A 90,965-nucleotide genomic window follows, 5' to 3' on the forward strand; every position below is an offset into this window, starting at 1 on the left:
GTGCGAGAGCATGCCGGCGGCCAGTCCACCCAGCTCCTCGGGAGTCGGTCCCTTGATCTTCATCGCGACACCGAACGCGGCGATCTGCGCCGAAGTCGCGTGATCGGACATGATCTCGTTCATGGCCCACGCCGTCTCGTCCGCGGCCAGGTCGCCACCATCGGCGAGGGTTCCGAGCACCTGGGGCCAGCTGCGCACGCTCATTCCATTTCTCCCGTCACTTCTGTAGCAAGCAGCCTAATGGCGCAGCCGGACCGAGTCCGTCGATAGCAAGGGGACGCTGACGAGCGCGCGGCCGGACCGAGGTTGCCGACTACTCGGCACCGCCGCAGCGTAAGCGGGGGCGCGCCCGGCCGGAAAGGCGTTTTCAGCGCGGAGCGGCCGCCCCACCCGGTTGCAGCACGTCCCACCCGTCGGCGAAACCGTCGTGGCGCTGCGCCAGCCCGGCCATCCTCGACCGCTCCTGCGAACAATGCAGCGCGTCGACGAGCTGCACGCGCTGCAGGATCAACATCTCCAGTGCATCGCCCGTCGCATCGGGTCGCGGGGCGGGCGCGTACCCCTCCTGCGCCGCGATCTCGCACACCCGCTCGACCTGCTCCGCCGGAATCCGCAGGTGATGCCGCAGCACCGCGGGCGCGTCCTCGGTCAGCCCTTCGGCCCTGGCCAGCGCGGCCGAGCAGGCCTCGGCGTCGTCGAAACTGGCCGCGACCACCACCAGGTCCGCACGGTCCGGGTCCAGCGGCGCCGGTGCGCCGCGCCCGAACAACCGCCGCCAGATACGCGGTGCCACATCCGCCTCCTCGTCTCAGCTTCTACTTACTCTCGCCTGTCATCATGACCGCGTCCGCGCAGGTCGGCGCGTTCGGTGCGGCGGCTTCCCGTGGATCGGACTCGGACATGCCAGTCCCGGTCCGTCCGTGCGTTTTCCGACACGGACGGCCAAGTTTCGTACCCGCCTACTGCTGTCGTACTACGACGAGTCATACTTACCCCCGTGACGACCGCAGTAGGGACCCCAGGATCGGCCATTACCCAGCGTGTGCACTCGCTGAACCGGCCCAACATGGTCAGCGTCGGTACCATCATCTGGCTGTCGAGCGAGCTGATGTTCTTCGCCGGCCTCTTCGCCATGTACTTCGTCGCGCGCGCCCAGGCCCACGGCAACTGGCCGCCGGAACCGACCGAGCTGAACCTGAAGCTCGCCGTGCCGGTCACGGCCGTGCTGGTCGCGTCGTCGTTCACCTGCCAGATGGGTGTGTTCGCCGCGGAGAAGGGCGACGTGTTCGGCCTGCGCCGCTGGTACGTCCTCACCTTCCTGATGGGCGCGTTCTTCGTCGGCGGCCAGGCCTACGAGTACTACCACCTGGTCCACGAGGGCACCTCGATCTCGAGCAGCGCCTACGGCTCGGTGTTCTACATCACCACCGGCTTCCACGGTCTGCACGTCATCGGTGGTCTGATCGCCTTCGTGTTCCTGCTGATCCGCACCAAGCTCAGCAAGTTCACGCCCGCGCAGGCCACCGCCGCGATCGTCGTCTCGTACTACTGGCACTTCGTCGACATCGTGTGGATCGGGCTGTTCGCCACGATCTACTTCGTCCGCTGAGCCAGCCCCGAATCTTTTGCACAAGTCGGTTCCGTCTACTCCAAAGGGACACAGATGAGTTCATCTCCCCCGTCAGCGCCTGAGCCCGCCAGCCCCGGGAACGGCGAGGCCAGCAAGACCCGCAAGCAGCGTCGCCTTCGCAGGCGCATCGCGGGCGGTCTCGCGCTCCTGGTGGGTCTGGTCGGAGCCGGCTTCCTCGCGACGGCTCTCACGCCCGAGCCCCAGGTGGCGACGGCCCACCAGGACCAGTCCGCGCTGATCCGCGAGGGCAAGCAGCTCTACGACACGTCCTGCATCACCTGCCACGGCGCGAACCTGCAGGGTGTGCAGGACCGCGGCCCCAGCCTGATCGGCGTCGGCGAGGCCGCCGTCTACTTCCAGGTGTCCTCCGGGCGCATGCCGCTGGCCGCCAACCAGGCGCAGGCCACGCGCAAGCCCGCGAAGTTCGACGCCCAGCAGATCGACGCGCTCGGCGCCTACATCGCCGCGAACGGCGGCGGCCCGTCCGTGGTGCGCGACGCCAACGGCGAGATCGCCCAGGAATCGCTGCGCGGCGACGACATCGCCCGCGGTTCCGAGCTGTTCCGCATGAACTGCGCGTCCTGCCACAACTTCACCGGCAAGGGCGGCGCGCTGTCCTCCGGCAAGTACGCGCCGCCGCTGGAGCCCGCCAGCGAGCAGCAGATCTACGCGGCGATGCTGACCGGCCCGGAGAACATGCCGAAGTTCTCCGACCGCCAGCTCACGCCCGAAGAGAAGCGCGACATCATCGCGTACATCAAGAACGCCGCCGAAGAGAAGACCCCCGGTGGCTACGGCCTCGGCGGCTTCGGCCCCGCGACCGAGGGTCTGGCGATCTGGGTGGTCGGCATCGTGCTCACCGTCGGTGCGGCTATGTGGATCGGGTCCCGGTCATGAGTGAACAGGAGCGAGACGACGTGAGTCGCCCGGATGAGGGGACCGAGCTGTCGAAGAAGGGGCCGGTGAACACCCCCGCCGACCCGACCGAAGACGAACTGGACGCGATGTCGCGTGACGAGCTGGTCAAGCTCGGCACCGAGCGCGACGGCGTCGACGTCGCCTACCGGCGCGAGCGCTTCCCGATCCCGGGCACCCGGGCCGAGAAGCGGGCCGAGCGCGAAGTCACCTTCTGGTTCGCCATCTCCGGTCTCGCGGCGGCCGCGCTTGTCGGTGTCTTCCTGTTCTGGCCCTGGGAGTTCAAGGGCACGAACGAGGAAGGCCACAACGCCTACTCGCTGTTCACGCCGCTGGTCGGTCTGACCTTCGGCATCTCGGTGCTGGTCATCGGCATCGCCGTGGTGCTGATCCGCAAGAAGTTCATCCCGGCCGAGATCTCCATCCAGGACCGTCACGACGGTCGGTCGCCGGAGGTCGAGCGGCGCACCCTGGTGGCCGAGCTGTCGGACGCGCTCGACACCTCCACGCTGGGTCGTCGCAAGATGATCACCCGCACCGCGGGCGCGGGCGTCGGTATCCTCGGCCTCGGCTCGCTGTTCCTCTTCGTCGGCGGCATGATCAAGAACCCGTGGGCCAAGGGCGACAAGTCGCCGCTGTGGGTCTCGGGCTGGACGCCGGACTTCCCTGGCGAGACCATCTACCTGCGCCGCGACACCGGCCGTCCGGAGGACATCGTGCTGGTGCGTCCGGAGGACCTGGACGCGGGCAGCATGGAGACGGTGTTCCCGTGGAAGGAGAAGTGGCGCGGCGACTCCCACGAGATGCTGCAGTCGCTGCGCGGCATCCGCAACGCGGTCATGCTGATCCGTCTGCGCACCGAGGACGCCGAGTCGGCGATCAAGCGCAAGGGCCAGGAGAGCTTCAACTTCGGCGACTACTTCGCCTACTCGAAGATCTGCACCCACCTCGGCTGCCCGACCTCGCTGTTCGAGCAGCAGACCAACCGGATCCTCTGCCCCTGCCACCAGTCGCAGTTCTCGGCGACCGAATGGGGTAAGCCGATCTTCGGTCCCGCCGCTCGCGCACTGCCGCAGCTGCCGATCACCGTCAACTCCGAGGGCTTCCTCGTCGCCAACGGCGACTTCATCGAGCCGCTCGGACCGGCCTACTGGGAGCGTCGTTCATGAGCCCTTCAGTCGCAGCCCAAGCCAACGAGATGGACGAGCGGTATCGCGCCGCGGCGTTCGTGAAGCGGTCGATCAACAAGGTCTTCCCGACCCACTGGTCGTTCCTGCTGGGTGAGATCGCGCTCTACAGCTTCATCATCCTGCTGCTGTCGGGCGTCTATCTCACGCTGTACTTCGACCCGTCGATGGCGCACGTCACCTACGACGGCGCCTACCAGCCGCTGCGCGGCGTCGGGATGTCACGGGCCTACGAGACCGCGCTGAACATCTCCTTCGAGGTGCGCGGCGGTCTGTTCGTGCGCCAGGTCCACCACTGGGCGGCGCTGCTGTTCGCGGCCTCGATCATCGTGCACCTGTTCCGCATCTTCTTCACCGGCGCGTTCCGCAAGCCGCGTGAGGCGAACTGGGTGATCGGCTCGCTGCTGCTGATCCTGGCGATGTTCGAGGGCTTCTTCGGCTACTCGCTGCCCGACGACCTGCTCTCCGGCACCGGCCTGCGCGCCGCGTTCTCCGGCATCACCATCTCCATTCCGGTCATCGGCACCTGGATGCACTGGCTGATGTTCGGCGGCGACTTCCCCGGCGACATCATCATCCCGCGCCTCTACATCGCCCACGTGCTGCTCTTCCCGGGCATCATCCTGGCGCTGATCGCGGCGCACGTCGCGCTGGTCTGGTATCAGAAGCACACCCAGTTCCCCGGCCCCGGCCGCACCGAGAACAACGTGGTCGGCGCGCGCATCGTGCCGGTGTTCGCCGCGGACCAGGGCGCGTTCTTCGCCTTCACCCTCGGCATCGTCGGCATCATGGGCGGCGTCCTGCAGATCAACCCGATCTGGAACCTCGGCCCGTACAATCCGGCTCAGGTCTCCGCGGGTTCGCAGCCGGACTTCTACATGATGTGGACCGACGGCATGGCGCGTCTGATGCCGCCGTGGGAGCTCTACATCGGCAACTACACGGTTCCCGCCGTGTTCTGGGTCGCGCTGATCATGGGTCTGGTGTTCACGCTGCTGATCGCCTACCCGTGGATCGAGAAGCGCCTCACCGGCGACGACGCGCACCACAACCTGCTGCAGCGTCCGCGCGACGTGCCGGTCCGTACCGCGATCGGCGCCATGGCGATCGCCTTCTACGTGGTGCTGACGCTGTCCTGCGTCAACGACATCATCGCGCTGAAGTTCGACATCTCGCTGAACGCGACGACCTGGATCGGTCGTATCGGTCTGCTCGTGGCCCCGCCGGTGGCGTACTTCCTCACCTACCGGTTCTGCATCGGCCTCCAGCGCAGCGACCGGGCGGTGCTCGAGCACGGCATCGAGACCGGCGTGATCAAGCGCCTGCCGCACGGTGAGTACATCGAGGTGCACCAGCCGCTCGGCCCGGTCGACGAGCACGGCCACCCGATCCCGCTGGCATACCAGGGCGCCCCGGTGCCCAAGAAGATGAACCAGCTGGGTTCGGCGGGCAAGCCGGGCACCGGTAGCTTCCTGCGCCCCGACCCGCACGAGGAGTCGGAGCGGAACTTCGAGCTCGACCACGCCGAGGAACACCGGCAGCTGGCGGTGCTCCAGAAGGCCCAGGAGAAGGCCAACGGCAAGCACGGCCACTGAGCCACGGTAGGCGGGAAGGCCCCGAGTCGACTACGACTCGGGGCCTTCCCCTTTTTCGAACACAAGGCCCCGAGTCCGGAACCGGGGCCTGTCACCTGGGGGCCTCAGCGCCTGCGCGCGGCTTCGATGGCCTCGAATTTGGCGTAGTTGTGGCGGGCGTCGGCGAGCGCGTCGTGCGCGTCCGGCGGGACCGGCGGCAGTGCGGGGCGGCCGTGTGCCTCCCAGTGCTGGCGCAGTTCGTTGGTGTAGCGGGGGAGGGCGGTGGGTAGGTCGACCATCGAACCCCAGAGCTGGCACAGCGCCACGTGGTCGTAGGCGCCGACCCAGGCCCACAGCTCCGGCTGCACGGAGGGCCGCGGAATCAGGAACTTGTAGAGGTCGTCGCGGATCTGTTCGCGGCTGCGCCAGCGCGGCGAGGCGGGCGGAGGTAGCTGCGGAAGCACGAACTTGCGCACCCACGGCCCCGCGCGCTCGGGGTCGAATTCGGTGGACACCGCGTAGTATTCGCGGCCGTCCTCGCAGACGACGCCGATGGACACCAGGTCGATGACGACCCCGTCCTCGATGAACTCGCAATCATAGAAATACCTCAGCGAGATCGACCTCTCCTCGATCGGGCGGGCGGTGGCATGTGCCGGTCGTTGTCACCCTATGCGGCGATGTGGGCGGCGTACGCGAGGGGCTACCGCGGGTGGGGATCGCCCACACCTCCGGGGATCGATATCCACCCCTACCTCTGCTGTCTGCACGACCGCGCGGTCCGTATTCTGAACTCGTGAACTGGACCGTCGACGTACCCATCGATCGCCTGCCGGAACTGCCACCGCTGCCCGCCGAGCTGCGCCGGAGATTGGACGAGGCGCTGGCCCGGCCCGCGCTACAGCAGCCGTCGTGGGATCCCGAACAGGCGGCGATGATGCGCACCGTGCTGGAGAGCGTGCCGCCGATCTGCGTCCCTGCCGAGGTGGAGGAGCTGCGCGGCCAGCTCGCCGAGGTCGCGCGGGGCGAGGCGTTCCTGATGCAGGGCGGTGACTGCGCGGAGACGTTCGCCGACAACACCGAACCGCACATCCGCGGCAATATCCGCACGCTGTTGCAGATGGCCGTGGTGCTGACCTACGGCGCCAGCCTTCCCGTGGTGAAGGTGGCGCGCATCGCGGGCCAGTACGCGAAGCCGCGCTCCTCCGACACCGATGCGCTCGGTCTGAAGTCCTACCGGGGCGACATGGTGAACGCGCTGGTGGCCGACGAGAAGATGCGCGAGCACGACCCGTCCCGCCTGGTGCGCGCCTACGCCAACGCCAGCGCGGCGATGAACCTGGTCCGCGCGCTGACCAGCGCGGGCATGGCCGACCTGCACAAGGTGCACGACTGGAACCGCGACTTCGTCGCGCAGTCCCCGGCGGGCGCGCGGTACGAGGCGCTGGCCGAGGAGATCGACCGCGGTCTCGCGTTCATGACCGCCTGCCGCGTGAACGACCCCAGCTTGCAGTCGGCCCGCATCTACGCCAGCCACGAGGCGCTCGTTCTCGATTACGAGCGCGCCATGCTGCGTCTGAGCGAGCACCCGGTCTCGGGCGAGCCGGTGCTCTACGACCTGTCGGCGCACTTCCTGTGGATCGGTGAGCGCACCCGTCAGCTCGACGGCGCGCACATCGCGCTGGCGGAACTGCTCGCCAACCCGATCGGCCTCAAGATCGGCCCGACCACCACACCGGACCAGGCCGTGGAGTACGTCGAGCGGCTGGATCCGAACAACGAGCCGGGCCGCCTCACCATCGTCTCGCGCATGGGCAACGCCAAGGTCCGCGACGTGCTGCCGCCCATCATCGAGAAGGTGCAGGCGACCGGCCACCAGGTGATCTGGCAGTGCGACCCGATGCACGGCAACACCCACGAGGCCTCCACCGGCTTCAAGACCCGCCACTTCGACCGCATCGTCGACGAGGTGCAGGGCTTCTTCGAGGTGCACCGCGCGCTCGGCACCCACCCCGGCGGCCTGCACATCGAGTTGACCGGCGAGGACGTCACCGAGTGCCTCGGCGGCGCCCAGGACATCTCCGATCTGGACCTGTCCGGCCGCTACGAGACCGCCTGCGACCCGCGCCTGAACACCCAGCAGTCGCTGGAGCTGTCGTTCCTGGTCGCCGAAATGCTGCGCTGAGGTCGAAACACCGCGCGGGTAGGTCTAATTCGATACATCGAGATCCGCACTGTCGTCCTGGCAGTGCGGATCTCTTTGCGCAGTCAGCTGTTTCGACGCTTTCGAACCAAATCGCCGCGAGCGCGGTAGCTCTCAGCCCCGCGTCGCGTCGAAGCGCGCGCGCAACTGCTCCGAATCGTTCAACTCGCCGAGGACCGCATAGAGCAGGTCGCGCCGTTCCTCGGGCAGGTCGGCGAACATCTCCTCGTGCACCTCGCGCAGGGCGGTCTGGATGCCCGCGAGCGTTTCGCCGCCCTTGTCGGTGAGGATGACCAGGTAGCGCCTGCGGTCGCCGGGATCGCGTTGCCGCTCGGCGTAGCCGTGGCGTTCCAGGTCGTCGAGGGTGGAGACCATGGTGGCCGCGTCGATGCGCAGGTAGCCGCCGAGTTCGGCCTGCGCCATGCCGCCGCGGTCGGCCAGCGCCTGGAGCACGCTGTAGTGCCGTACCCGCAGGCCGAGGCCGAGCAGACGTTCCTCGGCCAGCCGGAAGGCGACCTGTCCCATCTTCTGTAGCAGGCACACCGTGTGCGCCGCGATGGTCCCAGGAACCAGCGCCGAGTCTTCGGACATCGTTCACCTCCCGTCACATCATGCCCAGCGGCCGGTGCCCTTGACAAACCGTTGCGTCTATAAAAGGGTAGTAGAGCAAACGATTTGTTGAGCCAATTATATGCTTCGCTCAACACCGTGGCGCCGGGCGCACCGAATGCGCAGCCGCCGCCGACACCGAAAGGCACCTCATGACTCCACAGACTCTGTCCGGCCGCACCCTGGTGATGTCCGGCGGCAGCCGGGGCATCGGCCTGGCCATCGCACTCGCGGCCGCCCGGCGCGGCGCCAATATCGTGCTGCTCGCCAAAACCGATGTCCCGCACCCGAAGCTGGACGGCACCGTGCACACCGCGGCCGCGGAGATCGAGGCCGCGGGCGGATCGGCGCTCGCCGTGGTCGGCGACGTGCGCGACGAAGACTCGGTGCAGGCCGCCGTCGACCTGGCCGTCGACCGCTTCGGCGGCATCGACATCGTGGTCAACAACGCCAGCGCCATCGATCTGCAGGGCACCGAGACGTTGCCCGCGAAGAAGTTCGACCTGATGCAGCAGATCCAGCTGCGCGGCACCTTCCTGCTCACCCGCGCCGCGCTGCCACACCTGCGCAAGTCGGCGAACCCGCACGTGCTGTCGCTTTCGCCGCCGCTGAACCTGGACCCGAAGTGGCTCGGCGCGCACCCGCCCTACATGCTGGCCAAGTACGGCATGACCCTGCTGACGCTCGGTGTGGCCAACGAACACCGCGAGTCGGGCATCGCCGCGAACTGCCTGTGGCCGGAGACGCTCATCGCCACCGCCGCGGTGCGCAACCTGCTCGGTGGGGAGGAGGTGGCCGCGACCGCGCGCACCCCGGAGATCGTCGCCGACGCCGCGGCGCTGATCCTGGAGAGCCCGGCCGCGACGACCACCGGCAACACCTACCTGGACGTGGAAGTCCTCGCCGCCCACGGCATCACGGATCTGTCCGGCTACGGCCCGAGCGGCGAGCTCGGCTACGACATCTTCGTCGACCCGCCCGCCTGAACCGAAACACATCGCACCACTGGAGTATTCATGCCTCACCTACGCCGCGAAGACGCCGTCTTCGTGCTCGATCTCGGCGAACCGGATCAGCTCGACACCGAGAACCGCTTCACCCCCGGATGGATGGACGCCGTCCACGCCTGCCTCGACGAAGTGCAGGCAGCCGACGGGCCGAAGGCGCTGGTCACCACCGGATCGGGCAAGTTCTTCTCCAACGGTTTCGAGCCCGAGCGGTTCCTGCGGCCGGACGTCGCCGACTACCTGATGGCCGGACAGCGGGTGTTCGAGCGCCTGCTGACCTTCCCCGCGCCGACCGTCGCGGCGGTCCAGGGGCATGCGTTCGGTGCGGGCGCGATCCTCGCCATGGCCCACGACGGGCGGGTCATGCGCGGTGATCGCGGCTTCTTCTGCCTGCCCGAGATCACCTTGCCACTGGCCGCATCCGACGACGGCCTCGTCATCCCCGGCGGCATGGCCGACTTGCTGACCGCTCGGCTGGGGCCCGCCGCGCACGAGGCGATGCTGACCGGCCGCCGCTACGGCGGGCCCGACGCGCTGGCCGCGGGCATCGTGGACGCGGTCGAGGAGCACGATCGGGTGCTGTCGGTCGCGCTGGCCAGGGCGGGCGCGCTGGCAGGTACCGCGGGTCCCGCGCTCGCGGCGATGAAGCGGTGGATGTACCGCGATGTCGTCGCCGCGCTCGGCAAGGTCACGCTGACCCTCTAGGGCCTAGCGGCGCGGCCGACACCGCCGACCGATGGCCGCCGACGCAGTCGCCGGTGGCTCAGGGCAGTGCGGTGAGGGTGACCGTGCTCCCCGGCTGGACCTTGGCCGACGCGCCGGGGCTCTGGCCGATGACCACGGAGTTGTCCGACGGGGTCAGCTGCTGGACCTGGACGCGCAGGCCGAGGCCCTCCAGCTTCTGGCGGGCCTCGCCGACGCTGTCGCCGACCAGCAGCGGCAGTTTGACCGCGTTGGAGACGATCAGCGCGACGCCCTCGCCCGAGTTCACCGTGCTGCCCGCAGCCGGGTCGGTGCCGATGACCTCGTCGGCCGCGATAGCCTTGTCGTATTCGGAGCGAGTCTCACGAACCTTGATGCCCGCCGCGCTGAGCGCCGCAACGGCTTCTTCGGTGGTCTTGCCGCGTACGTCCGGCACCTTCACCGGCTGCGCGCCGTTGCTGCGGTAGACCTTGACCTGTCCGCCCGTCGGCAGCACCGTGCCCGGCGCGGGCTCGACCTTGGCCAGCGAGCCCTTGGGCGCCTGACTGCCGACCTCGCCCGCGTCGACGGGCTGGAGTCCGGCGTCCTTGATGAGCTGGTTCACCTTGCGCACGTCGTCACCGGGATTGATGTCGGGCACCCGAGGCTTGCCGCTGGAGACCAGCACCGACACCGTGGAGCCCTTGGTGAGCTTGGATCCGGCCGACGGGTCGCTGCCGACCACGCCCCCCACCGGGATGGTGTCCGAGGCCTTCTGCCTGATCTCGGTTTCGAAGCCCGCCTCCTGGAGCTTCGCGGTGGCCTGCTCGCTGCTCAGCCCCGCGATCGGCGGCACCGGCTCGTAGCGGCCCGCGCCGAACCACCAGCCGCCGATACCGACGACCAGCGTGAGGATCGCGACGATCGCCACCCACAGCAGCGTGGTCCGGCGCGACTTGCGCCGGTCGTCGTCGTACGGCTGATACGGCGGTTGGCGCAGGCCGCTGGTCTGCGGGTCGTAGTCGGAAGGCGGCCCGTACTCCCCGGACGGTCCGTAGTCGGGAACCCGCGGTCGCGCCGCGGTGACCACCTTGGTGTGCTGCGTCGCCTGCGGTGTGTGCGGGTCCGGCGCGGGGGCGGGACGCGACGGTGCGGGTCGGCCGCCGTGATCGGGCAACGCGCGGAAGCTCGCGCTCAGATGCTCGGCCGACTCTCGGGGCGCGGGCACCCGGTAGGGCGGCAGATTCAGCTCCGCGGCGATCGAGCGCAGCTGCGCGGCCATCTCGTTGGCGTCGGCGAAGCGGTGCGCGGGCTCCCGGTTGGTCGCGCGGGCCACCAGCTCGTCGAACTCCGGCGGAACGCCCGAGATGAACTGGCTCGGGCTCGGCACGTCGTTCTCGATCCGCTGATACGCCACCGATATCGAGGTGTCGCCGGTGAACGGGACCCGGCCGGTGAGCAACTCGAAGATCAGTACGCCGAACGAGTACACGTCGCTGCGCGAGTCGGCGGTGCCGCTGGTCACCTGCTCGGGGGAGAGGTAGGCGGCGGTGCCGAGGATGACGCTCGCCGAGGTGGTCGTCGCGGCGGCCACCGCGCGCACCAGGCCGAAGTCGGCGATCTTCACCTCGCCGGAATCGGAGATGAGCACGTTCTCCGGCTTGACGTCGCGGTGCACGAGGCCGGCGGAGTGCGCGACGCCGATCGCGGCGAGCACCGGTTCGGCGACGGCGCGCACGGCGTGCGGCGGCATCGGTCCACGTTCGCGCAGCAGCTCGCGCAGGGTGCCGCCCTCGACGAGCTCCATGATCAGGAACGGATGGTCGCCGTCCACGCCTTGGTCGTACACCGCCACCAGCGACGGATGCTTGAGCTTGGCGACGGCGCGGGCCTCGAACTCGAACCGGGAAAGGAACTGCGGATCAGCGGCAAACTTGGGGTCCATCACCTTGATCGCGACCGGACGGTCCAAGCGGGTGTCCTCGCCGCGGAAGACCATCGACATCCCGCCCCGAGCAATCGGCGCGTCAATCCGGTAGCGCCCTTCCAGCATCTGCCCGATCAAGTGATGTCCTCCGGCTTTCACAAAAGTGCTCACCCCTCGCTTGTGACGCGAACAGCGACAGGCCGCCCCGTGCGGCCCCCACGATCGTAACCGTGCCGAGCGGCCGAACCGGTCTGTCGCCCGGGTGTCACACGACGCGCGCCGCCACACCGTCTACCGTTGTGCGGGTGAGTGCATTTCCCTGCAGCGAGGATGTCCTTCCGGATTCCGTGGCCGTGCTGCCGCTGCCCGAGGTGGCCGACCGCCTCGGGATCGTGGTGACGCGGGTGCACCAGATGCTGCGTGACCATCAGCTCCTCGCCCTGCGCCGCAATGGAGTGGCGAGTGTTCCGGAGGTCTTCTTCGACGACACCGGCGCGGTCGTCAAGCCCCTACCCGGGCTGATCACCGTCATGAAGGACGCCAAGTACACCGACGAGGAGATCCTCGAGTGGATCTTCACCGACGACGCCAGCCTTCCCGGCAAGCCCATCGACGCGCTGCACGGCCCGCTCGCCCGTGAGGTGCTGCGCCGCGCCGCCGCCGACCCCTTCTGAACTCCAGGTTTCGCACGCCGCGCAGGGCCGGTGGCGCTGTGCGGCGTGCGAACGACACCGCACGGGAAGTCACCGTCGACGGCGGTGGAACGCGCCCGCCACGAATTCGGTACCCGCGACGAGCAGCCGCCGCCCGGTCGGCACCACCGCTCGCCCCTGGAACACCGCGTACCCGGATTCCTCGATCCGGTCGAGAATTCCCGCGTAGAGCGCGCTCGCCGCGCGAATGGCGGGGCGGACCCGCGGGTTCAGCAGGTCGATCCCCGGATCGGCGGTGCGGTAGACGCCGCGGTTGATCGCTATCAGATGCGCCAGCGCGCGGCGTACCCGCGGATCGGTGCGGCCGGTGTGGCGGCAATGGGCGAGCAGGTCGTCGTCCACGCCGAAGGCAGCCAGGTGGTCGCCGGGCAGGTAGACGCGGCCGCGATCGAGATCCTCGCCGATATCGCGCAGGAAGTTGGTGAGCTGGAACGCCTCGCCGAGCGCGGCGGCCGCGGGTTCGGCCTCGGCGGGCGGCGCGACGGTGCCGAGCACCGGAAGCAGCTGCAAGCCGATGGCGGCCGCCGAGCCGCGCATGTACTCGCGCAGCTCGGCCAGCGTGGCGTAGCGAGTGCGGAAGTGCGGCGTGCCGGGGACGTCCATGCGCATGGAGTCCAAGAAGGTCCAGAAGTGCGCGGGATCGATGGCGTAGCGGTCGACGGTGTCGGCGAGCGCGGCCAGCACCAGGGCGCGTAGCGGCGGGACCGGTTCCGTGGGTGTGCGGTGATCGAGGGCGACGCGCAGTTGTTTCTCGATCAGGTCGAGTTCGGCCGCGGGGCTCGATTGCCGTGTCTTCGCCGGACTCTGGCGCGATGTCTCCGCTGGATTCGGCTGCCGTCCATGGCTCGCGTCCGCGTGGTCGACGATGTCGTCCACCATCCGCGCGAAGGCGTAGAGCGCGTGCACGGCGGGTCTTCGCGGAGCCGACAACAGCCTGGTCGCGAGGAAGTACGTGCGGCCGTGCTCGGCGGCGATCGCCCGGCACGCGCGGTAGGCGTCCGCTAGGCGAATCTCCGCCTCGGCTCGAGCTGTTCCCGCGAGATCGGACGAGATGCCAGGCCGAGCTTCGGTCGTGTCGAGCGGGCCGCGGCCGACACCGGCTAGGTCTGAGTCCTTCCCGGGTCTCGCGGTGCTCATGGTCGCGAAGCGGTGGCCGCGACTTCACTCCGCGGGGTCTCCGCCTGCGGCGTGGAACGCAGCCGCAGTGGATCCACCGTGCGCAGCGAGAGCGCGGCGACGACCGCGGCGAACGTCGCCGCGGCCACGTGCCAGAAGTTGTACAGACCGATCGATCCGTCCGGCTGGAAAACCAGCATCAGCCAGGTACACAGGCCGACGAGCACCATGAGCGTCGTGGTGGACAGCGCGAACGCGGCGGCCAGCGCCAGCGGCCACGAGTAGTACCAGGGCAGCGCGGCGGGGGAGAGGATGACGATGCCGACGAACGCGATGAGGATGCCGAACACCGCCTCGCGCTCGCTGTGCCGGAACCGCCACCAGGTCCACACCAGCACCGCGACCAGTGCGAGCGCGCACAGCGCGCGGGTCACGGTGAGCACCGATTCCATGCGCAGCGGGGTGATCCAGGTGGTGGTGTGCGCCATGATCGTCGGCAGCGACAGCCAGTTGATGATCTTCTTCGAGCCCGACAGCGCGGTCAGCCAGCCGATGCCGACGCCCGCGATGGCCGACGCCGCGACGAACACCGCCGCGAACACGCTCAGTCCCAGGCCCGCGATCTTGGCGAACGTCATGGCCGGATGCGGCATGTCCGGTCCCGCCTTCGCGGCGTCCGGGGCGCCGTTGGCCGGGGTGGAGTTCGGATCGGCCGGTGCGTTCGGGTCCGCGGCCGCGCGTTCGGCGGCGCGGCGTTCCCGCTCGTGCAACATCCAGATCCAGACGAGGAACGGCAGCGCGATGCCCGCGGTGGCCTTGATCGCCACGCCGATCGCGACGACGACGATGCCCGCCACGTGGTGGCGCTCCAGCACCAGCGCGATGCCCGCGCACATCAGGCCGACCATCAGCATCTCGTTGTGCACACCGCCGATGAGGTGGATGAGCACCAGCGGGTTGAGCACCGCGAGCCACAGCGCCACCGTCGGCTTGCCGCCGAGATGTTTGGTCAGATACGGGACCGCCCACATCATCAGCGCGAGACCGGGCAACATCACGAAGCGCAGCGCGATGGTGCCCGCGACGACGTTGTCGCCGGTGATGGCGGTGATGGCGCGGCCGAGCAGCAGGAACACCGGGCCGTACGGCGCGGTGGTGGTGGTCCAGACGGGGCTCACATTGTCCAGCAGCACACCGGGATTCGCGACGGGACCCACCTGGTAGGGATCGAAACCGTCGCGCAGCAGCGCGCCCTGGGCCAAGTAGGAGTAGGCGTCGCGGCTGAACATCGGCACCGCGAAGAGCAGCGGGAAGATCCAGATGCCGACGATCGCGCGCAGTTCGTTCAGCGTCACCGCCGCGCCCGCCCGGTTGCCGAGCCCGAGTGTGGTGCGGCCCAACCGAACCCACGCGGTGATCATCAGCAGCACGCCGACCCAGATGAGCATGCTCGACAGCGCGTAGCCGTGCCCGAACCGCAGCCAGGACAGGTTCATCGCCTCGAGCAGCGGATCGCGCTGGCGTACGCTGCCCGCGCCGAGACCGCCGAAGGTGATCATCACCGCACCGAAGAAGCCGAGCAGCGCGGCGTGGCCCTCGGGACTGCGCGCGAAATCGGCGTAGGTCTGCATCCGGTCCCGGATGTCGTTCCGGTCGGCGCCGTCGCCGGAGTATCGCGCTGTGCTGGATCCGGTGGCGCTCGAGGTGCCGCGACTCGACGCGCGACGCGCGGTGTCGGTCGGCGTGGCGGCTGCGGCGCTCGTCTCGGGGGGATGCATGTCGTGTCGGTCCCCCCGGCAAGGTCGGCGGTCGCAACCGCGAGTGAATAGGTCGGCGATCAGTTTAATGGTTCGCGCGGAACACTATCCCGCTGGTACGCGCGGTTCATCCCGGAGATCGGCCGCGGCGCCGGTAATGCGGTTTGCCGCCAGTTTCCCGGAGAGCAGCGCCGTCGGCACGCCGACGCCCGGCGTGGTGCCGCAACCGGCGATAACCACATTGTCGCTGAAACGCGGGAAATTCCGCGGTCGGAACGGACCGGTCTGCCGGAAAAGGTGGGCGACGGAGAACGGCGTGCCCGCGATCATCCCCTGCGCCAGCCAGGTCGCCGGGGTGTCCAGGTGATCGACGGTGAAGTGTTGGGCGATCCCGCGGTAGCCGCGCGTCTCCAGTACCTCGAGCAGTTCGCGTAGGTAAGGGCCCGCCAACCGGTCCCAGTCGAGCGGGGCGCTCGCCAGGTTGGGGCAGGGCGCGAGCAGCGAGAACGGCTCGTGCCTGCCGTCGGGCCGGTCGATGTAGAGCGTGGGATCGGTCAGCGCGGGGCGGGTCAGCAGCAGCGACGGGTCGCGCATCAGCCGTCCGCGCGCGGTGAGCCTGCCGCCGCGGCGCGGCGCGACGGCGATCTCGTCGAAGGTGGTTTCCCACGCCGCGCCGAAATCGATGGTGTGGTGCGCCTGCACCGGCCAGCTCGCGGCGACGTCGGCCGGAATCGTGCCGTGCGCGACCACGGCGGACGGCGCGGCCCGCAGTCCCCGTCGGCGGCGCACGCCGAAGCGTTCGATCGAGCCGAGATCCGCGGTGAGGACCACCGCGTCGCAGTCGACCGTGCGTCCGTCGGTGGTGCGCACCCGGCGGGCGCGTCGGCCTTCGTACTCGATCCCGGCCACCTCGGTGTTCAGGTGCAGCGTCCCGCCCGCGGCGGTGAACGCCTCGGCCATGGTGGCGGCGATGGCGCGCATCCCGCCTTCGGGGAAGTAGACGCCGAGCGAGGTGTCCATGTGCGGGATCGCGCCGTAGACGGCGAGCGCGTCGGCGGGCGCCATGCCCGCGTAGAGCGCCTGGAAGGTGAACAGCCGAGCCAGTCGGCGGTCGGTGAGTATCCGGCCGACGCGCGGTCCGAGTCTGCCGAACCCGCCGAGCCGCACCAGTTCGAGCAGCGCGGCGCGTTTGCGCGGAGAGCGCACCATGTCGAGCGGCGAGTCGAAGTTGGTGTCCATGAATTCGGTGAACTCGGCGCGGTAGACACGTGCCAGCCAGTCCCGCAGCTGTCGGTAGCGGCGCGCCTCGTCGCGGCCGCAGGTGCGGGCGACCTCCTCGGCCATCGCGTCCGGGTCCGCGAACACCCGGATGGTGGAATCGTCGGCGAAGCGGGCGTGATAGCTCGGCGCGAGCCGGTGGATGCGCAGCGGTGTCGGGCCCGACTCGAGGGTCCGGCCCACCGCGGCCAAGGCGTCGGTGATCAGTTCCGGAAGCGTCAGCACCGTCGCGCCGTTGTCGATCTCGTAATCGGGCCCCCGGTACCTGCCGACCCGGCCGCCGGGATGATCGGCCCGTTCCAGCAGCGTGACCGACCGCCCCGCGCCGGTGAGATACAGCGCGGCGGCAAGCCCGGACAGGCCCGCGCCCACGACGACCACCCGATCGGTCGGTCCCGCAACGGTTTTCATCTGACTTCTCCTCGACCGCCGGGCACGGCGGTACTGCACACGACACTCTGCCTCGGCCCGCGCCGCGTCCGTTCCAGTGGAACGCGGCCGTTCGCACGCCGCGGCGGGCCGGTGCGGCGTGCGTTTCGCGCACCACGATGATTCCCGTGCCTGCCGGTCGGTAGGTGGATCGCTACGCGGTGCGCGCCGCCGGTCGCCTCGCGACGTCCGGCGTTGAAAGACGGAGATTCAGTCCTCGGCCGACTCGGTGTCCCGCGGCGCCGAGCACGCGCGGGGGACACGGACGCCGCGCCGGGTCGGCAGAGCGGCGCCGAGAATCAGTCGACGTTCGGTCAGCGCGGCGGTGGACTTCCCGCGGCGCTTGGCGGTGCTGCGCGGGGCCGGTCCTGCGCCGACGGCGATCACGCGATCGGCTGGTCCCACAACGGCTTTCATGCGGTCCTCCTGGTTGCGGCCAGTGCCATGCCGCGTAGTTGCTCTTTGGCGGCGGGGGTGGCCGAGCTGGAATCGATGGCGGCTAGGCCGCGGTCGGTGAGGTCGGCGATGCGGTGTTCCACGTCGTCGACGGCGCCGAGCTCGGTGAGCACGGCGCGCAGGCGCGTAACGTCCTCGGCGCCGAGATCGGTGCCGATGCTGGTGCGCAGCAGGTGCGCGGCGGACGGATCGGTGGCGTCGGCGCGGCGCAGCGCCTCGGCGAGCAGCACGGTGCGCTTGCCCTCGCGCAGGTCGTCGCCGGAGGGTTTGCCGGTGACCTCCGGATCGCCGAACACGCCGAGCAGGTCGTCACGCAGCTGGAAGGCGATCCCGATGTCGGTGCCGAAGGTGCGGTAGGCCGCGATCAGGTCCGGGTCGGCGTCGGCGATGGCGGCGCCCAGGTGCAGCGGGCGCTCCACGGTGTAGGCGGCGGTCTTGTAGCGGTTGATGCGCAACGCGGCATCCACCGACTCGTCGCCGACCGCTTCGCCGTTGATGTCGAGCAGCTGCCCACCGAGCACCTCGGTGCGCATCATCGCCCAGACCGGCGCGAACCGCGCGAGCGCCGCCGGGTCGAGACCGGAGGCGTGCACCAGGTCGTCGGCCCAGGCCAGGGCGAGATCGCCGATCAGGATCGCGACGCTGACGCCGAAGTGCGCGGCGTCGCCCGCCGAGCCGCGCTCGCGGTGGCGCTGCTCGAAATCGACGTGCACCGTGGGGAAACGGCGGCGGGTGCGCGAGGAATCGATGATGTCGTCGTGGATCAGCGCGCACGCCTGCACCAGTTCGAGCGCCGAGCAAGCGGCGAGCACCGCACCAGCTTCCGCGCTGTCCGGGTCGCCGCCCGCGCCGAGCCAGCCGGTCCAGGCGAACGCGGGCCTGGTGCGCTTGCCGCCGCGGAGCACGAACATCTCCAGCGCGTCGGCGGCGTCGACGAAGACCGGGCCGAGCGGCTCGACGATCGGCCGCCGGGTGGCGAAGAACGCGGTGAGCCGGTCCTGCACGGCGGCGACGAAGTCGGGCGTGCCGGGACTCGGCGTCCGTGGCGCGTCGGCGACGGACGTTGCCGGGGTTCTTGTCGGAGTACCGGGTCCGGCGGACAGAGGAACCTCCAGGGTCACGGGTGTGGTCGCGCCGGTCGAGCGCGACTGGTTCGTTGTGTGGGCGAGCGCGCGTCACCGCCGCCCGGTTCGGCGCGATCGCGGCGCACGTCCGGTCCGGCCGCAGCGATAGTGGTGCCGTATCAGAGAATACGCGGCCTTTCGATCCCGTCGTCGACCAACCTCCACGCCGGGAAATCCCGTGCCGACACGGCCGTACGGCCGTCCCACTACACTGAACCGGTGACTTTCGATTCCGTGCGGGGACGTTCGACCCCAGGGCGACCGTCCCCGACGCCACCGATCGTCTCGGGAACACCTTCGGTCGTGCAGAGCTTGCAGGTGCATTCCGGCCGGATGGTGCCGTTCTCCGTCGAGTTCAACCCGCCGCGCGACGCCGCGGGCGAGGCTCGGCTCTGGCGCGCGGTACGCGAGTTCGAGCGCATGCATCCGGCGTTCGTGTCGATGACGTACGGCGCGGGCGGTTCCACCAAGGATCGCACCGTGCGGGTGACCGGTGAGCTCGCGCAGGAGACCACCCTGCTGCCGGTGGCGCACCTGACCGCCGTCGGGCACAGCGTGGCCGAGCTGCGCTCACTGGTCGGCGCGTACGCCGACTCCGGCATCCGCAACATCCTGGTGCTGCGCGGCGACCCGCCCGGCGACCCGCTCGGCGAGTGGCACAAGCACCCGCAGGGCGTGGAGTACGCCGAGGAACTGGTCCGCATCGTGCGCGATCTCGGCGATTTCCACGTCGGCGTCGCCTCGTTCCCGCAGGGGCACCACCGCTCGCCGGACCTGGACTCCGACACCGCCTACCTGGCCGCGAAACTGCGTGCGGGCGCGGAGTATTCGATCACCCAGATGTTCTTCGAGGTCGACCACTACCTGCGTCTGCGGGATCGGGTCGTCGCGATGGATCCGGTCGAGGGCGCCAAGCCGATCATCCCGGAGCTGATGCCGATCACCTCGCTGCGCACCGTGGCGAGGGCCGAGGAGTTGTGCGGTCGCGAGCTGCCCGCCTCGGTGCTGGAGCGGCTGCGCAAGGCGGCGGGCGACGGTCCGGAGGAGGACCGGGCGGCGGTCCGCGAGGTCGGCATCGAGATCGCCACCGAGATGGCGCAGCGGCTGATCGACGAGGGCGCGCCGTGCCTGCACTTCATCACGCTGAATTTCGCCAAGGCGACGAGCGAGGTGCTGACGAACCTCGGCTACGGTGTCACCGCCGCGCCCATGAGCGCCTGAAGAATGCCCCGCCGACCCGGCGGGGCATTCGCGTATCAAGCCGCCCGCGCCGCCCGTGACCCCCACGCCTCGGCCAGCAGCCGATGGGATTCCAGCCGGTCCGCGTGATCGTGCGTGACGCTGGTCACCAGCAGTTCGTTCGCGCCGGTCACCCGTTGCAGCGCGGCGAGCCGTTCCACCACCGTGCCCGGCGACCCGACGAACTGGGTCGCCAGCCGATCGTCCACCAGCCGCAGCTGGTCCGGGGTGAGCGGACCCGCGGTCTCCGGTGCGAGGAACTCGGTCGCGCCCGTTCCGGCGCGAATGCCGTACACCCAGTGCCCGTAGCCCGCGGCCAGTCGCTCGGCCTTCGCGTCGTCGGCGGCGACGACCACGTCGGCCGAGACCACCACGTACGGCTCGGCCAGGTACTCGGACGGACGGAACGCCGCGCGGTAGGCGGCGACGGCGTCCAGCGCGGTCCCCGGCGCCACGTGATAGGCCGCGGCGAACGGCAGACCGAGACGGCCGGCGAGTTCGGCGCTCTCGCCGCCCGAGCTGCCGAACAGCCACAGCTGCACCTGTGCGTTCTCACCCGGCGTCGCGTGCAACGGGATGCCGTCCGCGCTGGTGTAGGTGCCCGCGAGCAGGGCGCGCACCTCGTCGAGCTGGTCGGCGAAGTCCGGCGCCTGTGCGCCCGGCTGTTGCAACGCGCGCAGCGATGCCAGGTAGCGGGACCGGTCGACGATGCGACCCGGATCGAACGGCGGCGGGATCACCACGCCGTCCCGGATCTCGGTGCGCCCGGTGGCGGTGTCGACCACCGGGCGCCCGCCCTTGGGATGTTCCGGCTCCGAACCGAATTGAGCCCGCCGATGCCCCGAACGCCCGAGCCCGAGGTCCAGACGTCCGGGATACAGGGCGTCGATGGTTCCGAACGCCTCGACGATCGACGCCGAGGTGTGGTGGCCGATCTGCACCGCCGCCGAACCCACCCGAATCCGGGAGGTGTTGGCCGCGACCAGCCCGATCAGGGTGATCGAGCTGGAACTGGCCACCGCGACGAAGTGGTGTTCGGCGAGCCAATACCGGTGGTAGCCCCACTGTTCGGCGCGCTGGGCCAGTTCGACGGTGTTGCGCAGCGCCTGCTGCGCGGTCGAACCGGCGCTGATCGGAGCCAGGTCGAGGATGGAGAGGGGGACCGTCACGCCTGCCCCTTTCCGAGCCGCGGATCCTGCTCGCCCGCCTCGATGGCCACCCGCAGCCGGTTCTGCACGGGCGCCACCGGGCAGGTGGCGAAATCGGTGAAGGCGCAGGGCAGATTGGCCGCCCGGTTGAAGTCGAGCAGCACCGCGCCGTCGGCGTCGGGCACTGCGATGCTCAGTGACCTGGCCGCGGTGTAGGTGGTGACGCCGCTGGTGGCGTCGGTGAACAGGACGCGCAGTTCGGCACCGGCCTGGAACGCGACTACGCGCTCGGTGACCGCGCCGAGGGTGAATTCGATGGTGCCCGTGGCGGTGTGGTGATGTTCGAGGCCGTCGACCACGGCCGCGGTGACGACGTCCTGCGGCTCGGCGAACGCCTCGAAACGGCCGGGCACGATCCAGCGCTGATCCGGCTGGTACGCGGGAATGCCCGTGAACGCGGCCAGCGACGGGGCGGCAGGGTCGTGGACCCGCACCGCGTAGCGCCCGGTGCGCCGGATGACCTCGAGCACGCGCTGTTCGTGGCGCACCTCGAGTCCCGGCGCGCCTTCGGCGGGGGTGAGGATCTGCACGCCGGCGATGCCGGTGCCGTCGAAGACGAGCCGGTCGGCCGGTTGGGCGGTGATGAACACCTTGTTGTCGGTGACCCACCAGGTGCCGGGCAGGCCGGGCAGCCGTTCGGGTTGGTCGGTGAGCCAGTGCAGCGCGGTCAGGCTCAGGAAGCCGAGCCGGTCGCGCAGCCGGTCCTCCCTGGCGTCGTGCCAGGCGGCCCACTCGGAGTCGAAAGTGGTTGCGGTGGTTGCGGTCATAACGCTCTGGCTCCTTCGTGGACGGATGTGCGGTGACGTGGATGACGCAGGCCGAGATGGTCGCGCAGGGTGTCGCCGGTGTACTCGGTGCGGAAGCTGCCGCGCTCTTGTAGCTCCGGGACGACGCGGTCGACGAACTCGTCGAGCCCGCCGGGGGTGAGATGGGGGACGAGGATGAAACCGTCGGCGGCGTCGGTCTGCACGTATTCGTCGATGCGCTCGGCGACCTCGGCGGGGGTGCCGACGAACTGCTGGCGCGCGGTGACCTCGATGATCAGCTCGCGGATGCTGAGCTTCTCGGCCTCGGCCTTGGCGCGCCACGCCTCGGCGACCGCGCGCGGATCCTTCGCGTGACGCACCCGTCCCCTGGTGATGTTCACGTCGCCGGAGGGATCGACGTCGGGCAGCGGTCCGTCCGGGTCATAGCCGGAAAGATCACGGCCCCAGACCTGTTCGAGGAACGCGATGGCGGTTTGCGGACCCACCTGCTGGTAGCGGATGTGCCTGGCCCGGTCCTCGGCCTCGGTGGCGGTGTCGCCGAGCACGAAGGTGGCGGCGGGCAGGATCTTCAGTTCGTCGGGTCCGCGGCCGTATTTGGCCAGGCGGCCCTTCATGTCGGCGTAGAAGGTGCGTCCGGCCTCGAGGGTGCCGTGGCCGGTGAAGATGGCGTCGGCGGTGGCGGCGCCGAATTCGCGGCCGTCGTCGGAATCGCCCGCCTGCAACAGCACCGGATGGCCCTGCGGGCTCGGTGGCAGGACGAAGCGCGCGGCGATGTCGAATTGCGCGCCGCGGTGGCGGGTTTCGGGAATGTTCCTGGCGAACACGCCCGCGTCGCGATCGATGACCAGCGCGTCGGCGGGCCAGCTGTCCCACAGCGCGCGCGCCACCTCGATGGTCTCGGCCGCGCGGCGGTAGCGGTCGGCGTGCTCCAGATATCCACCGCGGCGGAAGTTCTCGCCGGTGAACGCGTCGGAGGAGGTGACGACGTTCCACGCCGCGCGTCCGCCGGACAGGTGATCCAGCGACGCGAACTGCTTGGCCAGCTCGAACGGTTCGTTGTAGGTGGAGTTGATGGTGCCCGCCAGTCCGAGCTTCTCGGTGACACCGGCCAGCGCGTTGAGCACCGCGAAGGTGTCCGGTCTGCCGACCACGTCCAGATCGTGGATGCGCCCGAGGTGTTCGCGCAGCCGCAGACCTTCGGCGAGGAAGAAGAAGTCGAACAGGCCGCGCTCGGCGGTGCGGGCCAAGTGGACGAAGGACTCGAAGTCGATCTGGCTCTTGGACGCCGGATCGCTCCAGACCGTGGTGTTGTTCACCCCGGGGAAGTGCGCGGCCAGATGGACGGTCTTGCGCGGCTCGGCGGAACTCACGACGGTGTTCCTTCCTGAATCGTGGCGTAGCGGCTCGGCGGGCGCGGCAGATCGAGCCGCTCGCGCAGGGTGGTGGCCGGTGCGGGCGGGGCGGTCGGTAGGTGGCGCAGGGTGGCCTGGACCGCGAGCGGACGCAGCACCACTCCGTCGGCGGCATTTGAATCGGCGACGGCCGCAAGCAGTTCGCTGAGCGAGTCACCGGTGCCGATGTGACGAAGCGCCGAGCCGGTCGCCCTGGTGCCGACATGCGGCGCTGTGTGTTCGGCACCGCCTTGCGGCGCTGTGCGCTCGGCACCGCCTTGCGGCGCTGTGTGTTTGGCACCACCTTGCGGCGCGATGGGCTCGGCGCCGCCTCGCGACGAGGCGGGCGCGCCGGACAGCGGCGCGGTGGCCGACGCCGACCAGCGGTCCAGCTCGGCCAGTTCCGCGTACGCGCGCTCGGCGGTATCGGCCAGGTGGATATCGATGTCGATCAGCACCCGCACCGCGTCCGGGTCGCGATCCGCGCCGAGCAAGGCGCTGCGCAGCGCGGCCCGCCTGGCGTGCGCGGCGTCGAGATCCGGTGGGGCGACGCGGATCAGGTCGGCGCGGCGCACCGCGACCTGGATGCTCGGCCCTTCGTCGGCGCGGACCGCGACAATCGGTTGACCCTGCGGCGAGCGCGGCGTGATCGACGGCCCCTTCACCGAGAAGTTGTCGCCCGCGTAATCGATGTAGTGCAGCTTGTCTCTATCGATGAAGCGCCCGGTCGGCAAGTCGCGGATCTCCGCGTCGTCCTCCCAGGAATCCCACAGCCGGGTGACCACCTCGACGGCTTCGTCCGCCTCGTGCCACAGTGCCGCGGGGTCGCGAGCGCCCTTGCGGCCGAACGCCTTCGCCTGCTCGGCGCCCTCGGACACGGTGACCTCCCAGCCCGCACGGCCGAAGGTGGCGAAATCGAGACTGGCGATCGCCTTGGACAGGTGGAACGGCTCGGTGTGGGTGACCGGCGCCTGCGGCAGCAGACCGATGCGGTGCGTTGCGGCGGCGACCCGTGCCGCGATGGCGACCGCGTCGAGTCTGCCCTGTGCGGTCGCGGCGCCGCCTGGCTGCAACCCGAAAGAATCGGGCAGGAAAACCGCGTCCGCCCCGGCTTTTTCGACGGCGGTGATCGCGTCGACCCAGTACGCGGCGGTGAACAGGTCCTCGGCGCGCGAATCCCGGCGTCGCCACGACGCGGGATGCGCGCCGGTCCCGGTGAGTTCCACCGCGAGGAAGAAATCCGAATCCGGCATCATGCCGTCCTTTCCGTTGCGAAATCCACGCTCCCCGTGCGGACGGCGGGGATCGCGGCGAGCAGTTCCCTGGTGTAGTCGTGGCGCGGATCCGCGAAGAGGCGTGCGGTGCGGCCGTATTCGACGATGCGGCCGCGGCGCAGCACCGCCACGTGATCGCTGATCCGCCGCACCACGGCCAGGTCGTGCGAGATGAACAGGTAACTCAGGTCGAGCTCGGACTGCAGGCGGTCGAGGAGGTCGAGGATCTGCGCCTGCACCGAGGCGTCCAGCGCGGAGACCGGTTCGTCGAGCACCAGCAGGTCGGGGTGCAGTGCGAGCGCACGGGCGATGGCCACCCGCTGGCGCTGTCCGCCGGACAGTTCGGCGGGGCGACGCTCGGCGAAACGCTCCGGCAGCGCGACCTGCCCGAGCAATTCCCGCACCCGGTCGCGGCGGGCGGCACGATCGCCGATCCCATACGCGCGCAGCGGTTCCTCGATGATCGCGCCGACGCGCCAGCGCGGATCCAGTGAGGAGTACGGGTTCTGGTACACCACCTGGAACCGGCGCCGCAGCGCCCGTAGCCTGCCGCGGCGGGCCGCGAGCAGATTCTCGCCGTCGAAGACGACGCTGCCATGGTCGGCGTCGGTGAGCCGCAATGCGATCCGCGCGGTTGTCGACTTTCCGGAGCCGGATTCGCCCACCAGGGCCAGGGTTTCGCCGCGGCCGAGCTCGAATCCGATGCCGTCGACCGCCGTGACGGCGTCGCCGGAGCGGGTGTGGAAGCGCTTGCGCACCTCGCGCAGCACGAGCAGCGGTTCCCCCTCGCGCGGCCGTTCCGGTCGCGGCGGACCGGGAGCCAGGCTCGGCGACGAGCTCAGCAGCCGTTTGGTGTAGGGGCGGCGCGGCGCGGCGAGGATCTCCGCCGTCGGCCCGGACTCGACGACTTCGCCGCCCGCGAGCACCACCAGCCGATCGGCGCGTTCCGCGGCCATCGCCAGATCGTGGGTGATGAGCAGCACCGCCGTGCCGCGCGCGGCGGTGCGCTCGGCGAGCCGGTCGAGCACCCGGCGCGCCACCGTGGCATCCAGCGCGCTGGTCGGCTCGTCGGCGATGATCAGCTCCGGTCCGCAGGCCAGGGCGATGGCGATCAGTACCCGCTGGCGTTGCCCGCCGGACAGCTCGTGCGGATATTGATCCGCCCGCAGTTCCGGACGATCCAAGCCGACCTCGGTCAGCAGCTCCAGCACACGTTCCTGCGCACCCCGCCGGGCGACGAGCCGGTGCACGAGCAGCGCCTCCGCCACTTGATCGCCGACGCGCCGAACAGGATTCAGCGAGAGGCCGGGGTCCTGCGGTACGAACCCGATCCGCACCCCGCGCAGCCTGCGCAGCGTCCGTTCCGAGCTAGTGTCGACCCGTTCGCCGTCGAAAGTGATGGTGCCCGAGGTGATCTCGGCGGTCGCTCCGAGCAATCCGATCACCGAATGCGCCAGTGTCGACTTCCCGGAACCGGACTCGCCGACCAGCGCCACCACCTCGCCGCGGGCGATACGCAGCGAGGCGGCCGTCAGCGCCGTGACCGGCCCGCCCGAGGAGCGATAGTCGACCCGGAGCCGATCCACCCGCAACAGGGCGTCTTCGGCGCGACCCTCGTCCTGACGTCGATCGAGACGTGGGCTGCCTTCGTCCTGACGTCGATCGGGACGCGCTGTGTCGTTGTCGGTGCTCGACCGGGTCGAGGCGCCCGTCGGTGGCCCGGTCGTCTCGGGGCGGGCTGATCGCGTAACGCGACTCGTGTCCGCGGCCGCCCGGCTCTCGGCTTCGCGGTCACCGGGCGGTGACTCCACATTCGGCCATTCGATTTTGGCATCACCTAGCGGGACTGATCGAGCTTCCGAACGCGCTGCCTGATCGTCCGAAACGGGTTGTGCCGAGGGCGATTCGCGCTCTTCGGTCGGAGCTCGGCTGTCCAGTCGGACGTCGGTCAGCGCATCAGCGGCGCTCTGCGCACCGGTATCGGGTGGCGCGGCGACGCCGTGTTCGGCGGGTTGCCGGTCGGCGCGGGCGGTGGTCGGATCGCTCACGGCTGATCGGTCCTTCCTGCGGCACGGCCGAGGCGCTGGGCGGCCAGCACGACGGCGATGATCACCAGCCCGGGCAGAGTGGTGAGCCACCAGGCGGTGGCGAGGTAGTTGCGGCCCTCGGAGATGAGCGAGCCCCACTCCGGCGTGGGCGGTTCGGCGCCGTAGCCGAGGAAGCTGAGCGCCGAGACCGAGAGCACCGCCATGCCGAACTCGACCGCGGCGAGCGCCAGCACGGGCTGGTACGAGTTCGGCAGGATGTGCCGGGCGAGCACCGTGTACCAGCGCACCCCGGAGGCGTGCGCCGCCTCGACGTACACCGCGCGCCGCACCCGCAGCACTTCCGAGCGCATCACCCGCGCGAAGTTGGCGATCAACGAAACACCCACGGCGATAGCCACATTGCGCGTTCCGAAGCCGAGCGCGGTGACCAGCGCCAGGGAAAGCAGTAGCGACGGAATGGAGAGCAGTACGTCCACCACGCGCATGGCGACCGCGTCGACCACCCCGCCGGTCGCACCGGCCAGCAGACCGAGCAGCGAGCCGACCACCACGGCCAGCGCGACGGCGGACAGCGTGGCGGTGAGCGACAGCCCCGCGCCGTGCACCATCCGCGTGTACAGATCGCGCCCGAGGTTGTCGGTGCCGAACCAATGCTGCGCGCTGGGAGCCTGGAACTTCTCGGCGGGTACCCCGATGAGCGGGTCACCACTGGCGAACAGCGACGGCGCCAGCGCCCACCCGAGCACCAGCAGCGCCACCGCCGCCGAGAGAATCAGCGCGGCGTTGCGCCGGAGGTCGTCCGGGCTCGGCAGGCGGAGTCCGGGCAGTGCGATGCGGCGAGTCTTGTCCAAGCCGAGCACGTCAGGCACGGACGAGCACCTCCTCCGCGATGTCCTCCGCGTCCGTCGCGCCGTCGTCCGCCGACCGTGCGCCACGCGCCGCGATCCGCGGGTCCAGCAGCGGATACAGCAGATCCACCGCCAGATTCACCGCGACGAACACCAGCGAGGTCAGCAGCACGATGCCCTGCACCACCGGAATGTCCTGGGCCAGTACGGATATCTGGGTCAGCCTGCCGACGCCCGTGCGGGCGAACACCGTCTCCACCACGACCGAACCGGCGAGCAGATTGCCGACCAGTACACCGGCGATGGTGAACGCGGGCACGCTGGCGGGCCGGGCCACGTGCTTGCGCTGCACCCACCAGCGCGACGCGCCCTTGGCCAGCGCGACTTCCGTGAACGGCTGCCGCCAGGTCGACTCCAATCCGGCCGCGAGCACCTGCGCGATCACCGCGCCGATCGGTAGGGCCAGCGTCAGCGCGGGCAGCACCGTGCCGCGCAGCCCCTCCCCGCCGAACGCGGGCGCCAGCCGCCAGTGGAACGAGAACAGTTGCAGCAGGATGAGTCCCGTCCAGAACGTCGGCACCGCGACACCGAGCGGCGGTAGCGCGGCGAGCAGGTCGCGCAGCCACGGCTTGCGCGTGTAGGTGGCGGCGAAGGCCAGCGTCACACCGCCCACGGTCGCGAAAAGCAAGGCGAGCGCGGCCAATCCGAGTGTCGAGGGCACGGCTTCGCCGATCGCCTCGGTGACCGGACGGCCGGTCGAGATGGACAGCCCGAGATCGCCCTGGATCGCGTTCCCCAGCGCGGTCGAGTACTGGTCCCACAGTGGACGATCCAGACCGTAGCGGGCCTGCATCTCGGCTATCGCGGCCTTGTCCACCGTCGCGCCCCCGCCGCCGTCGGCCGCGATGGAGACCGGATCGGCGGGCAGCAGGTAGAGCACCACGAACGAGATGCTGAACGCGGCCCACAGCACCCACATCGCCTGCAGGACGCGCAGCGCCAGATAACGGACCATCTCAGTGCCCGCTCAGCCAGGTGTCGAAGAACTGCAGCCGCGCCGACGCCTCGAACTTCAGGTCCCTGGTGTTCGCGGCGGCGCCGATGGCCTGGGAGAGTTCGATGGTCGGGATCCACAGCCCGGCGTCGAGAACCTGCTGCTGGGCGGTGCGGACGAACGCGGTGCGGGCGGTGGAATCGGCCGCGCCGAGCTGCCCCTCGAGGGCGTCGTCCAACGCCGGAATACGGTCGCGGGCATTGAGATTGCGGCCGTCGACACCGAACACCGCGCGCAGGATGTCACCGTCGGCGCGGGTGGTGTTGTAGTAGGTGATGTCGAAGTCTTTGGCGTTCTGCCGCGCGGTGTAGTCCGGCGTGGACACCAGGTCCAGCTTCAACTCGACGCCCACCTGTCGCAGCTGCTGCTGCGTCAGCTCCAGAATGGCCTGGTTTCCGGCGAAGGCCTGGCTGAACAGCACCGAGAACGACAGGCGCTCACCGTTCTTCGCGCGGATACCGTCGGCGCCCGGCGCCCAGCCCGCCTGGTCGAGAACGCCCTTGGCCTTGGCCGGGTCGTAGGCCAGCCGGGCCGAGAAGTCCTGGTAGCCGGGTGTGGTGCTGGACAGCGGACCCGAAGCCGGATTGAACTGGGGCCCGAGCACGGTGTCCACCAGCTGCTTGCGGTCGATGGCGGGCAGCAGTGCCTGGCGCACCACCGGGTCGCGCAACGGACCGCGGGTCACGTTGGCCTGGAAGCCGAACGGCACACCGGGGTTGACCGTGGTGAGCAGTCGCGCGCCCGCGGCTTCCAGCTGCGGCAGGTCCTGCGGCAGTGCGTCGCTGATCGCGTCGAGCTGACCGGAGACGAGACTGCCGGTGCGCACACCGGATTCGGGCACCACCGTGAACTCGATCCCGTCCAGGTACGCCTCGCCCTGGTGCGCGAACACCGCCGAGCCCCAGCGGTATCCGGCGCGTTTGGCCAGCTTCGCCGACTGATCCTGTCGCCAGGCCGCGTAGGTGAACGGCCCGGTGCCGATGTTGTCACCGAGGCAGCGCTGCTCGGCGGGCTGGGCTGTCGTCGCGTCGGCGAGAATGCCCAGCTGCGTGGTCGAGGAGGCTTGCAGGAACTGGGCATTGGGCTTGCTGAATTCCACCCGCGCCGTCAGCCGATCCACGGCGGTAGTGCCCACGTAGTTGGTGAGATAGCTGGCGCCGAGCGGAGCCTTCGCCCCGCCGAGCCGCTGCACCGAATCGAAGGTGTTGCGCACCGACTCCGCGGTGAGCGGGGTGCCGTCACTGAAGGTGACGCCGTCGGCGAGGTGGAAGGTGAACACCTTGGCGTCCGGACTGATCTCCCAGCTGCGCGCGAGCCACGGCCTGATCTCGCCGGTCCGCGGATCCTGGTCGGTGAGCGAATCGACGATCTGGCGTGTCACGTAGAGGGTTTGGTTGGTTCCGGCCTGCGCCGGATCGGAGCAGGTCGGCGCCTGGGACAGGCCGTAGCGCAGCGTGCCGCCGGGGCGCGGCGGGCCCGCGTCGTCCCCCGGCGCGCTCGAATCGCTGCCGCAGGCGGCCAGGGCGCTCGTCGCGGCGAGCGCGCCGACCAGCGCGAGAATTCGATGGCGGGTTCGGATCACGATGTCGCTCCAATGAGTTCGGTGCTCGAGGCCAACGGCCTGCTGGGGATGCGGCGGCGCAGTTCCGGCGCCACCTCGGTTTGGAAGAGTTCGAGGCTTTCGCGGTGTTCGGCGACGCCGCGTCCGTCGCGCTCGGCGGACAGGTGGATGACCTCGTGGCCGAACCGCTCGTGCTGGCGGCCGACCTTGTCCACGATTTGTTCCGGGCTGCCGATCAACGCCGAACTGCGCGCGACGAAGTCGTCGAGTGTCTCGAAGACGATGGGCAGACCGAGCTTCCGGCTCAACGCCAGCCGCGCTTCGAAGATCGGCCGGTAGGCGGCCAGCGCCTGCTGCGAGGTCCGTGCCACGTGGAAGCCCGCTGTACCGGCCCCGACCAGCGCCTCGGCCGGATCGTGGCCGTAGTGCTCCCACCGTTCCCGGTAGTGGCGCACAAGCTCGGCGTAGGGCTCGATCGGGTTGGTGACGTTGGCCGAGAACAGCGGATCACCGTGGCGCGCGGCGAGTTCCACCGAATCGCGGCTGGTAGCGCTGCCGTGCCAGATCCGGATCCGGGGCTGGAACGGGCGCGGCAGTGCCCTGGCCCGCTCCAGCGGCGGACGGAACCGCCCCGACCAGGTGACGCTGTCGCTGGCGAATCCTCGTGCCGCTCACCGACGGCGAAGCCGTCGTAGCCGAGATCCTCGGCGAGCCTGGCCTGTTCGACTACCGAACGCAACCGTTGCCTGGTGTCGGGCAGCACCCCGGTCCGCGGCTCGGGCACTCGCGTCACCAGCGTGAACAACAGGAATTTCATGCCGTCGCCTCCCATTCGCCGAGGTCGAGGAACTTCTCGAAGGGGTGCGGGCCGACCGCTTCCGCGGGCAGCGCGGGGTCGTAGAGCGCGGTGTACCCGGCCGCCAGGTACAGCCCGACCGCCTCGGGCTGGCGCGGTCCGGTCGTCAGATAGACGCGCCGGTACCCGCGGACGGCGATCTCGGTCTCCAATCGCTCCAGAACGAATCGGCCGAGACCGCGCCTGCGGTGCTCGCGTGCGGTCCAGATCCGTTTCAGCTCGGCGGTTGTCGCGTCGAACTGCTGAAAAGCGCCGCCCGCCACCGGCTCTCCGTCCTGGATGACCACGAGCAGCCCGCCCCCGGGCGGGGCGAAGTGCGCGGCCGGATATCCGCGCAGGTCGGAGTGCACCTCGCCGGGAGTGCGGCCGTAGCGGCTGCTGTACTCGAGCGCCAGCTCGGCCAGCAGCGGCGCGGCCAGCGGGTCGTCCTGGGCGACCCAGTGCGCCCGGCGGATCGTCGACATTCCCCGTGTCATCGGATCACCGCTGCTTCGGTAGACCGGGCGGGTTGATCCGCGATTCGGTGACTGCCTCGGTCCGCAGTCCCCAGCGATCGATGACCCGCTGGTAGAGACCGGACTCGATGGCATGCCGCAGCGCCTTCTGGACGGCGCCGATCAGGCCGTTGTTCTTCTTCGTCAGCACGCCGATCTCGCCTTGCAGCGCCTCGCCCGCGCCGGAGAACGTAGCCACGATCTTGGTCTGGTTCGCCGTGCTCACGTGATAGATCGCGGTCGGATTCGGGCCGAGGTAGCCGTCGAGCCGCTGCGAGGCGAGCGCGAGATAGTAGTCGCTGGTCTTGTCGTAGTAGGCGATCTCGATGGCGGGCAGCCCCTCGGCGCGGTTCTGCTCGTTCCATTTCACCAGCAGCTGTTCCTGGTTGGTTCCGGTGCCGACGCCGATCCGCCTGCCCGCCAGGCTCTTCCGGTCCTGGTACTGGAGATCGCTCTTGGCGGGCACCTCCAGCGCGACGTTGTCGTGGCGGTAGGTGGCGAAGTCGTACTTCTCCTTGCGCTCCTCGGTGACGGTCACGTTCGAGATGAAGGCGTCCACCTCACCGGAGTCGACGCGCACGAAGTTCTGCGACCAATCCGCCACACTCGCGACCAATCTCAGTCCGAGGATGTCGGCGACCAGCGAAGCGAAGTCGACCTCGGAGCCGACCACCGTCTTGTCGTCGGTGGCGTAGAAGCGCAGTGGCGGCGCGGTGCCCGACGCGCCGGTCACCACCAGGGTCCCTCGGTCGCGGATGGCCTGCGGGACCTCGGCGGCGATGGCGTCGACCTTGTCCGCGCGCACGCGGCCGGACTGCTCGGGGGACAGATCGAAGGCGACCGTGCCGTCGGAGGAGACCTGGCGGTCTTCGTCGGGGTCGGTGCCGCACGCGGTGACCAGCAGCGCGGCCGCGGCGAACGCGGCGACCATGGCGGGGAACTTCATCGGAAACCTGTTCGTGGAGGGGAGGGCTGGGGCGCTGGATGGGACCGGCGTCGCGGCGCTCATCGGACTCGGGACAGAAAGGCGCGGGTGCGCGGATGGCTCGGGTTGTCCAAAACCTCGGCGGGCGTGCCCTGTTCGACGATCACGCCCGCGTCGAGGAAGACCACCGTGTCGGCGACCTCGCGGGCGAAATCGATTTCGTGCGTGACGATCACCAGCGCGGTGCCGTCCTCGGCCAGATCGCGGATCACGTCCAGCACCTCGCCGACTAGCTCGGGATCCAGCGCCGAGGTCGGCTCGTCGAAGAGGATCACCCGCGGCCGCACGGCCAGCGCCCTGGCGATCGCCACCCGCTGCTGCTGTCCGCCGGACAGCCTGCGCGGATAGGCGTCGGCGAGTTCGCCGATGCCGACACGCTCCAGCAGCGCCTTCGCCTCGCGCTCGACCTCGCCGCGGTCCCTGCGCTGGGCCGTGAGCGGCGCGAGGGTGACGTTGTCCAGCACCGTCAGATGCGGGAAGAGGTTGAACTGCTGGAAGACGAAACCGATGCGGGAGCGCTGTTTACGGACCTCGCGATCCGGCAGCGGATACAAGACGTCGCGCCGAAGCCGGTAGCCGATCAGCTCGCCATCGATGTGCACGGTGCCCGCGTCGACCGGCTCCAGGTGGTTGAGCACCCGCAGCAGTGTCGACTTGCCGGAGCCGGACGGGCCGATCACCGCGACCACCTCGCCCGCGCGCACCGTCAGATCGATGCCGTGCAGGATCTCGGTGCGACCGAAGGACTTCCGCACGCCGGTGAGCCGCACGGCGGGCGTCTCGAGCGCGGTCATCGGGTGGCTCCCCGCGGCGCGGCGGAACCCAGCTCGGCGATCTCGCGGACCCTGCGGCGCAGCCTCTGCAGCGGGGTCGGCGGCGGGGTGCGCTGGGCGCCCTTGGCGTAATGGCGCTCGATGTAGTACTGCGCCATCGTGAGAATCGTGGTCAGCACGATGTACCAGACCGTCGCCACCATGAGCAGCGGCACCACCCGGCCGTTGCGGCCGTAGATCACCTGCACCTGGTAGAAGAGCTCCGCGATCGCCATCACCGAGACGATCGAGGTGCCCTTGAACAGGCTGATCACCTCGTTGGTCGCGTTCGGCAGGATCGAGCGCATCGCCTGCGGCACGACGATCGTGCGGAACTGCCGCCAGCGCGGAATCCCCAGCGACGCCGCCGCTTCCAGCTGACCGGGATCGACCGAGATGAGCCCGGCGCGGATGATCTCGGCCGAATAAGCGGCTTGGTGCAGCGCTAGGCCGATCACGGCGGCGGTGAATCCGGTGATCACACCGTTGACTTCGAAGGTGAGGAACTCCGGTCCGAACGGAATACCCAGCGAGAGAGTCTGATACAGGTAAGCGATGTTGAACCAGAACAGCAGCTGCACGATCATCGGAATCGAGCGGAACGCCCAGATGTAGACCCACGCGATCACCCGCAGCACCGGATTGTTCGACAGCCGCGCCACGGCGAGCAGGGTTCCGATGAGGAAACCGAGCGCGGTGCCCCACAGCGTCAGCTCCAGAGTCACCCGCAGCGCTGTCAGTACCGACCGTGCGGTGAAGTACTTCGCGAACGTCGGCCAATCCCAGCCGGGATTGGTGGCCAGGCCGTGCACGAATTGGGCGAGCAGCACCAAAGCGGCGGCGCTGATCACCCAGCGCCACGGGTGGTACGTGCGCGCGATTCTGGGGGTGGGTCGAGTGCCGGTTGCCGTGATAGTTGCATTCGGCTGTCCGGCGGCATCCGGGTAACCCGCAACAGGACCGAGTTGGTTTGTGACAGACGGGGATTCGCTGACCGTCGCGCCAGGTCGGTCGGCGGTTTCGCCGAGCCGATCCGGGGCTGCGGCGGGTTGGTTCGCCGCTGTGCCAGGTTCGGCTACGCCCGAGCCGAGCTGGTCGGTGGCAGCACCGGGTCGGCTCGCGGCTGAGCCGAGTCGGTCGCCGGTGGCGGCGGGTCCGCTCACGTCTGAGCTGGGTTGGTTTGCTGTGACGGACCGGTTGGCGGAGCCGGGGGGATCGGCGTCTTCCGCCGCCGCCGCATCGGATGCGAGGGACGCACTCATTTCGAGCCCTTCGGGAGAATCGAACGCGACCGCGCCACGCGCTGGTCACCGCACCCGGCCAGCGACGGGTGCACGGTCTGGCGCTGGATCAGCGCGGACAGCTGGCTGAGGTTCGGCGGCAGGGCTCGGTGTGGCGTCGGGTCCGGCGGGCGGCGTTGCGTGGGCGAATCATTCGGTCCTCCATCGTTCCTGGCGGAAGCACCCGCACCCGGTTGTCCGGGGGGTTGCTGCGACGTCGGCGAGCCAGGTCTCTCGGTCGCTCTGGATGGTGTTGCGGACCCCGGTCCGCTCCGGGCGCAGCAGGGGTCGAGCCGAATCATCATGCGGAGCAGGGCATGCGCCGGACAAGGTTAGAAATCAGGGTGAGCGCAGCCCTGGTTCCGGACGGAACGACCGGTGATCATTGCGCGGGTCGGCCGGTCGGCTGCCCGAAAACGCTCTGAGATGCGGGTGCAAGCCGACGCGCCGAAAACTTGCCGATTGCCGAAACGGCTGCTGAGCGAGTTTGCCGGAGTACCGTGTCCTCACCGTGCCGACGATGAGGAGCACCGCTGTGACCCTGTTGCGCCGCTTCACCACTCTCACCGCCGCCGCGACCGGTTCGGTCGCGCTGGCGTTCGGCGTCTGCGCCCCCGCCGTGGCGGCGCCCGCCCCCGCACCCGCCGCACCCTCGGCCGCCACCGAACTGGTGGGCAAACAGCAGGCCGCCGCACCGGGCGACCTGCTCGGCGCCTACCAGTCCACCGTGGAGGCGCTGCGTGGATTCGGGATGGACCCGTTCCTGTACCCGACCGCCGCGGCGTTCTGCGGCAACGGCAGCACCTTCGGTCTGGTGCCCGCCGTCGCGGGCGCGATGCCGGGACCGTGGCCCAAGACCACGGTGTCCATTCCCGGTCTGGATCTGACGGCCGTGAAGTCCGGCCAGACCATGTTCACCTTCGTGCCCTACGGCGTGAACCAGGACAGCCGCAATACCGCGGGGATGCAAGTGGCCTGGCTGAACATCAGCAACGGCCGCAGCGGCATCACCAAAATGGGCCCGCTCGCCGACATCTTCCGCGCGATGATCCCCGCCGAGGTGCCCGCCGACCTGCGCCCGCACGCCGAACGCGCCGTCCAGGAGTTCTTCTTCGCGGCACTCCCCGTCGGCGGCATCCGCGCCGTCCCCGTCGACACCGGCAAGGGCACCGTGCTCGCCGCCGTCTTCGGCACCGTCGACAACGGCAACCAGTCCTGCTTCTTCCTCCCGACCGTCGGTATCACCTCGGTCCCGTAAGGCTCCGGCCTCCGACGACTCCGGCTCGGTCCTGTGACCGAGCCGGAGTCGTCTTCTGCGCCAGCAGGATGTTCCCCGCCACGTCTCGGGTGCAGGGGCGCTGGAAATCGGCGGTAGTGCTCAACGATCCTCGGGTTCGAGGGGTTGATGGGGCGCGCCTGCTCAGGTGATCTCGGGCAGCGCGCGGCCCTTCCAGCGCAGTGCCCCAAGGCTTTTCGCGCGGTGGGAGCGGAGGACCAGGCGCTGATAGGCGGCGACCGATACGGGATGGGCCAGGCCCGCGAGCACGTCGGCGCGGCGGAGGGCGCCGCCGGATTCGAGGGATCGGGCGAGGAGTCGACCGGTGACCGCGGCGGCGTAGCCGAGCGCGCCGGTGCGGCGGGTCGGTCCGCTGCCGAACAGGGCGGCGAGCGGGGGAAGCCAATAACCGAGTGCGAGGGCGGTTCCCACGGCGGCGGCCGCCGCGGGTGAGCCGCCGTAGGCGGACCAGAGCCAGCGCGTGTACCCGGCCTCGATCTCCGCCGCGCCGCGGTACATGCGGGTGCGGGCGAGGTGCCCGGCGGCGACGAGATGGGTGGTGTGGCCGGCGCGGCGGAGGGCGCGGGCGATGTCGAGGTCCTCGACGGGGCTGTGCGCCACCGAGGCGTGCCCGCCGATGGCGCGGTAGGCGGCGGTGTCGAAGGCGAGGAACTGGCCACAGGCGACCGCCGTCGAGGGACGGTGGCCGCGGTTGCCGAGCACGATGGGCAGCGTCGACGCCCAGGACCAGCAGAGCAGCGGCTGCACCAGCGCCTCGGCGATGGACTCGGCTCGCTGCGTCGGCCACGGCGAGACCAAAGCCGCGCCCCGATCGCGAACCGCGCGTGCCGCCGCGGCGATGGCTCGCGGGGCCAGCCGCACATCGGCGTCCAGGAAAACCAGGATCGGCGTGTCGACGAGTTCGGAAAGGCGGGCGCACGCGGCGGCTTTGCCGGTCCATCCTGCGGGCGGTTCGGCCTCCGAACGGATGACCTCGAAGCGGGGATCACCCGCGATCGCCTCCCGCGCGGCCGCCGCGGTGCCGTCGGTGGAACCGTCGTCGAGGATCAGCACCCGAAGGCCGGGCACGCCGGTCTGCGCGCGCAGATCGGCGATCAACGCGGGGAGCCGCTCCGCTTCGTCACGAGCCGGTACGCACGCGGTAACCGCCTCGGCCGCTTCGGCATTCGCGTCCAATCGCGGCGTCGAGAGCCGATTGATCAGCGCGGTACCGCAACCCGCGAGTGCGATGGCCGTGCCGATCCGCACCAGCGCGATCAGCGGAACTGCTTGACCGTCCGCCACCAACGCCGCCAGGAGAACTGGTGCTCGGGAACTTCCGGCGCGGCGGGGTTGCGATCCATGTACGCCATGGCCGCGACGATGGCGGCGACCGCGAGGGTGATGCCGCCGACGATGCCCGCCCAACCCGCGAACGAGCGGGTGTTCGGGTCGGCGTAGTGGACCTCGGCGAGCACCCTGGACACCTCGCCGGGCGGCAGCTTCCAGGAGACGGTGGAATCGCCCTCGCGGTTACCGTTGGTCTTGGCTACCCGGGCCGGGAACGCGATGGTGAACTGCACGTCGGAGCCGTGCGGCGGCACCGACTTCAGGTCGACCCGCCCCTCCAGGCTGACCAGATCGCCGGTGCGCTTGAAGTTCAGCTGGAACATGCCCTGCGTCTGATCGGACAGCATGCCGAGCTGCTGCACCTCACCGAAGGACAGGTCCTCGAAGAACACCTTGCTGCCCAGGTAACCGTCCTGGTTGTAGGGCTCGACCCGCACCTTCGCCGCCAGGGTTTCGGGCGCCTTCAGCTGCGGACCCTTGTCCTCGGGACTCGCGGGCACCACCGCGGCGATGATCCGCCCGGACACCCGGTCGTTGGACGACACACCCATCGACACCTGCACCCGCAGGCACCCCGCCAGCACCGGAGCCAACAGCACGGCGAGCAGCACGCCCGCGGCTACCCGCACCCTGGTACGGGGTGCGCGCGGCGACGGTCGGACCGGGACTTCGGGCATCGTGGCGGCGGGACTCGGTTGCACGGCTCACATCGTGCCAGGCCCGACGTCCGAATCGCCACGCGGCGGGCGCGACACGACGACACACCCCGTCCCGCCTCGCCTGTGCCGGGCCGAATGGATCAGGAGCGGCACGCCGAGCGGCGCCATGCCGAGGGCGCCGTACCAGGCCGAGTAGGGAAGATCGAGGAAGACGGCGTGGGCGAGAATGGAGCCGAGCCAGGTCCAGAGGAAGATTGCGACGGGCACGGTCAGCGAGGCGCCGGAGCGGGGTCGGGTGGGGGCGGGCGCGGCGCGGTCCCAGACTTCGAGCAGCAGCGCCATCAGCAGTCCGACGCAGAACCAGCCGAGGTAGTTGGTGAGCGGGATATGGGCCAGGCCCGGCAGCCCGGAATCGGTATCGCACCAGGTCCATTGACCGTCGGCCACCATCTGCGGATCGAGGAACAGGTCCCACCCCACCGCCCCGACCGTGGTGAGGACGACCCGGCCCACGGTCCCGCGGCTGACGATCCCGGCCACGATCCACACCGGATACATCCCGCCGGTCCAGGCCAGCGGCACCAGCAGCGGCACGCCCGCCAGCGACGGCCCGATCCGGTCCTGCGCGTACTCGTAACAGCCGAAGGGGATTCCGGTCGCCACGCCGAGCATCTCGGCGAGCAGGCCGAGCCCCGAGACGATCACCACAAACCCCAGCGCGTACCGAGTTCCGCGCGTCGAGGCGGCATGCGTGAGGGCCGTGCCCGCGGACAACAGCACGATCACCACGGTGATCCGATCCCGCGCCGCGCCCTCGGTGAGCGGATAGCCGATCTGCGCGAGCACGAGCGAGGCCGCGAGCAGCACCGGCACGGGGTGCCGCACCGACCGAATCATCGACCGAGCCTGTCGCACGCTCTCGTGTTCCGGCGTCCGCATCATCGGGTCCGTCATCGCTTGCGTGCGAAGGGGAACCGCCTGCGCCGAGCGTCGCGCAGGGCGAGCCGCGCCGCCGTCCGTCCGCTGGCGCCCGAGACGCCGCCGCCGGGATGGGTGGACGCCCCAGTCAGATACAGTCCGGGCGCATCGGGCACCCGCTGACCCGAGAGTTCCGGCAGCGGCCGCCACAGCATCATCTGGTCCAGCGACATCTCCACGTGCATCACATTGCCGCCGCGCAGCCCCATCTCCCGTTCCAGGTCGACCGGCGTCTGCACGAACCGCTCGCGCACGCTCGAGGCGAAACCCGGTGCGTACGAGTCGACCTCGGCGATGATCCGATCGCCCTCGCGATCGGCGTGCGCGGCCCAGTCGCTGCCGTCGGCCAGCCGATAGGGATGCCACTGCGCCCACAGCGAGAGCTGGTGTTCGCCCGGCGGCGCGATGCTCGGATCGAGCGCGCTGAAACTCATCGCCAGCACCACCGGCCGCGGCGGCAGATCGCCCGCCAGCGCCGCGCCGTGCGCGCGCCGCAGCTGCGCGCGGTCGGAGACGAGGAATTGCAGGCCGCGCGCGGATGCAGCCGGGGAGGCACCGGGATAACCCGGCAGCGCGTTCGTCGCGACCCGCACCACCATGCCGATGCCGGGCCCGACCCGGATGCGGCGCTGCCAGTCGTCCAGCGTCGCCTCGTCGAATCCGCCCGCGCGCAGCAGGTCCAGCGTGGTGAGGACGTGCGCGCCCGCGATCACCGCGTCGGCGCGCAGGTTCCGCCCGGACGCGGTGCGCACCACCCAGCCCTCGCCCGCGCGCCCGATCGAGGTGACGGCGTCACCCGCCGTCACCGTCGCACCGTCGGCGCGCAGCCGCGCGACCAGCGCCGCGCTCAACGCGCCACTGCCGCCGACCGCCCGCCCCGGCGGCAGCGTGTGCATCAGCGCCGCGAAGCCGACCATCGGCGCCGTGCCCGGTTCCGACATCGGCGGACCGGACTGCGCACCGAACCAGGCCAGCGACGCCTTGAGCCGTTCGTCGCGAAACAAGCTGTCCAGCAACGCGTCACCGGACTGCAGGAACTCCCTGGACAGCGCGCTGCCCCCGGCCTCGGCGTCCAGCCCCCAGAACGAGCGCAGCAGATGACCGGGCCCCGGCGCGCCGCCGAACGCGCGCATCACCCGCGCGCTGCGCGGACCCCACACCGCGACGAACCGCCGATACGCCTCGGCGTCGGCCGTCCCGCACGCCGCCGCGATGGACGCGCAGGTCGCGTCGACGTCGCGGTGGAAGACGAGCGGCGGCCGCCCCTCGGCATCGGCGGGCGTGAAACCCCACGGATCGCAATCGATATAGCGCAGTCCGAAGCGCTCCAGCTCGAGCTCCTCGACGATCCCGGTGTGCCGGATCATGATGTGCGCCGAGGAGCCGCGGTCCACCAGGTGTCCCGGGAAACGCTCGACCGTCGACACCGCGCCGCCGAGCACCTCGTCGCGCTCCAGCACCTCGACCCGATGACCCTCGCGCGCCAGATAACAGGCCGCCACCAGGGCGTTGTGGCCGGAACCGACGACCACCACGTTCACAGCGGCAGCCGCCTGCCGAGAATCGCGAAGGGCCGGTTGTCGCCCGCGAAGACGAAATGCCGGATGACGTCGGCGAATCCCTCCCTGCGGTAGAGCCGCCACGCGCGGTTCTCCTCGCCCGCCACCTCCGGCGTGGACAGCAGCACCGCGCTCTCGGTCCGGTCCTGGAGCAGCCTGCGCAGCAGAGTGGCGCCGATGCCGCGGCCCTGCGCGCTCGGGTGCACGTGCAACTCGGTCAGCTCGAAATAGTCCGAAAGCAATTCGCGCGCCGAGTGTTCCGGCCAGCCCGAGCGGCGCATCCCGCTGTGCACCTGCTGGTGCCACCACTGGTGCGGCGCGCCGCGGTAGCCGTAGGCGATGGCGACGATGGGCGAGGTGCGCAGGTCGACGCGGCCGTCCTCGTCGGGAAGCAGCGCGGCGACCGCCTGCCAGCCCGCGCGGGTGGTGTGCTCGGTCCACATCGGCGCGCGATGGTTCTCGGTGCCGCGCGGATAGTCCATCGCGGCGACATAGACCGCTAGCGCGTCGTGCAGCCGGTAGCGCAGATCCGCGACCGAGAGGTCGACGACGACGGGTGCGGGTGAGTGATGTGGCTTGACGGCTGTCATGGCTCTCGTCGGACCGCGCGGACGCGGAAAGTTGTCGGTGGGCGTCACTATATTCAAGCTCAATTCAAACGTTCGAATACCTGTTCGGTCCGCGCGGTGCACGGGGACCAGAGGTGTACGAGTGCGGAGGGACGAGCCGATGAGTCGGATCGAGCAGCCGGGCCAGCCCGGCAAGGCGGGGAAACTGCTGAAGAAGGCCGACGGACTGCTGTTGCAGGCGGCGGGGGAGACCGATCCGCGGGAGCGCTTCCGTACCGCGTACCTCGCCGCGCTGCGCGGCGCGGGCGCGGTGCTCGCGTTCACCGGCGCCGACGCCGCGCCGCGGGCCCGCTCGCGCAACGCCTGGGTGCTGTTGCAGCGCGCCGCGCCCGAGTTCGTCATGTGGGCCGATTACTTCAGCGCGCGCTCGGAACTGCGCGCCGCGCTGGAGGCCGGACTGGACCGCGAAGTGGACGAGCGGCAGGCCGACGAGTTCTCTTCGCGGGTGGGGGCATTCCTGCACGACGTGGAAGATCTGCTGAAGTCGGCCGCCCGGTTGCGGCCCGCGCCGGGATGGGGCGGAGGCATGACCGCTTAGTTATCACCGAGAAGGTGGTACGGCCCTGATCGAACTCGTATCATTGGTGTCAGATAGCCGCCAAGGTCGGCTATCTGTCGCCTACCCGGAGGCGACAAGCCACGTCCTAGTGCCGGGGGAGGTACCGTGCCACTCTCCGAGCACGAGCAGCGCATGCTCGAACAGATCGAGAGCGCGCTCTATGCTGAGGATCCGAAGTTCGCCTCGTCCGTCCGCGGCGGACGCCTTCGCTCGACCTCGAGTCGTCGCAGACTCCAGGCCGCGGCCTTGTTCGTCCTCGGTCTGTTTCTACTGGTCGCCGGTATCGCCGCTCCGGTGAAGCCCGGTGGCTTTCCGATCATCAGCCTGATCGGATTCATCGTCATGTTCGGCGCCGGCGTGCTGCTGCTGCTCGGCAATTCCAAGGGCGCCGCCCGTGGCGCGCGTTCCGGCGAGGCGCCCTCCAGCGGGCCGGGCGGTGGCGGATCGAGCGGACATGGGCGTCAGCGCAAGTCCGGTGGTTTCTCCGAACGCATGGAGGATCGCTTCCGGAGACGGTTCGAGCAGGAGTAGCTCGGCTGTAGCCCCGATATCTTCATACGGCAGGCGACGCCGCACCATGCGATGGTGCGGCGTCGCCTGCTCGCGTTCAGGCCCTGCCGCGCAGCGGTAGGGGACGCGTCTTCGTAGGTGATCTCCGCACTCGCACCGGCCGTGCGCGGTCTTCGTACGGACTCCCATACGGCTGTTCCTTTAAACCTTCCCCGAGACGGTTTCCACTTCTCCCCACGGCGTCCCCCACCTTCCCCCAGCACCACCCCCGATACGCTCGAGGGCCTTGGCTACCAGGGCGGTTTGCTGGATGTTTCCGGGCCGTCACGCGCCGGTGCCCGCGTGTCGGCACAACATGCAAAAAGTTCCCCACCCCGGTGATAGCTGGGATGACCTGCGAAATCGTCTCGGCGGGGAGCCAGATCACCTCCACTTTCGATTGAAAGTGGGGGAAAGTGGGGTAATGTGGAGCGCGCACTACAGGAGAGGCCATCCAGAGAGGTGATCCAGTAGGGAGGTATCGAGATGTTTCTCGGTACCTACACACCTCGACTGGATGACAAAGGGCGACTCACGTTGCCTGCGAAGTTTCGAGACGATCTGGCGGGAGGGTTGATGGTCACGAAGGGTCAGGACCACAGCCTTGCCGTGTACCCCAAGGAAGAGTTCACCGCGCTCGCTCGACGAGCCGCGGCGGCGTCTCGCAGCAATCCGCAGGCCCGCGCGTTCGTCAGGGCACTCGCGGCCGGAACCGACGAACAGCGTCCGGACGCACAGGGCCGCATCACGTTGTCAGCGGATCATCGGCGCTACGCGAACCTGGACCGGGATTGCGTGGTGATCGGCTCCGTCGACTTCCTCGAGATTTGGGACAAGCAGGCGTGGGAGTCCTACCTCGCCGAGCACGAGGAGGATTACGCGCAAGCGAGAGACGAGTCGCTGGGCGGAATCTTCTAGCCCGAGCGGACGAGTGCCACGCGGCCTCTGCCCGGACGCGGACCCTGGCGTACTTCCCCGACGCCAGGTGCCGTTGTTCGGTCAGAGACCACGGGGCATTCGTTCTCGACAGCAGCTTCTTTATCAAAAGCACTGTGGAACAAGGCGACCCGTGTGCGATGGTCGAACGTTCGGCCACCGGCGCTCGCCATCCGGTGCAAAGCGACGACGCGAGGCAGGATCCGGGAGGTCGAGGTGAACCGCGAACAGGACGGCCCCCGGCATGTCCCGGTTCTCCTGGGCCGAGCCGACGAACTGCTCGGTCCCGCGCTCACCGAGCCCGGTGCCGTCTACGTCGACGCCACCCTCGGCCTCGGCGGTCACGCCGAACACTTCCTGCGCACCTATCCCGAGCTGCGACTGGTCGGGCTGGACAGGGACACGAACGCGCTGCGCTTGGCCGAGGAGCGGCTGCGCCCGTTCGCGGACCGAATCACGTTGGTGCACACCACCTATGACGGCATCGCCGGCGCGCTGACCCAGGCCGGGCTCGATCAGCTCGGCTCGGTGAGCGGCATCCTGATGGACCTCGGCGTCTCCTCGATGCAGCTGGACGAGGCCGACCGCGGGTTCGCCTACTCCGTCGACGCCCCGCTGGACATGCGGATGGATCCGACGACCGGCATCACCGCCGCCGACGTGCTGAACACCTACAGCCACGGCGATCTCGCCAGGGTGCTGAAGACCTACGGCGAGGAGCGTTTCGCGGGAAAGATCGCCTCGGCGGTGGTGCGCCGCCGTCAGCAGCGGCCGTTCACCACGAGCGCCGAACTCGTCGAACTGCTCTACGCGACCATTCCGGCCGCGACAAGGCGGACCGGCGGTCATCCCGCCAAGCGCACTTTCCAGGCGCTGCGAGTGGAGGTGAACGGCGAACTCGACTCGCTACGCGCCGCGCTACCCGCCGCGCTGGACTCCCTACGGCTCGGCGGCCGGATCGTGATCATGTCCTACCAGTCGCTGGAGGACAAGGTCGTCAAGCAGGAGCTCGCGCCGCGGATCACCTCGCGCACGCCGGTGGACCTACCGGTCGAATTGCCGGGCATGGGACCGGAATTCCGAATGCTCACCCGCGGCGCCGAGAAGGCGACCGAGCGGGAAATAGACGAGAACCCGCGGGCCGCGCCCGTGCGCATGCGGGCGGCCGAACGGATTCAGGAAAGGGGATGAGGGTGACGACATCGAGCCAGACCTCGAGTGCCGTCGCGCTCATCGGACGTCGGTCCGCGACCGGAGGCGCACCGCGCGCGCCGATCGTCGCGGGCCGCACGACGTCGACGGGGCGGGGGTGTTCTTGCGGAACAGAGGAGGCGACGACACCATGAGTATCCGGACGCGCACGGTCCAGTCGCCGGGCCGGGTCGCCCGTCGCGTGCAGGCCGCCGAGCGGGTCAAATCCGGTGCGGCGCAACGCGCCTACGCCAAGCGCAAGACGCGTGCCGAGCAGCGCGCCGACGCGGGACCGCGGCTGCCGACCCGCCGGTCGGTGATGGCCGCGCGGATACCGTTCGTCGCGGCGATCATCGCGATGCTCGGCTGTGGCCTCGCGCTCACCCTGCTGCTCACCACCAGGGCGGCCGAGGACAGTTACCAGCTCGGTGACGCCAGGGAACTCAACAGGAAGCTCTCCGAGGAGCGCGCCGCGCTGCAGCGCGAGGTCGAGTCCGCCGACTCCGCGCCCGAACTCGCCGCGCGCGCCCGCGAACTGGGCATGATCCCGGCGAAGGATCCGGCACGGCTGGTGATCGGCCCGGACGGCACCGTGACGGTGATCGGCAAGGAGACCCCGGCGCAGGGCCCGCCCGTGCCGCCGTTGAACGTCACGCCGTCCGCGCGCCCGTCCCCCCAGCCCGGGCACGCCCAGGCGCAGGGTGAGCGCGTCGTGCCGGTGTCGACTACGCCGGGCAGGCCGAGCGCCGAGCAGGCCAATGGCAACACGCCGAGCCCCACACCCGCCGCACCGGCTCCCGGGGCGGTCGCGGTTCAGCCGTCGCCGCTACCTCCGCCGCCCGCCGAGGTGCCGCAACCGGCGGCCCAGAATCCGGCAGCGCCGCAACCCGCGGCCCAGAATCCGGCAGCGGACCCGGCAGCGCCGCAGCCCGCCGCCCAAGAGCCCGCCGTGGCACCGGATCCGGCGCCGCAGCCGGTGGCGCAAGTCCCAGCCGGTCAGCAGCCCGCACCGCCGGGCGCGCAGGTCGCACCGCAAGTTCAACCCGGAGGCATCCGATGACCCAGACCAGGCCCGCGCCGCGCAAGCGGCGCGGGCCGGTGGCATCGCGGCCGTCGAGATCGCGCGCCGCCGCCGATCGACCCGTTCGGCTGCGCCTCGGGGTCGGCCGGATCGTCATGCTGGTCGCGTTGGCCGTCGTCGTGCTCCAATTGCTGTGGATCCAAGGTATTTCCGCCCCCGGACTCTCGGCGCAGGCGGCCAGTCAGCGCACCGTGCGGCTGACCGACCAGGCCACCCGCGGCCCGATCACCGACCGCAACGGAAAGTCGCTCGCCTTCACCACCACCGCCGTGGAACTGCACTTCCAGCCCGTGCGGGTGCGCAAGGATCTGGAGGACGCGAAGGCCAAGAGCGACAAGGCTCCCGACCCGGACGAGCGGCTGCAAGCCATCGCCAAGACGATTCACGAGAAGCTGGGCGAGAACGCGCCGGCGGAATCGGCGTTGCTCGACAAACTGCGCAGTGACGAGACGTTCGTCTATCTGGCGCGCAATGTCGACCCGCGTGTCGCGACGGACATCACCGTGCAGTTCCCGGAGGTGGGCGCGGATTCGCAGCCGCGGCGCGAATACCCGGGCGGATCGCTGGCCGCCAACATCCTCGGCGCCACCGGGTGGGACGGGCACGGCCTGATCGGCCTGGAATCCTCACTGGACTCGGTGCTCGCGGGCACCGACGGCTCGCACACCTACGACCGCGGTTCGGACGGCGCCGTCATTCCCGGCAGCTGGCGCGACAAGCAGCCCGCCGTGAACGGCCACGGCGTCGAGCTCACCCTCGACTCCGATCTGCAGTACTACGTGCAGCAGCAGGTGCAGCAGGCCAGGCAGATGTCCGGCGCCCAGGGCGCCTCAGCGGTGGTCCTGGACGCCAAGACGGGCCAGGTGCTCGCCATGGCCAACGACAGCACGTTCAACCCGACGCTGGGCCCGCAGAACTGGAGCTCGGCCAAGACGAGCAACCCGTCGGTGAGCGACCCGTTCGAACCCGGCTCGGTGAACAAGATCGTCACCGCGGCCGCGGCCATCGAATACGGGCTGACGCACCCCGACGAGGTCCATCAGGTCCCCGGCTCGATCCGGATGGCGGGCGTCACCGTCGGCGACGCCTGGGGCCACGGCGTGGCGCCGTACACGACCACCGGCATCTTCGCGAAGTCGTCCAACGTCGGCACCCTGATGCTGGCCCAGCGCGTCGGCGAGGATCGCTACGCGGACATGCTGTACCGATTCGGCCTCGGCCAGCGCACCGGCGTCGGCCTGCCGGGCGAGACCGGAGGCCAGGTACCGTCGCGTGATCAGTGGTCCGGCGGCACCTTCGCCAATCTGCCCATCGGACAGGGCCTTTCGATGTCCACGCTACAGATGACGGGAATGTACCAGGCCATTGCGAACGACGGCCTGCGCATCCCGCCGCGCATCGTGAGGGCCGAGATCGCACCGGACGGCGCTCGCACCGAAGAGCCCCAGCCGGAGGGCGTGCGGGTGGTCAGCCCGCAGACCGCGCAGACGCTGCGGCACATGTTCCAAGCCGTCGTGCAGCGCGATCCGATGAACGCCGACCAGAACGGCACCGGTTGGCCCGCCGCGATCGAGGGCTACCGGATCGCGGGCAAAACCGGCACCGCGCAGAAGATCGATCCGGGTTGCAAGTGCTACTCGTCCTCCAGCTACTGGATCACCTTCGCGGGCATGGCCCCCGCCGACAACCCGCGGTACGTGATCGGCATGATGCTGGACAACCCGGTGCGCAGCTCCGACGGCAGCGGCGGCCAGTCCGCGGCGCCGCTGTTCCACAGCATCGCGTCGTGGGCGCTGCAGCGCGACCGGATCCCGCCGTCGACCGCGCCCGCGGAGAAGTTCGTCCTGCAGGCCGGTGTGTGATTCCGGCATCGTCGAACGTGGTATTTCGCCCGCCCCGGCGCGCCATCGGCGCGGCAACACCGAGGCGCGTTGTTCACCGATGAGTCAGCGTCGGTAACCTGACTCGTCACCAGCAATCCGTGCCGTCTACAGATGTCCTGTCAGAGAGGAGCGAGGTGCCCGCGCAGTCCAGCCAGCCCGTGCTGCGGCCGGTCGACCCGCCGTCGACACCGCTGACCACCGTGCTGGAGCTGACCGGCGCCCGCCCGTCGGCGACGGTTCCCGGCGATCTCGTGGTCACCGGAATCGAGCAGCGTTCGAACGCGGTGCGGCCCGGCGATCTGTTCGCCGCGCTGCCCGGCTCGCAGTCGCACGGCGCGCGCTTCGCCGCCGACGCCGTCGCGCGCGGCGCGGTGGCCGTGTTCACCAACGCCGAGGGGGCCGCGCTGGCCGGGGAACTCGGCGTTCCCGTGCTGGTGCGCGAACGGCCGCGCGAGGTGCTCGGCGAACTCTCCGCGGCCCTGTACGGCAACCCCTCCGAGCGCCTGCGCATCGTCGGCATCACCGGCACCTCCGGCAAGACCACCACCTCCTATCTGGTGGAGGCGGGCCTGGCGGCGGGCGGCCTGTCCACGGCGCTGATCGGCACCATCGAGACCAGGATCGGCGGCCGCCGGGTGCCGAGCGCGCTGACCACCCCCGAGGCGCCGCAGCTGCACGCGATGTTCGCACTGATGGTCGAGCAGGGCGTGGACGCGGTGGTGATGGAGGTGTCCAGCCACGCGCTGGCGCTCGGCCGGGTCGACGGCGTGCGCTTCGCGGTAGGCGCGTTCACCAATCTGTCCCAGGATCACCTGGACTTCCACGCCGATTTCGAGGACTACTTCGGCGCCAAGCGCAGGCTGTTCGAGCCGGGCTCGGCCGTCGCCGCGCGCACCGCGGTGATCTGCGTCGACGACGAGTGGGGCCGCAGGCTGGCCGCGAGCCTGCCCGCGCCGACCACGGTCGCGACCACCGGACCCGCGGACTGGCACGTGGCGGGCGCGGTCGCCGCGCACGGCCCGGAGCAGCGGTTCACCGCCGCCGGTCCGGACACGAATGTCGATGTGCGCCTTCGTCTTCCCGGCCGCTACAACGTCGCCAACGCGCTGCTCGCGGTGGCCGTGTGCGCTGCCGCCGGTGTCGATCCCGCCGCTGCCGCGGCCGCGCTGGCCGCCGTCGACGTGCCGGGCCGGATGCAGCGCGTCGAGCGCGGCCAGGACTTCCTCGCCGTGGTGGACTACGCGCACAAGCCCGCGGCGCTGGAGTCGGTGATCGCCACCCTGCGCGTGCACCTGGCCGCCGACAACCCGGCCGCGCCCGGGCGCCTGGCCGTGGTGGTCGGCGCGGGCGGCGATCGCGACGCGGGTAAGCGACCGCTGATGGGCGAGGTCGCGGCCAGGGGCGCCGACCTGCTCGTCATCACCGACGACAACCCGCGCTCGGAGGACCCCGCCACGATCCGGGCCGCGATCGGCGCCGGCGCGCTGGCCGTGCCGGCCGACGAGCGCGGCGAGGTCCGCGAGATCGGCGACCGGGCCGCGGCCATCGCCGCCGCGGTGGACTGGGCACGGCCCGGCGACGCCGTGCTGATCGCGGGCAAGGGCCACGAGACGGGCCAGGAGATCCAGGGTGTGAAACACCCTTTCGACGATCGCGATGTCGTGGCGGACGCCTTGTCGCGCAAGGTGGCCGCGGAGGCGCGGGCATGAACTTTCAGGCGGCACAGCATGTTCAGCGAGCACAGCGAAGTCCGCACGGGACGGACGCGGAGGACTTGACGGTTTCATGATCGAGATGACACTGCGGGAGATCGCGGAGGTCGTCGGCGGCACGCTGCACGACGTACCCGACCCGGAGGCGCGAGTCACCGGTTCGGTCGAATTCGATTCGCGCCGAATCGGTTCCGGTGGTCTCTTCCTGGCCCTGCCGGGTGAGCGAGCCGACGGACACGAGTACGCGACGGCCGCGGTGGCCGCGGGCGCCGTGGCGGTGCTCGCCGCGCGCCCGGTCGGCGTGCCCGCCATCGTGGTGACCCCGAGCCCGGGCACGGTGCCCGCGACTTCCGTTGCCCTGACCCATGATTCGGACGGCTCCGGCGCCGCGGTGCTGGCCGCGCTCGCGGCGTTGGCGCGCGCCAGCGTCGAACGGCTTGCCGCGGCGGGAGCGACGGGCCCGGAGGCGGTAGCGCAGCGTGACCACGCAGGGACCCGCGAGCGCCGCCAATCGGACACGGCCGAAGGCAGCCTGACGGTCGTCGGGGTCACCGGTTCCTCCGGCAAGACCTCGACCAAGGACCTGCTCGCCGCGGTGCTCGCGCCGCTCGGCCCGGTCGTCGCGCCGCCCGGTTCGTTCAACAACGAGCTCGGCCACCCCTGGACCGCGCTGCGCGCCGACGAGAAGACGCGATTCCTGGTGCTCGAGCTCTCCGCGCGCGGGCCGGGTCACATCGCCGCGCTCGCCCGGGTCGCGCCGCCGAGTATCGGCGTCGTGCTCAATGTCGGCACCGCGCACCTCGGCGAGTTCGGCAGCCGCGAGGCCATCGCGCAGACCAAGGGCGAACTCGTCGAGGCGCTGCCCGAGACCGGTCTGGCCGTGCTCAACGCCGACGACCAGCAGGTGGCCGCGATGGCGAGTCGGACGAAAGCCAAGGTGGTTCGAGTCGGGCAGGCCGCCAACGCCGACATCAGGGCCACCGACGTGCGCCTCGATGCCGAAGCCCGCGCCGGGTTCACGCTGCACACCCCGGCGGGCAGCACGCCGATCCAGCTGGCCGTGCACGGCGAGCATCAGGTCGGCAACGCGCTGTCCGCCGTCGCGGTCGCGCTGGCCTGCGGCGCCGACCTCGACACCATCGCGCAGGCGCTGTCCGGCGCCCAGCGGGTGTCGGAGCGCCGGATGGACGTGCGCACCACCGCCGACGGCGTCACCGTCGTCAACGACTCCTACAACGCCAACCCCGACTCGGTGCGCGCCGCGCTCAAGGCGCTGGTGACGATGTCGCGCGCGGGCGACGAGCCGCGGCGTAGCTGGGCCGTGCTCGGCGAGATGGCCGAACTCGGCGAGGAATCCGTGATCGAGCACGACGGCATCGGCAGGCTCGCGGTGCGTCTCGACGTGGACCGTCTCGTCGTCGTCGGCACCGGAAGGCCCTCCCGCGCGATGCACCAGGGAGCGGTGATGGAAGGCTCATGGGGCGAGGAGTCGGTCCTCGTGCCCGATATCAGCGCGGCCATCGCGCTGCTCGACGACGAGGTCGAAGCGGGCGATGTGGTGCTGGTCAAGGCGTCCAAGTCGGTCGGCCTCTGGGCGGTCGCCGAACACTTGACCGGCGCGGAACGTGCCACGGGGCGCGGGGGCAGTAGCGCGGAGGCAGGGCAGTGAGCGAGCGGAGCGAACGAACAATGGGCACAGCGGCCTTCGGTCGAACGACCGAGCCGAGTGTTAGCGAGGCGCGGTCGTGAGACAGATTCTCTTCGCGGCGGCGATCGCGCTCGCGGTGTCGATCCTGCTGACCCCGCTGCTGATCAAGTTCTTCGCCAAGCAGGGCTTCGGCCAGGAGATCCGGGTCGACGGCCCGGCCAGCCACCAGGCCAAGCGCGGCACGCCCACCATGGGCGGCGTCGCCATCCTGATCGGTATGTGGGCCGGTTACCTCGGCTCCCACCTGATCGGCATCGGCTACGACGCCGAGGGACCGACCGCGTCGGGCATGCTCGTCCTCGGACTGGCCACCGCGCTGGGCGCCGTCGGCTTCACCGACGACTTCATCAAGCTGCGCAAGCAGCGCAACCTCGGTCTCACCGCCGCGGGCAAGTACATCGGCCAGCTCACCTCGGCCGTCATCTTCGGTGTGCTCGCGCTCCAGTTCCGCGGCGAGAACGGTTTGACGCCTGCCAGCCGCCACCTGTCCTACGTGCGCGACATCAACACGGTGTCGGCCGGGGTGATCATCTTCCTGGCGTTCGTGTGCTTCGTGGTCGTCGCCTGGTCCAACGTCGTGAATCTCACCGACGGTCTGGACGGACTCGCCGCGGGCTCGATGAGCCTGGTGCTCGGCGGCTACGTGATCATCACGTTCTGGCAGTACTACCACGCGTGCGCGACCAAGCCCGAGACCGGTTGCTACAACGTGCGCGACCCGCTGGACCTCGCGCTGGTCTGCGCGGCGGGCGCCGCGGCGTGCATCGGCTTCCTGTGGTGGAACGCCGCGCCGGCCAAGATCTTCATGGGCGACACCGGGTCGCTGGCGCTCGGCGGTCTGCTGGCGGGCATCTCGATCACCACCCGCACCGAGCTGCTGATGATCGTGATGGGCGCGCTGTTCGTCGCCGAGGGCGTGTCGGTGGTGTTGCAGGTGGCGGTCTTCCGCACCACCCGCAACCGGCTGTTCAAGATGGCGCCGTTCCATCATCACTTCGAGCTCAGCAAATGGGCCGAGACGACTGTGATCATTCGGTTCTGGCTCTTGGCCGCCATGGCCTCCGCAGTCGGCCTCGGTCTGTTCTACAGCGAATACCTCTCCGCGGTCGGGTGAACTAGCGATGGTCGAACATTCTCCGCGGGCCCTGCGATCTCCGGGGCCCATGCTCGAATTCCTCCGTGGCCGTGACGTGCTCGTCGCGGGCTGGGGCGTCTCCGGCCGCTCGCTGGTGGAACCGCTGCGCGATATCGGCGCGCATCCGGTTGTCACCGACGCGGGCGCGAAGGCGCTCGCCGAGGCGTCCGAACTCGGCTTGGAGGTGGCCACCTGCGTCGACCTGGAGTCGGCCGATCTGAGCCGCTTCGCGCTGGTGATCACCAGCCCGGGCTGGCGGCCGGACTCGCCGGTCCTGGTCTCCGCGGTCACCGAGGGCATCCCGGTCTGGGGCGACGTCGAATTCGCCTGGTGGGTCGATCAAGCCAGGATCTACGGGCCGGTCCGCAAGTGGCTGGTCATCACCGGGACCAACGGCAAGACCACCACCACCCAGATGACTCACGCCATCCTGCGCGCCGCGGGCATCGCCAGCGTCGCCTGCGGCAACATCGGCACCCCGATCCTGGACGCGCTGCGCCGGAATCCCGGCCCGCAGGTGCTCGCGGTGGAACTGTCCTCGTTCCAGCTGCACTGGGCGCCGTCGGTGCGGCCGGAGGCCGGCGTCGTGCTGAATGTGGCCGAGGATCACCTGGATTGGCACGGCGGCCTGGACGCCTACGCGGCCGCCAAGGCGCGGGCGCTGGTCGGGCGGGTCGGCGTGGTCGGCCTGGACGATCCGGTGGCGGCCTCGCTGGCCCGTCGCTCCAAGGCCCGCCGCACCGTCGGCTTCCGCATCGGCGTGCCCGCCGACGGCGAACTCGGCGTGGTGGACGGCAAACTGCTCGATCGCGCGTTCACCAAGGCCGCGATTCTCGCCGAGGTCGGCGACATCAGCCCGCAAGGACCGGCGGGCGTCGCCGACGCGCTGGCCGCCGCCGCGCTGACCAGGGCCATCGACGTGGCGCCGCAGTTCGTCAAGGAGGGACTGCAGGAGCACAAGGTCGGCCCGCACCGGGCGGCCTTCGTGCGCGAGCTGGCCGGCGTCGATTTCATCGATGACTCCAAAGCCACGAATCCGCACGCCGCGCGATCGTCGATCCTGGCGCACCCGCACGTCATCTGGATCGCGGGCGGGCAGCTCAAGGGCGCCGGTGTGGAAGACCTGATCGAGGAGGTCGCCGACCGGCTCGTCGCCGCGGTGCTCATCGGGTCCGACGCGCCGGTGCTCGCGGCCGCGTTGGCGCGACACGCGCCCGAGGTCCCGGTCGTCGAGGTGCGCGCGGGGGACGATGCTGTGATGGCTGACGACCCGTCGAGATCCGACAAGGCCGACGCCGTCATGGCGCAAGCCGTCCGCGCCGCCGCCGAATTCGCCCGCTCGGGTGACACCGTGCTGCTGGCGCCCGCGGCGGCCTCCCTCGATATGTTCGCCGATTACACCCACCGCGGACGCAGTTTCGCCACCGCGGTGCACACGCTGGAAGACGGTGACATCGGGCGGCGGCTATGACGGAGACGACGCGAGTGCCCGCGGCCAGGTTCGTTGCTTGGCTGGCGCGCCCGCTCGCGTCGTTCCATCTGATCGTCACCATCGCCACCCTGCTCACCGTGCTCGGACTGGTGATGGTGCTGTCGGCCTCCAGCGTCGAGGCCTATGCCGAGCGCGGATCGGCGTACTCGCTGTTCGTCCAGCAGGCCATGTTCGCGGCCATCGGCTGCGTGCTGTTCTATGTCGCGCTGCGCATTCCGATGCGCAGGCTGCGGCAGTGGTCGTTCCCGGTGTTCGCGCTGTCGGTGCTCGCGTTGGTGCTGGTGCTGATTCCCGGCATCGGCAGCGAGGTGCAGGGCTCGCGGCGCTGGATCGACCTCGGCGCGGTGTCGGTGCAGCCCTCCGAGATCGTCAAGGTGACGCTGGTCGTGTGGGGCGCACACCTGCTCGCCTCGCGCCGGTCGGAGCAGGCGGCGCTGAAAGACATTCTGGTGCCGCTGGTTCCGGCGGGCATGCTGGTGTGTCTGCTCGTGGTGCTCGAGCCCAACCTGTCCACCACCATCGCGCTCGGCATCGTGCTCGCGGCGCTGCTGTGGTTCGGCGGGCTGCCGGTGCGGCTGTTCGTCACCATCGCGGTGTCCGGCGTCGTGGCCGCGGCGGTGCTCGCCCTCTCCGCGGGTTATCGCTCGGACCGCATGCGCGCCTTCTTCAATCCCGGCGAGGACCCGCAGGGCATCGGCTATCAGGCGCGGCAGGCGCAGTACTCGCTGGCCGACGGCGGCATCTGGGGCCGCGGGCTAGGGCAGAGCCGGGCCAAGTGGAGCTACCTGCCCAACTCGCACAACGACTTCATCTTCGCCATCATCGGCGAGGAACTCGGCTTTCTCGGCTGCGCGCTGGTGCTCGGGCTGTTCGCGCTGTTCGTCTACACCGGTCTGCGCATCGCCAGCCGGTCGGTGGACCCGTTCCTGCGGCTGCTCACCGCGACCGCGACCACCTGGATCACCGCGCAGGCGCTGATCAACGTCGGTTACGTGGTCGGCTTGCTTCCGGTGACCGGTCTGCAGCTGCCGCTGGTCTCGGCGGGCGGTTCCTCGCTGGCCATTACGTTGTTCATGTTCGGCATCATCGCCAACGCCGCACGGCACGAGCCGGAGGCGGTGTCGGCGCTGCAGGCCGGGCAGGACGGGCGGTTCAGCCGTCTGCTCCGACTACCCAAGCCCGAGGTGTACTCGCCCGCCAAGGCGGAGGCGGCCAGGGCGCGCAACGCCGCCAAGGCCGCCGCGCAGCGGGCCCGCACCGAGCGGTCCAAGTCGCGCCAAGCGCCGCCGCGGCGCGGACAATCCGGCGGGCAGCCGCGACGCCGCTCGCCGGAGAGCCGGGGCACCAGTTCGCTGCGTGCCACCAGGGCTTGGGAGCCGAACTATCCGATGCCACACGCTAGAGAACGGGGAAGATCCAGGTGAATGCGGGACCCGGGAGTACCGCCGACGCAACACAGCGGTCCGCGAAGGGATCCGGGCTTTCGGTGATCGTGGCGGGCGGTGGCACGGCCGGACATGTCGAACCGGCCCTCGCCGTGGCGGACGCGCTGCGGCGCCTCGACGATTCGATCCGGGTGACGGCACTGGGCACCGAACGCGGTCTGGAGACCCGGCTGGTGCCCGAGCGCGGCTATCCGCTCGAACTGATCCCGCCGGTGCCGTTGCCGCGCAAGCCGACCGCGGATCTGCTGCGGCTGCCCGGCCGGGTGCGCGCCGCGGTGGCCCAGACCAGGGCCGTCATCGATATGGTGCGGGCCGACGTCGTCATCGGCTTCGGCGGCTATGTCGCGCTGCCCGCCTACCTGGCCGCGGGCCGGGGAGTGCTGCGGCGCAGGCGCGCGGTGCCGGTCGTCGTGCACGAGGCCAACGCGAAGGCGGGCATCGCGAACAAGGTCGGCGCCCGGCGCGCCGCGCGGGTGCTCGCCGCGGTGCCGGATTCCGGCCTGCCGCGCGCCGAGGTGGTCGGCATCCCGGTCCGCGAGGCCATCACCTCGCTGGATCGCCCGGCGCTGCGCGCCGAGGCCCGCGCGCACTTCGGCCTGCCCGCCGAGGGGCCGGTGCTGCTGGTGTTCGGCGGATCGCAGGGCGCGCGCAGCCTGAACGAGGCGGTGTCGGGCGCCGCGCCGCAGCTGGCGGCGGCGGGTGTCTCGGTGCTGCACGCGCACGGCCCGAAGAACACGCTCGAGGTCGCCGCGGGCGACGATGCCGCGCGCTACGTGGCGGTGCCGTATCTGTCCAGGATGGATCTGGCCTACGCCGCCGCCGACGCGGTGGTGTGCCGGTCCGGCGCGATGACGGTCGCCGAGGTGTCCGCCGTCGGCCTGCCCGCGTTCTACGTGCCGCTGCCGCACGGCAACGGCGAACAGGAATTCAATGCCCGTCCCGTGGTCGCACAGGGCGGTGGCAGAATTGTCCCCGATGCCGAACTGTCCGCGAAGTACGTGATCGACGAGGTGATACCGCTGCTCATGGACCCCGCACGGTTGACCGAGATGGGCCGCGCCGCGGCAGGCGCCGGGCACCGCGACGCCGCCGACGAAGTGGCGCGGATCGTGGTGGAATTGGGGCGGGGCCGATGACCGACGAGCGTTCGGCACTGCCGCCCGAGCTGGAGCGGGTGCACATGGTGGGCATCGGCGGCGCCGGGATGTCCGGCATCGCCCGCATCCTGCTCTCCCGCGGCGGCTCGGTGTCGGGTTCGGACGCCAAGGAGAGCCGCGGCGTGCTCGCGCTGCGTGCTCGCGGCGCGCAGGTCAACATCGGTCACGACGCGGCCGCGCTCGATCTGCTGCCCGGCGGCCCGACCGCGGTGGTGACCACCTACGCGGCCATCCCGAAGACCAATCCCGAGCTGGTGGAAGCGAATCGGCGCGACATCCCGGTGCTGCTCCGCCCCGCGGTGCTGGCCTCGCTGATGCGCGGGCACCGCACCCTGCTGGTCTCGGGTACGCACGGCAAGACGTCGACGACCTCGATGCTGATCGTCTCGCTGCAGCACTGCGGCCTGGATCCGTCCTTCGCGGTCGGCGGCGAACTCAACGAGGCGGGCACCAACGCCCACCACGGCACCGGCGAGGTCTTCGTGGCCGAGGCCGACGAGAGCGACGGCTCACTGCTGCAGTACGACCCCGACGTCGCGGTGGTCACCAACATCGAGTCCGATCACCTCGACTTCTTCGGCACCGACGCCGCCTACGTGCAGGTCTTCGACGATTTCGCGGACCGGCTCGCCGCGGGCGGCCTGCTGGTGGTGTGCCTGGACGATCCGGGCTCACGGGCGCTGGCCGAGCGGGTCGGAACCCGTTTGGCGGACAAGGGCGTTCGGGTGCTCGGCTACGGCTCCGGCGAACTCGCCGACGCCCCGGTCCCGGTCGGCGTCCGGCTGCACAGCTGGGAGCCGCGTGACGTGGGCGGGCTCGCTCAATTCCAGCTGGCCGACGAACCCGCGCCGCGCACGCTGCGACTCTCGGTTCCTGGGCGGCACATGGCGCTCAACGCGCTGGCCGCGCTGCTCGCGGCGCGGGCGGCGGGCGCCGACGTGGACGAGATTCTCCAGGGCCTGGAGGGTTTCGGCGGCGTGCACCGGCGGTTCCAGTTCGTCGGCAGGGAGAACGGCGTGCGGGTCTTCGACGACTACGCGCACCATCCCACCGAGGTGCGCGCGGTGCTCGGCGCCGCGGCCGAACTGGTGCAGCAGGAGGCGCGCGACGGCGCGCGGTCGCGCCAGGGCCGGGTGATCGTGGTCTTCCAGCCGCACCTGTACAGCCGCACCGCCACCTTCGCCGAGGACTTCGGCCTCGCGCTGAGCCTGGCCGACGAGGTCGTCGTGCTGGACGTCTACGGCGCGCGGGAGAAGCCGCTGCCCGGCGTGAACGGTGCGCTCGTCGCCCAGTCGGTCACCAAACCCGTGCATTACCAACCGGATATGTCCCGGGTCGGACGCCAGGTGGCCGGGCTCGCGCTGCCGGGCGATGTCGTGATCACGATGGGCGCGGGCGATGTCACCATGCTCGGCAGCCAGATACTCGACGGGCTACGGGCGCGTCCCCAGTACGGGCGGTGAGCCGCGATGCGGCCGGGGGGTGAGCGGCGCGCGGCCGCGAGCTGGCTCGATCGGTTCGACCTGCTGCGCCGCCCCGGCGGTCCGGCCCGGCTGCGCCGGATGCGGCTGTGGGGATTGCTGGGCGTGTGCGTGCTTACCGTCGTCCTGTTGATCTCCTGGTTCACGCCGGTGCTCTCGGTGCGCACCGTCGAGATCGAAGGGCTCGTCGAGGTGCAGGAGGCGCAAGTGCGCGAGCGACTCGAAATTCCTTCGGGCCGCTCGATGTTGCGCATCGATACCGACGCCATGGCGCGGCGGGTGGCGAGTATTCCGAAAGTCAGTTCGGCGCGGGTGCAGCGGGTGTACCCGTCGACCGTCAAGGTGACCATTGTCGAGCGGTCGCCGGTGTTGTTCTTCGAGACCGAGGAAGGCGCGCATCTACTGGATGCCGAAAGCGTCGAATTCGCCATCGAGGCCGCGCCCATCGGGGTGCCGAAGTTGATCACCGATCGACCCGGCGGCGCCGATCCGTTGACCCGCGCGGCGGTCGCGGTGCTCGCGGTATTGCCGCCCGCCCTGAATATCCAGGTGGGCGAGGTTGTCGCACGGTCGATTTCGGATATCTCCTTGAATCTGCACGACGGACGCACGGTACTCTGGGGCAGTGCGAACGATGCCGAACGCAAGGCGGCCGTGGTGTTGCCGCTGTTGACGCGGGAGGGAACGGTGTTCGACGTGTCGAGCCCGAATCTGGTCACGGTAAAGTGATCGACACCCATTGTGCCCAGGGAATTTTTGGGGGCGCTCTGCCGCGAGGCGCAGGGCCGTCGCCGGGATGGGGCTCGGGGGGCAACCGTCCAACCATACGGTGTGTGAAGTGGCGACCGAGAGGGATCACACAAGATTCTGTCACTCGTGTCGGCGCGCCTGCGCCCGTATCGCGGCGGCTGCGAATAGCGTTCCGCACCAGTCGGATACTTGACATAACGCTAACCCTGTGGTTGAGGTTTAGGGTTTGCCCGGCCGCGGATCGTGGAGTGAACCGGTCCCGGGCAAAACAACCGAGGATGCCATAGCGAAATGTCCTGAGTCCGAAAATGACAGGCTTTAGATCGAAGGAAGGCGAGAGCCCATGACGCCCCCGCACAACTACCTTGCGGTGATCAAGGTCGTCGGTATCGGCGGCGGCGGCGTGAATGCCGTCAACCGGATGATCGAACAGGGACTCAAGGGAGTCGAGTTCATCGCGGTCAACACCGACGCGCAGGCGCTGCTGATGAGCGATGCCGACGTCAAGCTCGACGTCGGCCGTGAACTCACCCGCGGTCTCGGCGCGGGTGCCGACCCGGAGGTCGGCCGCAAGGCCGCCGAGGACCACAAGGACGAGATCGAAGAGGTGCTCAAGGGCGCCGACATGGTCTTCGTCACCGCGGGCGAGGGCGGCGGCACCGGTACCGGTGGCGCGCCGGTCGTCGCGAGCATCGCGCGCAAGCTCGGCGCGCTCACCATCGGCGTGGTCACCCGGCCGTTCTCCTTCGAGGGCAAGCGCCGCGGCAACCAGGCCGAGGTGGGCATCAACCTGCTGCGCGAGTCCTGCGACACCCTCATCGTCATCCCGAACGACCGGCTCCTGCAGCTCGGCGACGCCGCGGTCAGCCTGATGGACGCCTTCCGCTCCGCCGACGAGGTGCTGCTCAACGGTGTTCAGGGCATCACCGATCTGATCACCACCCCGGGTCTGATCAACGTCGACTTCGCCGACGTCAAGAGCGTCATGTCCGGCGCGGGCAGCGCGCTCATGGGCATCGGCTCGGCGCGCGGCGAGGGCCGGTCGGTGAAGGCGGCCGAGGCGGCGATCAACTCGCCGCTGCTCGAGGCATCGATGGACGGAGCGCACGGCGTGCTGCTCTCCATTGCGGGCGGGTCGGACCTCGGTCTGTTCGAGATCAACGAGGCGGCCTCGCTGGTACAGGAAGCCGCGCACATCGAGGCCAACATCATCTTCGGTACCGTCATCGACGATTCGCTCGGCGACGAAGTGCGGGTCACCGTGATCGCGGCCGGATTCGACGGCGGCGGCCCGGCCCGGCGCACCTTCGACCCGGCGACCGTCCGCGGTTCGATCGGTTCGGGACGGGCGGGCGAGATCGGCCAGAGCAGCAGGCCGAGCGAGATCGCCGCGTCCACGCGCAGCACCGACACCACTTCGGCGGGCACCTCGAGCAGCGTGACCCGCGGCGCCGTGCCGAGCTACCACAGCGAGCGCGTCCGGCCCGCCGAGCCGACGGTCTCGCACAACAGCCGCTCCCACATCCAGCCCCCGGACGACGGCGGTGACGACGATGACGATGTCGACGTGCCGATCTTCATGCGCCGCTGATCCGATCGTCCCGGGTGCACCGGGACGACGGTCGCGGGCCGCGGGCGGTTGTCGCGCGAGGTGAGGTTCGCCGCACGGCGTGCCGTCCCGCGCCGCGCCGCATACGCGAATCCGCCGACCGAGCACGAGGATTCGCCGAGCGCGCGGTTCGACGCCCGTTGCGCGAGCCGCCGCGGCACCCTCCGAAGCCACTAGGCTCGGAGGCATGACTGCTGCCCACACACTTACCGTCCGACGGGTCACGACGACCAGGGCGGGCGGCTTCTCCGCCCCGCCCTACGACTCGTTCAACCTCGGCGACCACGTGGGCGACGATCCGGCGGCCGTGCGCCGCAACCGCGAGCGCCTCGCCGCGGGCATCGGCCTCACCCCGGACCGGCTGGTCTGGATGGAGCAGATCCACGGGCGCGCCGTCGAAATCGTCGACGGCCCCCGCACCGAGCCGGTGCCCGCCACCGACGCTCTCGTCACCACCGTGCCGAACCTGGCGCTGGTCACACTCAGCGCCGACTGCGTTCCGATCCTGCTCTCCGACGACGAGGCTGGCGTCATCGCCGCCGTGCACGCCGGCCGTATCGGCGCGCGCATCGGCATCGTGCCGCGCGTGCTGGACGCGATGGTGTCGGTGGGCGCCAGGCTCGACCGGGTCGGCGCGTTCCTCGGCCCGGCCGCCTCGGGCAGGCAGTACGAGGTGCCCGCCGCCATGCGCGACGATGTGGAAAAGCACCTGCCGGGCAGCGCGACGACCACCGTGCGCGGTACGCCCGCGCTCGACCTGCGCGCGGGAATCCGCAGGCAACTGACCGAGGCGGGGATCGCCGCGGTCGCCGAGGACCCGCGCTGCACCATCGAGGACAAGACGCTCTTCAGCCACCGCCGTGGCGCGCCGACCGGACGCATCGCGGGCGTGATCTGGATCGAGGGGCCGCGATGACCTGGCCCGGTGAAACGACGGAAACCGTTGCGGCACAGTCCGACGCGCGCACCGCGGAGCTGGCGGGCAGGCTGGACGGTCTGCTCGAGCGGATCGATGCCGCGTGCCGGGCGTCGGGGCGCGAGCCGGGTTCGGTGCGTTTGCTGCCGGTGACGAAGTTCTTTCCGGCCGCCGACGTCGCGATTCTGTACGGCCTCGGCCGTAGGGAGTTCGGTGAATCGCGCGAACAAGAGGCCACCGCGAAGGTCTCGGAACTGGGCAACCGCCCGGATATCCGCTGGCACATGATCGGTCGCCTGCAGCGCAACAAGGCCAAAGTAGTCGCGCGCTGGGCACACACCGTGCATTCGGTGGACAGCGAACGGTTGGCAACGGCTCTTGACAGGGGTGCGGTCGCCGCGCTGGAGGCGAACGAGCGCACCGAGCCGCTGCGGGTGTTGCTCCAGGTGAGCCTGGACGAAGACCCGGAGCGAGGCGGCGTCACCGAAGATGATCTCGAGCGCCTCGCGGACCATGTCGCGGCGGCGGAAGGACTGCAGCTCGGAGGCCTGATGGCGATTCCGCCACTCGACGCCGAGCCTCATAGCGCCTTTGCGCGGCTTGCGACTTTGCACACGCGGCTACTCGCCCGTCACCCCGCCGCAACCGAGCTTTCCGCAGGTATGTCGGGTGATCTGGAATCAGCGATCGAACACGGCTCGACGGTTGTGCGTGTCGGTACCGCCCTGATGGGTACTCGACCGATAACCTCGGGCTAGCAAAGAAACCTCATCAGTCACATTCGACACATAAGATTGGGACAGACGAGGGCTGAGCAAGACTTCAACACCCGGCCGCCACCGGGGCCGAAGGAAGGTCGACCAGAATGAGCGAGCGCAGCGAGCATGGACTCGACGCAGCCACCATCGTGGTCATCACCGAGTCGAGCGACGGGGAGGGGTAAGTGTATGAGCACGCTGCATAAGTTCAAGGCGTACTTCGGCATGGTGCCGCTCGAGGATTACGAAGACGATTACGTCGACGATCGCGCCCCGCGCGCGACCGAGCGCGGTGGCGCGCGCCCGCGCAACTACTCCGATCGCGGCGGCTACGGCGCCGACCGGTACACCGAAGATCGTTACGGCGCAGACCGTTTCGGCCAGGACCGGTTCGACGAGGACGCCGACTACCCCGAGCCCGCCTACAAGTCGCCCTACCAGGCCGGCTACCCGGCGGCGCGCCGCGACGAGTACGCCGACGAGCCCTACGGCGACGAGCGCTACGAGTCGTCGCGGCGTCCCACCCGTATCGATGCGGCCGGGTCGTCCGGCCGGTTCCGCGCGGGCGGCGGCGCAGGCATGTTGCGGGGAGCCACCAGGGGTGCGCTCGCCGTCGATCCCGACGCCGAGGAGCGGCGGCTCGAGGAGCGCGTGCGCCCCGAGCCCGCACCCGCTCGCCGGCCGGGGATCTTCGAGGACGGAGGCCCCTTGTCCAAGATCACGACGCTGCGCCCGCGCGATTACAGTGAGGCCCGCATCATCGGCGAGCGTTTCCGCGAGGGAAATCCGGTGATCATGGACCTGGTCGACCTGAGCAACGCCGACGCCAAGCGGCTCGTCGACTTCGCGGCCGGCCTAGCCTTCGCCCTGCGTGGCTCGTTCGACAAGGTGGCGACCAAAGTGTTCCTGCTCTCACCGGCCGATGTCGACGTATCAGCCGAGGAGCGGCGCAGGATCGCCGAAACGGGCTTCTACAACCAGAAATAGCGGTCTGATCCGGGGGGTTCGTCGGTCTTGTCGCGCGCGGGGCGGTGTGGTCATTTTGCGCAACGCCGATTTTCGGGCAGAGTGAAGTCGTGGCCTTGTTCGCGGTGCTGTACTTCGTACTGTTCATCTTCTGGCTGTTGCTGATCAGCCGGGTGATCGTCGAGTTCGTTCGTAGCTTCGCCCGTGACTGGCGACCGACCGGTGTCGTTGTCGTCATCCTGGAGGTGATCTTCACGATCACGGACCCTCCGGTGAAACTACTGAGACGGCTGATACCACCGGTGTCCCTGGGGGGAATTCGCCTGGATCTGTCGATTATGGTCCTGCTATTCATCGTCTTCATCCTGATGTCGATCGTGAGCAGGCTCGGGCAACCGGTAGCTCCGGTGTGACAGAATGGGCCAAGATACCTTGCTAGATCTGCTCGATCTCCAAAAGACGCGTGAAGGGATCCTTCCATGCCGCTGACCCCAGCCGATGTGCACAACGTCGCGTTCAGCAAACCGCCGATCGGGAAGCGCGGCTACAACGAGGATGAAGTCGACGCCTTCTTGGATCTCGTGGAGCAGGAGCTCTCGCGTCTGATCGAGGAGAACGCCGACCTGCGCCAGCGGGTCGCCGAACTCGATGCGGAACTGGCCGACGCCAAGAAGAACCGGCAGGCGGCCCCGGCAACGGTCAAGGCCCCGGTACAGCAGGCTCCGCCTCCTGAACCGATCAAACCCCCGGTGCCCGCACCGCCGCCGGCTCCGATGCCCGCGGCCGCACCCGCGCCGAAGGACGCCCCCGGCGCCGACGCGAACCTGCAGGCGGCCAAGGTCCTCAGCCTCGCCCAGGAGATGGCGGACCGGCTGACCAGCGACGCGAAGACCGAGGCGGAGAACCTGCTCTCCAACGCGCGGGCGAACTCCGAGCGACTGGTCGGCGACGCCAGGACCCGTTCCGAGGCGATGATCGCGGACGCCCGGCAGAAGTCGGACGCGATGCTGTCGGACGCGCAGACCCGTTCGGACAGCCAGCTGCGCCAGGCCAAGGAGAAGGCCGACGCGCTGCAGGCCGACGCCGAGCGCAAGCACACCGAGATCATGGCGACCATCACCCAGCAGCGCAGCGTGCTGGAGAGCCGGATCGAGCAGCTCAAGACCTTCGAGCGCGAGTACCGCGTGCGGCTGAAGTCGTACCTGGAGTCGCAGCTCGAGGAGCTGGAGAACCGCGGCTCGGCGGTCCCGGTGGACGGCGGCGAGGCGTTCGCCGACACGAACACCGCGAGCAACCTCGCGCCCGCCTCGTTCGCCAAGGGCGGCAAGTAATACCACCCTCGGCGGTCCTGCGCCGTCGCGAAAGCAGTTGTTCGAGTCGTCATCAGAGGTAAAGTCGAATCGCCTGGCATGCCCGGCGGACCCAGCCGGACGACGCGTGTCACAGCCCGTGCATGGCCGTAGCGAAGGCGGAGGTACGCCGAGGGGGTCATCATGCTCGTTCTGACACTCGTCCTGGCGGCGATCGGCTTTGCCCTGCTCGTCACGGCGCTGACCACCGGGTCGGTGCTGTGGGCGTGGGGGTGCATCGTCGTCTGCGTCATCGGCGCGGTGCTGCTGCTGGCGAGCGCGCTGTCCATGCGCAGCCCGGAGAACGGCGCACCACCGCCGCCGGGGCGGCACGCCAAACGCTGAGGCCGGGCGCGGGGAATATCGCTTGCCCCGGCTGGTTAGAATCGAAACAGAACGGCGTCGATCCGGCCATCACCGGGGAGCCTTCGGAAGAACGGCGCCGAGGCGCTCAGTAGAACCGAACGGGTGAGCCCGTCACAGCTCACAACGAGTGGTCCGGCGGCCCCGGTGGGGCAGACCAGGACAAACGGGGTGGTACCGCGGTTTCGGCGCACCGAGCGCCGGGGTCGTCCCCGTGCCAACCACTGATACGCGCCTGCGGCGCGGTGGCACGAGGAGACGCATCCGCGATGGCGGACGACAGCAAGAGCGCATACCCCCGCGTGGATCTGGGCGCAGGCTCCGGGGCGAGCTTTCCCGAGCTGGAAGAACGCGTGCTCGACGCATGGGCGGCCGACGACACCTTCCGCGCCAGCATCGAGAACCGTTCGGGTGCTGCCGAGTTCGTCTTCTACGACGGCCCACCCTTTGCCAACGGTCTGCCGCATTATGGTCATTTGCTCACCGGCTATGTGAAGGATTTGATCCCACGTTTCCAGACGATGCGCGGCAAGCGCGTCGATCGGCGTTTCGGATGGGACTGTCACGGCCTTCCCGCGGAAATCGAAGCGGAAAAGCAGCTCGGTATCACGGACAAATCACAGATCGACGCCATGGGGTTGGCGGAATTCAATGCCGCGTGCAAATCCTCGGTGCTGCGCTACACCGGGGAATGGCGCGACTACGTCACCCGCCAGGCTCGCTGGGTCGACTTCGACAACGACTACAAGACCCTCGATCTCGACTTCATGGAGTCGGTCATGTGGGCCTTCAAGTCGCTCTACGACAAGGGCCTGATCTACCAGGGCTTCCGCGTGCTGCCCTACAGCTGGTATGAGCAGACGCCGCTGTCGAACCAGGAGACCCGCCTGGACGACGCCTACAAGATGCGCCAGGACCCGGCCGTCACCGTCGACATGGCGCTGCGTGTGCCCGACGACCATCCGCTGCGCGAACTCGACGGCGCCAACGCGCTGATCTGGACCACCACGCCGTGGACCCTGCCGTCCAACCTGGCCATCGCCGTACACCCCAACGTGCGCTACGTGCACCTGAGCGCCGCCGACGGCAAGCGCTACCTGCTGGCCGCCGAGCGCGTCTCGCACTACGCGCGGGAGTTCGGCGAGGAGCCGCAGGTGCTCGGCGAGTTCGACGGCGCGGCGCTGGCCGGACTGTCCTACGCCCCGCCCTTCGACTTCTTCGTCGGCCACCCGAACGCGCACCGCGTGCTCACCGCCGACTACGTGACCACCGACTCCGGCACCGGCATCGTGCATTTGGCTCCCGCCTTCGGTGAGGAGGACATGGAGGTCGCCACGGCCAACGGCATCGAGATCGTGCAGCCGCTGGATCCGGGCGGCAAGTTCACCTCGATGGTGCCGCCGTACGAGGGCTTGATGGTCTTCGACGCCAACCCGGTGATCATCAAGGACCTCAAGGCCGCCGGAAAGCTGTTGCGGCACGAGACGATCGAGCACTCCTACCCGCACAGCTGGCGCTCCGGGCAGCCGCTGATCTACATGGCGGTGCCGTCCTGGTTCGTCGCGGTCACCAAGTTCCGCGACCGGATGGTCGAGCTGAACAAGCAGATCACCTGGGTGCCCGAGCACATCCGCGACGGTCAGTTCGGCAAGTGGCTGGAGGGCGCGCGCGACTGGAACATCAGCCGCAACCGCTACTGGGGCAGCCCGATCCCGGTGTGGGTCTCCGACGATCCGGCCTACCCCCGGGTCGACGTGTACGGCTCGCTGGACGAGCTCGAGCGCGACTTCGGTGTGCGCCCGACCGACCTGCACCGGCCCATGATCGACGAGCTGACTCGGCCGAACCCCGACGACCCGACCGGCAAGTCGACCATGCGCCGCGTGCCGGAGGTACTGGACTGCTGGTTCGAGTCCGGCTCGATGCCCTACGCGCAGGTGCACTACCCGTTCGAGAACAAGGACTGGTTCGACGGGCACTTCCCGGGCGACTTCATCGTCGAGTACAACGGGCAGACCCGCGGCTGGTTCTACACCCTGCACGTCCTCTCGACCGCGCTCTTCGACAGCCCGTCCTTCAAAACCGTTGCGGCGCACGGCATCGTGCTCGGTGACGACGGGCTGAAGATGAGCAAGTCGAAGGGCAACTACCCGGACGTGAACGAGGTGTTCCACCGGGACGGCTCCGACGCGATGCGCTGGTTCCTGATGAGCTCGCCGATCCTGCGCGGCGGCAATCTCATCGTCACCGAGCGCGGCATCCGCGAGGGCGTCGGTCACGCGCTGCGTCCGCTGTGGAACGCGTGGAGCTTCCTGCAGCTGTACGCCTCGAAGCCCGGCGTGTGGCGCACCGATTCGCCGCATGTGCTGGACCGCTACATCCTGGCGAAGCTGGCGCAAACCCGCGATGTGATGACCGACGCACTGGAGGCCTACGACATCGCGGGCGCCTGCGAGGAGCTGCGCTCGTTCGCCGACGCGCTCACGAATTGGTATGTGCGCCGGTCGCGTTCGCGCTTCTGGTCGGAGGATCGCGACGCGGTCGACACCCTGCACACCGTGCTCGAGGTGGTCTCCAGGCTGGCCGCGCCGCTGCTGCCGCTGATCGCCGAGGTGATCTGGCGCGGGCTCACCGGCGATCGTTCGGTGCACTTGGCCGACTGGCCGAAGGAGGGCGAGCTGCCGGAGGATCCGGAGCTGGTCGCCGCCATGGACGAGGTGCGCACGGTCTGCTCGACGGTGCTCAGCCTGCGCAAGGCACAGAACCTGCGGGTGCGGCTGCCGCTGGCCGAGGTGACCATCGCGGCGGGCGACGCCGAGCGGCTGCGCCCGTACGCCGACATCATCGCCGACGAGGTCAACGTCAAGAAGGTCGACCTGACCACCGACGTCGCCGTGCACGGTCGCTTCGAGCTGGCGGTGAACGCCCGCGCCGCGGGTCCGCGCCTGGGCAAGGACGTGCAGACGGTGATCAAGGCGGTCAAGGCGGGCGAGTGGTCCGAGGATGCCGCCGGTGTCGTCAGCGCCGCCGGAATCACCTTGTTCCCGGAGGAATACACCCAGCGGCTGGTCGCCGCCGAGCCCGAGTCCACCGCGGCGCTGCCCGGCAACGCGGGTCTGGTGGTGCTGAACTCGGTGGTCACCGAGGAACTGGAGGCCGAGGGCTGGGCCCGCGACCTGATCCGCGACCTCCAGGAGACCCGCAAGTCGCTCGGCTTGGACGTCTCCGACCGGATCACCGTGGTCCTCGAGGTCCCGGCCGAGCGCCTGGCTTGGGCGCAGACCCACCGGGATCTGATCGCGGGCGAAATCCTCGCCACGGCACTCGATTTCGGCACCGTGGGCGCCGACGCCGCCGAACTCGCCGGTGGTGTGAAGGCCGCGGTCGCCAAGGCCTGAGCCGGTCGTCGGGGTGGGCGTCGTCGTCCACCCCGACGACGCGGCTCGACCGAGTGGCGGTCGAGACCATGCAGCGGTAGTGATCTAGATCACACGCTGGGAATTTGCTGGAAACCTCTCCTGTCTCCGAAAAGCCCGGCAGAATCGGGCGTGTTGCTGTTGGTGCGCAGATCGATCAGTGGTACCGCAGTGATCCTCGTGAGGCATGTTCTACCTGATGTGCGCTGTTCGGCGGGCTGTGAAGCCGGATAGGCGCGGAGGTCGGTGGCTCCACCCCGATGACGAGGGTGGCGCCGCGCGTCAGCGCGGCCGCTTGTCGCGGCCTGTTCGCCGGACCCACAGGAGAGGTGCGTTTCGTGATCAGAAAATCGTTGTGCCGGATATTCGCCGGCCTTGTCGTCACCGCGATCGTCACCCTGCTGCTCGCCGGACCCGCGTGGTCCGACACCGGCAGCGGCCCCGTTTCGGCGGCCGGTTCGGGCTCCGGAGGTTCGAGCGCCTCGGCGGGTCTGCCGCTGCCCAGTCCACGGGGCCTCGCCGCGCTGGCCATCGCCACGACCCAGACCGGTAAGCCCTATGTATGGGGCGGCACCGGCCCGCACGGCTGGGACTGCTCCGGGCTCGTCCAGTGGGCGTTCCGGCAGGTCGGCGTCGACATGCCGAGGACGACCTGGCAGCAGGCGACGGCGGGCACCGCCGTGCCGGTCCGCGCGATGGCGCCGGGCGACGTCGTCGTGCTGAACGACGACGGCTCGCACGTCGGCATCTACGCCGGCTTCGGGCAGATCTTCAACGCCTACGGTCGCGGCGTCCCGGTCGGCCTCGCGCCGCTCCGGAAGTTCACCATCTACGCCGTCCGCCGGTTCTGACGGCGCGAAAACCGTTGCGGTTCAGGCGAGGTGGTCGGTGGCCAGACCGCGAAGCAGCGGACCGTACTCCGGATGCGCCAGCGCCGAGGCGAACTGGGCGACCAGGTAGTCGCCGGGATTGCCGGTGTCGTACCAGCGGCCGCGAATCACCTGACCGAACACCGGATTCTCCGCGGCGTGCACGTTGATGGCGTCGGTCAGGTAGACCTCGCCGGTGCGGTGCTCGTACCAGGCCGCGGTCTGCCTGCGCAGCTCGTCGACGATGCCCGGGGTCACCACGTAGCCGCCGATGGCGGCGTAGGCCGAGGGCGCGTCTTCGGGCTTGGGCTTCTCCATGAGGCCGGTGATGCGCAGCAGGCCGTTGCCCTGATCGTCGGCGACGACCGGGACGCCGTAGCGCTTGGACTCGGCCGGGTTCATCGGCATCAGCGCGAGCACCGGCGCCGCGGTGGCCTCGTAGGCGTCGATGAGCTGCTGTGCGCGCGGCACCTCGGCCACGAACACGTCGTCGGGCCAGAGCACGAGCATCGGCTCGTCACCGGCGTTGCGCGCGGCGTTGAGCACCGGGGTGCCGTTGCCGTAGGGGCCGTGCTGGTCGAGATAGGTGATGTGGCCGAGGCGGGACAGTTCCCCGACCTCCTCGACGGCGTCGGCGTAGGCGGTCTTTCCGTCCGCGCGCAACTGCGCGACGAGGGCCGGATTGGGGCGGAAGTGGTCCTGGATCAACGACTTTCCGCCGCTGACCACGATGGTGATGTCGGTGATGCCGGAGGCGACCAGCTCGCGGACGGTGTGCTCGATGACCGGCTTGTCGCCGACCGGCAGCATCTCTTTCGGGATGGCCTTGGTCAGCGGGAGCAACCGGGAGCCGATACCGGCCGCCGGGATGACTGCCTTACGGATCTTCATGGGTCCGATCATCACATACGAACCGGCGGGCAAGGCGCGATCCCCGTCGTTCGTTGCCGTGTCGAAAAACCTGGCGCGCGAGGTATCGGCCCAGGTCAAGGCTGCTGGATCGCGGTGTCGGCGGCTGCCGGGACGCTCCGCAGATCCGCAGCAATCGATCAGGCAACACCCAGCCGCCGCGGCGGCGAACATGTCGGTGGGTTGGCGTAGATTCCGGTCGTGCGGACGGATCGGGCGACGGAGAAGGCGGCGGTCGGCCGCACCTCCAAGCGCTGGGTGCTGCACATAGATATGGACGCGTTCTTCGCCTCGGTCGAGCAGCTGACTCGCCCGACGCTTCGCGGCCGACCGGTGCTCGTCGGCGGCACCGGGGGACGCGGCGTCGTCGCGGGGGCCAGCTACGAGGCGCGGGTCTTCGGCGCGCGTTCCGCGATGCCGATGCACCAGGCCAAGCGCCTGGTCGGGGTCACGGCCGTGGTGGTGCCGCCCCGCGGGGCGGTCTACGGGGTGGTCAGCGGGCGGGTGTTCGAGGCGCTGCGCAGCCGCATCCCGGTGCTGGAGACGCTCTCGTTCGACGAGGCGTTCGGCGAACCGGAGGAGCTGGCGGGCGCCGACGCGGAGCGGGTCTACGACTTCTGCGCGGAGTTGCGCGCGCTGGTGCGCGAACGCACCGGTCTGGTCGCCTCGGTCGGCGCGGGCAGCGGCAAGCAGCTCGCCAAGATCGCCTCCGGCCTGGCCAAACCCGACGGCATCCGGGTGGTCGCGCCCGACGAGCAGCAGGCACTGCTCGCCGGGCTGCCGGTGCGCAAGCTGTGGGGGATCGGCCCGGTCGCCGAGGGCAGGCTGCGTTCGCTCGGCATCGAGACGGTCGGCGCCTTCGCCGCGCTGCCCGAATCGGAGGTGGTGTCCTTGCTCGGCGGCAGCGTCGGGGCGGCGCTGCACCGGCTGGCCCGCGGCATCGACGACCGGCCGGTCGCCGAGCGCGCCGAGGCCAAGCAGATCAGCGCCGAGAACACCTACGAGACCGACATCGTCACCTTGGCCCAGCTGCGACCCGCGATCGAGACCATGGCCGCGGCCGCGCACGCCAGGCTCGGCAAGGACGGCCGGGCCGCGCGCACCGTGGTGCTGAAACTACGGAAGTCGGATATGAGCGTGGTGACGCGCTCGTTCACCCTGCCCTACGCCACCACCGACCTGGCCACGCTGACCACCGCCGCCCAGCGGTCGGCGATCGATCCCGCCGAGCTCGGCCCGATCCGCCTGGTCGGCGTCGGCTTCGGCGGGCTGTCCACGGTGCGGCAGGAATCGCTCTTCCCGGAACTGGATCAGAGCCCGGTCGACGACACGCTCGATCCCGAATGGGAACCGAGCGAGCCAGCGCCGCCCGCCGCCGAGCCGAGTCCGTCCGCGCGCCTCTGGTACCCGGGAATGGATGTGGCGCACCCGGATTACGGACACGGGTGGGTGCAGGGAGCGGGGCACGGCGTGGTCACCGTGCGCTTCGAGACCAGTTCGACAGGGCCGGGCCCGGCGCGTACCTTCAGCGCCGACGACATCAGTCTGTCCCGGGCGGATCCGCTCGGCAGTCTCGACTGACCGGTAGCCTGATGCCTCGGGCGGTGCCGCCGGTTCTTGGTGGACGCTGCCGCGGTTACGACACGGACCCCTCCTCGAACGCAAAGGACGAGCAGTTGAAGCTTCGTACGACTGGACGCATCGCGATCGCTGGCCTCGCCATCGTTGCCACCCTGGGCCTGACCGCCTGCGGCGGCGACGATTCGAGCGACACCGCCAAGACGGCCAAGACGACGACCAGCGCCAAGGCGACCACCGCTCAAGCGAACCTGCCCGCGGTGCCCACCGCGGCGGAGCTGAACACGCAGCTGCAGAAGGCGCTCGACCCGGCGGTGCCGAACGAGGAGAAGCTGGCGATGATTCAGGGCGCCGAGGCCGATCCCGAGCTGCCCGCCCGGCTGTCCGAGGCCTACAAGGCGACCGGCGCCACCGTCGAGGTGACCGAGGTGACCGCGTTCGGCGACACCATCAACGCCAAGGCCAAGATCGTGCTGAACGGCCAGGAGAACATCGCCGACGTGCCGTTCGTCGCCGAGGACGGCAAGTGGAAGGTCCAGAAGGCGTGGGCCTGCCAGATGCTGACCGCGCTCGGCCAGCAGTCGGCCGCCTGCGCCTGATCCGCGGTGTCGCGGCCCGGCCCGAATCCGGGCCGCGACGATCCCGCTTCGCGGCGGCCGAGTCGGTCCGCCGAAGTGATGCGTGGGCGAGAATCCGCAGATCAGCCGCCTGATTCGCCCGTGGAACCGCGCTCGGAACAGGCTTCGGGTTTCGCTCTCAGTTTCGATCGTTACTATCTGGCCTCGTGGCTGACACTATGGTGTGGGCGGGGCAGCCGTCCGTCGAGGATCCCAGACCCGGGACGGCACAGCGGAATACGAGCGGGGGATGGGCGCGGCCCGTCGCTTTGATCGCGGCGTTGATCGGCGCGCTGTGCGCGGTGGCGGTGCCCTTGCTCCCGATCCGGGTGGACGAGGCGACGCTGTCCTGGCCGCAGGCTGGTTCGGCGCGCAGCGTGGAGGCGCCGCTGGTGGCCTACGCGCCGTCGACCTTCGACGCCACCCTGCCGTGCGCGGCCATCGGCCAGCTGGCCGTCAACGGCGGCACCCTCGCCGCCACCGCGCCAGACGGCGCGCCGGACCGCGAGCGCTACGGCTTTCTCGCACGGGTGACCACGCCCACCGCCGACGCACCGGCCCGGCTCGACGTCATCCTGCGTAACCAAGCGCTGCTCAGCACGCCGGTCGATCAGCTGCCCGCCGGGTGCGAACTCGCCGTGCACGCCGACACCACCCGGGCGACGGCGACCATGCCGGGATTCACCGCCCCCGGCTTCCCGGTGACGCTCGACGGCGATTTCCGCCCCCAGCTCGTCGGCATCTACAGCGACCTGGCCGCCGCCGACGGCGCGACCGTCACCGCGGCCCTGGACACCCGCTTCACCTCCAGCCCGACTCCCGTCAAACGGGCCGCCATCTGGCTCGCCGTGCTGGCCACGATCGTCGCGCTGGTCGCCCTCTATCGGATCGACCGCGAGGACGGCAGGCGAACCCGCCGCCTGCTGCCGCAGCGCTGGTGGACGTTCTCGGTGCTGGACGGCGTGGTGCTCGGCGTGCTGGTGCTCTGGCACTTCATCGGCGCCACCACCTCCGACGACGGCTACCAGTTCGGCATGGCCCGCACGTCCGGTGCGGCGGGCTACATGTCCAACTACTTCGCCTACTTCGGCGTCCCCGAGAACCCGATCGGCACACCGTATTACGACCTGATCCGGATCATGGCCGAGGTGACGACCGCCAGCCCGTGGGTGCGCCTGCCCGCGCTGGCCTGCGGTGTGCTGCTGTGGCTGTTGCTGAGCCGCGAGGTGGTGCCGCGCTTGGGCGTGGCGGTGCGGCACGACAAGATCGCGCTGTGGACCGGCGCGCTCGGCTTCCTCGCGGTCTGGCTGCCCTACGACAACGGCCTGCGTCCCGAACCGCCCGTCGCGCTGGGGCTGCTGCTCACCTGGTGTTCGGTCGAGCGCGCGATCGCCACCCGGCGGTTGCTGCCCGCCGCGCTCGCGGTTCTGGTCGCGGCGTTCACCGTCACCGCGGGTCCGTCCGGCCTCATCTGTATCGCCGCGCTGCTGTCCGGCCTGCGTCCGGTCGCCAGGATCGTGATGGACAAGGTCGGCTCGGGCACCGTGCGGCAGCGCGTACTCGGTTACCTGACACTGCTCGCACCGCTCGGCGCGGCCGGTGCGCTCGTGCTGGCGATCGCGTTCGCCGACCAGCCGCTGTCCGCCGCCTTGGAGATGCAGCGGGTGCACCACGACATCGGTCCCGACGTGCCGTGGTTCCAGGAATATCTGCGCTACCAGTACCTGTTCCAGGGCGAGGTCGACGGTTCGGTCGGTCGCCGGATCGGCATTCTGGCCATGCTGATCGGCATCGTGGTGTGTGTCGCCGTGCTGTTGCGCAAGGGCGGGCGGATTCCGCTGACCGCCGCGGGCCCGTCGCGGCGCATCCTCGGGACGACGGCGGGCGCCCTGTTGCTGATCATGGTCACGCCGACCAAATGGACCCACCACTTCGGCGTGTTCGCCGGTGTCGCGGGCTGTGTGGCGGTGCTGACCGCGATGGCGGTCGGCCCCAAGGTGCTGCGGTCGCCGCGCAACCGCGCGCTGTTCGCCGCGCTGATCGCGTTCCTGCTCGCGCTGGTGTTCTCCGGGCCCAACGGCTGGTGGTACGTCTCCGCGTACGGCATGCCGTGGTGGGACAAGCCGCCGTCGGTGGCCGGTCTGATGCTGAACGACCTGTTCCGGGTGGCCGCGGTCGCGCTGCTGGCGGTGGCCGCCTGGTGGCATGTGCACGCCCCGGAACCCGGTACCCCGCAGCGGGTTTCGCGGTTCGGGTGGCGGGTGTCGCTGCTTCCTCCGTTGACCATCGCGCTCGCGCTGCTGGTGGTGTGGGACATCGGGTCCTTCGCCAAAGCGGCGGTGGCGCAGGGCCAGTCGTTCTCGCTGGCGCGTTCGAACATCGAAGCGGTGACCGGCAAGCCGTACGGGCTCGCCGGTCACGTCCTGGTCGAGACCGATCCGAACGAGGGCATGCTCGCGCCGCTCACCGGCGACGCGCAGAGCACGCTCGCGGGCAACGCGACCGGGTTCACGCCGGGCGGAGTGGCCGAGGACCTGCGGCCGGACGACGAGGGCAGCAGTTCGACGGGCAGCATCGCCGACGCGCTCGCCACCAAGTCCTCGTCGGAGGACGAAGCCGGAACCGCTACCGCCGCATTGCCTTTCGGCCTGGACCCGGCCCGGGTCCCGGTGCTCGGCAGCTACCGTTCCGGTGACGCGGGCCCGGCCGAGCTGACCACCGGCTGGTACCGGCTGCCCGATCCGGGCGACCGCGCCGGGATCATCGCGCTGAGCGTCGCGGGCCGCATCTGGTCGGTGGACGCAGACGGTGTGGTGACGCCCGGCCAGTCGTTGCAGATCGAGTACGGCGCAACGGATTCCGCGTCCACCGCGCAGCCGATGGGCCGGGTCGTCCCGATCGACATCGGACCTGCGCCGTCCTGGCGCAACCTGCGGGTGCCGTTCGCCGACATTCCGGCGCAGGCCGACGTCATCCGTCTGGTCGCCGTCGACCGCGATCGCAATCCGAAGCAGTGGCTGGCCGTGACGCCGCCGCGGGTGCCGAAGACCAAGACGCTGAACGAAGTGGTCGGCACGACGCCCGCCCTGGTGGACTGGATGGTCGGGCTGCAATTCCCGAATCAGCGGCCGTTCGATCATCGAGGCGGCATCGCCGAGGTCCCCGGCTATCGCATCCTGCCCGACCGCTCCGGGGCCGCCGTCACCAACCTGTGGCAGAGCCACGACGGCGGCGGTCCGCTCGGCTGGACCGGAATGCTGTTGCGCGCACGGTCATTGGCCACATATCTGAACGAGGACTGGGACCGCGACTGGGGTGATCTCCAGCTGTTCACGCGGATCGATGACAGCGCCGTTCCGGCCGAACCCGCGATCACCCAGCGCGATCACTCCGGGCTGTGGAGTCCGGGGCCGATCAATACGAACTACTGAGCTCGACCGGCGCGTCCCACGAGAGTTAGGTCGGCGCGGACCGTGGTCCGCGCCTCGGGGTCGGCCCGCTCGGGGCGCGCCGCCCGGAACTGTCAAAGTCGCAGCCGTTGCCGATTCACCAGGGATTTGTTGGCAGCGACGGGTATCCGGCGTCTCAGGCGTTGCTGTTCGCCGTGACGATACGTGTGGCGAGGGCGACCAGGTCCTCGCCGGTCAGGCCGGGATAGCCGTGCAGCTTGGTGCGCCAGCGGACGGGGACGGCGGAGGCGCCCCAGCGGGCGCCGAGCAGCCCGCCCGCGATGGCGGCCGTGGTGTCGGTGTCGCCGCCCGCGCGGACGCAGAGTTCGAGCGCCAGCGGGAGATGTTCGGGGCCGGAGGCGTCGGCGGTGGTGATCGCCCACCAGGCGGTCTGTAGCGCGTGCACGACCCAGCCGTTGTTCGGAAAGTGCGCGGGCGCGCCGTTTTCGGCCTGGTCGAGCAGCCGGTTCCAGTAGTCGGCGCTGTCGGTGGCGGCGACGTACTCGCGGACGCCGTCGAGGGTCGCGGTCAGCACCGCGTGGCGGACTGCGTAGGTCCAGATCTTGCACGCCTCGACGGCCTGCTGATCGTGATGGGTGAGCAGGCCGACCGCGCCCGCCATCCGCACGCACCCCGCGGCGTCGTCCAGGTAGGACAGCGCGATCGGCGCGGTGCGCATCAGCGAACCGTTCCCGCCGGTCAGCCCGTCCAACGACATGGCCTGCTGATGCATGGCTCGCGCCGAGGCCGGTCGCGCGGCGAGCACCCGGTTGGTCTGGACGCCGATGTCTTTCGGGTCGGAGTCGTACCACCGCACGAAACCCGCTGCCACCGCGTCGAGTTCGAGTCCAGGCCCGTCCGCGGCGGCTTGGGCGATCGCCACGGCCATCGCGGTGTCGTCGGTCCATTCGCCGGGCTCCCAGCGGCAGGCCCCGCCGCCGATCATGTCGATCTCCTGCTCCGGTCCCGGCCGGGTGAACTCGTATCCGGCGCCGAGCGCGTCGCCCGCCGCGGTGCCGAGCAGCACACCCGCCGCCCTGTCGAGTCGCCCGTCGTCCAGCATCGTGAAAACCTTTCCGGTCCCGCGTCGATCGCGGCAAATGTATCGGGTTGCCGCGTGCGGGCCCGCTGTCGAATCGGACAAGCGTCGGCCGCGTTCTCTGTGCCGATACGACGAAAGTCCGGTCAGGGCGGCCGGTTCGGTGCACGGCGGTCGTGCTCTGCCTGCATGTGCCCGCCCGATGGCGGTCGAGACGCGCACTCGAATGCCTCCTCACGAAGGGCAGTGGCGGGGGCGGCGGGGTGGCGCCGCACTCAGGGGGCGGGCGTTTCGGCGGGTGACACCGGAGCCGGTGTGCGGCGACCGAGCCGGGCGCGCAGCAGCGCGTCGGCGGTGAAGATCGCCAGCGCCGCCCAGATGAGCGCGAATCCGGCCCAGCGGGACGCGGGCATCGGTTCGTGCACGACGGCGACGCCCCAGGCCATCTGGAGCGCCGGGGTGAGGTATTGCAGCAAACCCATGGTGGACAGTGGAACTCGTTGCGCGGCGATGGCGAACAGCAGCAGCGGCACCAGCGTGACCGGCCCGGTCGACATCAGCAGCGCGGCGTGTCCCGCGCCGGAGGTGAACTCGCTGCGGCCGGTGAACAGCAGTACGAGGACGAACGCGAGGGCGAACGGCGCGGCGACGATGCCCTCGGCCGCGATGCCGCGCAGCGCGTCGAGCGGTATGACCTTCTTCACCAGCCCGTACAGCGCGAACGAGCAGGCGAGGGCGAGGGCGATCACCGGCGGCCTGCCGTAGTCGACGGTGAGCACCGCGACCGCCGCCGCGCCGAGCCCGAGCGCGGCCCACTGCGCCCGCCGCAGCCGCTCGCGGAAGATGATCACGCCGAAGCCGACGGTCACCAGCGGGTTGACGAAGTATCCGAGCGCGCACTCCACCACGTGCCCGGAGGTGACGCCGTAGACGTAGACGCCCCAGTTGATCGAGATCGCCGCCGAGGCGAGCGCGGCCAACCGCCAGGTCCGCGCGTCGATGCTCGCCATCTCGCGCAGCCGTCCGGTGACGACCAGCACGGCGAGCACCACCACGAGCGTCCACAGGATCCGCTGCGCGAGCACCTCCACCGGGCTCGCGAACGCCAGCAGACCGAAGAACGCGGCGAACAAACCCCAGATCAGATAGGCACTGGTGCCGAAGGCAACACCGGGGATGGATCTGATTCGCCGCACCGTGCCAGGTTAGTGGGCGAGCGTTGTTCATGGGATGAATTAACGGTGCGGCGGGCTGTGGATGGTCTGGAGTTGTCCACAGCCCCGCGCACGGCCGAAGCCGATGCGGAAGTCCGCCTACTACGCTGACGACCATGTCGATAACCGTTCAGGCATCGGGCGCCACCGGACTCACCACGGCGGAGGTCGAGCAGCGTCGCCGCGACGGGCTCACCAACGACGTGCCGGACCGGGCCAGCCGCTCGGTACGCGACATCGTCCGCGCCAATGTCTTCACCAGGATCAACGCCATCCTCGGTGTGCTGTTCATCCTGGTGCTGTCGACCGGTTCGATCATCGACGGCATGTTCGGTCTGCTGATCGTGGCCAACAGCGCGGTCGGCATCATCCAGGAGATCCGGGCGAAGCGGACGCTGGACCAGCTGGCCATCGTCAGCCAGGCCAGGCCGACAGTGCGCCGCGACGGCGTCGCGCACGAGGTCGCGCCGAAGGACGTGGTGCTCGACGACCTGATCGAGCTGGGTCCCGGCGACCAGATCGTGGTGGACGGCGTGGTCGAGGAGTCCGCGCTGCTGGAGATCGACGAGTCGCTGCTCACCGGCGAGGCCGACCCGATCGACAAAGCCATCGGCGCGGAGGTGATGTCCGGCAGCTACGTGGTGTCCGGCTCCGGCGCCTACCGCGCCACCAAGGTCGGCCGCGACGCCTACGCCGCGAAGCTGGCCGAGGAGGCGAGCAAGTTCACCCTGGTGCACTCCGAGTTGCGCAGCGGCATCGACAAGATCCTGAAGTTCATCACCTACCTGTTGATCCCCGCCGGTCTGCTCAGCATCTACAACCAGCTGTTCTCCAGTGGCGAGAGCTGGCGTCCCGCGGTGACGGGCATGGTGGCCGCGCTGGTGCCGATGGTGCCCGAGGGCCTGGTGCTGATGACCTCCATCGCGTTCGCGGTGGGTGTGGTGCGGCTCGGCCGTCGCCAGTGCCTCGTCCAGGAGCTGCCCGCGATCGAGGGCCTGGCCCGCGTGGACGTGGTGTGCGCGGACAAGACCGGCACGCTGACCGAGAACGGCATGCGGCTGTCCGACATCAAGATCATCGACGGGTTCGACGATGGCGAGGTGCGCAAGGCGCTGGCCGCGATGGCGGGCGACGACCCGCGCCCCAACGCCAGCGTGCAGGCCATCGCCGAGGAGCTGACCGATCGGCCCGGCTGGCAGTACACCGCGGTCGCGCCGTTCTCCTCGGCCAAGAAGTGGAGCGGCTTCTCTTACGGCGAGCACGGCGACTGGCTGCTCGGCGCGCCCGACGTGCTGCTGGACCCGGGCTCGGAGGAGGCGCGCACGGCCGAGGAACTCGGCTCCTCGGGTCTGCGCATTCTGCTGCTCGCACAGAGCGACCGTCCCGTGGACTCGCCCGACGCGCCGGGTGCGGTGCGGCCCGCGGCGCTCGTCGTGCTCGAGCAGAAGATCCGGCCCGATGCGCGCGACACGCTCGATTACTTCGCCAGCCAAGACGTGTCGATCAAGGTGATCTCCGGCGACAACGCCGTCTCGGTGGGCGCGGTGGCCTCCTCGCTCGACCTGCCCGGCGGTGATCACGCCGTCGACGCGCGCCGGTTACCCGAGGACCGTGAGCAACTGGCCGACGTGCTCGAGCACGAGACCACCTTCGGCCGGGTCCGCCCGGATCAGAAGCGCGCCATGGTCGGTGCGCTCCAGTCGCGCGGTCACACCGTCGCGATGACCGGCGACGGCGTGAACGACGTACTGGCGCTGAAGGATTCCGACATCGGCGTCGCGATGGGCGCGGGCAGCCCGGCGACCCGCGCGGTGGCGCAGATCGTGTTGCTGGACAACAAGTTCGCGACGCTGCCCTACGTCGTCGGCGAGGGCCGCCGGGTGATCGGCAACATCGAGCGCGTCTCGAATCTGTTCCTCACCAAGACCGTGTACTCGGTGCTGCTCGCGTTCTTGATCGGTCTGGCCGGCGTCGGCTCGCAGATCTTCGGCTACGAGCCGATCGGCTATCCGTTCCTGCCGCGTCACGTCACCATCGCCGCCTGGTTCACCATCGGCATTCCGGCATTCATCCTCTCGCTCGCCCCGAACAACGAGCGCGCGCGCACCGGATTCGTCTCGCGCGTCATGCGTTTGGCGATTCCGTCCGGCGTGGTGATCGGCGTCGCGACGTTCGTGGCGTACCTCATCGCCTACGCGGGACCGGAAGCCAGCGAGACACAGAAGGAGCAGGCGGGCACCACCGCGCTCATCACGCTGATCATGATCGCGGTGTGGGTGCTGGCCATCGTCGCCCGGCCGTACGTGTGGTGGAAGGTGGTGCTGATCGCGGCGTCCATGGCGGCCTACGTCGTGCTGTTCACGGTGCCGTTCACCCGCGAGTTCTTCAAGCTCGACCCCTCCAACGTGGCGCTCACGACCTCGGCGTTCGTCTGCGGCGCCATCGGCATCGTGTTGGTGGAGGCGATCTGGTGGATCAGTGCCGCGCTGCACGGTGAGCAGCGCAGGCTCATCCCGGCCACGCCGGGCGGCAGCGCGTAAACCTCGCCCACCTGCCCGGTTTCGGCGCGAGAAGCCTTGTGCGAAGCGGTCATTCGGGGTTGGAGTACCTTCTCCGAATATGGAGGTACTGCTGCACCAGATCGACGCGTTCGCCGACGCACCGTTCTCGGGCAATCCGGCGGCCGTGATGCCGCTGACGTCGTGGTTGCCGGATGAGCTGCTGCAAAATCTGGCCGAGGAGAACAACCTCGCCGAAACCGCCTTCTATACCTCGCAGTTACCTCCGGAGGCGGTCGGCCCGCCCGTGGATCATCCGGTGTTCCACCTGCGCTGGTTCACGCCGGCGGCGGAGGTCGACATGTGCGGGCACGCCACCCTGGCCGCCGCGGCCCAGGTCTTGGAGGACATGCATCCCGGCGCCGACCGGGTGAGCTTCTTCACCAGGAGCGGCTGGCTGCACGTCGACCGCACCGACGACGACGAGTACATCCTCGATCTGCCGACGGTCGCGTCCGTCGAGGTGGAGCCCGACCCGGCGCTGGTCGCGGCGTTGGGGGTGACGCCGGTGCGCGCCTTCTCCGGCACCGACGAGGTCGTCGTCCTCGCCTCGGAATACGAAGTGCGCCGGGCACGTCCGCTGCTGAGCGCCTTTCCGCCGCTGCCGCGCGCGGCTGTTCTCACCGCCCGAGGCGCGGAAGTCGATTTCGTCTCACGGGTTTTCGCGCCCGGTCTCGGCGTGCCGGAGGATCCGGTCACCGGATCGGCGCACGCCCAACTGGTTCCGCTGTGGGCCGCCGAGTTCGGGCGCACCGAACTGACGGCCCGTCAGCTGTCCCGCCGCGGCGGCGCGCTGCGCTGCGCGCTGGTCGACGATCGGGTTCTGCTGCTCGGTCGCTGCCGCCGCTACCTCGACGGCGTGGTCACGCTGCCCGATTGACCACATCCGGCTGGCTCTCGTCGAAACGAGAGCCAGCCGCCTTCGTGTTCTACCGTGCCGCCACCGTCTCCGGTTCGACAGACGCGGACGAGACGAGGGGTCGCGACATCCGGGACGGCCACCACACCCGGTCTCCCGCGATCAGCGTGAGCGCGGGAACCAGGACCGATCGAACCAGCACGGTGTCCAGCAGGACGCCGAAGGCCACCGCGAACCCGAGCTGGGCCAGCGAGACCAGCGGCAGGGTCACCAGCACCGCGAAGGTGGCGGCCAGCACGATGCCCGCGGAGGTGATCACGCCGCCGGTGACCGAGAGGCTGCGCAGGATGCCCTGCCTGGTGCCGTGCCGCACCGACTCTTCCCTCGCCCTGCTCACGAGGAAGATGTTGTAGTCCACGCCGAGGGCGACCAGGAAGAGAAACGCCAGCAGGATGAGGCCGGAATCCAGGCCGTCGAAGCCGAAGAGGTGCTCGAAGGCGAAAACGCTTGCGCCGAGCGCGGATCCGAACGACAGCACCACGGTGAGCACCAGTCCGATGGGCGCAGCGAGCGACCGCAACAGCAGCCCGAGGACCGCGGTGACCACGAGCAGCACCAGCGGAATCACCACCCACCGGTCGCGCGCCGACGCCGTCGCGATGTCACGGTTCGCCGCGCTGGGGCCGCCGACCACCGTGCCGGGCGCGACCTCGCCGAGGGTGTCGCGCAACCGCTCGATGGTCGCGTATTCGGCGGTGGAATCGGCCGGGTCGCGCGGGATCGCGACGATCTCGCCCGCGGTCAGCCCGGACCGTCCCGCTTCGACCGCGCCGATGCCGGGATCCGCCGCGACCGCCGACATCGCCGCGTCGCGAACGCCGTTGGGCGCGAGGATCAGCAGCGGCGTGCCCGCGCGGTCCGGGAAGTGCGCGGCGATCAGCGACTGCCCCTGGACGGATTCCGGTGTATTCACGAACTGTTCGGCCCGGCCCAGCGAGTCGGTGTTGCCGAGCAGGCCGAGGCTCAGCAGTGCCAGCACCGCGACCGAGGCGAGCGCGGAGAGCACCGGCTTGCGGGCGATGGCCGCACCGATCCGGTCCCACATCGTTCGGGCCGTGGTCGTTTCGGTCCGCACTCGGGGCACCCGAGGCCAGAAGATCCACCGTCCGCACACCACCAGCAGGGCCGGGAACAGTGTCACCATCACCGCGAGCGTGCACACGATGCCCGCCGCGCCCACCGGACCCATGCCCGCGGCGTTGTTCATGTCGGCGGCCAGCAGGCACAGCAGCCCGAGGCTGACGGTGGCGGCGGAGGCCGCGATCGCGGGCACCGAGCGCCGCAGCGCCGCCACCATCGCCTCGCCCACCTCGATGCGGCGGTGCAGTTCCTCGCGGTAGCGCGCGACGATCAACAGCGCGTAATCGGTGCCGACGCCGAACACCAGAATGGTGAGCACCGCGGCGCTCTGATCGTTGACGGTGACGTCGAATGCCTTGGCCAGCCCGTAGACCGCCGCCATGGACAGCACGTTCGCCCCCGCGACGGCGGCCAGCGGCACCAGCCACAGCAGCGGGCTGCGGTAGGTCAGCAGCAGGATCACGGTGACCACGAGGGCGGTCACCAGGAGCAGTCGCTCATCGATGCCCTCGAACGCGCCCTCGAAATCCGCTTGCAGCGCACCGGGTCCGGCGACCTGGACGGTGAGTCCGCCGGGATGCTCGGCGACCGTCGCGCGGAACTCCTCGATGTATTCCGCCGACTCACCGTGTGATTCGCCGACCGCGACCGGAAACAGCAGCGCCGCACCGTCGTCGGAAGACAGTGGCCGCTCGGGTCCGCCCAGCACGCCGTACTTCGAGCGCAGTGCGGCGTAGTGCGCGGCGGCGGTGGCTCGGTCGGCCGCTGTGACGCCGTTCGCGCGGTGGTACACCACCAGGAACACATTCTCGGTGCCGCCGGGCAGGGTGGTCTCCAGTTCGGCCGCCATCGTCGACTGTGCCGAGGCGGGAAGATAGTCGATCTCCCGATCGGATTTCACATCGTCCAACCCGCTCGCCCACGGTGTCGACGCGGCGAGCACCGCGATCCACAGGCCGATGAGCAACCACGCCCTGCTCTTCATCCCCATCACTGTCTCCTCGTTTCGGACATGCCAAGCAGCGTCGCGGGAAGGCGGATCGAAAGCGTCCGCCCCCGGAAGGCTGTTGGAGATACGCCGCGCGGAGTACGCCGGGAGCGGTCGGCTGCCGGAGAATGGCGGGATGAACAGACGGTGGGTGGCCGACGGTGCGCTGGCCGGTGCGCTGGTGGTCGTCGAGCTGATCGCCGCGGGGCCGCTGGCGGGTCCGCGGCCACTGGACGCCTTCGGTGCGGTGCTGCTCACGTTGTCGACAGCGGTGCTGGTGGCGCGCCGAACCTGGCCGCTCGGGGTGTTGTTCGCGCATCTGGTGCTGGTGATTCCGTACCACGCCAACGAATTTCCGCACGAGGCCGTCGTGCCCGCGACCATCGTCGCGCTCTACACGGTGGCCAGGTACGGCAATCGGGCGCGCACGGCACTGGTGATCGCGGTGGTCCTCGTGTTCGGCCTCGGTGGAATCCTGCTGTCGCGCACCGAAAACGAGAACACGGCGCTGCAAGCGTTCGGCGCCGTCGGCTGGATCGTGCTGGCCTGCGTGGCGGGCGAGGCCGTGCGGCTCCACCGCGCCTACATCGCCGAGGCACTGGACCGGGCCGAACGCGCCGAACGCTCGCGCGATGCCGAGGCGCGCAGGCAGGTGGCGGAGGAACGGCTGCGCATCGCCAGGGATCTGCACGATCTGCTCGCCCACACCATCACCGTGATCCAGGTGCAGGCCGGGGTGGCCGCGCACCTGCTCACCGAAGGACGGGCCGAACGAGCCACCGTCGTCGCCGCCCTGGACACCATCGGGGACGCGTGTGCCGACGCGCGCGCCGAATTGGCCGCGACCGTCGGCGTGTTGCGTACCCCGGGCGGGGAGCCCCGCGGCCCGCTGCCCGCGCTGGCGCAACTGTCCGCGCTGGCCGAACCGGCCGAGGCGGCGGGTGTGATGGTGGAGTTCGAGACGCTGGGCGAGGTGCGTGCGCTCGCGCCGACCGTCGAGATGGTCGCCTACCGGATCGTGCAGGAGGCGCTCACCAACGTCGCCAAGCACTCGCGGGCCACCCGCGCGTCAGTGCTGCTCGACTACCAGGCCGATCGGCTGATCGTGCGCGTCACCGACGACGGTCACGGAACTTCCGACGGTGCACCGGGTTTCGGCATTCGCGGCATGGTCGAGCGAGCGGAGGCCGTCGGCGGTTCGCTCCGGACGCTCGGCACGGCCGCGGGGTTCGCCGTGATCGCCGCGCTGCCGATTCCGGGAGTGCCGGAAGAGGTTGGGGCGGTGGATGCTTCGTTGGCCTCGGCCGCCGACGCGCGACGGGACGGCGCGCGGGAATGGGCGAGCGGCATCGATCGGAGCGAGACCAGCGGAGTCGCTTCGTGATCCGGGTGCTGCTGGCTGATGACCAGGCGCTGGTGCGCGGGGCGTTCGCGCTGTTGGTCGCGTCCGCGCCCGATATGACGGTGGTGGGGGAGGCGGCGACCGGGCGCGAGGCGGTGGCGTTGGCTCGTGCCGAACGGGCCGACGTGGTCGTGATGGACATCCGCATGCCGGATCTGGACGGCATCGCCGCGACCACGTCCATCGCCGCGGACGAGAACCTCGCGGGCGTCCGGGTGCTGGTGCTCACCACCTACGACACCGACGACAACGTGCTCGCCGCCCTGCGAGCGGGTGCGAGCGGGTTCCTCATCAAGGACACCAAGCCCGCCGCGCTGCTGGACGCGATCCGCACGGTGGCGGCCGGGGAGGCGCTGCTGTCGCCGAGCGCGACCGCCGCCGTCATCGCGCGGGTCAGGTCCGCGCCGGATCCAGCGCCGCGCCCGACGCTCGGCACGCTCACCGACCGCGAGCTCGACGTGCTCGTCCTCGTCGCGCGCGGTCTGACCAACGCCGAGATCGCCGAGACCCTCGTGCTCAGCCCGCTGACGGTGAAGACCCACGTCAGTCGGATCCTGGCGAAACTGCTCGCCCGCGACCGCGTCCAGCTCGTCATCGCAGCCTACGAGGCGGGACTCGTCACGCCCGCCACCTGAGAACCTCTGCGGTGCACAAGCTCGACCAGATGCGCGCACTCGGTGTGCAGCCCGTCGCCACGAACAACCCGGCGCTGAATCTCGGTCATTTGTCGGGGACCGGGGCGTCGTCCGGTCCGGGGACGACGGTCTCGGTGTGCTCCGACAGCAACGGGTTCACCGCGAAGTGGCCCGCCACGGCGTCGGCGGGCAGGGCTTCGACCGCGCGGATGCCGTTGGCGGCGGCCAGGTTTCGCAGCTCCGGGAGGGTCCCGCGGACGACGAGGCCGACGGTGCAGGCGCATCCGGCCCGCAGGCGGGAGATGGCGACCGTCATGACCCGCGTGTAGCGCTCGTCGATCGGCCCGGTTTGCTCCAGTTGGGCGAGCAGCTGCCACGCGGCCGCGTCGGCGGAAGCCACGGCGACCGCGTCGCCCGCGGGCACCTGTACCGCGACCAGTGGCGTCTGCACGCGCGATATCGGAACACGATGCAGCACTTGGCCGATCCGCAGACCGCCGCTGTGCGCCGGAATCGCCTGCGGCGCGATCGGTTCGGTGAACGAGACCAGCGCCCAGTGCTGCTCGGTATCGGAACCGGAGAGCGAATCGCGCGCTCTGACAAGGTAGTCGGCGACCGGCTCGGCGCGGTCCGGGCCGAGCCGATCGGTGCCGACGCCGAGCTCGCGCGGCGGATTCAGCGCACCGAGCACGGCCATGAAACCGATGACGGCGACCGCGAGGATTCCAGCGAGCACGGCCCGCAGCACCCGAGCGCGTGGTCCGCGGAATCCTGCAGCGCGCGGGTGGTTCGTTGCCGGGCTCTCGGATCCGCCGGCAACGCCACCTTCGCGACGCTCCGCACCGGACTCCGAGCGCTCACGCATTGCGCAGGACGTCCAGCGCGTTCTTCAGATCGTCCGGGTACTCACTGGTGATCTCGATCCAGCGCCCGTCGGCGGGATGGGCGAAGCCGAGCGAGCGGGCGTGCAACCACTGCCGTTGCAGACCGAGGCGTTCGGCGAGGCGCGGGTCGGCGCCGTAGGTGAGATCACCGCAGCATGGGTGCCGGATCGCCGAGAAGTGCACGCGAATCTGGTGGGTGCGCCCGGTCTCCAGGTGGATGTCCAGCAGGCTGGCCGCCTGGAACGCCTCGACGGTGTCGTAGTGGGTGACGCTCGGCCGTCCGTCGGCGGTGACCGCGAACTTCCAGTCGTTGCCGCGGGCCCGGCCGATGGGCGCGTCGATGGTGCCGCTGCTCGGATCGGGATGTCCCTGCACCAGCGCGTGATAGCGCTTGTCGACGGTGCGCTGCTTGAACGCCCGCTTGAGGACGGTGTAGGCGTGCTCGGACTGGGCGACCACCATCACACCGGAGGTGCCGACGTCGAGCCGGTGCACGATGCCCTGGCGCTCGTGCGCGCCGGAGGTGGAGATCCGGTATCCGGCCGCCGCCAGCCCGCCGACCACGGTCGGGCCCGTCCAGCCGACGCCGGTGTGCGCCGCGACGCCGACCGGCTTGTCCACCGCGACGATGTCGTCGTCGGCGTAGAGGATCTTCATGCCCTCCACCGGCGCGGCCTCGATGGTGAGTTCCCTCTTGGGCTCGGGGAATTCGACCTCCAGCCAGGCGCCCGCGACGAGCCGGTCGGACTTGCCCGCGGGCACGCCGTCCAGCTGCACCGAGCCCTCGGCGGTGAGCGCGGCCACCGCGGTGCGCGACAACCCGAGCAGGCGGGAGAGGCCCGCGTCGACCCGCATGCCGTCGAGCCCGTCGGGGACGGGCATGGTTCTGGTCTCTCTCATGCCGCGTTCTCCTCTTCGGCGCCGCCCGGCGTGTCTTTGTTCGGCTCAGCTTTCTTCGGCTCGTCCTTCTCGGGTTCGGCCTCCGCGAGCGGTTCGGGTCGTGCCGTCGCGGCCTCCTCCTCGTCCGCGTCGTGGCCGGTCCGGGTGCCATCGGGCTCGAAGCCGAACACGGTCAGCACCACGAGCAGGATCGCGCCGCAGACGATCGCCGAGTCCGCCACGTTGAACACCGGCCACCAGCCGATCGCGACGAAGTCGACGACGTGGCCCTGCAACGGTCCCGGGGCGCGGAAGAGCCGGTCGACCAGGTTGCCCAGCGCGCCGCCGAGCACCATGCCGAGCCCGATCGCCCACCACAGCGAGCGCAGCGTGCGCCCGATGCGGATCACGCCGATCACCACGGCCGCGGCGACCAGTGTCAGCAGCCAGGTCATGCCAGTGGCCATGGAGAACGCGGCGCCGGGATTGCGCACCAGAGTGAACCGCGCGAAATCGCCGATCAGATACACCGGCTCGCCCGGCCGGAGCTTGGCCACCGCGATCGTCTTGGTGAGCAGATCGAGGCCGAACAGCACCGCGGCGATGATCAGCAGGGTCCGCAACCGTAGCGGCGGGGTCGTCTTTCGCACCGTGTCGGCGGTGTTGTCCTCGGGCGGCCGGTCGTCACTCACGCCGATCATCATCTCTCGAGCACCGCGCGCGCCGCGCCGCGCCTCCTCGCGGCGTGTTCGCAACGCGCCCGGCGGCACGCAAGGCGAATGTCCCAGCTGACACTCAGGAAGCGGTCGTATCGTGTTGCTCGTGACGGTGTTGTCTTCTTCTCACCTGCCCCGGTTCGCGCGCTCGAGTGTGTTGCTCGTCGTGCTCGCGGTCGGGCTTTCCGCCTTCGGCGTCGCCTGCGGCGACGACACCGAGGCGCCCGCGGCCACCGAAGGGACCGAGCCGCTGGGCATGCCCAAGGAAGTGACCGTGCCGATCTCGGCCGCGGCGGCGACGCTCCTCTCGCCCGGCGCCGAGCCGCGCGACGTGCTGCGGCCGCATTTCGTCGTCGGCACCGACCAGCGGGTGACCCTGCGCACCGATCACCGCATCGAGCAGCAGATCAACGACCAGCCCAGGCGCGACTTCTCCACGCCCGCGCTGACCATCCCGATGACCGCCGAGACCAGCGCCGAGGGCGTCGACCTCGTCATCGGCGCGGTATCCACGCCCGACCCGCTGTTGAACAAGGCGCTCACCGCCGCCGACGGCTCGCACGCCGGCTTCGATTTCAGCGACGACGGCGCCATCACCGCGCTGCGGCTCGCCCCGTCACCGGACACCTCCAACGCCGCGCGCGCCGCGCTGGAGCAAGCGTTCTACCAGGCCGTCTATCGCTCGATCATGTTCCCCGACGAGCCGGTGGGCGAGGGCGCGGTGTGGACCGTGCACCAAGAGGTGACCGGCGGCGTGACGCTCGACCAGGTCACCACCGCGACGCTGACCGAGCGCGACGGCGACCGGCTGACCATCCAGCTGAACGTGACGCAGACCCCGAAGTCCGCGAAGTGGTCGCTGCCCAACAACGCGGGCACCCTCGACATCGAGGACTACGTAATGCAGGGCACCGGGACCATCACCGTCGACTTGGGCTTGCCGCTGCCGGTGGCGGGCTCCATCACCGTCGGCGGTCATCAGGCCTACCGTGATCCGCGCAGCGCGAGCATGTTGCAGCAGACCATCACCACGCAGGTCTCGTGGGCGGAGTGACACGCGGCCTGCTGCTCGCGGTGACGAGTGCGGCGGTGATCGCGGGCTGCGGATCGGAGCAGGAGCAACCGTCCGCTCCCGACCTGCCGCCGCTCGGTCCCGCGGTCGCGGCGGCTGCGGTGCCGGGTCCGCCGCTGATCGATCCGGACGAGCTGGCCCGCCGCCTGCTCGGTCCCGCCGACCTGCCCGGCATGACGCCGGTGCTCGATTCCCGGTCGCCGGGACAGGCCCAGACCGCCGGACCCACGGCCGAGACGCGCCCCGCCCGGTGCGCTCAGGTGCTGCTGCCGCTGGCCGAGCAGGGCACCGAACCGCTGACCTGGAATACCGTCGCCTACAACGGTCCGAGCTTCTCCAGTATCGATATCGATGCCGCGAGTTATGCGCCGGAGAAATTGGCGGACGCCTTTTCTTCGGTGCAGCGGACATTGCGCGAATGCACCCATTATTCCGGCAACGACGCGGACGGGACGTCGATCGAATACCGGCTCGGCGGTCTGGAACAACCGGCCGTCGGTGACGCCTCGACGGCATTCCAGCTGCGGACCTCCAGCGCCGGGTTCACCCTGGTCTCGGTCGTCTCGATCGTTCAGGTGGGTTCGGTATTGGCGCAGGTCACCATTACCGCACCGGACTCGGTGGAGCCCGCGGCGCTGACCGAGCTGACGGCCGATCAGGTGGACAGGTTGCGCGGTGTCGCCGGACCGTGAGCACCGCGCGTAGCTCCGGGCTGGATTCGATAGATCTTTCGGCCGATCGGGCGATTTCGGCGGGCTCTCGGGAATAGGCTCGCCCTATCCGAGACAACGCCTCGATCGGAGGTCCCCCAATGTCCGATGTGAAACCCGTCCCCGACGGATATCCGGCGGTATCGCCGGGCCTGGCGATCGACGGCGCCGCGGCCGCGATCGATTTCTACAAGCAGGTGTTCGGCGCCGCGGAGCGGATGCGTATGCCACGCCCTGACGGCAAGATCGCGCACTGCGAACTCACGCTCGGCGATTCGGTCATCATGCTCGGCGACCCGGCGCCGGACATGGAATTCCTCGACCCCAAGACGGTCGGCGGCACGCCCGTCAACATCTACGTCTACGTCGAGGACGCCGACGCGTCCTTCGCGGCCGCCATCGCGGGCGGCGCCAGGGAACTGACGCCGATGACCACCCAGTTCTACGGTGACCGCAGCGGTGCGTTCGAAGACCCGTGGGGACACCGTTGGACGGTGGCCACGCACGTGGAGGACATCTCCCCGGAGGAGATGGACCGGCGCATGGCGGAGATGTTCGGCGACGACTGAAGTCATCCAGAGACGACCGAATCACCCTCCACCCGAACAACTTTGGATGTCAGCGGGCGCTGGGCCGGTCCGGCGACGACGGAGCCGTCCAGGCCGAACTTGCTGCCGTGACAGAGACAGTTGACGGTGCCGCCGGTCACCTCGCCGACTCGGCAGCCCGCGTGCGTGCAGGTGCTGTCCAAACCGACGAAGACGCCCGCGCTCGGCTGGGTGACCACCGTGTCACCCGCGATCACGCCGCCGCCGACGGGAACGTCGGCGGTCTTGACCAGAACCGTCGGGCCACCGGACCGCGCCGCGGACGCTGCCGTGTCGTTCCCGGAGGCGCCGCACGCCGCGAGCGCGGTGGCGGCCAGCACTCCGGCTCCGACTACCACGGTGCGGCGGTCGAGTAGCGAATCGTTGTCGTCCCTGGTGCTTTTCATGCGGATCTCCTCGAACTCAGCCGCGCCGGTGCCGAGCCGATCCCGCCCGAACCGACGTCCTCACCTACCACGTCCCAGGAGCCGCAACGGTTCAGCTGCCGCGGGGTTCACAGCCGAGCACCTCGGAGACCGATTCGGCAGCGACGCCTACGCTGGCGAGATGCTGGTTTGGATCAACGGTCCGTTCGGTGGCGGAAAGACGCAGACGGCGCACGAGCTGGCGCGGCGGGTGCCGGGTGCGGTGCTCTGCGATCCAGAACACGTCGGTTTCGGGCTGCACCGGATGGCGCCGCCGGACTTGCGCGCCGACTTCCAGGATTTCGCGAGCTGGCGGCACGGTGTGCGCGAGGTGCTCGAACTGGCGCTGACGAGGCACGGCGGGCCGGTGTTCGCGCCGATGACGGTGGTGGAACCGAAGTACCTCGCCGAGATTCTCGACCCGCTGCGCGAAAGGGGCCACGAGGTGCACCATTTCGCCCTGCTGGCGCAGCGCGAGGTGGTGTTGCGACGACTGCGGGAGCGCGGCTTCGGGCATCTCGCGCAGAAGCTCACCGGACGCGACGCTCCGCTGTGGCGGGAGAGCTGGGCGGTGTCCAAGCTGGACCTGTGTCTGGAGCGGTTGGTGGGCCCCGAGTTCGCGGCGCAGATCTGGACCGACGAAATGACGGTGCCCGAAGTCGCCGACCGTATCGGTGCGGCGGTGGGTCTTTCGCTGCGACCCAATACCGACAGCGAGCTACGCGGAGCCCTCCGCCGTGCCTGGGTCGGCGTCCGTCACATCCGCTTCGACTGAGCGGCAACGCATTCCGCTGCCGACACCGGAGTGCTTTTCGGCGGCGCGAGGGCGGCGGACCCGATCCCCCTCACGGACCGGGTACGCCGCCCGCGCGCCGGGTCAGCCGCGGGCGATGGCTTCGAAGACCTTGGGGTCGACGAGGGTGGAGGTGTCGCCGAGTTCGCGGCCTTCGGCGACGTCGCGCAGCAGGCGGCGCATGATTTTGCCGCTGCGGGTTTTGGGGAGTTCCGGGACGACGTGGATTTCGCGTGGTTTGGCGATGGGGCTGATCTCGCGGGCGACTTCGGCTTTGAGTTCGTCGACGAGTGCTTGGCCGGTGTCTTTGGC

The 90,965-nt window shown here is 70.0% G+C and carries 79 protein-coding genes, 2 pseudogenes and 1 riboswitch (1 of these 82 running past the window's edge); of the genes and pseudogenes, 44 read left to right on the forward strand and 37 right to left on the reverse strand.

The window, feature by feature from the left end:
• Together trpD and ABZV58_RS33610 are read right to left on the reverse strand one after the other, a co-directional pair.
• Positions 1-204, reverse strand: partial view of an anthranilate phosphoribosyltransferase gene (trpD, locus tag ABZV58_RS33605; protein WP_355004219.1) — the beginning only. 858 nt of this gene lie to the left of the window's left edge; the window shows 204 of its 1,062 coding nt (coding positions 1-204); its start codon is at positions 202-204; its stop codon lies beyond the left edge, outside the window.
• Between the two features lie 163 nt (positions 205-367).
• Positions 368-793, reverse strand: a complete 426-nt coding sequence (locus tag ABZV58_RS33610; RefSeq protein ID WP_355004220.1) for a hypothetical protein — start codon at positions 791-793, stop codon at positions 368-370.
• A 204-nt stretch (positions 794-997) separates the two neighbouring features.
• Between ABZV58_RS33610 and ABZV58_RS33615 the strand changes: the two genes are divergently transcribed.
• The 4 genes from ABZV58_RS33615 to ABZV58_RS33630 are packed head-to-tail and all read left to right on the forward strand — an operon-like array spanning position 998 to position 5,327.
• A complete protein-coding gene (locus ABZV58_RS33615) occupies positions 998-1,609 on the forward strand; it encodes a heme-copper oxidase subunit III (protein ID WP_355004221.1) in 612 nt (203 codons plus the stop codon).
• Between the two features lie 54 nt (positions 1,610-1,663).
• A complete protein-coding gene (locus ABZV58_RS33620) occupies positions 1,664-2,527 on the forward strand; it encodes a cytochrome c (RefSeq protein WP_355004222.1) in 864 nt (287 codons plus the stop codon).
• Entirely contained in the window at positions 2,524-3,714 is a 1,191-nt protein-coding gene (locus ABZV58_RS33625; protein ID WP_355004223.1) for a ubiquinol-cytochrome c reductase iron-sulfur subunit, read from the forward strand. The genes ABZV58_RS33620 and ABZV58_RS33625 overlap by 4 nt, the downstream gene beginning before the upstream one ends.
• Positions 3,711-5,327: a cytochrome bc complex cytochrome b subunit gene (locus ABZV58_RS33630; RefSeq protein ID WP_355004224.1), complete on the forward strand. Its 1,617-nt coding sequence runs from the start codon at positions 3,711-3,713 to the stop codon at positions 5,325-5,327. The genes ABZV58_RS33625 and ABZV58_RS33630 overlap by 4 nt, the downstream gene beginning before the upstream one ends.
• A gap of 104 nt (positions 5,328-5,431) precedes the next feature.
• On the opposite strand, the gene ABZV58_RS33635 is transcribed toward ABZV58_RS33630, so the two are convergent.
• Positions 5,432-5,920: a polyadenylate-specific 3'-exoribonuclease AS gene (locus ABZV58_RS33635; protein ID WP_141812579.1), complete on the reverse strand. Its 489-nt coding sequence runs from the start codon at positions 5,918-5,920 to the stop codon at positions 5,432-5,434.
• Positions 5,921-6,102: 182 nt separating this feature from the next.
• Between ABZV58_RS33635 and ABZV58_RS33640 the strand changes: the two genes are divergently transcribed.
• Positions 6,103-7,491: a class II 3-deoxy-7-phosphoheptulonate synthase gene (locus ABZV58_RS33640; protein ID WP_355004225.1), complete on the forward strand. Its 1,389-nt coding sequence runs from the start codon at positions 6,103-6,105 to the stop codon at positions 7,489-7,491.
• Positions 7,492-7,623: 132 nt separating this feature from the next.
• Here the strand turns inward: ABZV58_RS33640 and ABZV58_RS33645 are convergent, their stop codons facing one another.
• On the reverse strand, positions 7,624-8,100 hold the full coding sequence (locus tag ABZV58_RS33645; RefSeq protein ID WP_355004226.1) for a MarR family transcriptional regulator: 477 nt from the start codon (positions 8,098-8,100) through the stop codon (positions 7,624-7,626).
• Between the two features lie 170 nt (positions 8,101-8,270).
• On the opposite strand from ABZV58_RS33645, the gene ABZV58_RS33650 reads away from it, so the two are divergent.
• Positions 8,271-9,104 (forward strand): NAD(P)-dependent oxidoreductase, encoded by an 834-nt coding sequence (locus tag ABZV58_RS33650; RefSeq protein ID WP_355004227.1) that lies wholly within the window; start codon positions 8,271-8,273, stop codon positions 9,102-9,104.
• Between the two features lie 30 nt (positions 9,105-9,134).
• Entirely contained in the window at positions 9,135-9,830 is a 696-nt protein-coding gene (locus tag ABZV58_RS33655) for an enoyl-CoA hydratase/isomerase family protein (protein ID WP_355004228.1), read from the forward strand.
• A gap of 58 nt (positions 9,831-9,888) precedes the next feature.
• On the opposite strand, the gene pknB is transcribed toward ABZV58_RS33655, so the two are convergent.
• On the reverse strand, positions 9,889-11,871 hold the full coding sequence (gene pknB / locus ABZV58_RS33660) for a Stk1 family PASTA domain-containing Ser/Thr kinase (RefSeq protein ID WP_355004229.1): 1,983 nt from the start codon (positions 11,869-11,871) through the stop codon (positions 9,889-9,891).
• 167 nt (positions 11,872-12,038) lie between these two features.
• Here pknB and ABZV58_RS33665 point away from each other — a divergent pair, with 167 nt between their 5' ends.
• Positions 12,039-12,407: an Rv2175c family DNA-binding protein gene (locus ABZV58_RS33665; RefSeq protein ID WP_355004230.1), complete on the forward strand. Its 369-nt coding sequence runs from the start codon at positions 12,039-12,041 to the stop codon at positions 12,405-12,407.
• Positions 12,408-12,476: 69 nt separating this feature from the next.
• Here the strand turns inward: ABZV58_RS33665 and ABZV58_RS33670 are convergent, their stop codons facing one another.
• The 5 genes from ABZV58_RS33670 to ABZV58_RS33690 form a co-directional block, all read right to left on the reverse strand.
• Positions 12,477-13,583, reverse strand: coding sequence for a phytoene/squalene synthase family protein (locus ABZV58_RS33670; protein WP_355004231.1), 1,107 nt, complete (start codon positions 13,581-13,583; stop codon positions 12,477-12,479).
• Positions 13,580-15,193 carry an alpha-(1->6)-mannopyranosyltransferase A gene (locus ABZV58_RS33675; RefSeq protein ID WP_355004289.1) on the reverse strand — a complete coding sequence of 538 codons (1,614 nt, stop codon included), beginning with the start codon at positions 15,191-15,193 and terminating at the stop codon, positions 13,580-13,582. The genes ABZV58_RS33670 and ABZV58_RS33675 overlap by 4 nt, the downstream gene beginning before the upstream one ends.
• Before the next feature lie 231 nt (positions 15,194-15,424).
• Positions 15,425-17,008 carry a phytoene desaturase family protein gene (crtI, locus tag ABZV58_RS33680; RefSeq protein WP_355004232.1) on the reverse strand — a complete coding sequence of 528 codons (1,584 nt, stop codon included), beginning with the start codon at positions 17,006-17,008 and terminating at the stop codon, positions 15,425-15,427.
• Between the two features lie 228 nt (positions 17,009-17,236).
• Positions 17,237-17,443: a hypothetical protein gene (locus ABZV58_RS33685; RefSeq protein WP_355004233.1), complete on the reverse strand. Its 207-nt coding sequence runs from the start codon at positions 17,441-17,443 to the stop codon at positions 17,237-17,239.
• On the reverse strand, positions 17,440-18,597 hold the full coding sequence (locus ABZV58_RS33690; protein WP_355004290.1) for a polyprenyl synthetase family protein: 1,158 nt from the start codon (positions 18,595-18,597) through the stop codon (positions 17,440-17,442). The genes ABZV58_RS33685 and ABZV58_RS33690 overlap by 4 nt, the downstream gene beginning before the upstream one ends.
• Before the next feature lie 228 nt (positions 18,598-18,825).
• Between ABZV58_RS33690 and ABZV58_RS33695 the strand changes: the two genes are divergently transcribed.
• The gene (locus ABZV58_RS33695; protein ID WP_355004234.1) at positions 18,826-19,827 is read left to right on the forward strand and encodes a methylenetetrahydrofolate reductase; all 1,002 of its coding nucleotides are present in this window, start codon (positions 18,826-18,828) and stop codon (positions 19,825-19,827) included.
• Between the two features lie 35 nt (positions 19,828-19,862).
• Here ABZV58_RS33695 and ABZV58_RS33700 read toward each other — a convergent pair whose 3' ends face one another.
• The 13 genes and pseudogenes from ABZV58_RS33700 to ABZV58_RS33760 form a co-directional block, all read right to left on the reverse strand.
• Positions 19,863-21,014: an LLM class flavin-dependent oxidoreductase gene (locus ABZV58_RS33700; RefSeq protein ID WP_355004235.1), complete on the reverse strand. Its 1,152-nt coding sequence runs from the start codon at positions 21,012-21,014 to the stop codon at positions 19,863-19,865.
• Complete coding sequence (locus ABZV58_RS33705) at positions 21,011-21,820, reverse strand: DUF1684 domain-containing protein (protein WP_355004236.1); 810 nt, start codon at positions 21,818-21,820, stop codon at positions 21,011-21,013. The genes ABZV58_RS33700 and ABZV58_RS33705 overlap by 4 nt, the downstream gene beginning before the upstream one ends.
• The gene (locus tag ABZV58_RS33710) at positions 21,817-23,190 is read right to left on the reverse strand and encodes an NtaA/DmoA family FMN-dependent monooxygenase (RefSeq protein ID WP_355004237.1); all 1,374 of its coding nucleotides are present in this window, start codon (positions 23,188-23,190) and stop codon (positions 21,817-21,819) included. Before ABZV58_RS33710 ends, ABZV58_RS33705 begins: the two co-directional genes overlap by 4 nt.
• Positions 23,187-24,464: an LLM class flavin-dependent oxidoreductase gene (locus tag ABZV58_RS33715; protein WP_355004238.1), complete on the reverse strand. Its 1,278-nt coding sequence runs from the start codon at positions 24,462-24,464 to the stop codon at positions 23,187-23,189. The genes ABZV58_RS33710 and ABZV58_RS33715 overlap by 4 nt, the downstream gene beginning before the upstream one ends.
• Positions 24,464-26,080 carry an ABC transporter ATP-binding protein gene (locus ABZV58_RS33720; RefSeq protein WP_355004291.1) on the reverse strand — a complete coding sequence of 539 codons (1,617 nt, stop codon included), beginning with the start codon at positions 26,078-26,080 and terminating at the stop codon, positions 24,464-24,466. The genes ABZV58_RS33715 and ABZV58_RS33720 overlap by 1 nt, the downstream gene beginning before the upstream one ends.
• A 449-nt stretch (positions 26,081-26,529) precedes the next feature.
• Positions 26,530-27,366 carry an ABC transporter permease gene (locus ABZV58_RS33725; protein WP_355004292.1) on the reverse strand — a complete coding sequence of 279 codons (837 nt, stop codon included), beginning with the start codon at positions 27,364-27,366 and terminating at the stop codon, positions 26,530-26,532.
• Between the two features lie 28 nt (positions 27,367-27,394).
• A complete protein-coding gene (locus ABZV58_RS33730; RefSeq protein WP_355004239.1) occupies positions 27,395-28,396 on the reverse strand; it encodes an ABC transporter permease in 1,002 nt (333 codons plus the stop codon).
• 1 nt (position 28,397) lies between these two features.
• Positions 28,398-30,020 carry an ABC transporter substrate-binding protein gene (locus ABZV58_RS33735; protein WP_355004293.1) on the reverse strand — a complete coding sequence of 541 codons (1,623 nt, stop codon included), beginning with the start codon at positions 30,018-30,020 and terminating at the stop codon, positions 28,398-28,400.
• Positions 30,014-30,813 (reverse strand): annotated as a pseudogene (locus ABZV58_RS33740) (LLM class flavin-dependent oxidoreductase). The gene ABZV58_RS33735 and the pseudogene ABZV58_RS33740 overlap by 7 nt, the downstream one beginning before the upstream one ends.
• Complete coding sequence (locus tag ABZV58_RS33745) at positions 30,810-31,328, reverse strand: GNAT family N-acetyltransferase (RefSeq protein ID WP_355004240.1); 519 nt, start codon at positions 31,326-31,328, stop codon at positions 30,810-30,812. Before ABZV58_RS33745 ends, ABZV58_RS33740 begins: the two are co-directional and overlap by 4 nt.
• A 4-nt stretch (positions 31,329-31,332) precedes the next feature.
• Positions 31,333-32,292 (reverse strand): ABC transporter substrate-binding protein, encoded by a 960-nt coding sequence (locus ABZV58_RS33750; protein WP_355004241.1) that lies wholly within the window; start codon positions 32,290-32,292, stop codon positions 31,333-31,335.
• A 59-nt stretch (positions 32,293-32,351) separates the two neighbouring features.
• Complete coding sequence (locus ABZV58_RS33755; protein WP_355004242.1) at positions 32,352-33,125, reverse strand: amino acid ABC transporter ATP-binding protein; 774 nt, start codon at positions 33,123-33,125, stop codon at positions 32,352-32,354.
• Complete coding sequence (locus ABZV58_RS33760; RefSeq protein WP_355004294.1) at positions 33,122-34,057, reverse strand: amino acid ABC transporter permease; 936 nt, start codon at positions 34,055-34,057, stop codon at positions 33,122-33,124. Before ABZV58_RS33760 ends, ABZV58_RS33755 begins: the two co-directional genes overlap by 4 nt.
• A 525-nt stretch (positions 34,058-34,582) precedes the next feature.
• Positions 34,583-34,677, reverse strand: a riboswitch (SAM riboswitch).
• A 266-nt stretch (positions 34,678-34,943) separates the two neighbouring features.
• On the opposite strand from ABZV58_RS33760, the gene ABZV58_RS33765 reads away from it, so the two are divergent.
• Positions 34,944-35,681, forward strand: coding sequence for a hypothetical protein (locus ABZV58_RS33765; RefSeq protein ID WP_355004243.1), 738 nt, complete (start codon positions 34,944-34,946; stop codon positions 35,679-35,681).
• A 162-nt stretch (positions 35,682-35,843) separates the two neighbouring features.
• Here ABZV58_RS33765 and ABZV58_RS33770 read toward each other — a convergent pair whose 3' ends face one another.
• The 5 genes from ABZV58_RS33770 to ABZV58_RS33790 are packed head-to-tail and all read right to left on the reverse strand — an operon-like array spanning position 35,844 to position 40,835.
• Entirely contained in the window at positions 35,844-37,004 is a 1,161-nt protein-coding gene (locus tag ABZV58_RS33770) for a glycosyltransferase family A protein (protein ID WP_355004244.1), read from the reverse strand.
• A complete protein-coding gene (locus ABZV58_RS33775) occupies positions 36,977-37,726 on the reverse strand; it encodes a DUF3153 domain-containing protein (protein WP_355004295.1) in 750 nt (249 codons plus the stop codon). Before ABZV58_RS33775 ends, ABZV58_RS33770 begins: the two co-directional genes overlap by 28 nt.
• Positions 37,727-37,753: 27 nt before the next feature.
• Positions 37,754-38,605 (reverse strand): carotenoid biosynthesis protein, encoded by an 852-nt coding sequence (locus tag ABZV58_RS33780; RefSeq protein ID WP_355004245.1) that lies wholly within the window; start codon positions 38,603-38,605, stop codon positions 37,754-37,756.
• Positions 38,606-38,658: 53 nt separating this feature from the next.
• Entirely contained in the window at positions 38,659-40,227 is a 1,569-nt protein-coding gene (locus ABZV58_RS33785; protein WP_355004246.1) for an NAD(P)/FAD-dependent oxidoreductase, read from the reverse strand.
• Entirely contained in the window at positions 40,224-40,835 is a 612-nt protein-coding gene (locus tag ABZV58_RS33790; RefSeq protein WP_355004247.1) for a GNAT family N-acetyltransferase, read from the reverse strand. The genes ABZV58_RS33785 and ABZV58_RS33790 overlap by 4 nt, the downstream gene beginning before the upstream one ends.
• A 139-nt stretch (positions 40,836-40,974) precedes the next feature.
• Here ABZV58_RS33790 and ABZV58_RS33795 point away from each other — a divergent pair, with 139 nt between their 5' ends.
• From ABZV58_RS33795 to ABZV58_RS33905, 23 genes are all read left to right on the forward strand, one after another.
• Entirely contained in the window at positions 40,975-41,412 is a 438-nt protein-coding gene (locus ABZV58_RS33795) for an SAV_6107 family HEPN domain-containing protein (protein WP_355004248.1), read from the forward strand.
• Positions 41,413-41,538: 126 nt separating this feature from the next.
• Positions 41,539-41,964 (forward strand): DUF3040 domain-containing protein, encoded by a 426-nt coding sequence (locus tag ABZV58_RS33800; RefSeq protein ID WP_355004249.1) that lies wholly within the window; start codon positions 41,539-41,541, stop codon positions 41,962-41,964.
• Positions 41,965-42,468: 504 nt separating this feature from the next.
• Positions 42,469-42,900 carry a division/cell wall cluster transcriptional repressor MraZ gene (gene mraZ, locus ABZV58_RS33805; RefSeq protein ID WP_067785767.1) on the forward strand — a complete coding sequence of 144 codons (432 nt, stop codon included), beginning with the start codon at positions 42,469-42,471 and terminating at the stop codon, positions 42,898-42,900.
• 219 nt (positions 42,901-43,119) lie between these two features.
• The gene (rsmH, locus tag ABZV58_RS33810) at positions 43,120-44,109 is read left to right on the forward strand and encodes a 16S rRNA (cytosine(1402)-N(4))-methyltransferase RsmH (RefSeq protein ID WP_355004296.1); all 990 of its coding nucleotides are present in this window, start codon (positions 43,120-43,122) and stop codon (positions 44,107-44,109) included.
• Positions 44,110-44,260: 151 nt separating this feature from the next.
• The gene (locus ABZV58_RS33815; RefSeq protein WP_355004250.1) at positions 44,261-45,169 is read left to right on the forward strand and encodes a hypothetical protein; all 909 of its coding nucleotides are present in this window, start codon (positions 44,261-44,263) and stop codon (positions 45,167-45,169) included.
• Positions 45,166-47,052: a penicillin-binding protein 2 gene (locus ABZV58_RS33820; RefSeq protein WP_355004251.1), complete on the forward strand. Its 1,887-nt coding sequence runs from the start codon at positions 45,166-45,168 to the stop codon at positions 47,050-47,052. Before ABZV58_RS33815 ends, ABZV58_RS33820 begins: the two co-directional genes overlap by 4 nt.
• A gap of 155 nt (positions 47,053-47,207) precedes the next feature.
• The gene (locus tag ABZV58_RS33825) at positions 47,208-48,782 is read left to right on the forward strand and encodes a UDP-N-acetylmuramoyl-L-alanyl-D-glutamate--2,6-diaminopimelate ligase (protein WP_355004252.1); all 1,575 of its coding nucleotides are present in this window, start codon (positions 47,208-47,210) and stop codon (positions 48,780-48,782) included.
• Positions 48,783-48,858: 76 nt separating this feature from the next.
• The gene (gene murF, locus ABZV58_RS33830; protein WP_355004253.1) at positions 48,859-50,454 is read left to right on the forward strand and encodes a UDP-N-acetylmuramoyl-tripeptide--D-alanyl-D-alanine ligase; all 1,596 of its coding nucleotides are present in this window, start codon (positions 48,859-48,861) and stop codon (positions 50,452-50,454) included.
• Positions 50,455-50,530: 76 nt separating this feature from the next.
• Positions 50,531-51,607 carry a phospho-N-acetylmuramoyl-pentapeptide-transferase gene (gene mraY / locus ABZV58_RS33835; RefSeq protein ID WP_067849178.1) on the forward strand — a complete coding sequence of 359 codons (1,077 nt, stop codon included), beginning with the start codon at positions 50,531-50,533 and terminating at the stop codon, positions 51,605-51,607.
• A 49-nt stretch (positions 51,608-51,656) separates the two neighbouring features.
• The gene (gene murD, locus ABZV58_RS33840) at positions 51,657-53,099 is read left to right on the forward strand and encodes a UDP-N-acetylmuramoyl-L-alanine--D-glutamate ligase (protein WP_355004254.1); all 1,443 of its coding nucleotides are present in this window, start codon (positions 51,657-51,659) and stop codon (positions 53,097-53,099) included.
• Positions 53,096-54,544: a putative lipid II flippase FtsW gene (ftsW, locus tag ABZV58_RS33845; protein ID WP_355004255.1), complete on the forward strand. Its 1,449-nt coding sequence runs from the start codon at positions 53,096-53,098 to the stop codon at positions 54,542-54,544. Before murD ends, ftsW begins: the two co-directional genes overlap by 4 nt.
• Entirely contained in the window at positions 54,541-55,701 is a 1,161-nt protein-coding gene (gene murG, locus ABZV58_RS33850) for an undecaprenyldiphospho-muramoylpentapeptide beta-N-acetylglucosaminyltransferase (protein WP_355004256.1), read from the forward strand. The genes ftsW and murG overlap by 4 nt, the downstream gene beginning before the upstream one ends.
• Positions 55,698-57,185: a UDP-N-acetylmuramate--L-alanine ligase gene (murC, locus tag ABZV58_RS33855; RefSeq protein WP_355004257.1), complete on the forward strand. Its 1,488-nt coding sequence runs from the start codon at positions 55,698-55,700 to the stop codon at positions 57,183-57,185. Before murG ends, murC begins: the two co-directional genes overlap by 4 nt.
• Positions 57,186-57,191: 6 nt before the next feature.
• Positions 57,192-57,932 (forward strand): FtsQ-type POTRA domain-containing protein, encoded by a 741-nt coding sequence (locus tag ABZV58_RS33860; RefSeq protein WP_355004258.1) that lies wholly within the window; start codon positions 57,192-57,194, stop codon positions 57,930-57,932.
• A gap of 364 nt (positions 57,933-58,296) precedes the next feature.
• The gene (gene ftsZ, locus ABZV58_RS33865; protein WP_355004259.1) at positions 58,297-59,544 is read left to right on the forward strand and encodes a cell division protein FtsZ; all 1,248 of its coding nucleotides are present in this window, start codon (positions 58,297-58,299) and stop codon (positions 59,542-59,544) included.
• Between the two features lie 205 nt (positions 59,545-59,749).
• Complete coding sequence (gene pgeF / locus ABZV58_RS33870) at positions 59,750-60,478, forward strand: peptidoglycan editing factor PgeF (protein ID WP_355004260.1); 729 nt, start codon at positions 59,750-59,752, stop codon at positions 60,476-60,478.
• Entirely contained in the window at positions 60,475-61,236 is a 762-nt protein-coding gene (locus tag ABZV58_RS33875) for a YggS family pyridoxal phosphate-dependent enzyme (RefSeq protein WP_355004261.1), read from the forward strand. Before pgeF ends, ABZV58_RS33875 begins: the two co-directional genes overlap by 4 nt.
• Before the next feature lie 189 nt (positions 61,237-61,425).
• A complete protein-coding gene (locus ABZV58_RS33880; protein WP_355004262.1) occupies positions 61,426-62,223 on the forward strand; it encodes a cell division protein SepF in 798 nt (265 codons plus the stop codon).
• A gap of 89 nt (positions 62,224-62,312) precedes the next feature.
• Positions 62,313-62,615, forward strand: a complete 303-nt coding sequence (locus ABZV58_RS33885) for a YggT family protein (RefSeq protein ID WP_067785731.1) — start codon at positions 62,313-62,315, stop codon at positions 62,613-62,615.
• 66 nt (positions 62,616-62,681) lie between these two features.
• Positions 62,682-63,533 carry a DivIVA domain-containing protein gene (locus ABZV58_RS33890; protein WP_355004263.1) on the forward strand — a complete coding sequence of 284 codons (852 nt, stop codon included), beginning with the start codon at positions 62,682-62,684 and terminating at the stop codon, positions 63,531-63,533.
• A 162-nt stretch (positions 63,534-63,695) separates the two neighbouring features.
• A complete protein-coding gene (locus tag ABZV58_RS33895; RefSeq protein ID WP_355004264.1) occupies positions 63,696-63,896 on the forward strand; it encodes a hypothetical protein in 201 nt (66 codons plus the stop codon).
• 287 nt (positions 63,897-64,183) lie between these two features.
• Entirely contained in the window at positions 64,184-67,312 is a 3,129-nt protein-coding gene (ileS, locus tag ABZV58_RS33900; RefSeq protein ID WP_355004265.1) for an isoleucine--tRNA ligase, read from the forward strand.
• Between the two features lie 356 nt (positions 67,313-67,668).
• Positions 67,669-68,181 (forward strand): NlpC/P60 family protein, encoded by a 513-nt coding sequence (locus ABZV58_RS33905; protein ID WP_355004266.1) that lies wholly within the window; start codon positions 67,669-67,671, stop codon positions 68,179-68,181.
• A 21-nt stretch (positions 68,182-68,202) separates the two neighbouring features.
• Here the strand turns inward: ABZV58_RS33905 and ABZV58_RS33910 are convergent, their stop codons facing one another.
• The gene (locus ABZV58_RS33910; protein WP_355004267.1) at positions 68,203-69,090 is read right to left on the reverse strand and encodes a UTP--glucose-1-phosphate uridylyltransferase; all 888 of its coding nucleotides are present in this window, start codon (positions 69,088-69,090) and stop codon (positions 68,203-68,205) included.
• A gap of 276 nt (positions 69,091-69,366) precedes the next feature.
• Between ABZV58_RS33910 and ABZV58_RS33915 the strand changes: the two genes are divergently transcribed.
• From ABZV58_RS33915 to ABZV58_RS33925, 3 genes are all read left to right on the forward strand, one after another.
• Complete coding sequence (locus tag ABZV58_RS33915) at positions 69,367-70,689, forward strand: DNA polymerase IV (protein ID WP_355004297.1); 1,323 nt, start codon at positions 69,367-69,369, stop codon at positions 70,687-70,689.
• Positions 70,690-70,784: 95 nt separating this feature from the next.
• Positions 70,785-71,285: a hypothetical protein gene (locus ABZV58_RS33920; protein WP_355004268.1), complete on the forward strand. Its 501-nt coding sequence runs from the start codon at positions 70,785-70,787 to the stop codon at positions 71,283-71,285.
• 185 nt (positions 71,286-71,470) lie between these two features.
• Complete coding sequence (locus ABZV58_RS33925) at positions 71,471-74,734, forward strand: arabinosyltransferase domain-containing protein (RefSeq protein ID WP_355004269.1); 3,264 nt, start codon at positions 71,471-71,473, stop codon at positions 74,732-74,734.
• A 154-nt stretch (positions 74,735-74,888) separates the two neighbouring features.
• On the opposite strand, the gene ABZV58_RS33930 is transcribed toward ABZV58_RS33925, so the two are convergent.
• Positions 74,889-75,815, reverse strand: coding sequence for an ADP-ribosylglycohydrolase family protein (locus ABZV58_RS33930; RefSeq protein ID WP_355004270.1), 927 nt, complete (start codon positions 75,813-75,815; stop codon positions 74,889-74,891).
• A gap of 251 nt (positions 75,816-76,066) precedes the next feature.
• Complete coding sequence (gene rarD, locus ABZV58_RS33935; protein ID WP_355004271.1) at positions 76,067-76,987, reverse strand: EamA family transporter RarD; 921 nt, start codon at positions 76,985-76,987, stop codon at positions 76,067-76,069.
• A 134-nt stretch (positions 76,988-77,121) separates the two neighbouring features.
• Between rarD and ABZV58_RS33940 the strand changes: the two genes are divergently transcribed.
• Positions 77,122-79,545, forward strand: coding sequence for a cation-translocating P-type ATPase (locus ABZV58_RS33940; RefSeq protein WP_355004272.1), 2,424 nt, complete (start codon positions 77,122-77,124; stop codon positions 79,543-79,545).
• Positions 79,546-79,624: 79 nt separating this feature from the next.
• Complete coding sequence (locus tag ABZV58_RS33945; RefSeq protein WP_355004273.1) at positions 79,625-80,443, forward strand: PhzF family phenazine biosynthesis protein; 819 nt, start codon at positions 79,625-79,627, stop codon at positions 80,441-80,443.
• A 49-nt stretch (positions 80,444-80,492) separates the two neighbouring features.
• Here ABZV58_RS33945 and ABZV58_RS33950 read toward each other — a convergent pair whose 3' ends face one another.
• Positions 80,493-82,553, reverse strand: a complete 2,061-nt coding sequence (locus tag ABZV58_RS33950; RefSeq protein WP_355004274.1) for an MMPL family transporter — start codon at positions 82,551-82,553, stop codon at positions 80,493-80,495.
• A gap of 133 nt (positions 82,554-82,686) precedes the next feature.
• On the opposite strand from ABZV58_RS33950, the gene ABZV58_RS33955 reads away from it, so the two are divergent.
• Positions 82,687-83,934: a sensor histidine kinase gene (locus tag ABZV58_RS33955; protein ID WP_355004275.1), complete on the forward strand. Its 1,248-nt coding sequence runs from the start codon at positions 82,687-82,689 to the stop codon at positions 83,932-83,934.
• Entirely contained in the window at positions 83,931-84,587 is a 657-nt protein-coding gene (locus ABZV58_RS33960) for a response regulator transcription factor (protein ID WP_355004276.1), read from the forward strand. Before ABZV58_RS33955 ends, ABZV58_RS33960 begins: the two co-directional genes overlap by 4 nt.
• 85 nt (positions 84,588-84,672) lie before the next feature.
• Here the strand turns inward: ABZV58_RS33960 and ABZV58_RS33965 are convergent, their stop codons facing one another.
• The 3 genes from ABZV58_RS33965 to lspA form a co-directional block, all read right to left on the reverse strand.
• Complete coding sequence (locus ABZV58_RS33965) at positions 84,673-85,323, reverse strand: hypothetical protein (RefSeq protein WP_355004277.1); 651 nt, start codon at positions 85,321-85,323, stop codon at positions 84,673-84,675.
• Positions 85,324-85,444: 121 nt separating this feature from the next.
• A complete protein-coding gene (locus tag ABZV58_RS33970) occupies positions 85,445-86,371 on the reverse strand; it encodes an RluA family pseudouridine synthase (protein ID WP_355004278.1) in 927 nt (308 codons plus the stop codon).
• Positions 86,368-87,054: a signal peptidase II gene (lspA, locus tag ABZV58_RS33975; RefSeq protein WP_355004279.1), complete on the reverse strand. Its 687-nt coding sequence runs from the start codon at positions 87,052-87,054 to the stop codon at positions 86,368-86,370. The genes ABZV58_RS33970 and lspA overlap by 4 nt, the downstream gene beginning before the upstream one ends.
• Positions 87,055-87,172: 118 nt before the next feature.
• Here lspA and ABZV58_RS33980 point away from each other — a divergent pair, with 118 nt between their 5' ends.
• The 3 genes from ABZV58_RS33980 to ABZV58_RS33990 all read left to right on the forward strand — a co-directional run bounded on the left by ABZV58_RS33980 (position 87,173) and on the right by ABZV58_RS33990 (position 89,417).
• Positions 87,173-88,120, forward strand: a complete 948-nt coding sequence (locus tag ABZV58_RS33980; RefSeq protein WP_355004280.1) for a hypothetical protein — start codon at positions 87,173-87,175, stop codon at positions 88,118-88,120.
• Complete coding sequence (locus ABZV58_RS33985; RefSeq protein ID WP_355004281.1) at positions 88,108-88,830, forward strand: hypothetical protein; 723 nt, start codon at positions 88,108-88,110, stop codon at positions 88,828-88,830. The genes ABZV58_RS33980 and ABZV58_RS33985 overlap by 13 nt, the downstream gene beginning before the upstream one ends.
• A 119-nt stretch (positions 88,831-88,949) precedes the next feature.
• Positions 88,950-89,417 (forward strand): VOC family protein, encoded by a 468-nt coding sequence (locus ABZV58_RS33990; RefSeq protein ID WP_355004282.1) that lies wholly within the window; start codon positions 88,950-88,952, stop codon positions 89,415-89,417.
• Positions 89,418-89,419: 2 nt separating this feature from the next.
• Here ABZV58_RS33990 and ABZV58_RS33995 read toward each other — a convergent pair whose 3' ends face one another.
• Positions 89,420-89,842 (reverse strand): Rieske (2Fe-2S) protein, encoded by a 423-nt coding sequence (locus ABZV58_RS33995; protein WP_355004283.1) that lies wholly within the window; start codon positions 89,840-89,842, stop codon positions 89,420-89,422.
• Between the two features lie 160 nt (positions 89,843-90,002).
• Between ABZV58_RS33995 and ABZV58_RS34000 the strand changes: the two genes are divergently transcribed.
• Entirely contained in the window at positions 90,003-90,635 is a 633-nt protein-coding gene (locus ABZV58_RS34000) for an AAA family ATPase (RefSeq protein WP_355004284.1), read from the forward strand.
• 102 nt (positions 90,636-90,737) lie between these two features.
• Here ABZV58_RS34000 and ABZV58_RS34005 read toward each other — a convergent pair.
• A pseudogene (locus ABZV58_RS34005) lies at positions 90,738-90,965 on the reverse strand (acetyl-coenzyme A synthetase); the annotation flags it as partial.

It is taken from the genome of Nocardia sp. NPDC004654 (assembly GCF_040609595.1).
Lineage (GTDB): Bacteria > Actinomycetota > Actinomycetes > Mycobacteriales > Mycobacteriaceae > Nocardia.

Coding starts and splice junctions, on each gene's coding strand:
- ABZV58_RS33620 (WP_355004222.1), top strand. CDS start 1,664: ATGAGTTCATCTCCCCCGTCAGCGCCTGAGCCCGCCAGCCCCGGGAAC.
- ABZV58_RS33625 (WP_355004223.1), top strand. CDS start 2,524: ATGAGTGAACAGGAGCGAGACGACGTGAGTCGCCCGGATGAGGGGACC.
- ABZV58_RS33630 (WP_355004224.1), top strand. CDS start 3,711: ATGAGCCCTTCAGTCGCAGCCCAAGCCAACGAGATGGACGAGCGGTAT.
- ABZV58_RS33645 (WP_355004226.1), bottom strand. CDS start 8,100: ATGTCCGAAGACTCGGCGCTGGTTCCTGGGACCATCGCGGCGCACACG.
- ABZV58_RS33650 (WP_355004227.1), top strand. CDS start 8,271: ATGACTCCACAGACTCTGTCCGGCCGCACCCTGGTGATGTCCGGCGGC.
- ABZV58_RS33655 (WP_355004228.1), top strand. CDS start 9,135: ATGCCTCACCTACGCCGCGAAGACGCCGTCTTCGTGCTCGATCTCGGC.
- ABZV58_RS33670 (WP_355004231.1), bottom strand. CDS start 13,583: ATGAGCACCGCGAGACCCGGGAAGGACTCAGACCTAGCCGGTGTCGGC.
- ABZV58_RS33675 (WP_355004289.1), bottom strand. CDS start 15,193: ATGCAGACCTACGCCGATTTCGCGCGCAGTCCCGAGGGCCACGCCGCG.
- crtI (WP_355004232.1), bottom strand. CDS start 17,008: ATGAAAACCGTTGCGGGACCGACCGATCGGGTGGTCGTCGTGGGCGCG.
- ABZV58_RS33685 (WP_355004233.1), bottom strand. CDS start 17,443: ATGAAAGCCGTTGTGGGACCAGCCGATCGCGTGATCGCCGTCGGCGCA.
- ABZV58_RS33705 (WP_355004236.1), bottom strand. CDS start 21,820: ATGACCGCAACCACCGCAACCACTTTCGACTCCGAGTGGGCCGCCTGG.
- ABZV58_RS33715 (WP_355004238.1), bottom strand. CDS start 24,464: ATGCCGGATTCGGATTTCTTCCTCGCGGTGGAACTCACCGGGACCGGC.
- ABZV58_RS33730 (WP_355004239.1), bottom strand. CDS start 28,396: ATGGTCCGTTATCTGGCGCTGCGCGTCCTGCAGGCGATGTGGGTGCTG.
- ABZV58_RS33745 (WP_355004240.1), bottom strand. CDS start 31,328: ATGACACGGGGAATGTCGACGATCCGCCGGGCGCACTGGGTCGCCCAG.
- ABZV58_RS33750 (WP_355004241.1), bottom strand. CDS start 32,292: ATGAAGTTCCCCGCCATGGTCGCCGCGTTCGCCGCGGCCGCGCTGCTG.
- ABZV58_RS33755 (WP_355004242.1), bottom strand. CDS start 33,125: ATGACCGCGCTCGAGACGCCCGCCGTGCGGCTCACCGGCGTGCGGAAG.
- ABZV58_RS33765 (WP_355004243.1), top strand. CDS start 34,944: ATGAGGAGCACCGCTGTGACCCTGTTGCGCCGCTTCACCACTCTCACC.
- ABZV58_RS33775 (WP_355004295.1), bottom strand. CDS start 37,726: ATGCCCGAAGTCCCGGTCCGACCGTCGCCGCGCGCACCCCGTACCAGG.
- ABZV58_RS33780 (WP_355004245.1), bottom strand. CDS start 38,605: ATGATTCGGTCGGTGCGGCACCCCGTGCCGGTGCTGCTCGCGGCCTCG.
- ABZV58_RS33790 (WP_355004247.1), bottom strand. CDS start 40,835: ATGACAGCCGTCAAGCCACATCACTCACCCGCACCCGTCGTCGTCGAC.
- ABZV58_RS33795 (WP_355004248.1), top strand. CDS start 40,975: ATGAGTCGGATCGAGCAGCCGGGCCAGCCCGGCAAGGCGGGGAAACTG.
- mraZ (WP_067785767.1), top strand. CDS start 42,469: ATGTTTCTCGGTACCTACACACCTCGACTGGATGACAAAGGGCGACTC.
- ABZV58_RS33815 (WP_355004250.1), top strand. CDS start 44,261: ATGAGTATCCGGACGCGCACGGTCCAGTCGCCGGGCCGGGTCGCCCGT.
- ABZV58_RS33820 (WP_355004251.1), top strand. CDS start 45,166: ATGACCCAGACCAGGCCCGCGCCGCGCAAGCGGCGCGGGCCGGTGGCA.
- murF (WP_355004253.1), top strand. CDS start 48,859: ATGATCGAGATGACACTGCGGGAGATCGCGGAGGTCGTCGGCGGCACG.
- murD (WP_355004254.1), top strand. CDS start 51,657: ATGCTCGAATTCCTCCGTGGCCGTGACGTGCTCGTCGCGGGCTGGGGC.
- ftsW (WP_355004255.1), top strand. CDS start 53,096: ATGACGGAGACGACGCGAGTGCCCGCGGCCAGGTTCGTTGCTTGGCTG.
- murC (WP_355004257.1), top strand. CDS start 55,698: ATGACCGACGAGCGTTCGGCACTGCCGCCCGAGCTGGAGCGGGTGCAC.
- ABZV58_RS33860 (WP_355004258.1), top strand. CDS start 57,192: ATGCGGCCGGGGGGTGAGCGGCGCGCGGCCGCGAGCTGGCTCGATCGG.
- ftsZ (WP_355004259.1), top strand. CDS start 58,297: ATGACGCCCCCGCACAACTACCTTGCGGTGATCAAGGTCGTCGGTATC.
- pgeF (WP_355004260.1), top strand. CDS start 59,750: ATGACTGCTGCCCACACACTTACCGTCCGACGGGTCACGACGACCAGG.
- ABZV58_RS33875 (WP_355004261.1), top strand. CDS start 60,475: ATGACCTGGCCCGGTGAAACGACGGAAACCGTTGCGGCACAGTCCGAC.
- ABZV58_RS33880 (WP_355004262.1), top strand. CDS start 61,426: ATGAGCACGCTGCATAAGTTCAAGGCGTACTTCGGCATGGTGCCGCTC.
- ABZV58_RS33890 (WP_355004263.1), top strand. CDS start 62,682: ATGCCGCTGACCCCAGCCGATGTGCACAACGTCGCGTTCAGCAAACCG.
- ABZV58_RS33895 (WP_355004264.1), top strand. CDS start 63,696: ATGCTCGTTCTGACACTCGTCCTGGCGGCGATCGGCTTTGCCCTGCTC.
- ileS (WP_355004265.1), top strand. CDS start 64,184: ATGGCGGACGACAGCAAGAGCGCATACCCCCGCGTGGATCTGGGCGCA.
- ABZV58_RS33910 (WP_355004267.1), bottom strand. CDS start 69,090: ATGAAGATCCGTAAGGCAGTCATCCCGGCGGCCGGTATCGGCTCCCGG.
- ABZV58_RS33930 (WP_355004270.1), bottom strand. CDS start 75,815: ATGCTGGACGACGGGCGACTCGACAGGGCGGCGGGTGTGCTGCTCGGC.
- ABZV58_RS33940 (WP_355004272.1), top strand. CDS start 77,122: ATGTCGATAACCGTTCAGGCATCGGGCGCCACCGGACTCACCACGGCG.
- ABZV58_RS33945 (WP_355004273.1), top strand. CDS start 79,625: ATGGAGGTACTGCTGCACCAGATCGACGCGTTCGCCGACGCACCGTTC.
- ABZV58_RS33950 (WP_355004274.1), bottom strand. CDS start 82,553: ATGGGGATGAAGAGCAGGGCGTGGTTGCTCATCGGCCTGTGGATCGCG.
- ABZV58_RS33955 (WP_355004275.1), top strand. CDS start 82,687: ATGAACAGACGGTGGGTGGCCGACGGTGCGCTGGCCGGTGCGCTGGTG.
- ABZV58_RS33970 (WP_355004278.1), bottom strand. CDS start 86,371: ATGAGAGAGACCAGAACCATGCCCGTCCCCGACGGGCTCGACGGCATG.
- lspA (WP_355004279.1), bottom strand. CDS start 87,054: ATGATGATCGGCGTGAGTGACGACCGGCCGCCCGAGGACAACACCGCC.
- ABZV58_RS33990 (WP_355004282.1), top strand. CDS start 88,950: ATGTCCGATGTGAAACCCGTCCCCGACGGATATCCGGCGGTATCGCCG.
- ABZV58_RS33995 (WP_355004283.1), bottom strand. CDS start 89,842: ATGAAAAGCACCAGGGACGACAACGATTCGCTACTCGACCGCCGCACC.
- ABZV58_RS34000 (WP_355004284.1), top strand. CDS start 90,003: ATGCTGGTTTGGATCAACGGTCCGTTCGGTGGCGGAAAGACGCAGACG.